Origin of the sequence: Enterobacter sp. BIDMC 27, assembly GCF_000534415.1 — a bacterium.
Lineage (GTDB): Bacteria > Pseudomonadota > Gammaproteobacteria > Enterobacterales > Enterobacteriaceae > Enterobacter > Enterobacter hormaechei_C.
Genome location: NZ_KI973178.1, coordinates 3,229,913 through 3,345,255, shown reverse-complemented (window position 1 = coordinate 3,345,255; position 115,343 = coordinate 3,229,913). Strand labels below are relative to the sequence as shown.

Here is a 115,343-nt window from a genome sequence, read left to right as displayed (position 1 = left end):
GCCGGTATTGCCGCCTTATGGTCCTCTGGAGAAAATATCAGGGAAACTGCAGTCTTTCCGTAGCGAATATTTTCGGGAGTATTTTGATGCAGTTGCCTACCGGACCAGCATGTTGCCGGAGATATCAGATGGCCAGCGCGGAGCTGCCGCCGCTGCAGCGATAGTTGCAGGGAGCCCGGGTGTCGGGGCTGTAATGATGGCTGAAAGCGAGTCATCGAATGATTCGGCGGAATATGTGCAGGGGATGATTAATGGCCAGCCGTTTCGCGGCTGGGTGGGTGTCACCCGACTTCAGACTGGCGATGATGTGGACATGATTGTTGAGTGGCAGCATGACCATTATGAGGTCTATGCCATTGCGTTACCGGAAGAGCGGATAGTGTCAGTATGTCCGAAATGTGATATGGGGCATATTGCGCATATGTTGTGGCGCATTAAAAATATGTTCATTCTAATCACCATATTGATGGTGGCTTTTGTTTCTGTATGTGTATTTATCTCTCTCTCAAAAGGAAATCCAAATGGTGTCTCTTTATTTGAGAGGTTTTATCTTTTCCTGGTAATGGCTTTTGTGGTGTCTTCTGTAATTTCGGGGTTGATTGCATTCTTTGCATATAAAGCCTGTGCGCCAACACGCTGCAAACTGGCGGAGGAGATATTTCAGTTGCTGGGGATGAGACGTGTTGCAACAATCAATCTCAATAAAATAACAAAAAAACATGAGCAGCAACTAAAAGATAATGGGAAGTGGTATGAGCCGGGTGATAAAAGCAAATCAGCCTGTCCCAGTGGGAAATTCATTTATTCAGATGAAGGCTGGTTTTACTACTAGACAGAAAAAACATTGTTATTTTGGTTGCCCCCGGCAGGAATCAAGGTAAACCAGCATGCCCAAGTTTGAAATTTACCTATTCAGGAGAAAATTGCTATCGCTACTGAGAGGGGGCGGCTCAATGTGAATAAGATAATGATATTTTATGAAAGTCATAAATATAAATTAATTGAAATGTGTTTCTGATATTATTCTGGTGGGGTTGATTATGGATGGTATATTTTTTAACGATATACATGAAGAAATTACCAATGCTGCTTTTGGGAAAAATGGGAAATGTTTTCTACTGATAGATGCATCTTTAGAACAGTATCATTCATCACTTTTTTTGCCCAGTATTCTTAGAGAATATAAATCTTACCCTGTTACATTCCGCCAGGATGAACTTCAGGGGGCTTTACCACTTTACCTTTTCCCTCTTAGTGCCTCCAGCGAGAGAGATGGCCAATTGTTTAAGAATAGTATTTACAATTCATTGAATGAGTTGAAAATAGAAAAACTTGAGTCCGGGGAAGGGCGCAGCGTCTGTGCGTGGATTTCGACGGATTTAACTGGGGAGCAGCTTGCTGAACAGGTCGCTTTGTCCGCCGTACAGTCGATTCAATCAGTTGGTAATATATTACTTCGCTATTACGACCCATCAGTATTTGGTTTGTTAATGTATACGCTGGATAAATGGCAAAAGCAACAGCTATTAAGCAATATTAATACATGGTCTTATATTGATGGAGGCGGAATAGCTCAGGTGGCGAATGGTGATGGTAAATGCAAAAAAAAATTAAACTACTCACTTGGATTAACAGAGCAAAATGCATTCGAAATGGGCCGGATTTCAGTTGTTAATAATATTTTGCGAGCATATCGGAAAATGAGAATGCCGCATAAATTTAGTGAGCGTGATGTGATGAAATTATTGAGTCCTGCGCTGGATTATTATTATTCAACTTTCTCTACATCCGCTAAGGATCTTATTGATTTTGGGCTTGACGTGTTGAGCGCGCAGCGACTATTTTATCAGGATGAGGTATTTAAGAAGATCATATTTAGTAATCGCAGTAAAGATCTTCAGTCATACTCAGATATTAAATCCATAATTGACAGTATGGCATGTTAAGAAGTTTTTTCTCTTAAAGAAAATGTGCTGTTAACAATGATGGAGAATGATATGAATTGGCCTGTACAAATAATCCCTCCAGTCGATAAGATTCCTGGAATTAAATGGAGTAAATGGTTTTTTTCTTTCATAAGTATTTTGTTGACTGTGGTGGTTAGTTGGGTTGGGGCTAAAATTATTTTGCCTGCTGAAGATAATGAGTTGTTAAAATTACTTACCCTGTTGGTTTTTTCGGTGCCCCTAGCTTTTTCTGTCATAATTCCCGTTAGAACCTATTACCATGGTTTGTGTTTGTCGGCATTCGAAGCAAGAGAGCGCGAAGCAGCATTGGTCAGGAAAGACTGGACTGAATGGGCAAGTCAAAAATTTTATGTTTCCGCTTATAAAGCGTTTCTCCCTTCTGTAATATCGCAAACCGATATGGCAATGTCTCATTCGGTTGAAATATATAATAACCAGCGATTGAAACTACGGGGCCATAACGATGATTTATATACTGAAGAACAACTGATTTACGAACTGTTGGCGTCTGTCAGAACAAGGCTGTTACGGTTGAGTGAATCATGTATATTTGATGTTATATTTACCTATGATAGTAATTATATTACTTTCTCAATATTTAAAGAGTGCTGGGCTGCGATCGGGTTTGATGAAAATTGCTTGCGTAATTATTACTGTTGGAGTAAAGCATTAGGGCAGGAATTTGATACATTATCCAACATCTCAAAAAATCGGGTGTCAATAATAATATCTGCAAACATTGAAAGTTTTGAAAAATACCCTCCTAACTCAACAGAGTTCGCTTCAATATTGCTGGTGACTCATCAAGAGCAACCACCTGAAAAAGCCAATAACGGTATAGCCTTGCGACCAATGGTATGCAACAAAAATCTCACCAAACAAGAGGTCATCCACATGATGACTTACCAGTCAGATGTCCTTAAAACGACAAGAGTACTTTTTAGCAATATGAGTGCAGAGGAAGCTTCAGAAGTTTCGGGGATATTAAGACTCTCATCTTTATCTATGAATGTTGAATGGGAGTGTGAGAGAATGTATTTAAATTTGATGCTGGGTAATTTAAATGAGCACCATTTTTGGTTGGTGTTTGCTCTGGCACTTTTCATATCAGAAAAAAACAATGAGCCGGTTTTAATGGTCACTGGCGTTGGTGATGAATACCTTTTAAATGTCATTAAGCCATTTGATAATAGCAAGGAGCATTAAATTGAACACCTCGGCAAAATGGAGAGTGATTGGCCTTGTATCCTGTCTCATTATTTTTGGTGTACTGACTTTTATAGGATGTTACTACTATGGGGATATCTTTGGATGGGTATCCTCAAAAGAAAAAGTGAGCCTTTGGTTCTTATGCATGTTTTTAATTTCTGTGTTCCTGATGTTGATGAACTTCGGTGTATGGTTCCATCAAAAAGAGTATCGCTTACAGCATATCGCGGGAGGGAAGTCCGTCACAGCTAATGTTCTTAATAACTATAAAAAGTCCAGTAAAAAGGATCCTGTAAAAGCTCATTTTTGCCGACGCTATAGCTTCTTCTGGCAAAACAAGATCCGCCTGCTGCTGATCACCGGCGATGAAGCCGCGATTGAGCAACTGCTACCCGGCCTGCAAAAGCAGCAGTGGCTTGAAGGCAACCGCACCGTGCTGATTTACGGCGGCAGCCTGGCATCGGAGCCTGACCGCGAAAAATACACAGCGCTGCGTAAACTACGCCGCGGGCGCCCGCTGGACGGGATTATCCGTTTACTGCCCGAGTCGCTTAAGCTGACCCCACATATCAGCGACAGCGATTTACGCGGCCTGGAAAAAATCAGCGAACTGCTGCGTTATTCCGCTCCGGTCTGGCTGTGGCAACTGTGCAGCAGTCACTGGTCGCAGAGTACGCGTCCTGAGCAGGCGGTAGGTGCAAGCTTTCCACCACGCGCAAAAGAAGACGATGTAATCCGCCAGCTGGAACTGATGCTGCCAGCCCTGCGGGCGCAGGGGATGAGTCAGGTCGCGGAAAACAGCAGCCACGACTTCCTGCTGCGCCTGAGCCAGCACCTGAACGACGGTGCTATTGCCCGCTGGGCTCAGCAGTTGCAGCCATGGCTCTTTGTTTCTCAGCAGCGCGTCCCGCTGCGTGGTCTGATGTTCAGCCTGTCGGAGAAGAAACCTGCCGGAATGTCAGCGGGAACAGCCGACGCTGAGAATTATGGATCACAGCGTCATGCCCTGACTCTGCCAGCAACCTGGCAGGGGATTGTCGACGACTGCACCCGCGTACATGGCCGTCGTGTCGGTATGCCGTGGGAACGGGCGATGGCCTGGACACTGATGGCCATCATCAGTGTCTGGGGGGGAGGGACGCTGCTGTCGTTTGCGGTCAACCGGTCACAAATAGTTTCTGTTGCACAGCAGGCTCATGCTCTGGTGGAGCACCCTTCTGTATCGGATTACCAGCTGACGGCCCTGCATGCTTTGCGTAATGATGCCGGTCGCCTGCTGCACCATATTCAGGACGGCGCGCCATGGTATCAGCGCTTTGGTCTGGACCATGATCAGCAGTTGCTTGACGCAATGCTGCCCTGGTACGGGGTGGCGAACAACCGTCTGATACGTGACCCGGCAAATGAAGCGCTTAAGCAGAAGCTCATTGCGCTGGTCAATTCGGCACCCAACAGCGACCAGCGGACACAGATGGCGAAACCGGGTTATGATCAGCTGAAAGCCTGGCTGATGATGTCCCGTCCGGATAAAGCTGATGGTGCATTCTACGCGCAAACCATGAAAACCGTGCAGCCGACGCGTTTAGGCATCTCAGCTGGCCTGTGGCAAAGCCTGTCACCGGATTTATGGGCTTTCTACATCACCGAACTGCCAGCGCAGCCACAGTGGAAAACCACACCGGATGCGCAACTGGCCAGCCAGAGCCGCCAGGTGCTGTTGCAGCAAATTGGACGGCGCAACGCGGAAAGTACGCTTTACGAGAACATGCTCAAATCCGTGCGTCGCAACTTCGCCGATGTGTCTCTGGAGGACATGACCGGCGGTACCGATGCCCGTCGCCTGTTTACCACCGATGAGGTGGTGCCGGGCATGTTCACCCGTCAGGCCTGGGAGGGTGGTATTCAGCAGGCCATTGAGAAAGCGGCAAACTCCCGCCGCGATGAAATTGACTGGGTGCTGAGCGACAGTCGGAAAGCCGTCTCCTCAGACCTGTCGCCGGAAGCACTGAAAGCACGTCTGACGGAACGCTACTTCACCGACTTTGCCGGTAGCTGGCTGAGCTTCCTCAACAGCCTGCAACTTAATCCGGCAAACAATATTGCAGACGTCACCGACCAGCTGACGCTGATGAGTGATGTTCGCCAGTCACCGCTGATTGCCCTGATGAACACCCTCGCCTGGCAGGGGCAGACCGGCCAGAAGAGTGAAGGCCTGTCGGACTCCATCATCAAATCGGCTAAAGACCTGGTAGGCGGGAAGGACAAACCGGTAATTGACCAGTCAGCCTCAGGCCCGCAGGGCCCACTGGATGAAACCTTTGGACCGTTGCTGGCACTTATGGGTAAAAACAAAGGCAGCAACGTTATGTCGGCTGACAACTCACTGAGCCTGCAAACGTATCTTACCCGTATCACCCGTGTGCGTCTGCGTCTGCAACAGGTCGCCAGCGCCTCTGACCCTCAGGAAATGATGCAGAGCCTGGCGCAGACCGTGTTCCAGGGTAAAAGTGTGGATCTGACCGACACCCAGCAGTACGGCAGCCTGATTGCTGCAAGCCTGGGCGAAGAGTGGAGTGGTTTTGGCAGCACCATGTTTGTGCAGCCACTGACCCAGGCCTGGGAAACTGTGCTTCAGCCATCGGCAGCGAGCCTGAATGACAAATGGAGTCGCTCCGTGGTGGCGAACTGGCATACGGCATTTGACGGACGTTTCCCATTCGCGATCAGCAAGAGTGATTCCTCTCTGCCAATGCTGGCTGAGTTTGTGCGTAAGGACAGCGGACGCATTGAGCGCTTCCTGACCGCGGAACTCGGCGGTGTGCTGCATAAGGAGGGCAGCCAGTGGGTGCCGGATAAGGTTAATAGCCAGGGGCTGAGCTTTAATCCAGCCTTCCTGCGGGCGATTAATCAGCTCAGCCAGCTATCGGATATCTTATTTACCGACGGCAGTCAGGGCATCAGTTTTGAGCTACAGGCGCGTCCGGTACCGCAGGTGGTAGAAACGCAACTGACTATTGATGGACAAAAGCTGCACTACTTCAACCAGATGGCAGACTGGCAGAGCTTCCGTTGGCCTGGTGACACCTACAAGCCCGGAACCATGCTGACATGGACCACCGTCAATGCGGGCGCACGTCTGTTTGGTGATTACAGCGGAACCTGGGGCTTTATTCGTTGGCTGGATGAAAGTAAGAGAGAGCAGCTAGACCGCAGTCAGTGGATGATGAGTTTTACCGCCCCGGATGGTCGGACCCTACAGTGGGTACTGCGTTCACAACTGGGCAGTGGGCCGCTGGCGTTACTGGCACTGCGGGGTTTTACGCTGCCAGATCAAATATTCAGCGTCGACAGCGCGGCTATGGCGCAGGCGCTGATGACCAACACAGAAAACAGTGACATGGACGGAGTCGAATAATGGACGCTTTGCTGAATCTGGTTGTTGCCTGCCAGGCGGATGAAACCTTGCTGCGACAGCAGGCGCAGTCACGTATGGAAAGCTGGCAGCGCTGGCTTACCCCTATCAGTGAGATCAATCCTACAGGAGAAGACCCGGGTTATGACGATGATTTCCAGCGTATCCGGGAGGAGGTCAATAAACTTTCCGGCATTGATACCGGGCTGATTTGCCAGCTGGCTGAAAAGGTGCTGACCACAGAGGCCAAAGATGTCCGGGTTGCTATTTACTATTGTTGGGCGCGCTTGCACCAGGACGGTGAAACCGGGTTTGCTGAAGGGCTTGAGTTACTGGCGGGATTACTAACCCAGTATGGAACACAGCTCCATCCACAGCGCGAGCGAAGCCGTAAACCGGCGCTGGAGTGGCTCGCAGGCTCTCGTCTACTTGACAGCCTGTTACTCTGGCCAGAAGTGGTACGCGACGATGCCCAGCGTACGACCGGTGCGTTGCTGCTCATCCGAGACAGTCTTGAAACTGAGCCTGAAGCGTCACGTCCAGATCTGAGTGCCCTGTACAGCGCGCTGGGAGCCCGCCTGATGAAAGCCGGTGGCGTGGATGCGGTAATACCCCAGAACGCCAGCAGTCAGACACGCCCGCAGTCGGCATCTCACACGGCAGAACAGGACGCGCCAGTGCTGAGCCGCATCACGTCCGGTCAGGATTTGCTGGCTCAGGCCCGAACCCTGACGGGATATTTGCGTGAGCAACCTGATGGCTGGCTTGCCGCACACCGGCTGATGAAAAGTCTGCGTCACGACACGCTGAGAGCAATCCCGGCACCGGATGCCGAAGGGAAAACGCGCATCGAACCGCCGCGGGCTGACCAGCGTGCAATGCTTAAACGGCTGTATTTGCAACAGAGCTGGCTGGAGATACTGGAACAAGCGGACAGCACTTTCTCGCGTGGCGCCAATCATCTCTGGCTGGATTTGCAGTGGTACATCCATCAGGCCCTGATTAAATCAGGCCAGGATGTGCTGGCCGATATCATTACCGCTGACCTGAAAGGGCTGCTGCGGCGCCTCCCTGGACTTGAAACGCTGGCCTTTAATGACGGCACACCCTTTGCTGATGAGGTCACGCTGAACTGGATAAACCAGAGCGTGCTCGACGAGATGTCCAACTGGCGGGATGAACCTGTCAATGCCGTGAGTGAAACTGGCAACGATATTCTGGCCCTTGAACCGGAAGCACTGGAGAAAGCTGACACGGATGGTCTGGATGCCACACTCCACTGGCTGCAAACGCGCCCGGGCACCGAAACCACCAAAGACAAATGGTTGGTGCGTCTGCTGATGGCACGTGTGGCTGAGCAGAAGGGTAAGAATGAACTGGCGCTGCATCTGCTGGGTGAACTTGACGGTGCAGCACAGGCCATCACCCTCACTCAGTGGACGCCAGCGCTGTTGTTTGAAGTGAAATCGCGCCGTCTCAGGCTGCTGCGCATGAAAGCCGCCCGCAGTGAAACCGACAAGTCACGGCTTCAGCCAGAGATGGACCAGCTTCTGGCGGGTCTGATTGCGCTTGACCCGGCAGGCAGTGCGGTGCTTTGCGGGTAAAGCGACTGACATACCTTTAAAACACACATATTCAGGTTCTTATGGACGACTTAACCCTGCGTTATTACGACGCTGAAATGCGCTACCTGCTGGAAGCCGGCGAAGAATTTGCCCGCGCTCACCCGGAGCAGGCAGCAATGCTCAATCTCGATAAAGCGGGCGCGCGCGACCCATACGTGGAGCGCCTGTTCGAGGGCTTTGCCTTCCTGATGGGCCGCCTGCGTGAGAAGCTTGATGACGACCTGCCTGAACTAACTGAAGGGCTGGTCAGTCTGCTGTGGCCGCATTACCTGCGCACTATTCCCTCGATGTCGGTGGTGGAGTTCACTCCTGTCTGGCGTGAGATGAAAGAACCGATGCGTATTGCCAGAGGTTTCGAGGTCAATTCGCGGCCGATCGGTGAAAAAGGCACGCGTTGTCGCTACACCACAACTAAAGAGATAACCCTTCAGCCACTGGCGTTGGAGCATGCCCGCCTGTCGACTGATCCTGACGGGCGCTCTGTCATCAGCCTGCGCTTCAGTTGTAGCCATCTTGCTGACTGGAGCCGTGTCGATCTCAGCCAGATCCCGTTCTATTTCAACGCTGACGCACCGCTGGCCTGCGCTATGCATGAAGCTTTTACCATGAATACTGTGCGTCTGTGGCTGCGCATGCCGGGCGACATGGACAGAAGGCCGATGGACGGGTATTTCACCGCACTGGGGTTTGGTGATGATGATAGGCTGTGGCCGAAGGGGGACAGCAGTTTCAGCGGTTACCAGTTGCTGCTGGAGTACTTCACCTTTCGCGAGAAATTCATGTTTACGGGGCTGCGCGGGCTGGAGAGCGTGGTCTTTCCGGCTGAGATCCCGTGGTTTGAAATCGACGTGGTGCTGGCGGAACGCTGGGAGCATGACTTCAGCTTTACCGAAAAGCACCTGCGCCTGAATTGCGTGCCGGTCATTAACCTGTTCCCGCTGGAATCCGATCCGCTGACGCTCAATTCTCTGCAAACCGAATACATGCTGCGCCCGATGCGCGTGCAGGATGGCCATACCGAGATATATACCGTGGATTCGGTGATGTCATCGAGCCAGCACACCTACGTGCCGTTTTCGAGCTTCCGTCATAAGGGAGGAATGATGCGTCATGAAGCATCGGAATATTACTACCACACCCGCGTGCGCCGCGGTCCGTCCGGCCTGCATAACACCTGGCTCATCCTTGGCGGCGAAGCATTTGATAATCATACCGTCCCGGAAGACGAAAGCCTGTCGCTGACGCTAACTGGCACCAATGGTCAACTTCCACGACGTGCGCTGCAAAGCACCGTGCTTGATACGGTGATGAAAACCACTTCGGTCAGCATTGCCGTGCGCAACCTGTGTGCGCCGACGCTGCCTTGTTACCCACCTGCGCAGGACCGTTTTCACTGGCGCGTACTGAGTCACCTTGGCAGCGGATTTCTGTCGATGATGGATAATGCCGACGTGCTGCGCGGTACCCTGGCGCTGTATGAATGGACCGACAGCGAGATGAACCGTCGCCGTCTGGAAGCCATCCTCGAGGTGAAGCACAGTGAAACGGAGCGCTTTGAACAGGGCTACCTGGTCCGTGGCGTGCAGATTGAAGTCACGCTGGACAGCAATGGCTTTGCCGGACGCGGCGACATCTGCTTATTTGGCGAGATGATGAGCCGATTCTTTGCGCTATACACTGACATCTACTTGTTTAACCGCCTGATTATCATTCTGCAACCGACCGGAGAACGCCTGGAATGGGAAGAGAAGCACAACCGCCGCATTCCCGGCTGAGCCCACGGCTGGAAGCCGACCTGCATCGTATTAACTTTTACCGTTTATGCCAGTTGCTGGAGAAGCGTAACCCGGGCAGGCCGCTGATGGGCTCGACCAGTCACCCGGGCGATGACCCGGTACGCTTTGCCCCGCATCCGGGCATGGGATTTCCGGCCAGTGAGCTGAAAGCCGTGGAGTATGATGAGGATGATGACAGCCGGCCACCACTTATCCGCACGACCTTTATGGGAATGTACGGTGTCGACTCACCCCTGCCGATGGCGTATCTCGATGACATCGCTCAGCGTCGGGAAGGGCATGACGCACTACAGGGTTTTCTGGATATTTTCAGCCATCGCATTCTGACGCAGTTTTACCGTATCTGGCGTAAATACTCTTATCCGGCCACCTTTGAACCCGGTGGTACGGACAGCATCTCGCAGTCACTGCTGGGCCTGGTGGGATTGGGTATTCCCGGCACAGCAGACCACATCGCCACACCGGTATCCCGTTTTCTGGCTCTGCTGGGTGTTCTACAGCAACCGGGCAAAACTCAGGAGGGAATGCAGGCGCTGGTGACGTTGCTGGCCCCGGATACCACCGTGAAGGTCAGTCCATACTGCCTGCGGCCGGTGGAAATGGGTCAGCCGCTGGGCTTTTACGGTGATGACGATTTTCTGCTGGACGGCAACACGCCACTGGGTGACGAAGCGATGGATGCGGGTAGCCAACTGCTGGTTGCGCTTACAACGGATAATGAACAGGAGGCACAGGGCTGGAAGCCGGACGGTCTGCTGTATCAGGACTTTCTGGTGATGCTTCGTGTCTGGCTCGGCTGGCGTTTTAAAGCAAAGATCACCCTGACCACACGGACCCGACTGCTGGCCGTTCCGCCGCTTGGCGAAGGCCCTTTCTGGCTCGGGATGAACGGCGTGCTGGGTGCTGATGAGGGGGAACTTAAAGACGATATCCCACCGACCTTTACGACGGAACTGGGCTATTACACTGGCCTGAAGCCGGCAATACCACAACAAGGAAACCGACGTGTTACGTACAAGTTTGATTAAATCCGCAGGCTGGTTGCCTGCACTGCTGGTGTTCAGCCTGACGGGGTGCGGGATGACGCAGGGTATCACCGATGGCACCAAATCGGCATTTAACGCCGTGTTCTACAAAAAAATTAAGATGCTGCACCTGGATTTCACGGCGCGTGAAGCGCTAAACACCGAATCCGGCGAAAGTAACTCACTCTCCGAGCCGGTGGTAGTTCGTGTCTATCAGCTGAAAGACCGTAAAATCTTCGATAAAACGGTTTACCAGCAACTACTGAACGATGGCGAAACTATTCTGAAAACCGACCTGATGGCGACCCGCGATGTGGTCGTAAAACCGGGCGGTGATACAAATCTTGATATGCCAATGGAAGAAGAAACGCAGTTTGTCGCGATAGTCGGCCTGTTTCGTCACCCGGACCTGGTAAACAATACCTGGAAGCAGGTTCTAAAACGTGAAGATCTCGATCCGGATAAGCCGCGCATTCTGGAGGCCGGGAATAACCACCTGACGTTACAGCCATTGAAGGATGACTGATGCCTAAGGGACATAATACGCCATCGCTGTATGAAATGCTGAGCGGCAATTTCTCAGGTGGCCTGAGCCTCAACCAGGTCAGCGAACAGAATCAGGTGATTTTATCAGTACTCGATAACATGCAGCGCATCCTCAACTGCCGCGCCGGTACGCTGGCTCACCTGCCGGACTACGGCCTGCCGGATATGACAAAAATCCTCCAGGGAATGCCCGGTACCGCCCATCAGCTGATTACCACACTGTCGGCCATATTGCTGAAATATGAGCCGCGCCTGAGCCGGATTAACGTGGTGATGCAGGAACAGATTCAGCCCGGTGAACTCCGCTACGCCATTGATGCGGAGCTGAAGGGGGTCGGGCTGGTGCGCTACGGCACGGAATTTATGCCCGAGGGCAGGGTATTAATCCGTCATCTGAAACAACAGCAATACCTCGATGCACGAGCCGCCATCTAGTTATTACTCAGGTTAAAACAGTTATGACAATAAATTCTGAACGCCAACTTAAAACCGGCGGGGATCCGCGCACACTTGCGGATTACGCTGCCTTGCGCGAAGAAATGAACAAGCTCACCCATCCGGCACGCCCGGATGTTAACTGGCAACACGCGGAAACGCTCTGTCTGTCACTGTTCGAGCATAACGGTGTGGAGCTACAAACGGCTGCCTGGTATACGCTCGCCCGCACGCATCTCGCCGGACTCTACGGCATGAATGAAGGGCTGGCGCTACTGGCTGCACTGGTCGTCCGTCAGTGGGGTAGCCTCTGGCCACAGCCTGTCCATGCGCGAGTTGAAATCCTCAGCGCACTGAGCAAACGCCTGCAACAGGTGGTGCGAACGCTGACGTTGACGTATGCCGATTTAGGACAACTTTATCAGGCTGAGGAGAATCTGAACGCGCTGAGTGACATGTTGCAGCGCCTCGAACTTAAGCATGCTGCTCAGCTTGATGCTCTGCGCACGATGATGCAGAACGCAGCAGTGCGTCTGGAAAACAGCGAAAATACGGGCGTAAGTCTGCCGGGTAACGCGGTAGGGGCCGCGGAACTCCACCTCACAGAACCGACAGAGCGTTGTAAATGGGTTTATGTGGTTCAGCCCGAGCCGTTGCCGAATAAAGAGCCTCCTGTACCCGCGAAGCAGTGGAAGCCATTTGCTGCGGGTATGTTGTTCATGCTGGTGGCAGCCAGCATTGTCGCAGTGGGATGGCAGACGATGCATGCGCCAGATTCAGTACAAACTCAGCTGGCCGCGTCCCTGACTCCTTTACCTGATGGACTCTCTACAGCACAGTTGCAGGCGCTGCAACAAACGTCACCGCCACCTGAACCGGGGATCAGCAAGACACAGCAGCTGTTAGCGCAGCTTTTACACCTGAAACCAGACTGGGCAGTAAGCTACGGCGACCGTCTGGTGCAGCAGGCGCTGACGCTGTGGCCTGAAGAGGCCAAACCCCTGGCGCAACAGTGGCACAAGCAGATTAGCGTTGCCGGACTTGCAGAGTCAGAGCTGAATGGCTGGCATCAGGGAATGACGCAGTTACAGCAGTTGACGAACAGGCTAAACGCGCTGGATGAACAGAAGGGGAAGTACATGACGGTCAGCGAACTGAAATCAGCCGTGTTTGCCATGTCGCAGTCCTTCAGCCATACCGTTCCGCTTGAGGAGCAGCTTCGTCTGCTTTCCATTTTACCTGCCGGGCAACCCGTGTCAGCAGCGCAGCTAAACCAGGCCGAACAGCATCTTCAGCAGTTGATTGCCAGCTATGCCTTGCTGAAGCACCAAAAAGAATAATGAGACTGGCGAAAAACACGGAGTTGACATGTCAGCAAGAGAGCGTTTTTTTAAGAAAGTGCAGCAGAGCATCGGGGACAAACCGATCTATGTTAATACGGCTGAGGCCGAAGTCAGGGCGTTTTGTGAGCGGATGGAGGATCTTGCGCAGCAAATCATTACATGGTTTGAAGGTTCTGGTATTGAAATATTTTTATCTAAAAAACATATCACCGATTTAAGTACGGTTGGCTACAGCCTCAGTAGCGGTATATGTCGTTATGCCATTACGACGATCATTTTGCAAAATGGGGATCGCAGCGTCACCATTATGCCAGAACAGGTGATCAGGGGGCCGGAGAAGGGGTGTGTGACGATGAGTATTAATGTCCCCGATAGTCTGTCGGGGGCGAGGATATTCCATTTAAGCATGGCGCCTGATACAGGCTGGTATATTCGTCGCGGGCATCAAAGTGCAAAAGAGAATATTCTCATGACTGAGGACTGTTTTTTCCAGGCTATCGACTGTCTGGCCTGAACGTAAGTCACCCTAACGGAAGGAGCGCGCATTAACGTAGTTAATATATATTAACTACGTTAACTTATTAAGCACCACTACACACCGGCGGCCTACAGTACCCCTCCTTAAATATATAATTAACATTTTTGAAGGGGTATCAGTAACCCAACGACAAGCCAGATATTTAGCGTAAAACATGCTTTTTATCCGCCTTAAGTAAAACTGCGCAAATCAAACTGCAAAACAACAAACCAGCGACGAACGTGAGGACAAATTCGTATGGCAATGCTATAACCCTTAATGCCAACCAAAATATAATGTCCCAGGAAAACGTATGCTAAGAAATATTAGTGTCAGAACGTTCATTGTCTATTTCCTTTTATGTGTATTTTTGGTAAGTGATGGAGTTATAGCGCTATTTTCACGAAATTCTTCGCTTTTTATTGCAGTCATAATTGTACAATTCATCGCCTTATTTTTACTCTGGGCGTACATGACCAAATATCTTGTGACGCCGATCAATACGGTGAAAAAAAGTATTGAAGAAGTGACGTCAGGCAAACTTGGCGTGTCGATACCTGAATTTGGCAACAATTGTGCGGGACGCCTGATCCCGGGGATTAATAGTCTCTCCAGCAACATTGCAACCCTGGTCCGTGAGATCCGCGCCTCCTCGCAAACCGCGATGACCCTGTCAGATCAACTCTCTTCACGCAGCGCGCAGCTTTCCGTCAAAACAGAACAGCAGTCAGCTTCGCTGGTGCAAACGGCAGCCAGCATGGAAGAGATGGCTGCAAGTACAAAAAATAATGCCGACAATACCCGTTTAGCCAGCGAGCAGGCGAATATCGCGACGTTACAGGCGCGTAAAGGCGGAGAATTAATGGGGCAGGTCGCGAACAATATGCAGTCGATTACCGACTGCGCCCAGCAAATGACAGAGATTATCTCGCTGATTGACGGTATCGCTTTTCAGACCAATATTCTGGCGCTTAACGCCGCCGTTGAAGCGGCAAGAGCGGGCGACCATGGTAAAGGGTTTTCTGTGGTCGCGGGTGAGGTGAGAAGCCTGGCGCATCGTAGCGCCGAAGCGGCAAAAAATATTAAGTCACTGATTGAAGTTACCAGCCATAACGTGACGCAGGGCGTTAACGTGGTCTCTGAAGCCGAAAAAAACATGCATGACATTGTTACCGGTTCGGGCAATGTGAGCAGACTGATGGATGAAATATCCGCCTCAACATCAGAACAGGAAAAAGGTATTTCACAAATTACGCAGGCATTGTCAGAGCTTGAACGCGTAACGCAGAGCAACGTGTCGATGGTTGAGGAACTCAATGGGTCGTCAGATGTGCTGCGCAATCAGGTGATTGAGCTCCAGACACGAACACGTAATTTCCGTCTGGAAAATGAGTTCCAGACTGATAATGCATTAAAAAGCCGCGAATGGGCGGTGAATTCCTGAACGTATTCAGGACGATGCCTCACATAATTATTGCTTAACCCTCGGCGAAAGCTAGACTGACACCGAAAGAGATAAAACGGTGGAGGCGCTGTGGAGAGCATTAAAGGGTCTGAGGTTAACGTACCTGACGCAGTTTTTGCATGGGTGTTTGATGGACAAGGCGGCGCAAGGCCGCTTGAAGATCAGGATCACATCGACAGCGAACATCCATGCTGGCTGCACCTCAACTACACGCACCCGGACAGCGCCGAGTGGCTCGCGTCCACGCCGCTATTGCCCAACAACGTTCGGGATGCGCTGGCGGGAGAAAGTCTCAGACCCCGCGTCAGCCGGATGGGTGAGGGGACGTTAATTACGCTGCGTTGTATAAACGGCAGTACGGATGAGCGTCCGGATCAGTTGGTGGCAATGCGTGTTTATATGGATGAACGGCTGATTGTTTCCACCCGCCAGAGAAAAGTGCTGGCGCTGGATGACGTCATTAACGATCTGAAAGAGGGCACGGGGCCTACGGATTGCGGCAGCTGGCTGGTGGATGTGTGTGATGCGCTGACCGATCATGCCAGCGAGTTTATAGAAGAACTTCACGATAAAATCATCGATCTGGAAGATAACCTGCTCGATCAGCAAATCCCCCCACGTGGTTTTCTGGCGCTGCTGCGTAAGCAGCTCATCGTGATGCGCCGCTATATGACCCCTCAGCGCGACGTTTATGCGCGGCTGGCCAGCGAACGCATGAGCTGGATGAACGACGATCAACGCCGCAGAATGCAGGATATCGCTGACCGGCTCGGACGTGGACTGGACGAGATTGACTCATGTATTGCCAGAACGGCAGTCATGGCGGATGAGATAGCCCAGGTAATGCAGGAGTCGTTAGCCAGGAGAACGTACACCATGTCGCTGATGGCGATGGTCTTTTTACCGAGTACCTTCCTGACGGGGTTGTTTGGCGTAAACCTCGGAGGGATCCCCGGCGGTGAATATCACTATGGCTTCACCACGTTTTGCGTCATGTTAGTGGTTTTGATTGGGGGTGTTGCATGGTGGTTGCATCGTAGTAAATGGCTGTAAATTTACGCTTTTCTGAGGCAGAGTCGGCTTCAAAACGACATTTTAATTGAGCGAAGTCAATAAACTCCGACCATGTTAGGTGCAATATTACTCCCGCAGGTGAATGCAACGTCAAGCGATGGGCGTTGCGCTCCATATTGTCTTACTTCCTTTTTTTGAATTACTGCATAGCACAATTGATTCGTACGACGCCGACTTCATAGTCGGCTTTTTTTTTGCCTCCTGTTTATCTGCGTCTACCCTTTAGGGGTCAGCACCCTAATCTGGAGGAAAAGATGAGTATGCTACTTGCCCTGCAACGCCTCAACACCTGGCAGTCCGATCCGGTGCCCACCGATCCGACGCCGATACCCGATCCTGTCCCACGTCCGCAGCCGATGCCGGATCCGCCGCCCGATGAAGAACCGATTAAATTGTCGCATCGTTAGCGCAGATCTGCGAGGATACGCGCCATCTGACTGCAATCATTACCACGAGAGTATATTGTGACCGCTTTTTCCACGCTGAACGTTCTGCCTGAAGCCCAACTGACTAACCTGAATGAGTTGGGCTATCTCACTATGACCCCTGTCCAGGCCGCCGCGTTGCCGGCTATCCTTGAAGGCCGTGACGTGCGCGTGCAGGCGAAAACCGGCAGTGGAAAAACGGCTGCATTTGGGCTAGGCCTGTTACAACACATTGATGCAACCCTGTTTCAGACCCAGTCCCTGATACTCTGCCCGACGCGCGAGCTGGCCGACCAGGTCGCGGGTGAGCTGCGTCGTCTGGCGCGTTTTTTGCCTAACACTAAAATTTTAACGATCTGCGGCGGGCAACCGTTCGGTGCGCAGCGCGATTCCCTTCAGCACGCGCCGCATATCATTGTGGCAACGCCGGGCCGTCTGCTCGATCACCTGCAAAAAGGCACCGTTTCACTCGATGCACTGCAAACGCTGGTGATGGATGAAGCTGACCGCATGCTGGATATGGGCTTCAGCGATGCGATTGACGAAGTGATCCGCTTTGCCCCAGCCACGCGTCAGACGCTGCTCTTTTCTGCCACCTGGCCAGAGGCGATTGCGGCAATCAGCGGGCGCGTGCAGAAGAACCCGCTGACCATTGAAATCGATACTGTCGATGCGTTACCGGCGATTGAGCAGCAGTTCTTCGAGACATCGCAGCAGGGCAAAATTCCACTGCTACAAAAATTGCTGAGCCAACACCAGCCAGCATCGTGCGTGGTGTTCTGTAATACCAAAAAAGATTGTCAGGCGGTGTGCGATGCTCTGAATGATGCCGGACAGAGCGCATTATCGCTGCATGGCGATCTGGAACAGCGCGATCGCGATCAGACGCTGGTGCGTTTCGCTAACGGCAGCGCTCGCGTGCTGGTTGCAACGGATGTGGCGGCCCGTGGCCTGGATATTAAATCGCTTGAGCTGGTGGTGAATTTCGAACTGGCATGGGATCCGGAAGTGCATGTCCACCGCATCGGGCGTACCGCGCGCGCAGGTAACAGTGGTCTCGCCATCAGCTTCTGCGCACCTGAAGAGGCGCAGCGCGCCAATATTCTTGCGGAAATGCTGCAACTAAAACTCAACTGGGTGAATGCCCCAGGTAATATCAGCATCGCTCCGCTGGCGGCGGAGATGGCCACCCTGTGCATCGACGGCGGTAAAAAGGCCAAAATGCGTCCCGGTGACGTTCTGGGGGCGTTAACTGGGGATATCGGTCTCGACGGGGCAGATATTGGCAAGATCACGGTCCATCCTGCGCATGTCTACGTAGCGGTTCGCCAGTCGGTTGCACATAAGGCCTGGAAACAGTTGCAGGGCGGGAAGATTAAAGGGAAGACCTGCCGCGTTCGACTGCTGAAATAAGCTTAAAACGCGTCTCAGAAATGATATCTGAGACGCTGCCAGGTTACTTGACTTCTACCACGTTCAGGCGCAGTTCATCGAATTGCGCATCCTCTTCCTCTGGCTGCCAGCCAGCAGGCTGCATCGGGATCTCTTCGCGGTCAAACGCCAGATCCCCGCCATTCACCACCTCTGAACCGTGGTTAATCCCTTTGAAATCGAACAGTTCAACGTCGGCGAGGTGCGAAGGCACCACGTTCTGCATGGCGCTGAACATGGTTTCGATGCGGCCCGGATAGCGTTTATCCCAGTCACGCAGCATGTCGCCAATGACCTGACGTTGCAGGTTCGGCTGTGAGCCGCACAGATTGCACGGAATGATAGGGAAGGCTTTGGCCTGGGAGAAACGCTCAATGTCTTTCTCGCGGCAGTAGGCGAGTGGGCGGATCACGATGTGTTTGCCGTCGTCGCTCATCAGCTTCGGTGGCATTCCCTTCATTTTGCCGCCATAGAACATATTCAGAAACAGCGTTTGCAGAATGTCGTCCCGGTGATGACCAAGCGCAATCTTGGTGGCGCCCAGTTCGGTTGCGGTGCGGTACAGAATGCCGCGACGCAAACGTGAGCAGAGCGAGCAGGTCGTTTTGCCCTCTGGGATCTTCTCTTTAACAATGCCGTAGGTATTCTCTTCTACGATTTTGTACTCAACGCCCAGGTTCTCAAGGTACTCCGGCAGGATATGCTCCGGGAAGCCCGGCTGTTTCTGATCGAGGTTAACCGCGACCAGGGAAAAGTTCACCGGTGCGCTTTGCTGTAGATTGCGCAGGATCTCCAGCATGGTGTAGCTGTCTTTACCGCCCGACAGGCAGACCATGATGCGATCGCCTTCTTCAATCATGTTGAAGTCTGCAATGGCTTCGCCCACGTTACGGCGCAGTCGCTTTTGCAGTTTATTCAGGTTGTACTGTTCTTTCTTGTTAATTTCTTGATTTTGTTGCATCTATTCGTTACTCAGATCTCAAATGGGGCACAGGGTGAGGAAAACGATTTCAAAGCGTCAGCTTCGTGTTCATCTCTTCTATCCATGTAGCATAGATTTCATACACCATCTGCGCATTTACGTGCCCCATCTGGTTAGCGATAAAAGACGGGTTTGCGGCTACCGGTAAAAACCAGCATGCGAAAGTGTGTCGTGTATGGTACGGATTGCAGCGCCGAATGCCAGCACGATTTACAAATGAGCTCCACAGGAGAAGTTTGGTTAAGACTGAAGGGTTGTCTACACTTACAGCTTACGCAGTAAAAACGGAGGTGAAAATGACTGACCGTCCCGTTAATGGTGACCATCCTGATTATAATCCCAGCCCGGATAACCCGGACAAGGATGGAAAAAAACCGAAAGATGATCCTGGCTCAGCGCCTGAATCAGGCGATAAAGATCCAGAGTAATGACCTGCCGCCTTTTCGAAGGCGGTTTTAACACCCATTCGGCCTCTCTATGCGCACCGCTATTCATGTTGTCCTCTTCAACGTTGTCTGATAACCGCTCAGAACCCCTACTGTTTTGCCTGGCGAACAGCTGAGATAAAGCACGGATCTCATTCCCGCGTACCAGCGCGTTTTACATTTCTCCTGCTACGCTTTTGAGGGGGACAAGGGAGCGCTTCTATGAAAAATAAAGACGAGCAGACAGGATTAGTTGGGCTGGCGATTGGTGCCGCCGTTATCGGGCTGGTTTCATCCCAGAAGATCATCAACCGTGAAAGTATTGTCGCTGAGCTGGTAAGGCTCGGCAGGCAGAAGGGGGATGGTGTCGAAGATGAGGTCTTTTTAAAAGCGGCTGAGTTAGTGAGAAAAGGAGTATAACGATGGCTGACATTCGTCATGCACAGTGTCATTGTGGGGCGGTGAAATTTACGGTTGAGCTGTCGGACGGCCTGAATACCGCTCGTCGATGTAGCTGCTCGTTTTGCAGGATGCGTGGGGCGGTCGTGGTTTCCGCACCTTTGACGGGCATTAAGGTGACGCAGGGCGCGGACACGCTCACAGAGTACCGTTTCAACACCGGCACGGCGCGCCATTTCTTCTGTTCGATTTGCGGTATTTACACGTTCCATCAACGACGTTCCAATCCCAATGAATATGGTGTGAATGTCGCCTGTCTGGAAAATGTCACGCCATTCGACTTCCTGGAAGTGGCGGTAATGGATGGAGTAAATCACCCTATGGATGGCGACAGCGGGGTAATTGGTTATCTCTCTTTTCGCAAAGAACAGGCGAAACAGCGATAAAAATTAGCCCGCAGATCGCTGCGGGCTAACGGGATTAGAACTGGTAAACCAGACCTAACGCTACAATGTCATCCGTACCGATGCCATTGTTTTTGTAGAACGAATCATCTTCATCCAGCAGGTTGATTTTATAATCAACATAGGTGGACATGTTTTTGTTGAAATAGTAGGTAGCACCGACGTCAGCGTATTTCACCAGATCTTTATCGTCCTGGCCATTGCCCAGGTCTTTACCTTTGGACTGTAAATAGGAAATAGCCGGACGCAGACCGAAATCGAACTGATATTGTGCGGTGACTTCGAAGTTCTGGGTTTTGTTTGCAATACCGCCGCCATCTTGGCTATCGGTTGAACCATAAGGGGTCATATTGCGGGTTTCGGAATACATTGCCGCCAGGTAAATATTGTTAGCGTCATATTTCAGGCCAGCAGTCCATGCATCCGCCTTATCGCCACCTGCATACTGAGATGCTGCGCCAGTGCCAGCACTAACCTGATCGTTGGTACGGTCAGATGACGTATATGCCGCGCCTGCGCTGAAGCCCATGCCAAAGTCATAGGTGGTGGAGATACCGAAGCCATCACCGTTTTGATTACGAATGTTGTTATCTGAACGGTTATTAGTGCCTTCCTGAGAGCAGCCATACTCGTCACAGTTGCTGCCTTCATTATTACCCTGATACTGCACCGCAAAGTTCAGACCCTGCACCAGACCAAAGAAGTCGTTGTTACGGTAGGTCGCCACGCCGTTTGCACGACCGGTCATAAAGTTATCGGCATAAGTATAAGAGTCGCCACCAAATTCTGGCAGCATATCGGTCCAGCCTTCAACGTCGTACAGGACGCCATAGTTACGGCCGTAATCGAAGGAGCCGTAATCGCCCACCTTCACACCCGCGAAGGCCAGACGCGTCCAGGACTGATTGTCAGAACCTTCGGTGTTGTTTGCCTGAATGTTGTATTCCCATTGTGCGAAGCCGGTCATCATGTCGTTGATTTGGGTTTCACCTTTGAAGCCCAGTCGCATATAGGTTTGATCGCCATCTTTAGACGCGTCGTCAGAGAAATAATGCAGACCATCTACTTTGCCATACAGATCCAGTTTATTGCCGTCTTTATTATAAATTTCAGCTGCGTGAGCGGCGCCAGCCATTAACAAAGCGGGGATCATCAGTGCCAGTACTTTTCTTTGCATTTTGATTATTCCTTTGCAGTTATTTTTTTATTACTTCGTGAACTTTCCGGGCTGGAAAGCTGTCCCATGCTAAATCACTCTGACGGCGGGTGAATAAAATATAATTGTTACGGGTTAAGTAAAATCTAAACTAAATGATGCGGTAGAAATAACGATTGATGCCATGAATGAATTATTATAATCAATACAAAATAAAAATTATTAATTACGTGGAAAACAAGGTAACCTTCACGCCGTTATATGCCTTTAAGATTTTTTCATCCATAATTCACGTGAATATTGTTCAGAACATTGAGGCAATTTTCACCGATCTTCTGGATTCGCCCGGTGCACGTGCATCGGGCTTTTTTTGGCAAAAAAATGCCCGGACAAGCCGGGCATAAAGTTATTCACTGGTCGATTTTTCGGCTTTCCCCGCCAGTTGCGCCAGGAAGTCATACCGCTTCTGTAGATCCGCTGCCGCATCCTTCCATAGCTGCTCTGCCACTTCTGGCTGTTGAGCGTTCAGCCTGCGGAAACGCTGCTCCTGAAGTAAGGTTTCGGCAAGGGCGTCTGACGGCGGACGCGAATCCAGCGCCAGCGGCAATTTCCCTTCATCGGCACGGCGCGGGTCGAAGCGGTACAGTGGCCAGAAGCCGGTTGCGGTGAGCTGACGCATCTGGTCGTGGCTGAGCGCCAGATCGTAGCCATGCTCCTCACACGGACTGTAGGCGATAATCAGCGACGGCCCTGGATACGCTTCCGCTTCCTGAATGGCTTTCACCGTCTGGTTGAGCTGCGCCCCCAGCGAAATCTGCGCGACGTAGACGTGTCCATACATCATCATGCTGACGCCCAAATCTTTACGCGCCTTGCGCTTGCCGTGCTCACCAAATTTCGTGACCGCCCCCAATGGCGTTGCTTTCGAGGCCTGTCCGCCGGTGTTGGAATAGCACTGAGTATCAAGCACCAGAATATTGACGTTTTCGGTCAGGCTCAGGACATGATCAAGACCGCCGAAACCAATATCGTAGGCCCACCCGTCGCCGCCGATCAGCCAGACAGATTTTTCAACCAGCGCGTCAGCATCAGTCAGGAATTGTTCAGCTCCTTCAACACCCTTAAGCGCGTTGCGCAGTTCAGCAACCTGCGCGCGACGAACGTCAGGTGTGGCCTCCGCATGCAGGGCATCATTCAGTTCTGCCGGGATCTTATCGGCAAACTGTGCGAGCAGACGCATTACGCGGGCGCGGTGCTGATCGACCGTCAGACGGAATCCCAGACCAAATTCTGCGTTGTCCTCGAAAAGCGAGTTTGCCCACGCCGGGCCGCGACCGTTCGCGTCGGTGGTGTATGGCGTGGACGGCAGGTTACCCCCGTAGATCGACGAGCAGCCCGTCGCGTTGGCAATCAGCATTCGGTCACCGTAAAGCTGAGTGAGCAGTTTGATATACGGTGTTTCGCCGCAGCCGGAGCACGCCCCGGAGTACTCGAAGAGCGGGGTGATGAGCTGCGAGGTACGAATGTCAATGCGTTCCAGCTTGTTGCGATCGATTTCGGGCAGGTCGAGGAAGAAATCATAATTCACTTTCTCTTCTTCAACATGTTCAAGACGCGACATCATATTGATGGCTTTGATTGACGGGTCCTGACGATCTTTCGCCGGGCACACCTCGACGCACAGGTTACAGCCGGTACAGTCTTCCGGCGCCACCTGTAGGACATATTTCTGACCACGCATATCGCGGGATTTTACATCCAGCGAGTGCAAACTTTCCGGCGCGCCATCTAACGCTTCTGGCGACACCACTTTGGCGCGAATGGCCGAGTGCGGGCAGGCCGCCACGCAGTGGTTGCACTGGGTGCACAGCTCTTCTTTCCAGATGGGAATCGCTTCGGCAATGTTGCGTTTTTCCCAGCGGGTCGTGCCCATCGGCCAGGTGCCGTCAGGCGGAAGCGCAGAGACGGGAAGGGTGTCGCCCAGTCCGGCAAGCATCGCCGCCGTGACGGTTTTGACGAAATCCGGGGCGGCGTCAGACACCACGGGCGGCCGGTTCGGACTGCTGGCATTGACCGGCTGCAACGGCACCGCGAACAGCGATTCGCGGGCCAGCGCCAGCGCCTGCCAGTTGCGCTCAACCAGCTCCTGACCTTTGCTGCTGTAGCTTTTGGCGATCGCCCCCTGGAGTTCCATCAGCGCGCTGTCGCCCGGCAGAATATTAGTCAGGTGGAAGAACGCCATCTGCATAACCGTATTGATACGCGCCGCCAGGCCGCATTCGCGGGCGATCTTCGCGGCGTTAATGACATACAGGCGCGCCTGTTTCTGGTTAAGCACTGCCTGGACTTCCTGGGGCAGGCGTGCCCAGACCTCGTCGGCGCTGTAAGGGGTGTTGATCAGGAAAATACCGCCGGGCTTCAGGCGCTCGGCCATCTGATATTTATCAATGAACTGGAGCTGGTGACAGCCAACAAAATCTGCCTGAGAAATCAGGTATGCCGAGCGGATCGGGTGTTCGCTGACGCGCAGGTGGGAAACGGTCAGTCCGCCCGCTTTTTTGGAGTCGTAGACGAAATATCCTTGCGCATACCACGGCGTAGAGTTGCCGATAATTTTGATGTTGTTCTTGGTCGCCGAGACGCTGCCGTCGCTACCCAGACCGTAGAACAGCGCTTCCAGTTTCGCATTCGAGGGCAGGGTGTTTTCCGGCAAGGGGAGAGAAAGGTTAGTCACGTCATCATAAATGCCGACCGTAAAGCGCGGCTTCGGTTTTGCCTCGCGGAGTTCAGCAAATACCGCCAGGACGCACTCCGGTCCGAACTCTTTGGAAGACAATCCATAACGCCCGCCAATGACGCGCGGCAGCGTTTCGCGCTCACCGCGGTTAAACGCCTCAGCCAGAGCGGTCATCACATCCAGATAAAGTGGCTCAGCCTGTGCGCCAGGCTCTTTGGTGCGGTCCAGTACCGCCACTGCACGCGCGCTGTCCGGCAGGGCTACGAGCAGGTGTTTCGCTGAGAAGGGACGGTAGAGGCGAACTTTGAGCACGCCAACTTTTTCACCACGCGTCAATAGCTCATCAACCACCTCTTCACAGGTGCCAATGGCGGAGCCCATCAGGACGATCACGCGCTCGGCCTGCGGATGACCGTAATATTCAAACGGCTTATATTCGCGGCCCGTCGCAGCGGCAAAATCGTCCATCGCCTGTTCAACGTGCTCATAGACCGCGTTGTACCACGGGTTTGTCGCCTCGCGGGACTGGAAATAGGTATCCGGGTTCGCAGAGGTACCCCGGATCACCGGATGTTCCGGATTGAGGGCGCGAGCGCGATGCGCATCGATGTCAGCCTGCGGCAGCAGATTAAGAATAGTGTCGTCCGGTAGCGGAACGATTTTATTGATCTCGTGGGACGTACGGAAACCATCGAAGAAATGAATGAATGGCACTCGGCTTTTCAGCGTGGCGATATGCGAAATCAGCGCGAAGTCCTGCGCTTCCTGCACGCTGCTGGCGCAGAGCATAGCGCAGCCGGTCTGACGCACGGCCATCACATCTGAGTGGTCGCCAAAAATAGAGAGAGCGTGAGTGGCTACGGTGCGTGCGGCAACGTGCAACACAAACGGCGTTAATTGCCCTGCCAGCTTGTAAAGCGTGGGGATCATCAACAGCAGCCCCTGAGACGACGTGAACGAGGTCGACAGGGCACCGGTCTGCAACGCACCATGCACGGTGGCAATGGCACCGGCTTCGGACTGCATCTCTACAACCCGCGGGACATCGCCCCAGACGTTTTTTATCCCATTACCAGCCCAGGCGTCAGCCTGTTCAGCCATCGTGGAGCTGGGAGTGATGGGGTAGATGGCGATCACTTCGCTGGTACGAAACGCAACAGACGCGACTGCACCATTGCCGTCAATAGTTTGCATAGGACAACACCCTTACATTGCGCAAAAAGAGGGGCCTGAAAAACGACGACAGACCCTGAATATTATCTGTGTATTTTAGCAAAGCTCAGGTTTTACGATTTTCGCTTTTGTGTCCTTGGTATGCGCTGTATCAATGACTCGATGGCTACTCGCGTTAAAAAATTGCGAGAAATTGTAACCAGGGCGCATAAATACGCACATCCGCTCTCGACGATGCGGCGCGTGATGCCTATTATGCATAGGTTTCGCGTTAATTATGGGGAGGAAGGTATGCGTTCAGCATTTTGGGTCGGATGTGCCGCGTTACTGTTGTCGGCATGCAGCAATGAACCTGTACAGCAGGCGACAGCGGCACACGTTACGCCGGGTATGCGAGCGGCGATGTCCAGTTCAGGTCAGGCCAACTGCGCAATGATCGGCGGTTCACTCTCCGTTGCCCGTCAGCTCGACGGCTCCGCCATCGGCATGTGCGCATTGCCAAATGGCAAACGCTGTAGTGAGCAGTCGCTTGCCGTAGGTTCGTGCGGAAGTTACTGAGTTATTCGACTCGCTTAAACATCAATGTTTTATTGGCTGTCGCCAGCGTTAACTGGTCTTCGGTCAGGTCTACCTGTGCGCCTGTGCGTAGCATATCGGCGATGGTCTGATCCAGTTCATTTAGCTGCGGCTCGGTGCAGAGTTTCCGCGTCATTGCCAGCGTTTTGACCGTCAACTCTCCTTCGGACAGTTTCCCCTGGCCGTTGAAGCCGTTGCACATTGTGCCGGAGACGACAATGTTGTTAATCAGGCTGATATTGGGTTGCGCACTGAAGCGAATTTCAGGCTGCGTTTTCCCGCCTTTAACCGCTTTGCCATCCACATTTTCCAGAACGAAACGATGATTCTCTAGCTGTTCGGTCTGAACGGAGGCTTTACCAGGATTAACGCATCCAGCCAGTGCGAGGCTGATTAAACTTACTGCCGCGAGCTTTTTCATTTTTTTTCTCAAACTATCAATACCGTAAATATTTTTTCAGTGTAACCATACCCTCCTGGGTGTTAATGGGGTTTATCTGAAAGTGCGGGAAGGGACCGGGCGGCGGCGCACCCGGTCAGTGAGTTAGTGCGATTTAAATCTGGCTGCGGTCATCAGCATTTTAAAGAGCATACTTACGCAGGCCAGCGCCAGAACGCTGCCGCCCCAGATGATGGCAAGCCACATCAAACGTTTCCATACAGGTTGTTGCATCAGTGATAACCCTCCCCATGCTGTACTTTTCCGCGAAAAACGTAATAACTCCAGAAGGTGTAGACCAGAATCACGGGAATGATCAACAGTGCACCCACTAACATAAAGCCCTGGCTTTGGGCTGGCGCAGCGGCCTGCCACAGGGTAATGTCCGGCGGGATAATATGCGGCCAGATGCTGATCCCAAGCCCGCTAAAGCCAAGAAAAACCAGCCCTAAAGTCATAATAAACGGCAGAGTATGGCTCGCAGGATCATTCAGGCAGCGCCACTGGCACAGACTCAGGATCGCAACCAGCGCAGGAACGGGCAGCAGATAAAACAGATTCGGCAGCGTAAACCAGCGCGCAGCAATAGCTGGTTGGGCGAGAGGGGTCCAGATACTGATTACTGCAATGAATACCAGAAGCAGGAGCAGAAGCACTTTCGATACCTGACGCATCCGCTGTTGCAGGGCATTTTCGCTTTTCATTACCAGCCACGTTGAACCTAGCAGCGCGTAAGCCACTACAAGACCCGCACCGCAGAAAAAATTGAACGCGGTAAACCAGTCAAACGGACCACCGCTGTAAGCGCGACCAGTGACGCTGAACCCATGGATGACCGCGCCGACGGTGATGCCCTGGCTAAAGGTCGCCACAATTGATCCACCAATAAAGGCCTTATCCCAGAACGGGCGGTGCGCCGGAGTGGCCTTGAAGCGAAATTCGAAGGCGACGCCACGAAATATAAGCCCGATCAGCATTATTGTCAGTGGAATGGTTAGCGCGTCGATGATAACCGCATAGGCGAGAGGAAAGGCGCCAAACAGGGCCGCACCGCCAAGCACCAGCCAGGTTTCGTTGCCATCCCAGACGGGAGCCACGCTATTGACCATCACGTCGCGGTCTTCCGCATTCGGCGTTGCCGGAAACAGGATGCCTATCCCCAAATCAAAACCGTCCATCACGATATACATCAACGTGGCGAAAACGATAATCACGAACCAGATAATGGAAAGATCGATACCCATTACGGTTACTCCTTAAATTCAGTGGTGACGGCAGAAAGCGGACGAGCAGGGCGGCCATCGGATTCAGTCGCGAAGGATTCATGGGGCTGCGGCCCTTTTTTAATCAGACGCACCATATAGCTGTAACCCACGCCGAATACCGCGGTATAAACCACGAAGAAGGCCAGCAAACTGACGCTCATGTGCAGATCGCCATGCGCGGAAACCGCATCCTTTGTACGCTGTAGACCATAGACGACCCAGGGCTGGCGGCCGACCTCCGTTGTTACCCATCCGGCGAGGATCGCGATCAGCCCGGACGGCCCCATCAGCAGGGCAAACCACAGGAAGGAACGTGAGGTATAAAGGCGCTGTTTATAACGCAGCCAGATTGCCGTCACGCCCAGGAGCAGCATCAACATTCCCAGGCCGGCCATGATGCGGAAAGACCAGAAGACAATGGTGGCGTTCGGGCGATCTTCTTTTGGGAACTCCTTCAATGCCGGAACCTGTTTATCGAGACTGTGGGTCAGGATCAGGCTGCCGAGAGCGGGAATTTCCAGGCCAAAACGGGTCCGTTCCTGCTCCATATCCGGCCAGCCAAATAGCAGCAGTGGGGTAGGCTCACCCGGCGGATTCTCCCAGTGGCCTTCTATGGCGGCTATTTTCGCTGGCTGGTGTTTTAAGGTGTTAAGTCCGTGCATATCCCCCACCAGCGCCTGGACTGGGGCCACGATCAACGTCATCCACAACGCCATGGAAAACATGGTGCGAATAGCGGGCGTATTGTTTCCGCGCAGCAAATGCCAGGCCGCGGAAGCACCGACAAACAGCGCGCTGCTGAGAAATGCCGCTATTGACATGTGCAGCAGGCGGTAAGGGAAGGAGGGGTTAAACACCACGGCAAACCAGTCCACCGGAACGACCTGACCGTTGATGATTTCATACCCTTGCGGTGTCTGCATCCAGCTGTTTGACGAGAGGATCCAGAACGTAGACATGAGGGTCCCCAGTGCGACCATGCAGGTCGAAAAGAAGTGCAGCCCCGGCCCGACCTTATTCCAGCCAAACAACATTACCCCGAGGAACCCCGCCTCAAGGAAGAACGCGGTAAGCACTTCATAGGTCAGCAGGGGGCCGGTAATACTGCCCGCGAACTGCGAAAACCCACTCCAGTTAGTGCCAAACTGATAAGCCATCACCAGGCCAGAGACCACGCCCATCCCAAAGTTGACGGCGAAGATCTTCGACCAGAAATGGTACAGCGAGCGCCAGACGGGATTTTTTGTTTTCAACCACAGCCCTTCCAGCACGGCGAGATAGCTCGCCAGGCCAATGGTTATCGCCGGAAAAATAATATGAAAGGATACGGTAAAGGCGAACTGTATTCGCGCAAGATGAAACGCATCTGGACCAAACATGCACTGCCTCAATGTTAAACGGTGTACTGTTATGATAGAGAGGCGGCAAGTGAGATATCAGAAGCAGAAATCGATAATTTATCTATAACAGTTGTGGGAAAAGGTGAACTTTATCTGGCTGATATAGGTAACAAGGAAGAATAAAAAATTTCTTTTTATGATTTTTACGCATTAAACAGCTTGCTTTGTCGCCAGCAACATGCGTTAATGGATTTCTGGTTTTGAATCCAAATAAATATCTGACGTAGTTTTATAAAGCAGTTCTCATCACGTTGTGCCTCTCCGCAGCCTCTCTTGGGTCTTTATCTACATTCCGATTAGTTTTGTATCGAACCATTTATTGCCTGATCGGCTCATGAGTAATTTACGTTTTTACGTTTACAGGAGAATCCTATGACTTCTTATATCCATTTCCGCTGCCCATGCTGTCATGGCTCGCAGTACCGCACCTCAGCTTTTGATGTGTCTGACAAAAATCCGTTCGGCGCGAAATGCATTTTCTGCAAATCGTCGATGATCACGCTCGACCACCTGGCCGCAGCGCGTTCTGCTCAGAATCACATTACAGAGTACCGCAAGTAATCTGCCGCGTTTCCTATAACAGTTAGCAAAATCTTCTCTTTTTCTCCTGCTGATATACACTGTCAGCAATAAGGAGAATCTGATGAAAAAATACCAGCGTCTGGCGCAACAAATTATCTCGCAGATTGAGCTTGGCGTATGGTTGCCGGGCGATAAGCTGCCTTCTCTGCGAGAGCAGGTGGCAAGCAGCGGCATGAGTTTTATGACCGTGGGCCACGCGTATCAGATGCTGGAAAGTCAGGGGCGCATTGTTGCCAGACCGCAGTCAGGCTATTACGTTGCCGCCCGCCCGATCACACACCAGCCTGCACCGCCCGCGCAGGTGATGCGCGATGAAGTGGTCGACATCAACACCTATATTTTCGACGTGCTACAGGCCAGCCGCGACCCCTCCGTTGTCCCTTTTGCCTCGGCGTTTCCCGATCCGCGCCTTTTCCCGCTTCAGCAACTCAACCGATCGCTGGCTAACGTCAGCAAAACGGCTACCGCCATGAGCGTGATCGAAAACCTGCCGCCGGGTAACGTCGACTTACGTCATGCCATTGCCCGTCGCTACGCTCAGCAGGGAATGAATATCTCCCCGGATGAAATTGTGATCACCGCGGGCGCGCTTGAGGCGCTTAACCTCAGTTTGCAGGCTGTGACTGAACCAGGGGACTGGGTTATCGTTGAAAACCCCTGTTTTTATGGCGCACTCCAGGCGCTTGAACGTCTGAAACTGAAAGCGCTGTCGGTTGCCACTGACGTGCGTGAGGGCATCGATCTCAGTGCCCTTGAGCAGGCGTTAAATGATTATCCGGTGAAAGCCTGCTGGCTGATGACCAACAGTCAGAACCCGCTCGGCTTCACGCTGAGTGCAGAGAAGAAAGCTCAGCTGGTGGCCTTACTCACCCGGCATAACGTCACGCTGATTGAAGACGATGTTTACAGCGAACTCTACTTTGGCCGCGAAAAGCCGCTTCCGGCAAAGGCCTGGGATAAGCAGGATATGACGTTGCACTGCTCCTCATTCTCCAAGTGTCTGGTGGCCGGTTTCCGTATTGGCTGGGTGGCGGCGGGAAAACATGCGCGCCGTATTCAGCAGTTGCAGCTGATGAGTACGTTGTCCACCAGCTCTCCCATGCAACTGGCGCTGGTGGATTACCTGGCGACCAAACGTTACGACGCCCACCTTCGTCGCCTGCGACGCACGCTTGCTGAACGCAAACAGCAGGCCTGGCAATCGCTTTTGCGTCATATGCCTGCTGGTGTCAAAATCCATCACAACGACAGCGGCTATTTTTTATGGCTGGAACTACCTGAACAGCTGGATGCGGGGCGGTTGAGTGAGAAGGCGTTAACCCATCAAATTAGCATTGCGCCCGGCAAGATGTTTTCCACCTCCAATATCTGGACACCGTTTTTCCGTTTCAATACCTCATGGGGCTGGGGCGAGCGGGAAGAGCAGGCGGTCATCCAGCTGGCGGGGTTAATCCGCGAAATGATGCTGCACCCAGTCACACCTTGATGAAAATTCCTGAAGCGACATAACGCGCAGTCTACCTTTAGTAAGGGAGCGCGGATTGGTAACGTGACGTTGTCACGTACCGACCCGCCAGAACGTGTGCTGACAGCGAAAACAATGTCGATTTCAACAGGACGATGCTATGCAAAATCAATTGCTGATTAATGGTGAACTGGTGACCGGCGAAGGTGAGAAGCAGGCGGTTTACAATCCTGCCACGGGTGAAGTGCTGCTGGAGATGGCTGAAGCGTCGGCAGCACAGGTGGACGCTGCCGTCCAGGCGGCCGATCGCGCATTCACAGAGTGGGGACAAACGACGCCGAAAACGCGCGCCGAATGTCTGTTGAAACTGGCTGATGTGATAGAAGCCAACGCTGACGCGTTCGCAAAACTGGAGTCCCTTAACTGCGGGAAACCGCTGCACTGTGTCCAGGGGGACGAGATCCCGGCCGTGGTCGATGTGTTTCGCTTCTTTGCCGGGGCCGCCCGCTGCCTGAACGGGCTGGCTGCCGGAGAATATCTTGAAGGACATACCTCGATGATCCGCCGCGACCCGGTTGGCGTTGTCGCCTCTATTGCCCCCTGGAACTATCCTCTGATGATGGCGGCGTGGAAGCTGGCGCCCGCGCTGGCGGCGGGAAACTGTGTCGTCATCAAGCCGTCTGAAATCACCCCGTTGACGGCGCTGAAGCTGGCGGAACTGGCGAAAGATATCTTCCCGCCAGGTGTGCTGAACGTGCTGTTTGGTCGCGGAAAAACCGTAGGAGATCCGCTGACCGGCCACGAAAAAGTCCGTATGGTTTCTCTCACCGGCTCTATTGCTACCGGAGAACATATTATCGGGCATACCGCATCTTCAGTTAAACGTACCCATATGGAATTGGGCGGAAAAGCCCCGGTCATTGTCTTTGACGATGCAGATTTGGATGCCGTGGTTGAAGGCGTGCGTACGTTTGGTTTCTACAATGCTGGTCAGGATTGTACCGCAGCCTGTCGTATCTATGCCCAGAAGGGGATTTACCCCGCGCTGGTCGAAAAGCTGGGCGCAGCCGTTGCCAGCCTGAAAATGGGCGCGCCGGACGATGCGTCAACCGAGCTGGGACCGCTCAGCTCCGCAGCGCATCTTTCCCGCGTTTGCGCTGCCGTGGACGAAGCCAAAACCCTTGGACATATCCGCGTCGTCACCGGTGGCAGTAAAAGTGAGGGGGCAGGATATTACTTCCAGCCAACGCTGCTGGCCGGGGCGAAGCAGGAAGATGCGATCGTCCAGCGAGAAGTGTTTGGCCCGGTGGTCAGTGTGACAGAATTTGAGGATGAAGCGCAGGTGCTGAACTGGGCTAACGATTCGCAATACGGCCTGGCCTCGTCCGTCTGGACAAAAGACGTCGGACGCGCCCATCGCCTCAGCGCACGGTTGCAGTATGGCTGCACCTGGGTCAATACCCATTTTATGCTGGTGAGCGAAATGCCGCACGGCGGGATGAAGTTATCCGGTTATGGCAAAGATATGTCGGTCTACGGACTTGAGGATTACACGGTAGTCCGGCATGTAATGATCAAACACTAAACCTTCATGCCCGGCGCAGTGCCGGGCGATTCAGCTTACCAGCCACAGACCTCGTGTTCATTTTCCGTATCGTAGGCGCGAACGGTGTTCACCAGATCCTTCACGACATCTGCCGCGACGTCCGGGATCAACAGCTCCATTGGCGCTTCTGTTTCATAATCCACCGACACGCCGTTGCTGTTGTTGGTGACGGTCACGGTATAGGTAGCCTTACCCATTATTTACTCCTTATGCGTGTTGACCACTTTACCGATGCCCGCACCGCTGAGCGTGACGGCAGGATCCGCGAAAAAGTCGATATTAAAATAGGTGTCGTCGGTCAGTAGCTCAATGCGGTGCCATTTTTGGGGTGGGGAGATGCCAAAAGAACCGGCCTCAATAACCACTTCCAGATCGGGTTCGGTGGCGTCGCCATCGGCAAAGCCAAAGTAACGCACCGCACCCTGCATGACGGACAACCGACCGTACACGCCGGCTTTGGTGTTGTGATGGGTAAAAAGCGCTTTTGGGGCGGTCTCTTTATTCCAGAACGGCGTCGAGCGGGTATGAACAAAGTTTTCAGGAATACGTAACATCATAGTTTCCTTCATGTTGGCGGGTGCTTAAAGGGATTTAAGCACCTCAGGTTCAACAAAGAATTCAATATTGAACAGGGTGTCGTCGGTCATCACCTCAATGTGGTGCCATCTCTCTGGCGGGAAAACGCCGAAACGACCCGCTTCAATGACGAGCTCGCTGTCAGGCTCAGGTGTGAATTCATCAGCATAGCCCAGATAACGCACTGCGCCACGCATCACCGACAGGCGAGGGTAAACGCCCGGACGCGTGCCCGTATCCAGGTGACGTTTAAAAATACCGGCGGGGGCCGTTTCTTTGTTCCAGAAAGGCGTGGAACGGGTGTGAATGCAACTCTGCGGAATGCGTAGCATGTTTCCTCCCTTAAAAGCCTGCTGTTATTAAACTGCTTTCTGCGGGGATGGATTTATCAAAAAGTGCATTTAATATGCACCTTATCAATAATAACCGTTTTGCTTTACCCGGCGTTGTTACACAAGATACTCAGTTGTTATTATCCTTAGTATTTAAGTGGTTATGATGTAACGAAAAAACTTGATTTGTGTCAACATATGACGCATATTGCGTGCGGTTATTTTTCGGCTCAGGTAAACAGAATGACGTTGTATCAAAAGATGTTGGTGTTCTACGCAATCATGGCCTCCATCTGCGCATTAATCACCTGGTTCCTTTCTAAAGATCGTAAACGTATTCGCCTGTTGAGCGCATTCCTGGTGGGTTCCACCTGGCCGATGAGCTTTCCTGTTGCCCTGTTGATCTCTCTTTTCTGAAGCACGCTTCCAGAATCGGCATCCAGACATAGCATTCCATACATTGAGGCTGTATAAATATACAGTCTGTCCTACATGGAGTGCTTATGAACAGTTTCTATTCGCAGCAAGCAGGCTGCACTGTGCGCTGGCAGGATCTTCCCGGTTTCGGTGACCCGGTTGTGTTTATTCACGGGTTGGGCTGTGCATCGTCGTATGAATATCCTCGTATTGTCTGTGATACCCGTTTCGGGGGGCGCAGAGCCATTCTGATCGATCTTCCCGGTAGCGGTTACAGTGACAAACCTGACAACTACCGTTATCGCACGAGCGAACAGGCGCTGGTGGTTGTTGAACTGTTAAACCATCTCGGCCTGGATAGTCTATGGCTCTATGGTCATAGCATGGGGGGGAGTATCGCGATCGAGACGGCAACGTTGTTAACGTCGCGCGTTAAGGGCCTGATAGTGTCTGAACCCAATTTTCATGCGGGTGGCGGGATGTTCAGCCGAGCAATTGCGGCCCAAACGGAACAACATTTTCTGGCTCAGGGCTATGATGACATGCTTCGGGCGGAAACGTCGCCGTGGGCTGGAAGCCTTCAAAGCAATGCTCCCTGGGCCGTCTGGCGCGGCGCAACAAGCCTGGTCGAGGGCGTTAAACCTGACTGGGAACACCTGTTCTTGTCATTGCGCTGCCCGGTAATGTTAGTTTTTGGTGAGCGATCCTTGCCTGATGACGACTTTAATCGCCTGCAACAAAACGGCGTTGCTGTAAAAATTATCCCTGATGCGGGCCATTCAATGTCCTGGGAAAACCCGTCAGCGTTGGCTCAGGCTTTATCTGGATTCATACACGGCTCATGAATGGGCAGCCCGCATTGCTGCGGGCTGCAATGATTAAGACAGCAAGGCAGACAAGGCTTTCCGCGCAGCAGGCTGAACGTCATACGGGCACTGATAATCCACGTTCTCAATCGCGCGGGTGTAGAGCGCAACCAGCCAGTCATAAACATAGGCTGTCGCCGCATGGACAGGCTGCTCGCCAAGTCGGGTAAGACGGGGTGAAGCGCTGCTCACAACTGGCGTCACAAAAATTGGCTGACCTTTGCGGATCCGGCTTGCAGGCCGTTCAGAAACGGGCGTCATTTCATAGCCAAGCCAGCTAATGAAATTGCCTGTCGCGGCATGCAGCTGCGCGGCACTGCTTTTATCTTTTTCTGCAATGCGTTGCAGTTGCAGCGGCAGATCCAGCCGGTAGCTGGTAACGATCAGCACATCCGCAATCTGCTGTAATACCTCTGCGTCCAGGCCCAGACGGGCAGCCGCCGCGTCGTTGCGACTCCACTGACGAAGATGGTTAACCCACACGTTATGGGCCAGCCGCGCCTTGTCTTTGGTCTGCAACGCGCCTGGATTTTCCTGCGTCTCTTCCGCAAACAGATCGATAACATCGTTAAACAGGCCGTTGACCTGTTCCTCACGAGGCTGGTGAACGGTCAGCAGCGTCTCAAACGCGTTTAACGGCGGCAGAAGTCCCTCAAGCAGTTCACCATGACGAGCGGCACTGCCTTGCAGCGTTCGGACCATTTTTTCGGCCATTGCCCGCCCTGCGCCAGGCTCCTGAGTGAGAGGCGCGACATATGGGCGAATCAGCGTCGACAGCGACTCTTGTAACAGCCTTTTCAGCGCGCGGAGACGCTTCTGGCGCTGTGCCGGCAGGGTAGCCTGCGACAGCCACTCAATCACCCGCTGCATGCTGTGGGTATCGAGCGCCTGGAGCGTGCCCCAGCGCAGACCCGGCTGGCCCAGCAATTGCTGCACCGCTTCGTCCAGATTCTGCTTTGTGGTAAACCGCGCATCATGAGGGGTAATGGCCCAGACCAGCCCCGGCAATGCGGATTCTTCAACCGGCTGCGTCTCTTTGACCCAGTTTTGCAGGAGCCTTGCCGTTTTCGCGGTCTGCTGGTGGTGCGCCGTTGCATTGCAGATAACCAGGACATCCGGCTGAATGTGCTGACGATAATGCTCCAGCAACCACAGGCATTTTGCCTGCATCATCAGCGGCGTGTTTTCCTCAGAAATGGCAGGGATATCAATGATGTCAACGTTATCCAGCACGCAGTTCTTAACGGGCAGCACCACTTCGCGGGTCAGAGATGCCAGTACATCGACGGGCAGGCTAATGGCGTTAAGCAGCTCGCCGTTTTTTACCGGATGAAGCAGTGTTTCCTGTGCTTCCGGCAGGGTAAACGCCCCGTGCGTAAGGAAGCCTTCGCAGGGCAGACCAAAGCTGTCCACCAGCAGACTCAACGGCGCCGCAAGCGCGCTGGCATGGCTGGTTTGATGCAGCACCTGGGCGAATTTAAGCCACTGCTGGGTTAACTCCTGCTGCTCACCCCACAGCAGAGACCAGACGCTGGCGCGGGTGCTGAGATCAAGTGACGGAACCAGCAGGGCAAACTGGTGCCACAGGGCATCATCAATATGCTGCTTAGCACCGGGTACTACGCTTTGCCAGAACCGGGCAATGGTCGCGACTTCCCGCGCCGTCATTCCCGGCACGCTCTGCGGTTGACGCAGCGCCCGCCACTTTTCAAGCCGGGTTTCAATCACCGATTTATCCACCGCGCGGATCTGCGGATCCAGCGTGGTGCGCGCGATAAACAGCTGCACCAGCTCGGCCTCCGTTACCAGGCGCAGGCGTAAGGGAAACGCGTCGTCTGCGACCTCGCGGGACGCTCTGCTGAAACGCACGGCCATGTTGGTCGGTGCATGCCCGGGGTTAATATGCGAGAAGTAATCAAACGTGCGTTGACCCGGCGTAACGTTCAGCCGTTCGTCCCCGCTGCCGCAAAGTGCAGCCAGCAGGTGCGCTTTCGCGGCCTGCGAGTGGCCATATAAGCCGATACTGCCCTGGCTGACAAGGGCGCGATCGAGCGCCTCTTCACGCGCGCTTACTGCGTTAAGGCGGGCAAGCAGGGCGTCGGCTTCGTTATCCAGCATCGGGGCGTGCTGTCGCGTCTCGTTGATCCACCCGATTAAGGCCTGAGTGGTGGCAGTCGTCGCAGTCATTTGAGGTATACGCTCCCGCTGTCGATCCAGTAGTGGCTGCCGCTGTGTCGGCGATCGGCCAGAGTATTCAGTTTAAAGGTCAGGGCATTCGGCGGCACTGGCGTGCCGTCCTGTAGCCAGGCATCACTCAGCTCGAAAGATTCCGGGCCTTCCTGCTTAGTGCCGCCACGCAGCTTCAGGCGCACGTTCAGTACGCCGTCGCCCGCAATGGCTTTCGCCAGCTCGGCTGAGTTGATGCTCAGGGTATAGAGCGGCGTCGCGGGCCAGCGGGCATTGGCCAACTGCCGGAAGCCGAGCGTAACGTTGCCGCGCAGCGGGAAGTGCAGACGGGCGTCCAGTTTCGCGCCGGGTTTATCGAGGTCGATATCGTGATACCAGACGTTCTCGTCCCGCAGGGTATTGATCGTGTTATCCAGCACGCCCAGATAGCGCACCGTAGAGTACGCGCCGATATCCGCTGCTTTAAAGTTAAAGCGCGGCAGACGAAGATCCAGCGCCAGGCTACAGAGCATCGCTCCCACCGCAGCGGTGGATTTCGGGTTGCCGATCCGTCCCTGCTGGCTGAACGGATACCATTCATGAACCTGGTATTTATCCAGCCAGACGATGCGGTTGACGGGCACCGGTTGCAGGTGGCGAATCAAGGCCTGAACGCCCGGCAGACAGCCCGGCCGTCCCGTGATCAGCAGGATATCGCAGCTGTAATGAGAGATCGCCTCACATACCGCATGAAGCGGGGCGGCAAGCGTGAACTGACCCGCCAGCATGGCGTCCCGCATCTCCCGGAAGCTGACGTGCAGCGGTACGCTGAACAGATCAAAGTGTTCTGAGCCGGCAGGCAACGCATGGTCGATCGCCTGCTGGAGATAATTCATCACGTTGCGCGTCGGTTTTTGCGCAAGCAGATCGCCAAAGGTGGCATGCAGCCCGGCCAGCGGATCGTCAACATCGCTCGATTCCCACGCCGCCAGGATCGCGTGACCGATCGGCATAAAGAGCTGAAGCGCCGTCTGCTGGCGCAGGACCGCCTGGGTATCGATCCGCCCGGAGTCACCGAACAGGGATGCCATCAGCTGGGAGGCATCGGCTATGCCGGATTTCTGAAGCTGGGTTTGCAGGGCGGGCAGAACGTAGCGCTGGATCACGTCCAGCAGCGTGTCGTCACCGGCTACCTTGAACCCTTCGCGGAACAGCAGCTGCGGGGTGATTTTGACGTTATTCCCGGAACCATCATCTAACTGATAGTGCGTGATGGCCATATCCGTCGTGCCGCCGCCGATATCAATCGAGGCCACGCGCAGCGCACGCCCCGGCTGGACGCCAGGCTCAGGCGCGCGATCCGGACGGGCGAGGGAGGCGAAAAAGGCCTCGGTCTGGCCACCAAAATGGGAAATGGCTTCGTTATACAGCCACACCAGCTGGCCGCAGCTGGCCTCGTCCCACTCCATCTGGATCTCAGGGACCGGCACCACGCTTTTTTCCTGCTGCTTGCGGCTGGCAAAATCTTCATCCTGCGGGTGCCAGCCCATCGCTTTCCAGACGATGGCGATGGCTTCGAACATGCGGCGACGGAAAATCTCGCGCTCCTGTTTCGGCATTGCCGACGGCAGGGTGAGGATCAGCGTCCGCAGCTGGCGGGGAGAGGCCGGGAAGCCGAGCCGCAGGCGGGTGGCCACGCTGTTAATCTGGCCAAGCGCCTGAGCCAGCAGCTCGCAGAGCATGTGCGTCATCAGGGTGCTGCGGCTGTACTGCGGAGAGAACACCGGCAGGCGCTCATCCTGCGGCAGCGTAAAGAGCGGTTCCCCGTCGTCGTTCATCAGGTTCATCAGCGGAAACGCGGTTGCCAGCGGTTCGCGCTGGGTTTTGCTATTCATCTGGCTAAAGCGCCAGTCCTGCACCACCGGCGTCTCGTCCCACAGATAGCGACGCGGGCTGGAGATGCCGCTGTTGCCTTCCGTGCCCAGACGCTGCATCGCCAGCTTACGCGCTTCATCACCCACGCGGACAATCGACGGCCAGACGAACGCATCCTCCCGGCCGCTTTCCACGGAGAAGTGCTGTTTGCCAAAACGCGCTTCAGAAAACTCAAGTCGGCTGGTAAACAGCGGCTCATTCAGGAACTGCGGCTCACTCAGAGATCGTACCTGAAGTTCAGCCGTCTGACGCAGGCCGTCGTTGGCATCACCATGATCTTCAATAATCACGCCGCAGGTATGGGTGTTGCCTACGTCAAGGATCAAATCGACAGGAATAGCAGGGGTGCTCAGGGTATGGGTGACAAACTTCACTTCCGGCACGGTGAGTTGTTCACCGAGCATGGAGAGCAGGTTGAGCCAGTGCGCCTGATATTCAAAGCTGCGCATGGCCTGATGCAGCTCGCGCTCGGAGCGTTTTTCAACCCCGTCGGCAAACTGCGTGAAGGCTTCGCGCAGCCAGCCGTCAATCCAGGTCTGGTCGAGGAAACTCTCAACCTCACTGTCGCGCCAGGCGAGCGCGAAACGCGTGCCGTTCAGGATATCGTTTTCAACCGGCGACAGGGCAGACGTCGCATGCTCTGCAATCTGGCTGTCGAGCGCGACGGTGACCCGGTGCGTATTGCCAGCTGCGTCGGGCGTGGAAAGCTTTCGTACCTGGACGCGCGCCCAGTTATCCGGGCCTTCAACAAACGTCCGCGGCGGGTTAAAGCGCAGGAAAGGGATCGGCAGCCAGACGCCGTCCAGCACGGTCAGGGAGTCATGCAGTGGAATGGTGCTTTCAGGCTTGACCACTTCCGGCTGCCCGCCATCGGTGGCAGGGAGCGTGTACCGGCCGTTAACCAGGTCAAAATCCAGACGCAGCAGCGGGCCATTTGCCGTTTTACGCACGAAACGCCCGTTGCTGGCGGTGTCCTGCGGAGTCAGGCCAAAATCGAGAAACTGCACGCCGCTGTTAGCAATCAGCGTCACGCTCTGTTTATAGTCGCAAAGATTAACCAGCATAGGATCAAACACCTGCTTTCTTGAACGTCAAAGGAACGACGGTGTTGGCATCGTAACGTGCGGTGCATTCCGCCACATCGCTGGCACCTGCCTTACAGGTCACTTCCGGCATCGGATAGCGTGAACCGTCGGTGCAACGCGCGTTTCCGCGCGTTTTGATCAACAGCTCGCCGTTGCTGTGTAATCCGGAAAAGACGTCTACCCGGCAGACAATGTTGTCGCCATGCACGACCCGGGCAAAACCTTTATTGTTCTGGATCTGGTAGCGCAGCGACGGCGGTTTGCCGGTGAGCGGATCCTGCACATCGAGAAACGCGCGCCAGGTGCCGTTCAGGAAGCGCGTTAACCCCGCTTTGACCTGGTTTGCCTCCATCACCATCGCATCTTTCGGTATCGCGGTAATGACCACCGGTTCGGCTGCCGGGGCAGGCGTTTTCACCTTCGGCTCTACCACTTCGGCCTGGTGCAGCGGGAGTTTCAGTTCAAGCGGCTCAACCGTCTTTATGGGGGCCGGAGCAATGGCGACGGGTACTGGCGCTGGTGTGGCAACAGGCGCTGCGATCGGGGCCTGTTCTGGCCAGAGCAGCGGGGTGGCGATGGCTGCAATAATGACGGCGGCAACCGGCAGCAACCACAGGGGGGAGCGACGTTTTTTCTGTATGGCCGCCGGTGCGGGCTCTGGCGGCGCGGCGTTCATGCGCACCGGCTCTGGCGTATACAGTTCATCGTCGGTGATACGGACTGTAGTCACAGGCGTGATAAGCGGCGCGTCGGCCTGCTCAAAGGTCACCACCGGGGCCGGTTCTGGCTCCGGTTCAGGTTCTGGCTCGTTAATCACCACTGGCTCAGGTTCAGGGACCAACGATTCGCGCAGGCAGTCCAGCACGTCGTCGCGCGCGTTTTCGTTAAGGTTGACGAAACCCCAGAAGCAGATCACCGGTTTGCCATCCACCAGGAAAACAAAGTTTTCACCGGGAAACTGAAAGGCTTTTGAGAGCAGAGAGCCAAACAGTTGCTGCGCCGTTTTCGGTGACTGAAGGCATTTTTTACTCAGCGACTCCACGCTGGTGAGCGTGTTTTCCAGATAGCGCAGGGCGCGATAACGATCATCTTCATCCGCCGCCTTCCAGCTGGAGACGGTTCCCTCAACCGGGGAGTACCAGTCAACGCGATCGCCGCCGTCGTTGACTTGGGGGATGGCCAGGCAATCAACGATAGCCTGTTGTTTGCGCAACCGAAGCGCTTCGCGGATTTGCAGCGCTGATTCAAAAACGGCCTGTCCGCCGCCGCCAACGGCCTGAAAATCATCCAGATTACCGCTGCGTAAAAGTGTTTTTGCCACGATTTGGTCCTGTAGACTTTTTCACGCCATTACTTTAGCGAATCAGGTAAGCAAGCAAACGGCTGAGGAGACGGCAAAAGGGACGATTTCTTGCGGCATTGATCGTGACGGTTGTGCTTGACGAATAATGGACCTTAAGGCAAATCGGTTTCTGCGGGCTGATGCTAAAACCAGCGAAATGTACGGCTTTAGAATAACCTGATAGTGATTCGTTATTTGTCAGGCCAAAACGTCTGTGCTGTTATTACTGTTCACTATAATAAAACCGAAAGGGTAATAACCATGTCTACAGGGAAAACTGTGCTCGCCCTCGCGCTGAGCGCGCTGCTACCGGCAAGCGCCGCATGGGCGGCAAACAAAGACACCATTATCTACTGCTCCGAGGCGTCGCCGGAGTCGTTTAACCCGCAGATCGCCAGCTCTGGGCCCTCATTTGTCGCCAGCTCGCAAACGCTGTATAACCGTCTGATTAACTTCGACCCGGTAAAAAACACGCCGGTGCCTTCTCTGGCCGAGTCGTGGACCATTTCGCCAGACGGCAAAACATACACGTTTACCCTGCGTAAAGGGGTAAAGTTCAACAGCAATAAATACTTCAAACCGACCCGTGATATTAACGCTGATGACGTTATTTTCTCCGTTATGCGTCAGAAAGACCCTAAGCATCCCTATCACAATGTTTCCCAGGGTAATTACGAATACTTTAATGACGTGGGCCTCGACAAGCTCATTCAGGATGTGAAAAAGATCGACGATTATCACGTTCAGTTCACGCTGAGTGAACCCAACGCGGCGTTCCTGGCCGACTGGGGAATGGACTTCGCCTCGATCCTCTCTGCCGAGTACGCGGACGCGATGCTGAAAAAGGGTACGCCTGAAAATGTGGATACCTGGCCAATCGGCACCGGCCCGTATGTGCTTCAGCAGTACAAGGTGGATTCGCTGATCCGCTACGTCGCCAATCCGAACTACTGGGAGGGAGAGGTGCCGACCAAACACCTGATCTTCTCCATCACGCCAAATGTTGAGACGCGTCTGGCTAAGCTGCAAACGAACGAGTGTCAGATCATTCCTGCGCCGTCGCCGGTGCAGTTTGAAGCGATCAAGAAAAACAAAGACCTGACCCTGCACTCGGTGGATGCGCTGAACGTGGGGTACCTAGCGTTCAACACGGAGAAAAAACCGTTTGATAACGTGCTGGTGCGCCAGGCTCTGAATTACGCAACGGACAAAAAGGCCATTGTTAACGCGGTCTTTATGGGGTCTGGTACGGTCGCTAAATCGCCGATCCCGCCGAACATGCTCGGCTTTAACAAAGACCTGAAGGATTACGGCTACGATCCGGAAAAAGCGAAAGCGCTGCTGAAGCAGGCGGGTCTGGATAAGGGCGCGGAAGTGACCCTCTGGTCCATGCCGGTTCAGCGTCCGTACAACCCGAACTCGCGACGCATTGCGGAGATGATCCAGGCTGACTGGGCGAAAGTGGGCGTGAAGGCGAAAATCGTCTCATACGAGTGGGGGGAATATCTCTCCGGCATGCGTAAAGGCGAGCATGATTCCGCGCTGTTCGGCTGGATGTCTGATAACGGCGATCCGGACAACTTCGCCGATGTGCTGCTGGGTTGTAACAGCATCAAAACCGGATCTAACGCCGCGCGCTGGTGTGATAAGGGGTATGATGAGCTGGTGCAAAAGGCCAAACTGACCAGCAACCCGGACGAACGTGCGAAGCTGTATGGCCAGGCACAGGAGATTTTCTACCAGCAGGCACCGTGGATTGCGTTAGCTAACGGCAAAACGTTCTACGCGACCCGCAGCAACGTGACCGGGTACAGCGTGAGTCTGATGGGCAGTGACTTCTCGAAAGCGAAGCTGAACTGATCGTATTCTTGCAGGGTGGCGGCTATGCCTTACCCGGCCTACAGTTACCACCCGTAGGCCCGGTAAGCGTAGCGCCACCGGGCACGTGAAAAGGAGTGACAATGTCACATTTAAACGATGTTATCGCCCGCGTCGATGCCGCCATCGAAGAGAGCATAATTACCCACATGAACGAACTGCTGATCGAATTAAGCGACGATGCAGAGCTCAGCCGTGAAGATCGCTATACCCAGCAGCAGCGCCTGCGTACCGCGATTGCGCATCATGGTAAGCAGCATAAAGAAGAGGCGGAGGCGCGCCATGCCCACCTCACGCAGGGTGGGACTATCCTGTAAGGGTTAAAACTGGCGCCGTGCCACCAGCCAGGCGCCGACCACCAGCATCGCTGCGCCGCAGACCGGGCCAACCAGCGCCCTCAGGGGGACACCGTTGCTCTTGAGGATGTCCATCACCAGGCCGCCAATCAGCTGGCTTGCTACCAGCACGGCAATGGTCGTTGCCGCGCCCACATTTTGATACCCGCTAATACTGGCAAAGACAAAAAATGACCCCAGCAGGCCGGGGATCAGCGTCCACCAGCGCACCGTCGACGCCAGTTCGCTAAACCCCGCCAGGCCATTTTTCACCAGCAAAATGCTGACAAACAGCACAATCCCCACCAGCGAGTTCAGCAGCATGGCGATAAGAATGGTGGAAGAGGATTGCGTAATGCGCACCATCAGGGTGTTTTGTACCACCAGCCCAATCCCGGCGGCCACCAGAAACGCTAACGTCAACGATTGATTCATGGCAGAGCATCCGGATCGCTGCGCTCATCGAGCTGGAGTTGCATAAAGGTTAAATCCAGCCAGCGACCGAATTTGGTTCCCACCTGCGGCATATTACCGGTGGTAACAAAGCCCAGGGTTTCGTGCAGATGAATCGACGCCTGGTTCTGCGCCTCGATACCGGCAACCATCACATGTTTACCAATCTGGCGGGCTTCCTTGATTAATTCCGTCATCAGCAGCCGACCGATGCCTTTGCCCTGATGATCGGGATGAACGTAAACCGAGTGCTCCACCGTATGGCGAAAACCGTCGAACGCTCGCCAGTCGCCAAATGAGGCGTATCCCGTCACAACACCTTCTTCTTCACTGACCAGCACCGGATAACCCAACAGCGTGCGCGCCTCAAACCATGCAATACGGTTATCGGTGTCGACAGTTGTATCGTTCCAGATGGCGGCGGTGTGCAGCACCGCATGGTTATAAATTTCACCGATAGCGGCACAATCTTCTTTGCAGGCATGACGAACGATCATGGTTAACCTCTGGCTGTGTTGTTTACTATAGTAGTACGATTCACTCACAATATTACACAGTTCTTGTGTTGCATCGCTACGACAAAATCCCTATTTTTTTGTCACCAAACTGCCCCGAAAAACCATCCGTACACTATAGTATGACGTCATGAACACAATGACAGACAATATGAATCAACGCATTAGCGCCCGCATACGCCTTGAACGCGAGTCGCGGGGCTGGTCATTAAGCGAACTGGCCGAACGGGCAGGTATTTCACGCGCCATGATCCATAAGATTGAACGGGGGGACAGTAGCCCAACGGCGACGCTGCTTGCCCGGTTATCCGGTGCCTTCGGTATTAGCATGTCTACGCTCATTGCGCGCGCGGAAATGCAGGAGGGCAAACTGTTACGTCTGGCGAACCAGCCCGTCTGGCGCGATCCGCAAACCCACTATTTACGTCGTCATGTGTCGCCGCGCAGCGATATGCCTATTGACCTCGTCCAGGTGGAACTGCCCGCGGGCAGCGATGTGCCGATGCCCGCCTCCTCTTATGCGCTGGCGCGACAGCTGATTTGGTTGCAGGCAGGTGAACTGGTCTTTCTGGAGGGGGACACCCGCCATGAAATGAAGGCCGGAGATTGTCTGGAACTCGGGCCGCCGAACGACTGCCGGTTTATTAACGAAACGGATGAGTCGTGCCTTTATCTGGTCGTGCGGCTTAATCAGTCCGGCTCATAATGCAAAGGCGATCCGCAGGATAACGTGCCAGACTTGAATGACATTTTCAGCTGTAAGGAGCGATGAATGAGTCAATCAACTACGCAAAACCGACGCTGGGTACTGGCTTCCCGTCCACACGGCGCACCGGTTGCCGAAAATTTCCGCCTGGAAGAGCAGCCGATCCCCACGCCCGCAGAGGGGCAGGTGTTATTACGCACCGTATGGCTCTCGCTTGATCCGTACATGCGGGGCCGTATGAGCGATGCCCCATCCTATTCACCTCCTGTCGAGATTGGCGCGGTGATGGTGGGCGGCACGGTAAGCCGCGTCGAGACCTCCCGCCATCCGGATTATAAAGAGGGTGAGTGGGTTCTGGGCTACAGCGGCTGGCAGGAGTATGAACTTTCCGACGGGAAAGGGCTGGTCAGGCTGGGCGAAAACCCGTCGCACCCTTCATGGGCACTCGGCGTGCTGGGAATGCCGGGCTTCACCGCGTATATGGGGCTGCTTGATATCGGCCAGCCTCAGGCGGGGGAAACGCTTGTCGTGGCGGCAGCCACGGGGCCGGTCGGCGCAACGGTGGGGCAGATCGGTAAAATCAAGGGGTGCCGGGTTATCGGCGTGGCCGGCGGGGAGGAGAAATGCCGCCATGCGGTCGACGTGCTCGGTTTCGACGCCTGTCTGGATCACCATGCGGATGATTTTTCCGAACAGCTGGCGAAAGCCTGCCCGCAGGGCATTGACGTGTATTATGAAAACGTCGGCGGTAAAGTCTTTGACGCCGTGCTGCCGCTCCTGAATACCTCCGCGCGCGTACCTGTTTGCGGACTGGTCAGCGGCTACAACGCGACCAACCTGCCGGATGGTCCGGATCGCTTGCCGCTGCTGATGGGGACCATCCTCAAAAAACGCATCCGCATGCAGGGCTTTATCATCGCTCAGGACTATGGTCATCGTATCGACGAGTTCCAGCAGGAAATGGGACGCTGGGTGAAGGAAGGCAAAATTCACTATCGCGAGCAGGTCACCGAAGGGCTGGACGCGGCGCCGGAGGCGCTGATTGGGCTGCTGGAAGGGAAAAACTTCGGCAAGGTCGTAATCCGCGTGGCGGCGGACTAAACAGAGCATCGGTTATGGCGGGCAAAGTCCGCCATAATTATTTGTGAAGATACGATATATTGTCTTTAATTAATCCATGAGCATTGCGCGCCATCGGCCCAGCTGAGCCAGAAGTGGTAAACGTAATATTAATTGAACAATTTTTATTTTAACGCGCGCCCTTCATACCAGGCATGACGATACAGGATATATCAAACCGGCGATGTTTTTTTAAACAGTCGCTGAAAATGGCATTTTGTTTTGGCTACGGGAATTAAACATGCTTGATTTGGAAAACCTGGAAAAAGCACAAAGAATCAGTCTGACGATGCAAGTTGAGAACAGTTTAAAGGGAGCGTTAATTACGGGCTCATTAAAACCTGGGGCTCGACTCATCACGAAAGAGATTGCGGATAAATTAGGCACCAGCATCACACCGGTGCGCGAAGCCCTGCTGCGCCTGGTGTCGGCAGGCGCATTACAGGCCACGCCTGCTCAGGCGTTTTTGGTGCCAGAGGTTACGCTGGAGCGTTATAACGAAATTAACGCCATTCGAAAACAGCTTGAGCCGATGGCCGTTGCGGCGGCGTGTCAGAATATGACCGAGACCAAACTGGATGCATTACGCGCGCTGTCAGATAACTTCAGCACCGCCATGCATCAGGGCGACGTGCAGAAGGCGATCCATGCCAACCGCGTGTTCCGGTTTACGCTTTATCAGTATGCCGAAATGCCGACCCTGAACTCGCTGATTGAGCAGCTCTGGGTACGGATTGGTCCGTGTATCAACTACCTGCACGAAGAGATGAAAGATATCCCTGCAACGACTTACCATTATGCCGATCTGCTTTCTGCGCTTGAGCAAAGGGACGTGACGGCCAGTCGGGAAGCGATCGACCGAGCCATTGATGAAGCTAATATCCTCCTGCAACGGCAATACTACAGTTAAGGATCGCACTGGCGCACTTATTTTTTTATTCGTTTTAAACTTCCCTGAGTATATTCCCGGCGCTTAAGGCTACCGGGAATGATGTTATTTTTTACCGGCAACGTGCGCTGCCGGAAAATGTTTTACTCAAAGCGATAAGAGACCGACAGGCCCACGCCATAGTTACGGCCAGGGGCGGGTTCGTAATAGCGATTGTAGCCAGCGTTAACAATCTCTGAACCGACGTACTCTTTATCAAACAGGTTATCGACGCGACCAAAGATGTCCATTCCCCATTTGCCGTAATTGAGTTTATACCCGGTATTCAGACCGACCACGGTATAAGAGGGCGCTTTGGCGGTATTGGTGTCGTTTGCCATCACGTCGCTCATGTAGCGGGCATCTGCCCCCGCGTACCAGCCTTCCTCAGGCTCCCAGCCAAACGACGCATACCCCATGTTACGGGCAATCCCCGGCATCCGGTTGCCGCTACAGTCTGCATTGCTACAGACGTTGGTACGGTAGGTCGCATCAAGATAGGTCCACGCCATTTTCAGCTTCCAGTTTTCGGCAAACTGCTGGTCGAGCGCAATTTCCACACCCTGACGGCGCGTTTTCCCCGCATTTTTGTAGGTAGTGCGACCATCTTTGTTTTCGTCCACCACGATCTCGTTGTCGGTATCCGTGCGGAACAGCGCCGCCGTCAGGATGCCATTGCCGATGCGGGTTTTGCTGCCAATCTCATAGGTGTTGTTGGTTGACGGTTGCAGATTAATATTGAGGCCGCCTTTGCCATCAGAACGGTAGGAGAGTTCGTTGATGGTCGGGGTCTCAAATCCCCGTCCCGCTGCGGCATACAGGTTCCAGGCGTCGGTCACGGCGTATTTCACCGCACCAGCCGGGAGCCATTTATGGTAGCTGGCGTCACCGCTGTCATCGCCGTTTTGCGGGGTAATGTAATGATCGTTGGAGTCAAACCAGACGGAGCTGTAACGCACGCCCGCCTCAACGGACAGCTTTTGCGTGAGCTGCCACTGAGTTTGCAGGTAGGGATCAAGGTTCCACATCAGGTTACGTTCGTCACGGCGTTTGTTACCCTTCACGCCAAAATCCGGCACGCCGTTGTTCATCACGAAGTTTTCATACCCGCGGCGATTTTCACTCATATTTTCGTAGTTAAGGCCGGTGGTAAACGTTACCGGCACCAGCAGCTCGCCGCGGTGGGTCCAGCGGGTATCAATACCCTGATAGTGGCGCTGCATATCAATTACGCCGCCCGAATGCGCAGGATTTTCAGTCTGCGTGGTATCCGGAATGGACTGGTACTGGGTCATTTCACGCTCACCGGCGTACATCATCACGCTGAGGTCGTCCTGTTCGCTCAGCTGGCGGTCGTAGCGGATCCCGGCCTGGGTCTGCTTAATGGTTTTACGCGTATTGTACTGATCGCCACGGGGTGACTGGCGCGGGTTGTTCTGCCACTCCTGATAACTCAGTCCGCCCGGATCGTTGGCTTTCATGTCCACGCTGTTAAAAATCAGCGTTAGCTTGCTGACATCATCAATGCGCACGCCCAGTTTCGCGTTGGCGAGGTTTTTCCGTGCGCCGCTGTGGTCACGATAGCCATGTGTGGTGAAACGGGTGGTGGATACCGCATAGTCCACATCCCCCGCCTGAGTCCCGTCGCCCACCGCACCGGTGGCCTTCATGCCGTAACGCCAGGTGCCGTAGCTGCCGTAATAGCTGCTGGCTTCAATTGTGGCTGGCTGTTGTCCGGTCTGGGTGTTGATGTTGATCACGCCGCCGGAGGCATTGCCGTACAGGGCAGAGAAGGGGCCGCGCAGCACGTCGACGCTCTCAATGCTGTTGAGGTCAATGTTTGACGTCTGCCCCTGGCCGTCGGGCATGGTTGCCGGAATGCCGTCCACGTACATGCGGATCCCGCGTACGCCGAAGGTCGAACGCGCGCCGAATCCGCGAACGGAAAGTTGCAGATCCTGAGCATAGTTCTGGCGGTTCTGGATTTGCAGGCCGGGTACGCTCCCAAGGGATTCAGAAAGGTTGATGCGCGGTGTGGCATGTCGCATATCCTCGCCGCTCACCACGCTGACTGCGGCCGGGGTGTCCAGTTCGGAGACGGTTTGCGGCGTGGCGCTGACGATCAGGGTCTGTTCATCCGCGGCCATCGCACTCAGCGGGCCAAAAATGACGGGAACGAAGAGCAGTGGTAGTGATGCCTTACGGGCAGTAATAATTTTCATGGAGTAAACCGGTTAAGAAAAATTCGAACCAAATCAACTGGAACCTGTGTATATATGTTAAATCCTTTGTAAATGTTATGAAAACTATAACCGCACATTTCGTGAATGTAAGGTTTTGAAGGAAAGAAATACTCCACATTCAACTCATTAATGATTACTATTCTCATTAAAATAACGGCAAAGCGATGACTTTGCCCACCGGAAGTGATGTCAGCGGTAAATCTCCTCATTTAAAAAGGAATTGTTATGTCTTTACGTCATCTGTGCTCGCCGCGCCTGCGTGGGTCTCTGCTGTTGGGCTCTTTACTGTTTGCCGGTACGTTCCAGGTTCATGCCGCTGAAGAGATGCTGCGCAAAGCGGTCGGCAAGGGCGCGTATGAAATGGCCGTCAGCCAGCAGGAAAACGCGCTGTGGGTTGCGACGTCACAAAGCCGCAAAACCGATAAGGGCGGCGTGGTCTATCGTCTGGATCCGGTCACGCTGGAAGTGACGCAGGCGATTCATAACGATCTCAAGCCGTTTGGCGCCACGATCGATAACGCCACCCAGACGCTGTGGTTCGGTAACACCGTCAACAGCGCCGTGACGGCGATTGACGCCAAAACGAGCGAGGTGAAAGGGCGCCTGGTGCTGGACGATCGCAAGCGTAGCGACACGGTGAAGCCGCTTCAGCCGCGCCAGCTGGTGGCCGATGACACGACCAATACGGTGTACATTACCGGTATCGGCAAGGAGAGCGTGATCTGGGTTGTTGATGGCGCAACGCTGAAGCTGAAGGACACCATCACCAACACCGGCACGTTCAGCACCGGTCTGGCCCTGGATGCGAAGGCAAAACGCCTGTATACCACCAATGCGGACGGCGAGCTGGTGACCATTGATACGGCAACCAACAAAATCCTCAGTCGTAAAAAAGTGCAGGATGACGGAAAAGAGCACTTCTACCTGAACCTGAGCCTGGACACTGCCGGCCAGCGTGCGTTTGTGACGGATTCAAAACAGCCAGAAGTGCTGGTGGTGAATCTGAAAGATGGCAGCGTGATGCAGAAAATCGCCGCGCCAGCATCGCTGGCCGTACTGTTTAACCCGGCGCGTAACGAAGCCTATGTGACGCACCGCGAGGCGGGCAAGGTGAGCGTGATTGACGCCAAAACCTACAAAGTGACCAGGACCTACGATACCCCGGTTTACCCGAACAGCCTGGCGCTGTCTGCGGACGGTAAAACGCTGTACGTAACGGTGAAACAGAAATCAACCCGTCAGCAGGAAGCGACCCAGCCTGACGATGTGATTCGTATCGCGCTGTGATGGTGGAATTGCCCGGTGGCGCTGCGCTTACCGGGCCTACAAAACCATGAGATGTAGGCCGGGTAAGGCGAAGCCGCCACCCGGCTTTTTTATTAACGCGAGGTTTCTTCTACCAGCGGTGCGTCGTGCTTTTCATCGTCGTGATGAAGCGGCGCGGTGCTGTGGATCTCGTGAACGCGCTTACGCACGCCGAACCAGCCAGCAATCAGCAGAACCGCCAGCAGTGGGATCGTCGCGATGGTGTAAGTACCGTTCGGGTAGTCAAACGCCATCAGTACCAGCACGCTGAACAGGAACAGCAGGGTGAGCCAGGAGGTCACCGGTGCGCCCGGCATCTTGAAGCACACATCAGCCGCTTTGCCTTCTTTGATCGCTTTGCGCAGACGCATCTGGCAGACCACAATAAAGGCCCAGGAGGCGATAATCCCCAGTGCAGCCACGTTCAGAACGATCTCAAATACGCGGGACGGCACCAGATAGTTCAGGAACACGCCAAAGACGTAAACCACCAGCGTGGCCAGAATCCCCGCATAAGGAACCTGCTGCCTGCTCATCTTCGACATAAACTTCGGCGCAGAGCCTCCCATCGACATGGAGCGCAGGATACGGCCCGTCGAATAGAGCCCGGAGTTCAGGCTGGAGAGCGCGGCGGTCAGTACCACGATGTTCATGATGCTGCCCACGTACGGCACGCCCAGCTTAGAGAAGAAGGTCACAAACGGGCTTTGCCCCGCCTGGTATGCATTCCACGGCAGCAGCAGCACCAGCAGCACCACGGAACCCACATAGAACAGACCGATACGCCAGATCACGCTGTTGATGGCTTTTGGCACCATCGTCTGCGGATCTTTACATTCGCCTGCCGCCGTACCGACCAGTTCGATGGAGGCAAAGGCGAACACCACCCCCTGCACCAGAACCAGCGCTGGCAGCAGGCCGTGCGGGAAGAAACCACCGTTATCGGTAATCAGGTGGAAGCCGGTTGCGTTACCGTCCAGTGGTTTACCGGTACCGAGGAATACGGTTCCGACCACCAGGAAGATCACAATGGCCAGCACCTTCACCAGTGCGAACCAGAACTCCATCTCGGCGAACCATTTCACGCCGATCATGTTCATGGTCCCGACAATTGCCAGCGCCCCAAGGGCGAACACCCACTGCGGCACATCGCCAAACGCGCCCCAGTAGTGCATGTACAGCGCAACGGCGGTGATATCGACGATACCGGTCATCGCCCAGTTAACGAAGTACATCCAGCCCGCGACATACGCGGCTTTTTCACCAAGAAACTCGCGGGCGTAAGAGACAAAGCTGCCGCTGGAAGGGCGGTGGAGTACCAGTTCGCCGAGGGCGCGAAGGATGAAGAAAGAGAAGATCCCGCACATCAGATAGACCAGGGCGAGAGCGGGGCCAGCCATTTGCAGACGTGAGCCTGCACCTAAAAACAGACCTGTACCGATAGCGCCGCCGATGGCGATCATCTGCACCTGACGGTTGCCCATCGCCTTGTGATAGCCCTCTTCATGAGAGTTCAACCAGCGACGTTTCGCAGCATGATGATCGGCTGCGCTTTTATTGCTTGTTTTCATTGAGTTACCTGTTTGCCTGTCTGAACCATTAACGTGATAGTCCTGCCTGGCAGATGCCGAAACAAACGATTGCTTCTGCGCAGACACATGCCGCCTTTCCAGTCATTCTGTGTATGGATAAGGCAAAACATGGCGAGGCATCCTACCCGCAATTGTTAAGCGACGCAAAATATAACCGTGTCGAAAGTGATGCTCGTCGAAGGAAATCGTGTGGTCAGAGCAGACGGCGATCACAACGCGCTGAATCGTGACGTTTTTTTAGGCAAAAAGGTCTGCGAATGCTGATTTAATCATCAGGTTTACTTAATAGTTACTTATAGGTAGAGCTTATGAATGCCGCAGGGCTGCAATAAGTAATGCAAACGCGGTAGTGTGCTGGCGGCGGCTCGGATAGTACAGATGGTATCCCGTAAAAGCCGGGCACCAGTCTTCAAGCACACGCACTAACCGGCTCTCAGCAAGGGCGTCCTGAACCGCATCTTCCGGGACGTACGCCAGCCCCAGACCGTTTTCGGCGGCATCGATGCGTTGCGGCAGGCTGTTGAGGATCAGCTGGCCGTCAACCCGCACGCGCAGCTCACGTCCGTCCCGTTCAAATTCCCAGGCATATAATCCGCCGCGTGTGGGCAGGCGCATATTAATGCAGCGGTGCTGATCAAGCTGCTCCGGCGTTTCCGGTACGCCGAAACGTTGCAAATACTCTGCCGACCCGACGACCGCCATGCGCATGTCCGGCGCAATACGAACGGCAATCATATCTTTCGCCACCTGCTCACCCAGACGCACCCCCGCGTCAAAGCGGCCATCGACAATATCAGTCAGCCCATTGTCCACCGTGACTTCAACGTTGATATCAGGATACTGCGCCATAAAGGGTTTAAGCACAGGCCACAGCACCGCAGACATGGCGTGCTCCCCGGCGGTAAGGCGAATATTCCCGGCAGGTCTGTCGCGGGTATCACGCAGCGCGGTGAGTTCCTGCTCGATCTCCAGCAGATGGGGGCTTAAGCGCATGAAGAGTTGCTCGCCGGCCTCGGTAGGGGCCACGCTACGGGTGGTGCGGGTTAACAGACGGACTTCCAGCCTCGTTTCCAGATTGCGCATTGCGTGGCTGAGCGCCGACTGAGATACCCCAAGCTGCGCCGCGGCGCGGGTAAAGCTGCGCTCCCGGGCGACGACCATAAAGGAAAGCAGATCGTTGAAGTTGTCTTTTAACATGGTGGTTTACTCGATTTATGAAATGAATTCATGGTTCCTTTCTGATTATGCACTCTAATGCTCCCCATGGCTTTACGCTACTGTTAACGCAACAGCAAACGAGGAGTTAATCATGAAAATTATCCGTAGCGGTTCGTTACCTTCCGTTCAGGGGCCAGAGGCCTGGTTTACCGGCTGCGTGCGCATTGACGCGCCTTTCCAGGCGACTGAACCGGCAAAAGTCGGCGGCGCGACCGTCACCTTTGAACCCGGCGCACGTACCGCCTGGCATACGCATCCTCTTGGACAAACGCTGATCGTGACGCAGGGGCGCGGCTGGTTACAGGAGTGGGGGAAAGAGGCGGAACCGCTGAATCAGGGTGATATCGCCTGGATCCCACCCGGCGTGAAGCACTGGCACGGCGCAAGCGCGCAGACGGCCATGACCCATATCGCCATCGCAGAAGCTGTCGACGGGAGCCCGGTGGCATGGCTGGAGAAGGTCACCGACGAGCAGTATCCGAACGAGTAGTCTGGCGTTTCGTAAACAAATTATTAACGTTATGATTCGATCCGTTTTCTTCAGCATGTGCAGGCGGAACGGTGAAAATCAATATCATAGGCACCAGCGGAAGTGGGAAAAGCACGTTTGGCAGGCGAATCGCGGAGGCGCTGGCTATCCCTTACATTGAGATGGACAGGCTTTACTGGCGAGCGAACTGGCAGGGAACACCGGATGATGAGTTTCTTGCAACCCTGGAAAAAGCGCTCGCCGCCTCGCCTGACTGGGTCCTGGACGGGAATTACAACCGCACACGCGACGTTAAGTGGCGCGACGTCGATCTGGTGGTGTGGATAGATCGTGGGTTTATCCGCACGCTCTGGCAGGCGGTGACGCGGGCCTCCAGACGCGCCTGGCACAAACAGGAGCTCTGGCCCGGCACGGGGAACCGCGAAAGCTTTCGTCGGTCGTTCCTTAGCAAGGACTCTATTATCATCTGGACGATCAAAACCTGGCGCAGCAACCGCAAACGATATGAGGCGGATATACAAAACCCGCAGTACGCACACATTCGCTTTCTCCGCATTACCCGACGGCAGGATGCGGAAAGACTCATTACATCGCTCAAATCACGCCGATGACAGACTCTCTATTGCCGTTTTCCGGCAATCCAAATGTAAATTAATTGTTTCTCAGAGGTGAAATCCACCTTTAATAATGACGACATGTTAAGTCAAACGAGAACGCAACATGTCATGGCGAATCAGCATTCTGGATAAAAGCCCCGTCGCAGAACACGAAACAGCCGCCGATGCGCTGGCGCGAACCTTAGCACTGGCGCAACAGGCAGAAACGCTGGGTTATCACCGCTTCTGGATTGCCGAACACCACAATACCCCGCAGCTTGCCAGCCCCTCGCCGGAGCTGCTGATTGCCTGGATCCTCGGGCAAACAAAACGTATTCGCGTGGGCTCAGGCGGCGTCATGCTGCAACATTACAGCCCCTATAAAGTCGCCGAAAATTTTAACGTACTGGCCGCCATTGCGCCGGGCCGGGTTGATCTGGGCGTTGGCAAAGCGCCCGGCGGTCTGCCGCTCTCTACCCGCGCCTTGCAGCACGGCCTTAATCCGCAGGAAAAAGGCAGCTTTGCTGAACAACTGACGCAGCTCGATCGCTGGATCCGCCCTGAAAATCAGTCAGCGGAGGAGGACGTTCGCGCCACGCCGCTGCCGCCGGTGCCTGCCCGGGGGTTTCTGCTGGGCGCCAGCACAGAAAGCGCGCTGCTGGCGGCCTCCCTCGACTGGCATTTTGTCTTTGCCGCCCATCTGAACGGTGATCCTGAGCTGCTGCGCGAGGTCGTCACAGCCTGGCGTCAACACAGCGTCCGGGAGGTGATTGTGGCCGTGCAGGCCATTGTTGCCCCAACCCAGGCTGAGGCCGATGCGCTGGCGCAGAAGGTTGAAGTGTGGGGCGTGGAGCTGGCAAACGGACAGCGCGTCACCGTCGCCAGCGAAGAACAGGCCTACGCCTTTGCGCGGCAGGCGGGGAGTGAACCGGTGCGCATCGCGCGTCGGGCGCAGTCTCTGCTGGCCGGAACGGCGGCGTCGGTGCTTGAACAGCTCAACGCGTTGCATCAGCAGTGGGGGATTGACGAATTTATCATCGACACGCCGGTCGCTGATGGCGCAACGCGCGTACAGTCCCTGCGACTGCTGGCCGAGGCGCGTCCTGACAGGGAGGTTACCGTATGAGCTTTAGCGAACAACTGATTGCCTGGCGCCGTGAGCTGCACCAGAACCCTGAACTCTCTGGTCAGGAGGTCGAAACAACGGCGCGCCTGCGCGAGTGGCTGACGGCAGCCGGGATTGCCCCGCTGCCTTACGATCTCCAGACCGGGTTGGTTGCGGAGATCGGCACGGGCAACGCACTGGTTGCGCTGCGCGCCGATATCGACGCGTTACCCATCGACGAGCGCAGCGGGGTGCCGTTTAGCTCCCGGCGCGCCGGGGTGATGCATGCCTGCGGACACGACATTCACACCAGCGTGATCCTCGGCGCCGCGCTAAAGCTGAAAGAGCGGGAAGCCTCGCTCAACGGTCGCGTGCGGATCCTGTTCCAGCCAGCGGAAGAGAATTTCGGCGGAGCGAAAAGCATGGTGCGGGCCGGGGCGTTACGCGACGTACGCGCGATTTTCGGGATGCATAACGAGCCGTCACTGCCGGTCGGCGAGTTTGCCACGCGCGGCGGCCCGTTCTATGCCAACGTTGATCGCTTCGTTATTCACGTGACCGGCAAAGGCGCGCATGCCGCACGTCCCCATGAAGGCAACGACGCCATCGTGCTGGCAAGCCAGCTGGTAACCGCGCTGCAAAGCGTAGCCAGCCGTAACGTCAACACGCTGGATTCGGTTGTTCTGAGCGTGACGCGCATCGCCGGGGGGAATACCTGGAACGTGCTGCCGGAAAGCGTTGAGCTGGAGGGCACGCTGCGCACGCACCGCACGGAAGTGCAGCAGAACGTGAAAGCGCGCGTCGGTGAAATCGCCGCCGGATTTGCCAGCGCCTTTAGCGCGCAAATCAACATCACCTGGTACGCCGGGCCCACCGCGCTGGTGAACGATGAGCACTGGGCCGGGTTTGCCACCTCGGTCGCGCGCGAAGCGGGATATGAAACCCGGCATGCGGAACTGCACATGGGCGGGGAGGATTTCGCGGTCTATCTGCAAAACATACCCGGCGCGTTTGTCAGCATTGGCAGCAACAGTCCGTTTGGGTTACATCACCCGGCATTTAACCCGGACGAAGCATTAATCGAACCCGCTGCCCGCTATTTTGCTCAGCTCGCGGAAAAAGCCCTGCAACACGTTTAATTAATTTGAGGTGAATATGTCTGCACATCGTCAATTGCGGCTGGGGACCATTTTGCATGGTGCATCCGGAAATATGTCTGCCTGGCGCCATCCGGCGGCGGTCGCGGATGCCAGCATTAATTTTGATTTCGTTAAAGTAACGGCTTTAAAAGCAGAAGAGGGCAAGCTCGACTTTATATTTGTGGCCGACGGTCTTTATATTAACGAGAAATCCATTCCGCATTTTTTAAACCGCTTTGAGCCGCTGACGGTGTTGTCCGCGCTGGCGAGTATCACCTCGCGCCTGGGGCTGGTCGGCACGTTATCCACCTCCTACAGCGAGCCTTTCACCGTTGCACGCCAGTTCGCCAGCCTCGATCACCTGAGCAACGGACGCGCGGGCTGGAACGTGGTGACGTCACCGCTGGAAGGGTCAGCCAGGAACTTCTCCCGCGAAAAACACCCGGAGCATGCGCTGCGCTACCGCATTGCCGATGAGTATCTCGACGTGGTGAAGGGGCTGTGGGATTCCTGGGAAGGGGATGCCTTTATCCGCAATAAAGAGAGCGGACAGTTCTTTGATGCGTCGAAACTGCATACTCTTGATCACCACGGTGATTTCTTCCAGGTTTCCGGCCCGCTGAATATTGGCCGCACGCCGCAGGGACGTCCGATTGTCTTTCAGGCTGGCGCGTCCGACGACGGTAAAAAGCTGGCGGCAAAACACGCTGACGCCATCTTTACCCACCATGACACGCGGGAAGAAGCCCAGGCTTTTTACCGCGATGTTAAACAGCAGCTGGAAAGTCACGGCCGCCGCGCAGAGGATTTACATATATTCCAGGGCGTCAGCGTGATTGTTGGAAACGACGCCGATGACGTAGAAAACCAGTATCAAACTATGGCGGCACTGGTCTCCATTAATGATGCGCTGAATTACCTCGGACGTTATTTCGAGCATCACAACTTCAGCCAGTATCCCCTCGACGCGCCGTTCCCGGATATTGGCGATTTGGGCAAAAACAGCTTCCGCAGCACCACCGATGAAATCAAGCGTAACGCCCGTGAGCGCAACTTAACTCTGCGTCAGGTCGCGCTGGAAGCCGCATCGCCGCGCCCGCGTTTTTCCGGCACACCGGAGCAGGTGGCCGATGGTTTACAGGCCTGGTTCGAAGAGAAGGCGGCGGATGGCTTCATCATTCAGGGCGGCACGCCGGACACCTTCCCGCGCTTTGTCGACCAGGTGGTGCCCGTTTTACAGGCGCGCGGCCTGTTCCGCACCGACTATCCCGGCACCACGCTGCGCGAAAGTCTGGGCTTAGACGAGCCCAAAAATCAGTTCACACAACAATAAAAGAGAAAAACGCTATGCAGAAATCATCGCTTATTCTGGCGCTTGCGCTGGCCTTTACCCCTGCCGTCTGGGCAGAGAACGTCAATATTAACGGCACCGGCGTGAGCATTGAGGCCTATAAAACGCCGATCAATACCGCCAAAAACAGCGATGCGATCGCGCAACTGCCGAAAGACTATCGTTTTGCCGTGCCGGGGAAATTTACCGTGGCGGTGGCGGGACTGAATCAACCGCCACTGACGGTCTTTTCCGACGACAACAAAACTCTGCTGGGAAGTGAGGTCGACATCGCGCGTCTGGTAGCGGACAGCCTCGGACTGGAGCTGAACGTGGTGCCCACCTCCTGGGAGGATTGGCCGCTGGGGGTTGCCTCCGGGAAATACGACGCGGCTATCAGCAACATCACCGTCACTAAAGCGCGCAAAGAGAAGTTCGACTTCGCCACCTACCGCAAGGATTCACTTGGCTTCTACGTGAAATCCACCAGTCCGATCAACTCGCTTGTGAAGGCAGAGGATATCGCCGGGCTGCGCATCATCGTGGGTTCCGGCACCAACCAGGAGGCCATCCTTCTGGCATGGAACGAAGAGAACCTCAAAAAAGGGCTTAAACCCTTTACGCCGATCTACACCAAAGACGACGCGGCCCAAACGCTGGCGCTTCAGTCCGGACGCGCGGACGCCTACTTTGGCCCGAACGTGATCGGTGCCTGGAAAGCGGCGCTTAACGGTAAAACCAAACTGGTCGGCAGCGTCGACGGCGGCTGGCCGAAGGCGGCGCATATCGCGGTGACGCTGAAAAAAGGCAGCGGCCTGGTCGAGCCGGTTCAAACCGCGCTGAACGGCGCGATCAAGAACGGAGATTACGACAAAGTGCTGAACCGCTGGGGGGAAGGCGTGGAGCGTATCCCCAGTTCCGAAGTTAACCCGGCGGGTCTGGGCGATTAAGGAGGCGCTATGCGCGAACAATTTCGTGACGTTTCGCCGGAAGATGCCGATCTTCAGCCCATTATCGAGGGGCTTTTCGGTGAGTACGCCGCTCGTTACGGCGACTACTTTTCAAAGGATGCGGAAGTCGAGCTGACAGAGTGGTACCTGGCGCCGCAGGGGCTGTTTATCGTCCTGGAGCGCGATGGCGAGATCATCGCCACCGGTGCGTACAAGCCCTTCGACGAACATACCGCAGAGATCAAACGCATCTGGACGAATAAAACGCTGCGCCAGCAGGGGCTGGCCGCGCGCGTGGTACAGGAGCTGGAGCGCCGGGCGGTGCTGGCGGGCTACAGCCGCATCTACCTGACCACGGGGTTTCGCCAGCCGGAGGCGGTGCGGCTCTATCTCAGTCAGGGGTATCAGCCGCAGTTCGATCTTAACCGCGATCCGGAAGAGTATAGCCAGCCGCCGTTCGACGGTCGGCTGCGTTTCACCAAGACGCTGATCCGCGAAGCGCTCAGCAAAACCGCATAAGGAGCGACGATGAGCAACGTTGAAACCATAAAAGTGGTCCCGGCACGTTATCCGCTGCGCGCTGCTGGCGCCGTGGTGGCGCTGTTTGTACTGGCGGTCGTGATCCAGTCCGTGGCCTTTAATCCGCGCTGGGAATGGGCGGTATTTGCCCGCTGGTTCTTCGACCCGGTGATCCTCGAAGGCGTCGGCCAGACGCTGCTGCTGACGTTAATAAGCACCGTACTGAGCGTGGTTATTGGCGGCATGCTGGCGCTGGCGCGGCTCTCGTCATCATGGCTGTTGAGCAGCCTGGCGTGGGGTTACATCTGGCTGTTCCGTTCCCTGCCGCTGATCGTGGTGCTGATTATCCTCTATAACTTCTCCTATCTCTACGACACGCTCTCTCTCGGCGTGCCTTTTACCGGCATTACCTGGGGCAGCTTTGAAACCATCAACGTTCTCGGGCAATTTTCTACCGCCATCGTGGGGCTGACGCTGGTGCAGAGCGCCTATACTGCGGAGATCATTCGCGGGGGCTTCCTTGGGGTCGACCACGGTCAGTATGAGGCGGCCGCTGCGCTGGGTCTGCCGGCGTGGCGTCGCACGGTGCGCATAATTCTCCCGCAGGCGCTGCGCACCATCCTGCCGTCCGGGTTTAACGAAATCATCAGTCTCGCCAAAGGGACGGCGATGGTTTACGTGCTGGCGATGCCGGAACTGTTCTACACGATCCAGATGATCTACAACCGCACCCAGGAGGTGATCCCGCTGTTGATGGTGGGGGCCGTCTGGTATCTAGTGATCACCACCGTACTGTCTGCCATCCAGCATGTTATTGAGCGTGGACTCGCCCGCAGCGAGCGCCGCTCCGCCGTAAACCAGAACCGGGCGACCAGTCGCGCGCGTTCCGTCACCACTTCGCCAGCACAGGAGCCTGTTCATGCAAGCCTCTCCTGAAGGACACATTTCCATTACCGGCGTCAGTAAGTTTTTTGGCCGACATAAAGCGCTCGATAACGTCACGCTTGAGATCCCGCCGGGCTCCGTGACGGTGATCCTTGGCCCCTCTGGATCGGGAAAATCGACGCTGCTGCGCACCATTAACCATCTGGAGCGCGTAGACGAAGGCTTTATTCAGATTGACGGGGATTACATCGGCTATCGCCGTCAGGGTGACAAACTCTACGAGCTAAAAGAGAAAGAGATCCTCAAACAGCGCGTCAACGTTGGGTACGTGTTTCAGAACTTCAATCTTTTTCCGCATCTCACGGTGCTGGAAAACCTGATTGAAGCACCCATCGCGCATAAAAAGTTCAGTAAAAAAGAGGCTGTTGAAAACGCCTACAGCCTTCTGGATGTGGTAGGTCTGCGCGATAAAGCCGATGCCTGGTCGCGTCACCTCTCCGGCGGCCAACAGCAGCGTATCGCCATTGCCCGCGCGCTGGCGCTGCGCCCGCGCGTGATGCTGTTTGATGAACCCACCTCGGCGCTGGATCCGGAACTGGTTGGCGAAGTGCTGGACGTGATTAAAAAGCTCGCCCGTTCCGGCACTACGCTGGTGGTGGTCACCCATGAGATCGGCTTTGCCCGGGAAGTGGCGGACCAGGTGGTATTTATGGTCGACGGTAAAATTGTGGAGCAGGGCAGCAGCGACGACGTGTTAAACCGACCGTCGCATCCGCGAACGCGCCAGTTCCTCTCAAAAGTGCTGTAAGGAGCGCAGATGAAATATGGACTCCTGGCGGGGCTGGTCTTCACGACGGCGAGCTACGCCAGCATTGATTTAAAGGCCAACGAACAGCCGCTGCCGGTGACGGTTGATCAACAGGCAGTGGCGAAAATCCCGGCGAACTATAAATTTGTTGAGCCGGGTACCCTCACGGTGGCGATTTCAGCCCTGAATTCTCCGCCGCTGGCGCTGCTGGCCAGTGATAACCGCACCCGTATTGGCAGCGACCCGGATATCGCCCGGTTGCTGGCGGGCAGTCTGGGGCTGAAGCTGAAGCTGGTGCCAACGGCGTGGGAAGACTGGCCGCTGGGGATCACTTCCGGGCGTTATGACGTGGCGTTGGTGAATATCGCCGTCACCGAGCAACGTAAGGCGAAGTTCGATTTTGCGACCTATCGCGTCGATTCCCTCGCCTTCTCGGTGAAATCCACCAGCAACGTACAGTCGATCACCCGTGCGAAAGATCTGGCCGGTAAAAAGGTGATTGTCGGGTCAGGCACCAATCAGGAACGTATTCTGCTGGGCTGGAACGAAGAGAATAAAAAGGCCGGGCGCGAGCCTGCGTTGCCGGTTTATCTGACCGACGACGCCTCAGGCAATCTTTATATTCAGTCCGGCAGGGCGGATGTCTTCTTTGGACCGCAGTCCGTTTCTGCCTATAAAGCCGCGTTAACCGGCAAAACCCGCGTCGTGGGATTAGGACCGAAGAAAGCCTATGTCGCCACCACAACCAAAAAAGGCAATGGGCTGGTGTATGCGTTGCAGGCTGCGCTGGACGGTGCGATTAAGCGCGGGGAGTATCAAAAGGTGCTGGCGCGCTGGGGGGAGGCGGGCGAAGCGGTGACGTCTTCAGATGTTAATCCGCCCGGGATAACCTACTAATGGTGCTCTACACTTAGGGTTTTCATCCCTGAGGGGGCAACATGATCAAACTCTATGGCGTACCCGGCTGGGGATCGGCAATCAGTGAAGTGATGCTGACTCTGGCAGACATCCCGTATCAGTTCGTCAACGTGGACGGGTTTGACCAGCCCGGCCCGCAACGCGAATTGCTGTTAAAACTGAACCCGCTGTGCCAGGTGCCGACGCTGGAACTGGAAAACGGGGCGATCGTGACGGAAACCGCGGCGATCGCCCTGATGGTGCTCGACAGACGTCCCGACCTCGCGCCGCCCGTAGGGCAGGCCGAGCGCCAGCAGTTTCAGCGCCTGCTCATCTGGTTTGTGGCGAACGTCTATCCCACCTTTACGTATGCAGATTACCCGGAACGCTGGGTTCCTGATGCCCCGGAACAGCTGAAGAAAAATTGCATTGAGTACCGAAAATCGCTCTATCTGTGGTTCGACAGCCAGCTCAGCGCCTCGCCGTTTGCGTTTGGCAAACAGCTGACGCTGCTTGACGTCTATATTGCCGTTGCGCGTACCTGGGGGCCACGTCATGAGTGGTTTGCCACTAACACGCCTAATATTAGCGCCGTCGCGGATGCCGTCTGCGCGCTGCCGGAACTGCACAAGGTGCTAAAAGCTAACGATATAATCTGATAACGTGGAACGCTCACCTATAAAAGGAGCCCTGCCCATGCCACACGTTGATATCAAATGTTTTTCACGCGATCTGACTGACGAACAAAAAACGGCCCTGGCGGCGGATATCGCCGAAGCGATCGCCCGTCATCTGAACAGCAAAGATCGCTCAATCTCCGTGGCGCTTCAGGAGGTTCAGGAAGCTGACTGGAAGGCGCAGGTCTGGGATACCGAGATCGGCCCGAAACTGGATGAACTGATTAAGAAGCCCGGTTATTCGATGTAACTTGCCTGCCGGGTGGTGCAATATCACCCGGCGCTCCTCGCTTTTATTCCCTTTCGCAAAAATCGATAATAAAAACCATAACGATTCCGCTACAATTCATCCTTCCGAACAATATTCGTTGAATCAGCAGGTAAGCAATGCAACTGCACCAGATTAAGTACAAATTAGTAAAAGGATAATTTTTCCATGACAAAATTACCTCAGTTTTCACTCGCCTTTATTCATCCTCGTTACTGGCTCAGCTGGGCAGGCATTGCCGCGCTCTGGTGCACGGTTCAGCTTCCGTACCCGCTGCTGTTGAAAACAGGTCACGGGCTTGGGCGTCTGGCTATGCGCCTGCTTCCACGCCGCGTGGAGATCGCCAGACGAAATCTTGAGCTTTGCTTTCCTGATATGAAAGAGGACGAGTGCGAGCGTTTACTTGAGCGTAATTTTGAATCGGTTGGAATGGGCGTCATCGAAACGGGGATAGCGTGGTTCTGGCCAGACTGGCGCGTACGGAAACACTTCAGCGTAACCGGCTACGAACATATGGAACAGGCGCGGGCGCAAGGAAGGGGCGTGGTGCTCATTGGCATGCATTTTCTCACGCTGGAATTAGGCGCACGCATCTTTGGCATGCTCAACGCGGGTATTGGTGTGTATCGTCCCAACAATAATGCGTTGCTCGACTGGCTGCAAACGCGCGGTCGTCTGCGTTCCAATAAAACCATGCTTGACCGCTATGACCTGAAGGGCATGATCCGCGCGCTGAAGCAAAACGAGATCCTGTGGTATGCCCCGGACCACGACTATGGCAAAACGAATAGCGTGTTTGTGCCGTTTTTTGCCGTCCCGGACGCCGCGACAACTGCCGGGAGCTACATGCTGGTGAAAAGTGCCAGACCGGCCGTGATCCCGTTTGTACCGCGCCGAAAAGCAGACGGCACAGGGTATGAGCTGATTATTCTGGAGGATATCAGCGATACCTTGCAGGGAGGCGACAAAGCGTCGGTGGCCACGCAAATGAACAGAGCGATTGAGCGCGCCGTGATGATGGCGCCTGAGCAATATATGTGGCTGCATCGCCGGTTCAAAACCCGCCCTGAAGGCCAGCCGGACCGGTATAAACGCAAAAAACAGATCCCATCTTCTGCAAGAACCTTATCTGCCAGCGATATTTCGGACCGGTCGAGTATCCAGCAGTAGCCCGGCAGGGCGGATGCCGGTGCGCTCCGCCCTTTATAAATCCTGCCGCGCTGGATAGAATTACCGCATCCACATTGACGGGATGCCCAACATGACCGGAAGAGTCGATTATCATCTGGAAAAATACCTCCTCACCGAAGCCGGTGAGCCGGAACGTCTGACGCGCCAGTGGGCGGAGGTGATGCGCGAGTGTCATGACCAGAAATCCGGGGCAGAAGAGCGGCTGCGTCTTGCGCTGCTGAATGTGGATTACGTGACCAGCTTTGAGCTTCCCTTCCGGTTACTTCTTACCCGCGCACCGCAGCTGATTGATGGCATCAGAAATGAGTTTCAGCTCAGTCAAAAAAATGTCCTGTTCAACGGCAAGCGGTTTGGCTGCGTCTACAGCCTTAAACAGGATTTGAACGGCATTCCCGATGAATTTACCTACCACCTGAAGACCCGTATTCAGCGAATCGATGCGTCCGGCGGTTCGGAAGTGCCTTACCGGCAAATCGCTCAGCAGGTGAAAGCCCCCCGCGAGCGCCTCCAGCTGGCGCTGGAACAGGGGCTTGCGGTCACCGCGCTTGACGGGCTTTTCTGGTTTGGCCTCCAGCGCATAGCCGCCGACGTGCAGCGGTTAAGGAAGACCGGGATGAGAATAGTGACGTCCGATACGGAGGTGTTCGACACCCTTACCGGAACAACACGGCGGATTCCGGTTTATCGTCTTGAGGACGCTGCCGCTACTTAGCCTGGAGCAGGATCGCCAGCAGCCCAGGAAAACGGGCGTCCAGATCTTCTCTTCTCAGTGAGATCATATTCTCGCGCCCCTGCGGGCGCTGCCAGATCACACCGCTGTCGCGCAGCACGCGCCAGTGGTGAGTCATAGTGGATTTCACCACCTCTTCCGGGCGCAGTGCGTTACAGCTCAGTTCGCTGCCGTCGGCCAGCCTGCGGATAATCGCTAATCGCAGCGGATTGCCGAGGGCGAACAGCACATTTTCCAACACTATTTGTTCAGGTTCCGGGTGGTTTGGGATCATCGTTTTCCTGCGTCTCGCGTGAGATTGAGCTATATCAACAATAGGTCAACCGTTAAAAAATAGTTCGATAATACTCGTACAATGGGACTATTATAACAAACGAACGAACACGCGACCATCCCGGTCGTCACAAACCAGTCATGAAGACTTAAGGAAATAACATGCCCCGACCCATTCCACTCGAACGTTATCGCAACATCGGTATCTCCGCGCATATCGATGCGGGCAAAACAACCACCACTGAGCGCATCCTGTTTTACACCGGGATGAGCCACAAGCTGGGTGAAGTACACGATGGCGCGGCAACCACCGACTGGATGGCGCAGGAGCAGGAGCGCGGGATCACCATTACGTCGGCGGCGGTGAGCTGTTTCTGGCCCGGTATGGACAGAGGCTTTGAACCGCACCGCATCAATATTATCGACACCCCCGGGCACGTGGATTTCACCATTGAGGTGGAACGTTCCATGCGTGTGCTCGACGGCGCGGTAATGGTCTATGACTCCGTCGGTGGTGTGCAGCCGCAGTCGGAGACCGTCTGGCGTCAGGCGAATAAATATCATGTTCCGCGTCTGGCGTTCGTCAATAAAATGGACCGCCCGGGCGCAGATTTCTTCCGCGTGGTGCGGATGATGCAGGAGCGGCTGAAAGCCAATCCGGTCCCGATTGTGATCCCCGTGGGGGCAGAAGAACACTTCACCGGCGTGGTGGATCTCATCAAGATGCGCACCATTCTGTGGGACGATGCGACGCAGGGCATGGCGTTCAGCTATGCGCCAGTCCCTGACGATCTGCTGAGTACCGCCCAAGCGTGGCGAGAAAAAATGGTTTCGGCTGCGGCAGAAGCCAGCGATGAGCTTATGGATAAGTACCTTGAGACGGGCGAACTGGATGAAGCAGAAATCATCCAGGGGCTGCGCGTCCGGACCATCTCCGGTGAAATACAGCCCATGCTGTGCGGCAGCGCTTTCAAGAACAAGGGTGTGCAGCGCATGCTCGACGCGGTGATTGAATTGATGCCGTCTCCACTGGACGTGCCCGCTATTGATGGGGTAGACGAAGACGGACAGCACGCCGAGCGCCACCCAAGCGATGATGAACCGTTCTCGGCGCTGGCCTTCAAGCTGATGAGCGATCCGTACGTCGGCCAGCTGACCTTTATCCGCGTCTATTCTGGCATACTGCGCAAAGGCGACGCGGTGTACAACCCGGTGAAGGGCAAGAAAGAGCGTATCGGGCGCATCGTGCTGATGCATGCCAACGATCGCCATGAGGTGGACGAGCTGCGTGCAGGGGATATCGCAGCCTGTGTCGGGCTGAAAGACGTTACCACCGGTGACACGCTGACCGACCCGAATGCGGTGATCACCCTTGAACGGATGGAGTTCCCGGACCCGGTTATTTCGCTGGCGATTGAGCCGAAAACCAAGGCCGATCAGGAGAAAATGGGGATTGCCCTACAGCGCCTGGCTGCGGAAGATCCGTCGTTCCGCCTGCACACGGACGAAGAGTCCGGACAGACCATTATCTCCGGGATGGGCGAGTTGCATCTGGAGATCATCGTCGACCGCATGAAGCGCGAGTTTGGCGTTGAGGCGAACATTGGTCGTCCGCAGGTCACCTACCGTGAAACCCTGCGTAAAGCGGTGAAGGATATTGAAGGGAAATTTGTCCGACAGTCCGGCGGGAAAGGGCAGTACGGTCATGTGGTCCTGAGCCTTGAGCCGTTAGCCGCCGGGAGTGGTTTTGTGTTTGAAGATGCCACCAAAGGCGGGGTGGTGCCGCGGGAGTACATCCCGTCGGTGGAAAAAGGCTTGCGAGAAGCCATGAATACGGGAGTGCTGGCGGGCTATCCGGTGGTGGATGTGAAAGCGACCCTGACGTTTGGTTCCTACCATGACGTTGACTCCTCGGAGATGGCCTTCCGCATGGCGGCGATCCTCGGCTTCAAAGAGGGCGCTAGGCGGGCGGATCCGGTTATTCTTGAGCCGGTGATGCACGTTGAGGTGGAAACGCCGGAAGAGTACGCCGGGAACATTATGGGCGATCTCTCCTCCCGTCGCGGCCTGGTGCAGGGAATGGCAGAACAGTACGGCAGCCAGATTATTCGCGCTGACGTCCCGCTGGCTGAGATGTTTGGCTACGCCACCACGCTGCGCTCGATGTCCCAGGGGCGCGCGACGTATACGATGGAATTCCATCATTTTGCGGAAGCTCCGCGAAATGTGGCGGATGAGATTATTGCGAAGCGTGTGAAGTAATAAAAAGCCCTCTTCCTCAGGAAGAGGGCTTTTCTTTTTTGAGGTGCGTTAATCCAGCGCCTTCACCATTTTCCCGCTCGCGACAAACGTGCCCGCTCCCAGATGATGCAGCGTATTCAGTTTATCCCCGTCAAACTGCCAGCGTCCGGCGACAAATGCGCGTTCATCCGCCGCGGCGGAAACCACTTCGCCAAACAGAGTGTCATATTTCTCTGCCGCAGAGGTTACAGGTAATAACCGGCACTCCATCCACGCCAGACATTTCTCTTCTATAACCGGCAGGCCAAGCTCAGGGCCATAAATAACCGGGATCCCGTAGCAGTTAAATTTATCCTCGTCGCGCCCGCTGACGCTGCCGACCGCCCAGGTCCAGTTGGCTGCCGCCACGCCGGGGATCACAATGCCGAATTTCCCGCTGCGTTCGATCAACTCCCGTGACCACGCGCTTTTGTCTACCACAATCGCGATACGCGGGGGTTCAAATTCCACCGGCATAGACCACGCGGCGGCCATGACGTTGCGACGATCGATGGTCTCATCCCGGCTGGTGATGAGCACGGTTGGACCGTGATTCAGAAGGCGGCTGGCGTGACGTAATTCAACAGGGCGAAAGTGGCTCATAGGATCTCCTCATGTACACGACGAGTATGACGAAAAAGCACTTTTACGCATATGCATAAGGGAAAATAGTTTATAAACAGGGGATATCACATCCTGGAGCAAATCATGTCCCCATTTCTGAGCGCTTATTTTGCCCGCACGGGCTGGCAGCAGCCCGTACAGGTTAATATCGATACCCTGCGGGGGCTGCATTTACACCATAACTGCGCCATCCCTTTCGAAAATATCGATGTCGTTTTGCCGCGTGAAATCCATCTGGATGACGGGTGTCTGGTGGATAAACTGGTCACCGCGCGTCGGGGGGGATATTGCTTCGAGCAAAACGGCCTGTTTGAGCGGGTGTTGCGCGAAGTCGGTTTTACGGTGCGCAGCGTGCTGGGGCGGGTTGTGCTGGCTAATCCGTCGCAGATGCCGCCGCGTACGCACCGGTTGCTGCTGGTTGAGCTGAACGGCGAGCGCTGGATCGCCGATGTGGGATTTGGCGGACAAACGCTGACGGCGCCGATTCGTTTGATCGCCAACGAGGAACAGGAAACCCCACACGGGCGTTATCGTTTGCTGAGCGAGGGTAACGACTGGGTACTGCAATTCCGCCATCACGAGCACTGGCAGTCGATGTACCATTTTGACCTGGCGACCCAGTACTTCAACGATTACGTGATGGGAAACTTCTGGTCGGCGCACTGGCCGCAGTCCCATTTCCGTCATCACCTGCTGATGTGTCGCCACCTGCCGGACGGGGGCAAGCTGACGCTGACCAACTTTAATTTTACCCACTGGCAGAACGGTCATGTGGAGGAGCAGATCCATTTGCCGGATGCGGAGGCGCTGTATAAGCTGATGCAGGCGCGGTTTGGCCTGGGCGTTGATGACCCGAAGCACGGCTTTACCCTGGCCGAGCTGACGGCCGTGATGGCGGGGTTTGATACGCATCCACAGGCAGGTAAATAGCCCGGTGGCGGCTACGCCTTACCGGGCCTACAGCGGCTTGAAACGTAGGTCGGGTAAGGCGAAGCCGCCACCCGACAAAATCAACGGCGCGATCTCACTACCTGATAGCGACGGGTGAAGTACTCAAACGGCGCGCTCCACACGTGCACCAGACGGGTGAACGGGAAGATAAGGAAGATCGTCATCCCCAGCACCAGATGCACGCGGAAGATCGGTGCGACGCCGCTCAGCATTTCTGACGAGCCTCCCTTAAACGTCACGATCCCCTGCGCCCAGCCGACCAGCTTCATCATCTCGCTTCCGTCAGGATACTGGGCGGAGAAAGGAATGGTCGACAGCCCAAGGATGCACTGAAGCAGCAGGATACTCATGATGATAATATCCGGCGTGGTGGACGTGGCACGCACCCGCTGGTTGAACAGGCGGCGGATCAGCAGCATCGACCCGCCAATCAGCGTCAGCACCCCGCAAATCCCCCCCGCAATCATGGCTAACTGCTGTTTAACCGCGACGGGTAAAAACCAGGCGTACATCCAGTGCGGGGTTAACATGCCGAACAAATGCCCGAAGAAGATCCCCAGAATGCCAATATGAAACAGGTTAGAGCCCCAGTTCATCCCGCGCTTGCTGAGCATCTGGCTCGACGAGGCGCGCCAGGTGTACTGCCCGTAGTCGTAGCGCAACCAGCTGCCAAGGAAAAACACGGTGGCGCAGATGTACGGATAAATGTCATAGAAAAACACGTTCAGGTAATGTGTCATTTTGGGCCTCCGGCGCTGACGTCCACGTACTGCGGCGCGACGTCCTGGCTAAAGCGTCGTTGATATTGCTGCATCGGCGAGCTGTCGCACGATGTGGCGTTGTCTTCGATAAACTTCACCTGTTCCTCTTCCCACACGGCGTCCAGCGCCTGACGGGTATCATCCCGTTTTTCACCAGACACCTGCTTCGCCACGCTGTCGCTGGAAAGCCGTGTACCGGCCATCGTCAGCAGGGCGTCAAACAGCTGGTAATGTGCCACCTCGCGCTGTTTCAGCCGGCCGCCAATCAGCGCCAGGATCGGCGCGACGTTTTGCAGCCCTTCACGCGCCTCGTCATCGCTGACGATACTGAGATATTCCAGATAGAGCGGCAGATAGTCCGGCAGCTCGCGGCAGTCAAGCTGAAGGCCGGCTTTCTCATACTGGCTCATCAGGTCGACCATCGCCTGACCGCGATCGCGGGACTCGGCGTGAACGTGTTCGAACAGCAGTAGCGAGGTTGCGCGCCCGCGTTCAAACACTTCGCACCATTCGGCCTGCTTATCCAGCAGCGGGGCGCTCAGGTGCTGCTGCGCAAACGGCAGCAGCATGGGCGCGTCCTGTTCCACCAGGGAAAGCGCTTCGTCACGGTTTTCCCACAGCAACTCATCGGGATACTCAATGAGCAGCGCGATGATTTTGAGGATCTGCATTATTCTCCCTCCCCGTGTTCGCGCACTTCGGTGATGTTGATCGCGTCGATGCGGCTGCTGTTGAAGAGGTTGAATTTGGTGTCGGAGCCGTGGCAGCCGTCGCCGAAGGTGAAGCCGCAGCCGTTTTTCTCCGGGAAGGCGTCGCGCGCCATTTCGCGGTGGCTGGTCGGGATCACGAAGCGGTCTTCGTAGTTGGCGATAGCCAGATAGCGGTACATCTCCTCAACCTGCGCTTCGGTCAGGCCCACTTCTTCAATGGCGCGGGTGTCGGTCACGCCTTCCACGGTCTGGGAGCGTTTGTAGTGGCGCATCGCCATCATGCGCTTCAGGGCGCGCAGCACCGGACCGGTATCGCCCGCGCTGAGCATGTTTGCCAGGTACTGGACCGGGATGCGCAGGCTTTCGACCGCAGGCAGCACGCCGTCGCTCTGCGGCAAACCACCCGCGTCGGCGTAGGACTGAATCGGTGACAGCGGCGGCACATACCAGACCATCGGCAGGGTGCGGTATTCCGGATGCAGCGGCAGGGCAAGCTTCCAGTCCATCGCCATTTTGTAAACCGGGGAACGCTGTGCCGCGTCGATGACGTTCTGCGGAATACCCTGTTTCAGCGCTTCCTCAATCACCGCCGGATCGTTCGGGTTAAGGAACACGTCGCACTGGCGCTCGTACAGATCGGTTTCATGCTCGGTGCTGGCCGCCTCTTCAATGCGGTCCGCGTCATACAGCAGCACGCCGAGATAGCGGATGCGCCCAACGCAGGTTTCCGAGCAGACGGTCGGCTGGCCGGACTCAATGCGCGGGTAGCAGAAGATGCATTTCTCTGACTTGCCGCTCTTCCAGTTGAAGTAGATTTTCTTGTACGGGCAGCCGCTGATGCACAGACGCCAGCCGCGGCATTTGTCCTGGTCAATCAGCACAATGCCGTCCTCTTCGCGCTTGTAAATCGCACCGCTCGGGCAGGTGGCAACGCAACTGGGGTTCAGACAGTGCTCGCACAGGCGCGGCAGGTACATCATGAAGGTGTTTTCAAACTGGCCGTACATCTCCTTCTGGATCTTCTGGAAATTGCGGTCGCGGGCGCGTTTTTCGAACTCGCCGCCCAGCAGCTCTTCCCAGTTGGGCCCCCATTCGATTTTATCCATTCGCTTGCCGTCAATCAGCGAGCGCGGGCGGGCGGTAGGGAGGTGATCGCTCTCTGGCGCGCGGTGCAGATCCTGGTAATCGAAGGTGAAGGGTTCATAGTAATCGTCAATCTGCGGCAGGACGGGGTTAGCGAAAATCTTCGACAGCACGCCCATTTTGCCGCCGAGGCGCGGGGTCAGCTTGCCGTGAATACCGCGGATCCAGCCGCCTTGCCACTCATCCTGATCTTCCCAGTTTTTCGGATAGCCGATACCCGGTTTGGTTTCGACGTTATTAAACCACGCGTACTCCATCCCTTCGCGCCCGGTCCAGACGTTCTTACAGGTGACCGAGCAGGTGTGGCAGCCAATGCATTTATCGAGATTCAGAACCATGCCAACCTGTGAGCGTATTTTCATTTTTTCGCCTCCTGTACCTGATCCCGACCTTCGCCGTCCAGCCAGTTAATGTTTTTCATTTTACGGATCATGATGAACTCGTCGCGGTTCGAGCCGACGGTGCCGTAATAGTTGAAGCTGTACGCCAGCTGCGCGTAGCCGCCGATCATGTGGGTCGGTTTCGGGCAGACGCGGGTGACCGAGTTGTGGATCCCGCCGCGCCGTCCGGTTACTTCTGACCCCGGAATGTTCAGGATGCGCTCCTGAGCGTGGTACATCATGGTCATGCCCGGCGGCACGCGCTGGCTGACCACCGCGCGGGCGGTGAGGGCGCCGTTTGCGTTAAAAGCTTCGATCCAGTCGTTGTCCTCTATGCCCAGCTCGCGCGCGTCGGTTTCGCTGATCCAGACGATTGGCCCTCCGCGCGACAGGGTCTGCATCAGCAGGTTTTCGCTGTAGGTGGAGTGAATGCCCCATTTCTGGTGCGGCGTCAGGAAGTTAAGCGCTTTTTCCGGGAATCCGTTCGGCGGGATTTCGCGCATATGGGTAACGCTGCGGGTGTCAATCGGTGGACGATAGGCCACCAGACTCTCCCCGAAGGCGCGCATCCAGGCATGATCCTGATACAGCTGCTGGCGGCCCGAAATCGTGCGCCACGGGATCAGCTCGTGAACGTTGGTATAGCCTGCGTTATAGGAGACGTGCTCGCTCTCAAGGCCGGACCACGTCGGGCTGGAGATGATTTTGCGCGGCTGCGCCTGAATATCGCGGAAGCGGATTTTCTCATCTTCTTTGTTCAGCGCCAGATGAGTGTGATCGCGTCCGGTCAGTTCGCCGAGGGCTTCCCAGGCTTTGACCGCGACCTGACCGTTAGTTTCCGGCGCAAGGGCGAGGATCACCTCTGAAGCGTCAATGGCGGTCTCGATGCGCGGACGACCTTTCGCCGGGCCGTCGAGCTTGACGTAGTTGAGCTTGCCGAGGAAATCGACCTCGTTCTGGGTGTTCCACGATATGCCTTTTCCGCCGTTACCGAGCTTGTCCAGCAGCGGCCCAAGGGCCGTAAAGCGCTCGTAGGTTTCCGGGTAGTTACGCTCGACCACGGCGATGTTCGGTGCCGTTTTGCCGGGGATCAGATCGCACTCGCCTTTGCGCCAGTCCAGAATATCAAAAGGCTGCGACAGCTCCCCCGGGGAGTCATGCTGAAGCGGCTGTAGCACCACGTCAGTTTCGGTGCCGAGATGTCCGACGCACACCTCAGAGAAGACTTTGGCGATGCCCTTGTAAATCTCCCAGTCGCTGCGGGACTCCCACGCCGGGTCAACGGCTGCGGAAAGCGGGTGAATAAACGGATGCATGTCCGAGGTATTCATATCGTCTTTTTCATACCAGGTGGCGGTGGGCAGGACGATATCCGAGAACAGGCAGGTGCTGGACATACGGAAATCGAGCGTCACCAGCAGATCCAGCTTGCCCTCAATGGCGGCGGTTTGCCATTCCACCTCTTCAGGTTTCACGTCGTCCGTTGAGCCTAAATCCTCACCCTGAATACCGCTCTCGGTGCCAAGCAGGTATTTCAGCATGTATTCATGGCCTTTCCCGGACGAGCCAAGCAGGTTAGAACGCCAGACAAACAGGTTGCGCGGGTGGTTCTTACCGTTATCCGGCTGTTCGCAGGCGAAGCGGATATCGCCCGATTTTAACGCCTGCACGGTGTAGTCCTGCGGCGACATCCCGGCGGCGTCCGCCCGGGCCTTAACGTGCAGCGGGTTGAGGTTGAGCTGCGGCGCGGAAGGGAGCCAGCCCATGCGCTCGGCGCGGACGTTGAAATCAATCAGGTGACCGGTAAACTTCGATGCGTCTGCAAGGGGAGAAAGCAGTTCCTGTGCGGTGAGCTTCTCATAGCGCCACTGGCTGGCGTGGTTGTAGAAGTACGATGTGCTGTTCATCTGGCGCGGCGGACGGTTCCAGTCCAGCGCGAAGGCCAGCGGCAGCCAGCCGGTTTGCGGGCGCAGCTTTTCCTGGCCGACATAGTGCGACCAGCCGCCGCCGCTCTGCCCGACGCAGCCGCAGAAGACCAGCATGTTGATCATCCCGCGGTAGTTCATGTCCATGTGGTACCAGTGGTTCACACCGGCCCCGAGGATGATCATCGAACGACCATGAGTTTTGTGCGCCGTGTCGGCAAATTCACGGGCGATTTTTTCTATCAGATAAGCGGGGACGCCGGTAATTTGTTCGCCCCAGGCCGGGGTATAGGCTTTTATCTCGGCGTAGTTTGTCGCCGCGTTACTGTCTTCCAGACCGCGATCGAGGCCGTAGTTTGCCAGCACCAGATCGTACACGCTAACCACGCGTCTCTGGCTGCCGTCGGCCAGCGTCAGGGTTTTACTCGGTACGCGGCGCGTCAGCACCGGCTCCTGCTTCACGCTGCGGAAATGCGGATTCTCGTTGCCCCCGAAGTAAGGGAAGGCCACGTCTGCCACGCTGTCGTGGGTGATGAGCAGGGAAAGCGTCAGCTCGGTTTCCTGTCCCGCAGCCAGCGACTCCAGGTTCCATTTGCCTTTTTCACCCCAGCGGAAGCCGATGGAACCATTCGGCGCCACCAGATTTCCGGCCACGTCAAAGGCGATGGTTTTCCACTCCGGATTATTGGTTTCACCCAGCCCGTCGGCCAGATCCGACGCGCGCAGCATGCGGCCCGGCACCACGCGACCGTCAGCCTGTTCATCCAGCAGGACCAGCATCGGCATGTCGGTGTAGCGGCGGCAATAGTTGAGGAAGTACTCGCTCGGGTTATCGAGGTGGAACTCTTTAAGGATCACATGGCCCATCGCCATGGCAAGGGCGCTGTCGGTACCCTGTTTGGGGGCCAGCCACTGGTCGCTGAGCTTCGCCACCTCCGAGAAGTCCGGCGTAATGGCGACGGTCTTGGTGCCCTTGTAACGCACTTCGGTAAAGAAGTGGGCGTCCGGGGTGCGCGTCTGCGGCACGTTCGACCCCCAGGCAATGATATAGCTGGAGTTGTACCAGTCCGCGGATTCCGGCACGTCGGTCTGTTCGCCCCAGGTCATCGGCGACGCCGGTGGCAGATCGCAGTACCAGTCATAGAAGCTCAGGCAGGTGCCGCCGAGCAGGGAGAGATAGCGCGTACCGGCGGCATAAGAGACCATCGACATGGCCGGGATGGGGGAAAAACCGGCTACCCGATCCGGGCCGTAGTTTTTGATGGTCCAGACGTTGGCGGCAGCAATCAGCTGGTTAAGCTCTTTCCAGTTTGAGCGGATAAAACCGCCTTTTCCGCGCGCTTTCCTGTAGCTCTGCGCTTTCTGCGGATCGTTCTGGATGGCATCCCAGGCCAGCACCGGATCGGTATGCTGCGCCAGCGCCTCGCGCCAGAGTTCGATCAGCCTGCGGCGTACCAGCGGGTACTTGAGACGGTTGGCGCTGTAGAGATACCAGGAGTAGCTTGCGCCACGCGGGCAGCCGCGAGGTTCGTGGTTAGGCAGGTCAGGGCGGGTGCGCGGGTAGTCGGTCTGCTGGGTTTCCCAGGTCACCAGGCCATTTTTGACATAAATCTTCCAGCTACAGGAGCCGGTGCAGTTAACGCCGTGGGTGGATCGCACAATCTTGTCGAACTGCCAGCGCTGACGGTAGCTGTCCTCCCAGTCGCGGTTGGTGTGGTACACCTGCCCGTGCCCATCGGCGAAACTGTCGCCTTTTGTTTTGAAGTAACGGAAGCGGTCCAAGAGTTTGCTCATGACATTTCTCCTGCTTCGATAGCATGGCCGGAGGGTGAGACATCACGCTCCGGCGAAGAGGTAGTTATTATTTTTGTGAGGATTTGCGGCCGTACACCAGCCAGGTGACGAGCACGCAGACGATGTAAAACACGAGGAAGACTTTCATGGCGCCCACCGGGGAACCAGTCATCGCCAGGGATGTGCCAAAGGCTTTGGGAATAAAGAACCCGCCTACCGCACCGATGGCAGAGATAAAGCCCAGCGCGGCAGCCGTTTCGGTCACCGCTTCATGCTGTGCCTGTTCGTCGCTCCCGCCCTGTTTTTTCACGCGGTCGAGGGTGATTTGGCGAAAGATAATCGCGATCATCTGGAAGGTCGAGCCGCTGCCCAGGCCTGCGGTGAGGAACAGGCCCATAAAGACCAGATAGAAGGCCATAAAACTGCCTGAACCAGACCCGGGGAGCGTCAGGAAAATCAGGGCGCTAAAGATGGCCATAAAAACGAAGTTGATCAGCGTCACCCGTACGCCGCCCAGCCTGTCTGAAATCATTCCGCCAGCCGAACGCGCCAGAGCGCCGATCAGCGGGCCAAAGAAGGCGAGGTGGAGGATATTTACGTCCGGAAACTGGGTTTTCGACAGCATAGCAAAGCCTGCCGAGAAACCGATAAACGAGCCGAAGGTTGCCAGATAAAGCAGGCTCAGCAGCCAGAGGTGAAAGCGCTTCAGCACCGGAAGCTGGCTGGCAATGGACGCTTTCGAGCTGGCGATGTCGTTCATGCCAAAAAACGCCGCAAGGGTAGCAAGAATCAGCAGCGGGGCCCAGATCCACGCCGCGTTCGCCAGCCACATCGTCGAGCCATCCTCCTGGGGGACGCCGTGAACGCCGAGGAAGGTAAACATCGGCAGAAAAATCACCAGCGGCGCAACCAGCTGCATCACGCTCACGCCCAGGTTACCCAGCCCGCCGTTAATGCCCAGCGCGCTGCCCTGTCTGGCTTTCGGGAAGAAGAAGCTGATGTTTCCCATGCTGGAAGCGAAGTTGGCGCCGGCAAAACCGCACAGCAGTGCGATGATGATAAAGACCCAGTAAGGCGTGGCGGTATTCTGGATGGCGATCCCAAGCCAGACACAGGGTACGACCAGGATAACGGTACTTAACACGGTCCAGTAACGTCCGCCAAATATCGGCACCATAAAAGAGTAGGGGACACGCAATATCGCGCCGGAAAGAGAAGGTAATGCCGTTAGCATAAAAAGCTGATCGGTGCTGAAATTAAATCCGACCTTATTAAGATTTACCGCAATAGCGCTAAACAACATCCATACACAAAACGCGAGAAGCAAACACGCCACGGAAATCCACAGGTTTCTACGTGCGATATGTTTCCCTTTATTCTCCCAAAATTGCGCGTTTTCCGGTTTCCAGTTACTCAACAGATGCTGATTACTCTTCTCGCTTTGATGTGACATATCACCCTCTTGCTTACCCAAATGGAGAGAAAAAAGAAGTGAAAACAGAAAGATACCTTTCGGCAGTTTGTAGAAATTTTTGGATGTTATGGGATACATCTGAAAGGATAGATAAAAAAGCGAATCCCTGAGTTTGGAATGGGAATCAGGGTTCGCTTTATGTGTTACTAATTGTAACTGTTTGCGGAAATTAATACCCCGATGGGAGTATTAAAACAATTCGAGGGAAATAAGCTTATCCAGATGCTTATTAAATGCCGCGTCGTCCATTTCAGGCATATTTAATACGTATATGCCATCCAGGCCACATACCAGACCAATTAAACGCCAGGCGATATTTTCCGGCTGGTCAGCAAGCGTAAAGGCGTTGGCCTCCGCCCCGGCGCGGATAATCGCGACCGTTTCCTGGTGCCACATCTCCATGGTCAAAACGTAGGCGCCTTTGATATCGCTATCCCGGCTGGCAAGAATTTGCGCCTCCCGCCACAGTCGAATATAAGGCTCAAACCCGCCGTCATCGCTGCCGAGCATGGCATGCAGGCGCTCGCGCCAGCCGGCGTTTTCGCCAACGATTTCAGCATCCAGCAAATCGCGGATTAGCCGGACAAACGCCAGCGACTTAAGCTCGCCCGCCGACGCAAAGTGGTGATGCACCTGCCCGGTGGCGACGCCCGCTTCGGTGGCGATGCGGCGCACGGTCATCGCAGCGAATCCTTCGGTCAGCGCCACGCGCATCGCGGCCTGGAGGATCTCTTCCCGCCGCTCGTCCTTGCTCAGATAACGCATAATTTCTCACTCTCAATGGCAACGAAACGAGTGTAACAAAGAGCTGGACAAGTGTTCAACTTTACGTAGGATCGCATTCTGGACATGTGTCCAGTTTTTAACTGAAAAGGAAATTTATGTTTCGTCAGTGGTTAGCGTTAGTGATTATCGTGCTGGTGTATATCCCGGTGGCGATTGACGCGACGGTGCTGCACGTGGCGGCGCCAACATTGAGCATGACGCTGGGTGCCAGCGGCAACGAATTGCTGTGGATTATTGATATTTACTCGCTGGTGATGGCGGGGATGGTGCTGCCTATGGGCGCGCTGGGGGATCGCATTGGCTTCAAGCGCCTGCTGATGATCGGCAGCGTGCTGTTTGGCCTGTCTTCGTTAGCGGCGGCTTTTGCGCCTTCCGCGGGCTGGCTGATTGCCGCCCGCGCGTCGCTGGCGATAGGGGCGGCGATGATCATCCCGGCAACGCTTGCAGGGATCCGCACCCTGTTTACTGACGCGCGGCACCGTAATATTGCCCTCGGCGTCTGGGCGGCCGTTGGGTCGGGCGGCGCGGCGTTTGGCCCGCTGATTGGCGGCATGTTGCTGGAGCACTTTTACTGGGGGTCGGTGTTCCTGATTAACGTGCCGATCGTGCTGATCGTGGTTTCGCTTGCTGCGCGCTTTGTGCCTGCTCAGCAGGGGCGTCCCGAACAGCCGCTCAATATCAGCCATGCCATTATGCTGATTGTCGCCATTTTACTGCTGGTCTATAGCGCCAAAACCGCCCTGAAAGGGGTGCTGTCGCCGTGGATGGTGGCCTGTACGCTGCTTACCGGAGCGGTAATGCTGTTTATCTTCGTCCGTATCCAGCTACGCGCGCGCGTGCCGATGATCGACATGCGCCTGTTTTGCCATCGCATTATTTTAAGCGGCGTGGTCATGGCGATGACCGCCATGATTGCGCTGGTGGGCTTTGAACTGCTGATGGCGCAGGAGTTGCAGTTCGTGCATGGTTTTACGCCGTTTGAAGCAGGGATATTTATGCTGCCGGTGATGGTGGCGAGCGGATTTAGCGGGCCGATCGCGGGTGTGCTGGTCGGGCGTCTGGGGCTGCGCATTGTCGCGGCCGGAGGCATGGGGCTTAGCGCGGTCAGTTTTATCGGCCTGTCGACGCTCGATTTCAGCACCCAACAGTGGCAGGCGTGGAGCCTGATGGTGCTGCTGGGCTTCAGTGCCGCCAGCGCACTGCTGGCATCGACGTCAGCGATCATGGCTGCCGCGCCGAAAGAGAAAGCGGCCGCCGCAGGCGCGATCGAAACCATGTCCTACGAGCTGGGTGCTGGTCTGGGGATCGCCATTTTCGGTCTGCTGTTAACCCGCAGCTTTTCGGCGTCTATTGTACTGCCGCAGGGGCTGAGCGCGTCGCTGACCGATAAAGCCTCGTCGTCCATCGGTGAAGCGATGAAGGTGGCGCAGGAGCTGACGCCGTCGCTGGCCGAGCCGGTGATGACGGCGGCGAAAACCGCGTTCATCACCTCGCACAGCGTGGCCCTGGGCAGTGCGGGAGGCATGCTGCTGATTCTGGCGGTCGGGATCTGGTTTAGTCTGGCGAAGGTCGGAGGGCAGCAGTAATAAAAAAGGCCAGCCGCGAGGGCTGGCCTTTTGAACTAACAGATCTTAGAACTGGTAGGTCAGACCTACAGCTACGATGTTGTCGGTAGCCACTTTGGCATCTTTGGTGAACTGGCTGTCATCCACGAGGTTGATTTTGTAATCAACATAGGTGGACATGTTTTTGTTGAAGTAGTAGCTCGCGCCAACGTCAACGTATTCAACCAGGTCCTGGTCGCCATAAGAACCGATGTCTTTACCTTTGGATTTCAGGTAAGCGATGGACGGACGCAGACCGAAGTCGAACTGGTACTGAGCCACAACTTCGAAGTTCTGCGCTTTGTTGGCAACGTGACCGTTACCGAACGCCGTCATGTTGCGGGTTTCAGAGTAGGTGGTTGCCAGGTAGATGTTGTTCGCATCGTACTTCAGGCCAGCAGCCCAGACTTCTGCGTTTTCGCCACCGGCGTTCAGGTTGCTTGCAGCACGAACCTGACGGTCGGTACGGTCAGATTTCGCGTAGGTCGCACCCACACCGAAGCCGTCGAATTCATAGGTAGAAGACAGACCCCAGCCGTCACCGTTGGATTCGGTGATATCGTCACGGTCGTTTTTACCCTGGTACTGAGCAGCCACGTTCAGGCCGTCAACCAGACCAAAGAAGTCGGTGTTACGGTAGGTTGCAACGCCAGTGGTACGGCCGGTCATGAAGCCGTCAGTCTGCGTCCAGGTATCGCCACCGAACTCTGGCAGAACGTCAGTCCACGCGCCGATGTCATAAGCCACACCGTAGTTACGACCGTAGTCGAAGGAACCGAATTCATCGAATTTCAGACCAGCGTACGCCAGACGGGTTTTGTTGCCGTCGGAACCTTGAGCTTCAGAGCGATTGCCCTTGAACTCATATTCCCACTGACCGTATCCGGTCAGCTGATCGTTGATCTGAGTTTCACCTTTGAAGCCCAGACGAACATACGTTTTGTCGCCGTCGCTACCAGCATCATCAGAAAAATAGTGCAGACCAGTAACTTTGCCGTACAGATCCAGTTTGTTACCGTCTTTATTAAAAACTTCAGCCGCGTTAACAACGCCAGCTGCCAACATGGAAGTCACTGCCACTGCAACTAATTTAAGTTTCATCTTAAATAATCCTTATAATTTTATTTAGGTATTTCCTAAGCCACCTGAGCGATTTTTAAACGAGGCTTATCGTCAATGGCAGACTATTTTTAAAATTCCGTAGACTGCTTTCAATAATAAGTTTCAAAATATTAAAGATAATTTCAATTAGTGTGATCCTGATCGGATAAATTGCCCTTAAATCGGCCAGTCAGGTTAATATATAGACATAAAGTGATTATTAACTAATCAATATAATATGGCTGTGAATAGTTGTCGGACGTTTTAGTTTTTTGGTGGGATTAAAAGGGTTTGGCAGGGAATGTCAAAACATGTGGCAGGATAACCTTTTTTAAAACAGTTGATTATAAATTTCTCGGGAAACCAGAACCTGTTTTTTAAGAGAAATATTCAGAAATAAACTATTGCACTTTGTGCTATATAGCGCGGGAATATTGGCGCTGAATTAATTACCTGCGTTGTCAGTTTATGTCAATTTCCACAACAACTCTGGCTTTCTGACAGCACTCTATACAGAAATTTAATTACTCTCTAATGTTACGAATTATATTCGAGGGTGTGATCACATATTAAAATATTGTTAATATTTTGCCGGGCATATTCGGTACCCGGCAAAAATAAAAATGCTATTTGCGGGTGGCATACCAGCACAGTAACGATCCGGCGCACACCATCAATGCCCCTTGCCAGAATGAGAGTGAAAGCGGAGAACTCAGCAGAATAGCCGCCAGTGCGGCGGAAAGAACTGGCGTGAAATAAGAGACAGCCGCAAGCACCGTGACGTTACCGTGAAGAATACCGATATTCCAGGCGGCGTAGCCAAAGCCAAGCGCAACCCCACACATCAATAGCTTTACCACAACCGGGACGCTGAACACCATTTCGGGCTGATCGCTGACGGCATATTTGACCCACAGGCTCAGGGCGGTCAGCAGGACGAAAAGGGTAATGCCATTTTGCCCTTTGGCATACTTGCTGGTGACGGTGCAGTAGGCGGCCCAGATAAAAGCGCCAGCAAACGCCAGCCCATAACTTAGCGGACTGGAAACGACGTTCTGCATGATGTCATTCAGTTGCAGACCGTTTTCGCCACCTAAAACCCAGCACACACCCAACAGCGAGATGAGAAGCCCAGGGATCACCCACAGGGTGGTTTTTTGCCCGTTGAACAAAATCGCGAACGCAATCGTCAGGCTTGGCCACAGATAATTGACCATACCGACTTCAATCGCCTGTGAGCGCGTCGCGGCATACCCCAGCGACAGGGCCAGGCACATCTCATAGCTGACAAACAGGATGCTGCCCGCAATGAGATAGCGCGTGGAAAAACGCCGAAGATCGGGAAAACCCACCGTCACCAGACACAACAGCCCGCTGACGGTGTAAATCATCGCCGCGCCGCCCACCGGGCCCAGTCCTTCACTGACGCTGCGGATGAGACCCACCATGGTGCTCCACAACAATATGGCCGCCAGGCCTGTCAGCGTTGCTCTTTTTCTGTCCATTACCCTGCCAGTCGTCTAAAAATCAAAGGGAAAACTTATAGCATCTATTTGCTACACCTGGCGAATTTTCAAAGAGCCTGTTAACCCGAAAGGATTAGCAAATCGTACCGGCAGTGACTATTAAGGGGGCGAAGTCTGACGACCTTGATTTGACGCAAAAAAAACAGGGGCTTTGCTGTTAGTTTGCGGCGCGAAGTCTTATCAGATAACGAGGACAGCAATGGACGTCAGCCGCAGACATTTTTTTAAAATCTGCGCGGGCGGTATGGCCGGAACAACAGCCGCAATGCTGGGATTCGCTCCCAAAATGGCGCTGGCTCAGGCACGCAACTATAAACTGCTGCGCGCGAAAGAGATCCGTAACACCTGCACATACTGCTCCGTGGGTTGTGGGCTATTAATGTATAGCCTGGGTGATGGCGCAAAGAACGCCAAAGAAGCGATTTATCATATTGAAGGGGACCCGGACCATCCGGTGAGCCGCGGGGCGCTTTGCCCGAAAGGGGCGGGGCTGCTGGACTACGTCCACAGTGAAAACCGTCTGCGCTACCCGGAATATCGTGCGCCGGGCTCTGACAATTGGCAGCGTATCTCCTGGGACGAAGCCTTCTCCCGAATTGCAAAACTGATGAAAGCGGATCGCGACGCCAACTTTATTGAGAAGAACGAGCAGGGCATCACGGTAAACCGCTGGACCTCCACCGGGATGCTGTGTGCCTCTGCGGCAAGTAATGAGACCGGCATGCTGACGCAAAAATTTGTGCGCTCCCTCGGCATGCTGGCGGTTGATAACCAGGCGCGCGTCTGACACGGACCAACGGTAGCAAGTCTTGCTCCAACATTTGGTCGCGGTGCGATGACCAACCACTGGGTTGATATCAAAAACGCTAACGTCGTGGTGGTAATGGGCGGTAACGCCGCTGAAGCCCATCCGGTGGGATTCCGCTGGGCGATGGAAGCGAAAAACAACAACGATGCGACGCTGATTGTCGTCGATCCACGCTTTACGCGTACGGCATCGGTGGCTGATATCTATGCGCCGATCCGCTCCGGTACGGACATCACGTTCCTGTCCGGCGTGCTGTTGTACCTGATCGAAAATAACAAAATTAACGTGGAATACGTTAAGCATTACACCAATGCCGGCCTGCTGGTACGGGAAGATTTCGCCTTCGAAGATGGCCTCTTCAGCGGCTATGACGCCGGGAAACGTCAGTACGATAAATCGTCCTGGAACTATCAGTTCGACGAAAACGGCTACGCGAAACGCGATGAGACCCTGAGCGATCCGCGCTGCGTGTGGAACTTGCTGAAACAGCACGTTTCCCGCTATACGCCGGACGTGGTGGAAAACATCTGCGGTACGCCGAAAGCGGACTTCCTGAAAGTATGTGAAGTGCTGGCTTCCACCAGTGCCGCCGACAGAACCACTACATTCCTGTACGCGCTGGGCTGGACGCAGCATACCGTGGGCGCGCAGAACATCCGTACCATGGCGATGATCCAGCTGCTGCTCGGCAACATGGGGATGGCCGGTGGCGGCGTGAACGCCCTGCGCGGGCACTCTAACATTCAGGGCTTAACCGACCTAGGCCTGCTGTCGACCAGCCTGCCGGGTTACCTGACCCTGCCGTCCGAGAAGCAGACCGACTGGCAAAGCTGGCTTGACGCCAACACGCCAAAAGCGACGCGTCCGGACCAGGTGAACTACTGGAGTAACTATCCGAAGTTTGCCGTCAGTCTGATGAAATCGTTCTATGGCGACGCGGCGCAGAAAGAGAATGACTGGGGCTTTGAGTGGTTGCCGAAATGGGACCAGGCTTACGATGTCATCAAGTATTTCAACATGATGGATAAGGGCGACGTCACGGGGTATATCTGCCAGGGCTTTAACCCGGTAGCGTCATTCCCGGATAAAAACAAAGTCGTTCGCAGCCTGAGCAAGCTGAAGTACATGGTGGTTATCGATCCGCTGGTCACCGAAACGTCTACGTTCTGGCAGAACCACGGTGAATCAAACGATGTCGATCCGGCAGCGATTCAGACCGAGGTGTTCCGCCTGCCGTCGACCTGCTTTGCGGAAGAGGACGGTTCAATTGCCAACTCTGGCCGCTGGCTACAGTGGCACTGGAAAGGTCAGGATGCGCCGGGCGAAGCGCGTAATGACGGCGAAATTCTGGCCGGGATTTACCATCGTCTGCGCGAGATGTACCGCGCAGAAGGCGGCAAAGGCGCTGAGCCGCTGCTGAAGATGAGCTGGAACTACAAGCAGCCGGATCATCCTGAGTCCGAAGAGGTGGCAAAAGAGAACAACGGCGTGGCGCTGGCCGACCTGTACGATGCCAACGGCAATCTGGTGGCGAAGAAAGGACAGCTGCTCGATAGCTTCGCACTGTTGCGTGACGACGGTACCACGGCCTCTTCCTGCTGGATCTACACCGGCAGCTGGACGGAGCAGGGTAACCAGATGGCCAATCGCGATAACGCCGATCCGTCAGGCCTGGGCAATACCCTGGGCTGGGCATGGGCGTGGCCGTTAAACCGCCGCGTACTGTACAACCGTGCCTCCGCAGACGTGAACGGTAAGCCGTGGGATCCGAAACGCATGCTGATCGAGTGGAACGGCACGAAGTGGACGGGGAACGATATCCCGGACTTCAACACCGCCGCGCCGGGCAGCAACACCGGGCCGTTTATCATGCAGCCGGAAGGGCTGGGACGTCTGTTTGCTATCGACAAACTGGCGGAAGGGCCGTTCCCGGAACACTACGAGCCGATGGAAACGCCGCTCGGCACTAACCCGCTGCACCCGAATGTGGTCTCCAGTCCGGTGGTACGCATCTATGAAGACGACGTGCTGCGTTTAGGTAAAAAGGACAAGTTCCCGTATGTCGGCACCACCTACCGCCTGACCGAGCATTTCCATACCTGGACCAAGCACGCGCGGCTTAACGCCATCGCGCAGCCGGAACAGTTTGTGGAGATAAGCGAAACCCTGGCGAAGGCGAAAGGCATTGCCAACGGCGATCGCGTGAAGGTCAGCAGCAAGCGCGGCTTTATTCGCGCGGTGGCGGTGGTCACCCGTCGTCTGCAAACGCTGAACGTGCATGGCCAGCAGGTGGAAACCGTCGGTATACCGCTGCACTGGGGCTTTGAAGGGGTAGCGCAGAAAGGCTACATCGCCAATACCCTGACGCCAAACGTCGGCGATTCCAACTCGCAAACGCCGGAGTATAAAACGTTTCTGGTCAACATCGAGAAAGCGTAAGGAGCGATTAAATGGCGATGGAAACACAAGACATTATTAAACGCTCCGCGACCAACCCGATAACGCCCGCGCCTCGTGCGCGGGATTACAAGGCAGAAGTCGCCAAGCTGATCGATGTCTCCTCCTGCGTGGGCTGTAAGGCCTGCCAGGTGGCCTGCTCGGAGTGGAACGATATTCGCGACGAGGTGGGGCACTGCGTTGGTGTCTATGACAATCCTGCTGATCTGAGCGCCAAGTCCTGGACGGTGATGCGCTTTAGCGAAACCGACCAGAATGGCAAGCTGGAGTGGCTGATCCGTAAAGACGGCTGTATGCACTGTGAAGATCCGGGCTGCCTGAAGGCATGCCCGTCTGCCGGGGCAATCATTCAGTACGCCAACGGGATCGTCGACTTCCAGCAGGATAACTGCATCGGCTGCGGTTACTGTATTGCAGGTTGTCCGTTTAATATCCCGCGCCTCAATAAAGAGGATAACCGGGTCTATAAATGCACGCTGTGCGTCGATCGCGTCAGCGTCGGCCAGGAGCCTGCCTGCGTGAAGACCTGTCCTACCGGGGCGATCCACTTCGGCACCAAAAAAGAGATGCTGGAAGTGGCGCAGCAGCGGGTGGATAAGCTCAAAGCGCGCGGCTATGACAAGGCCGGGATTTATAACCCGCAGGGCGTGGGCGGTACGCACGTCATGTATGTTCTGCACCACAATGACCAGCCGGAGCTGTATCACAATCTGCCGAAAGATCCGGCGATCGATACCTCAATCAACCTGTGGAAAGGGGCGCTTAAGCCGCTCTCAGCGGCGGGCTTTATCGCCACCTTTGCCGGGCTGATTTATCACTACATCGGTATCGGGCCTAATAAAGAGGTGGATGACGACGAGGAGGAGCATCATGAATAAGTCGAAAATGATAGTGCGCACAAAATTTGTCGATCGCGCCTGTCACTGGACGGTGGTCATCTGCTTCTTCCTGGTGGCAGTATCCGGCATTTCGTTCTTCTTCCCGACGCTACAGTGGCTCACGGAAACCTTCGGGACACCGCAGATGGGACGCATTCTGCATCCGTTCTTCGGCGTGCTGATTTTCGTGGTGCTGATGTTTATGTTCGTGCGTTTCGTTCATCACAACATCCCTGACAAGCAGGATATTCCCTGGATTAAAGGGATTGTTGAGGTTCTGAAAGGCAACGAGCATAAAGTCGCGAAGGTGGGCAAATACAACGCCGGGCAGAAGATGATGTTCTGGACCATCATGAGCATGATTTTCGTGCTGCTGGTAACCGGAGTGATTATCTGGCGTCCGTATTTTGCCCAATATTTTCCGATCCAGGTGGTGCGCTACGCACTGCTGATCCACGCGACCTCGGCCATTATTCTGATCCACGCCATCCTGATCCATATGTATATGGCCTTCTGGGTGAAAGGATCGATTAAAGGCATGATTGAAGGGAAGGTGAGCCGCCGCTGGGCGCAAAAACACCATCCGCGCTGGTATCGGGACGTTGAGCGTCTTGAAGCGCAAAAAGAGAGTTCGGAAGGGTTGAAGTAAACCTCGCGCCGTCGGCATTGTCCGGCGGCGCTGCACTTGCGCGGCTCTGAGCTACGTATTGGTAATTAACGCATCAATTCCTGCAAGAACACTACTTCTTGCACTGCGCAGATTACATACATAATTCTTATTATTAAGTTTCTTTGTCTCCACGTGTGTGATGTTGGCTGTATTAAGAAAATATGTCTGGAATTCAATGTTCACCAGTGGCGTTGCAGCGTTTGAATGTCCTCTTAAATGATTATGATAGCTTAACGGTACAATAAGTCTCGTTGATAAGTCGTCATAAAAATCGTGCTGAATAATCATAAAATAGGGCTGATATTCACGCGTTCTGTCTGATGGGTTGCGATAAACGTCAAACTGAAAACACATCAAAGCCCTCCAAAATAAGGGTCATCCGATAATAGCCCTGCTTTGGCCGTTAATTCATTCATCGCTTTAATAAATCCCTGATCCTGTTGATGCTGTCGCTTGTGCTCTGCTGTTGTAGAGAGTGGGCGAGGCTTTTTCCCCGTAAAAGGCTTTGTTGTAACACATCTTTCTGTGCGGTTCGGTTTCATGTTTTCTCCTTTGTTGGTGCGGTCATTATCAACCGCAGCCAACAAAAAACAATACTGTTTCCCCTGGTAATCTACATTATGCGAGCCGTCTTCCAGTAATATCAAAATCGCTCTGCAATATAGCGGAAGGGATATTTTGTAGGCTTCACTTTGCCGATCTTGCGTTTCGGTAAATCCACCTTGTCTACGTGAATTTCTTTATAGGGGATCTGGGAAAGCAGATGCGAAATAATATTCAGCCGCACCCGTTCTTTATCTTCTGAGCGCGCCACAAACCACGGCGCCCAGGCGGTGTCGGTCGCTTTAAACATCGCGTCGCGGGCGAGGGTATACTCATCCCACAGATTGAAAGATTTAATATCCATTGGAGACAGCTTCCAGATCTTGCGACCATCATTAATGCGATCGCGCAGGCGTCGCTCCTGCTCTTTTGGCGTTACTTCAAGCCAGTATTTCAACAAAATGATCCCGGCATCGACCATCGCTTTTTCCATTACCGGCGTTCCATCAAGAAATTTTTCGGCCTGCTCTTCGGTACAGAAACCCATGACTCTTTCCACGCCCGCGCGGTTGTACCAGCTGCGGTCAAAAATGACGATTTCACCGGCAGAGGGTAGATGGGGAACGTAACGCTGAAAATAGAGCTGACTTTTCTCTTTATCGGTGGGGGCCGGTAACGCAACAACGCGAAACACCCGGGGACTGACGCGTTCGGTGATGGCTTTGATGACGCCGCCTTTACCGGCGCCGTCTCGTCCTTCAAAAACAATACAGACCTTTAACCCTTTGGCGACCACCCATTGCTGGAGCTTAACCAGTTCAACATGGAGGCGGCGAAGCTCTTGCTCGTACGCTTTGGTTTTGAGCGGCGCGTTTTTAACGACATCATCAACAACACGGGTTTTCTTCTTACTGACCATGGTGGGTCTCCCTTTGTATCCGGTCGCGGGATCGAGGCCGTACTAAGAGTGTAATCGGCCTGAATGAATGGATTAATGTGTCAGAAATCTGATTTGAACTGGTTCACCATACAAGTTTAATCAATAATGCACGCTGCATATTTTTTAACAGTGGTCGCGGTATGAAAAAGACAATTTTTTCGTTAGCACTGGGTACCTTTGGCCTGGGGATGGCTGAGTTTGGCATTATGGGCGTGCTGACCGAGCTGGCTCATGATACGGGCATTTCGATTCCCTCCGCCGGAAATATGATTTCGTTTTACGCTTTTGGCGTGGTGATCGGCGCGCCGATTGTGGCGCTGTTCTCCAGCAAATTTTCGCTGAAAACAACGCTGCTGTTTCTGGTGGCGATGTGCGTCGTCGGTAACGCGCTCTTTACCTTCTCTGACTCCTACGTGGGGCTGGCGGCGGGGCGCTTAATCTCTGGTTTCCCGCATGGCGCGATTTTCGGAGTGGGGGCGATAATCCTGTCAAAAATCGCGCCGCCGGGTAAAGTGACGGTCGCTGTGGCCGGGATGATTGCCGGGATGACCGTTGCCAACCTGCTTGGCGTGCCGCTCGGGACGTGGCTGGGACATGAATTTAACTGGCGTTACACCTTCTTTTTGATTGCGGTCTTTGACGCGCTGGTGATCCTGTCTGTTCTGCTGTGGGTGCCTGACATTCACGACACGACAACCACCCGGCTGGCAGAACAATTCCACTTCCTGAAGAAACCGGAACCGTGGCTGATTTTTGCCGCTACGATGTTTGGCAATGCCGGGGTGTTTGCCTGGTTTAGCTTCGTGAAGCCGTTTATGGTCAACGTGTCAGGCTTTTCTGAGGGCGTCATGACCGCGATCATGATGCTGATGGGGCTGGGCATGGTGCTGGGAAATGTCTTCAGCGGCAAGCTGTCGTCACGCTTTAGCCCGCTGCGCATTGCTGCCACCACCGACCTGGTGATTGTGGCTTCGCTGCTGGCGTTGTTTGCCTTTGGCGAGCTTAAAACAGCTTCACTGGTAATGGGATTTGTCTGCTGCGCCGGGCTGTTTGCGCTCTCTGCGCCGCTGCAAATTCTGCTGCTGCAAAATGCGAAAGGCGGCGAGATGCTGGGGGCCGCAGGCGGGCAAATGGCGTTTAACCTCGGCAGCGCAATTGGCGCCTATTTCGGTGGATTAATGATTACGCTCGGCTTTAGCTGGAGCTATGTCACGCTGCCGGCCGCGATTTTATCCTTCTCTGCGATGACCTCTCTGCTGATGTATGGTTATTTATGTGCCAAAAAGCGTCAGGCCAACGCAGGTGCGCTGGCCTGATTGCACACTTTGCCCGCTGGTCGCGGGCGCAGAAGGGGACTAAACGAATTTCGCCAGCGGGTCAGCGGCGGCAAAAGCGACCGCTTTGTCTGCTGCTGGTGGGTAAATCAGTTCGTTGGTGATGGCGACTTTGATCTTTTTGCCTTCCTCGCGCACGGATTTAACGCGCTGTTCCCAGCCCTCGGTGTATACCGCGCCCCAGCCACCTAAATCCAGACAGGTGACGTAGTTCACCTGACGGTAAGGGTACGGCTCCAGATTTAACAGGCTGGCCGCCGCGTTGTGTCCGGCGAATTTCCCAAGCTGGATCGCGTGCTGGCAGGTCATCAGCGCCGTGTTGCCCGCATCGTCCGTTTTGGCGTGCGCCATATCACCCGTCGCGTAAACCTCAGGATGCGCAGGAACCTGCAACGTGTCGGTGACGATCAGCCGTCCCTGAGTATCGCGTTCCCCGTCAATTTGCAGGCTGAGGAGGTTAGCTTCTACCCCTGCCGTCCACACTACAGTGGCGCTGGCAATGCGCTCTCCGTTTTTCAGCGTTACGCCGCTGGCATCGATGGCTTCAATTTCACTGTTTAAACGCCATTCAACGCCGAGCACGTTGCTTGCTTCTTCAATTGTGTTACGCAGCGCCTCGCTATAACGCCCGCCGATGGTCGCACCTCTTTCAACTACGATTACTTTAGTCTTTGTATCAGCGCCGAAGCGAGTACGGAGTCGGGCAGGGAGTTCCGTTGCCAGTTCGATGCCGGTAAAGCCGCCGCCACACACGACCACGGTATTACGCTCCGGGGTGGAGGGGCGCGAAACCAGCGAATCAAGATGCTGCTCGAATAATCTGGCGGAGTCGAGTTGGTCGATATCAAAGGCGTATTCAGCCAGACCGGCAACAGGAGGACGTTTAGTCTGGCTACCGGTTGCGAGGATCAGACGTTCCCAGGCGACGTCAGCAATCGCGCCGTTTGAATCGCGATACAAAACGGTTTTAGACGAGGTATCAATACGTTGTGCTTCGCCCGCAATAAAGGCGATACCCAGCTCAGCAAACAGTTCGGTCAGCGGCGCGACCATCGTCGACACGTTCTCTTCATAAAAGCGTGGGCGAACGCGTAGCTCCGCAACAGGGGCCAGCACGGCAATGCTGAGGCTATTGTTACCCGCCAGAGCAGAAAGGCGCGCGGCGCTGACCGCAGCCCACATACCGGAAAACCCACTACCCACAATTAAAATCTGCTTTTTCATACTCGATCCTTTAGTGCGTCAGGCTGTATGTCTGACATAACTGCCACTATACTTGTCGGAGTTAACTGCGACAACTTCTTTCTGAGTTAAAAATCGTTATAATGCAGCGAACAATGACCCGGAGTGAGCCATGGCGTTTTACAGTTCTGGTGTGGAATATGGCATTCATAGCCTGATGTGTATGGTGGATGCAAAAGGCAATGAACGTGAGATGAGCGTCCGGGAGATGGCGGCCTTGCAGGGCGTGCCGTACGACTATCTTGGAAAAATCTTCACCCGTTTATCACGCGCGGGGCTGGTCATCAGCACCGAAGGCAAAGGGGGAGGCTTCCGGCTGGCGCGTCCGGCGGAGCTGATCAGCGTGCTGGACGTGGCGCACGCCATCGACGGCGAGAAGAATATGTTTGAGTGTCGGGAAGTGCGTCAGCGCCTGGCGGTGTTTGATGAAACGCCACCTGCCTGGGTCTGTGACGGCCCGTGTGGGGTGCGCTCGGTCATGGACAGCGCGCAGCAGCGGATGGAAGAGGAGTTAGGGCGCCATACCATCCTGGATCTGGCGCGGAAGATGTATCGAAAAGCGCCGGACACGTTCCAGATCGAGGTTCAGGAATGGATTTCCGATCGCCGTTCGTCCACGTGAAAAGCCGGGCAGGGCAGAGCCGCTACCCGGCCACCGCGGTTAAGAACGTAAATCAATCACCATACGGCCACGGATCTGGCCCTGTTCCATTTCTTTGAAGATGGCGTTGATATCTTCCAGTGGGCGCATTGTAACTTTCGGTTTCACCTTACCTTCAGCCGCAAACTGGAAGGCTTCGAGCAGATCCTGACGGGTACCCACCAGGGAACCCACTACCTGAATCCCATCGAGGACCAGACGTGGAATATCCAGGCTCATCGCTTCCGGCGGCAGGCCAACAGCCACCACGCGGCCACCGGCGCGAACTGCGTCAACGGCAGAGTTGAAGGCCGCTTTCGCTACCGCCGTCACCACCGCCGCATGCGCACCGCCGGTTTTCTCCTGAATCACTTTTGCCGCATCTTCACTGCGGGAGTTCACGGTTAAGTCTGCGCCCATGCTGGCAGCGAGCTTCAGCTGCTCGTCATTCACGTCAATGGCGATAACCTTCGCATTGAAGACATTTTTGGCGTATTGCAGCGCGAGGTTGCCCAGACCGCCCAGGCCGTAGATCGCAATCCACTGGCCGGGTTTGATGTCAGAGACTTTTACCGCTTTGTAGGTGGTGACCCCGGCGCAGGTGATGCTGCTGGCCGCCGCAGAGTCCAGCCCGTCCGGGACTTTAACCGCGTAATCCGCGGTTACGATGCACTCTTCCGCCATGCCGCCGTCAACGGAGTAACCCGCGTTTTTCACGTCACGGCACAACGTTTCGTTGCCGGTATTACAATATTCACAGTGGCCACAGCCTTCGAAGAACCACGCCACGCTTGCACGATCGCCTACTTTTAGCGACGTGACGCCCGGACCAATCTCTTTGACGATACCAATCCCTTCGTGGCCGAGGATCACCCCGGTTTTGTCGCCAAAATCGCCATTCTTAACATGGAGATCGGTATGGCAAACGCCACAGCACTCCATCTTCAGCAGCGCTTCACCATGTTTGAGCGCGCGTAAGGTTTTTTCTGTGACATTAACCTGATGATCCTGAGTGACAACAGCAGCCTTCATGTGTTTCTCCTTTCATGATGAGTATCTGCATAGCAGGTCTGATTACCCATTAAGGATTAATACTTTGGCGCTGTAATGCAAGGCAACCGCAACATAATGTCATTATTTGATGCATTTTCGGATTAAGAAAAGGCTGTACCCCTCATAAATTGGGGTGAAAAACACTGGCCCGGCGACGCCACCGCCGGGCTCAGATTTACAGTTGCGCTTCTATCACCTTAATCTCTTTTCGCCATTGCGCCTGTAATTGCGGTTTTTGGTGTTTTGGCTTACGCGCCAAATCCTCTTCCAGCAGCGTTTCCAGGGCAACCAGGCGTTCGAGCAGATCGTCAGACGCTGAAGAGGGTGCCTTCAATGCGTTATTCGATGCCTCAGGTACAACCGGAGCGGTGTCCTCACGCAGACGCTCAAACACAGCCTCCGCATCGTGCCATTCGCTCAGCCTGCCGTCCTCAATCAGCCAGAAGCGGTTACAGCTCTGGCTAATTAACTGACGATCGTGGCTCACCAGCAGCACTCCGCCTTCAAACTGTTGCAGCGTTTCCGCCAGCGCCTCTTTGCCTTCCATGTCCAGGTGGTTGGTCGGTTCATCCAGCATCAGCAGGCTATAACGGGCAAGCGTCAGGCCGACGAACAGCAGGCGCGAACGTTCCCCGCCGCTCAGCGTACTGACTTTTTGCCCGTGACGCGCCCACGGGAACCCGGCACTGATGAGCGCCATTTTACGGGTCTGCGGATCTGGCGCGAAAGGCTCCAGCGCATCAAGCAGCGCCGCATCATCTGGCAACTGGTGCAGCGTCTGGTCGTAGTAGCCGGGTGAGACGCGCGGATGACGCTTAAGCCGCTCGTCCGCGATCTCGTCGCGAAAATGTCGCCAGATAAGCTTCAGCAGCGACGATTTTCCGCAGCCGTTACGACCCACAATCGCCACGCGATCGCCGCTCTTCAGCCGCGCGCTGTCGAGAGTAAACAGGTCTGGCAGACCCGGCGCCGGGGGGACGCCGAGGTGAGTCATTTCCAGCAGGCGGTCGGCGCGAAGCGCGTCCCCGCGCAGGGTTAAGGTCCACGGGCTTCCCGCCGTCAGTTCCGTCTGGGTCTCTTTCAGGCGTTCGACCTGTTTTTCCATCTGCTTAGCCTTACGGGAGAGATCTTCGTTGTCATAGACCTTGCCCCAGGTCGCGAGACGCCGTGCGCTGGCCGTGACGCGGTCGATCTCTTTTTGCTCTGCCTTATGGCGCAACGCATCGCTTTCGTCTTTTGCATCGAGCGCCAGACGGGCGGCAGTGCAGGGAAGGGCAAAGGCGTGCAGCGTTTTATCGCGCAGGATCCAGCTGCCGTTGGTTACCGCGTCCAGCAGTTGCCTGTCGTGTGAGACCAGCACAAAGCTGCCGGACCAGTTTTGTAGAAACTGCTCCAGCCACAGCAGGGTCGGCAGGTCAAGGTGGTTGCTCGGTTCGTCCAGAAGCAGCAGATCCGGATCGCTTATCAACGCTCGTGCCAGCAGCAACCGCGTATGCTGGCCGCCGCTCAGCGTGGCGGAGGTTAACGCCGTTTCCTGCGTCGTGAAGCCCATTCCGGCCAGCAGCGACTCGGCTTTCCAGCGCAAACTGTCGCGCTCACCGATCGACAGCTGCGCCAGCACCGCATCCAGCATGGTCAGGGGATCAAGGGTCTCCGGCAGATGTTGTTCCACGCGCGCCAGCAGGCAATGCCCCGCCAGTGAAACGGTTCCGGCAGCAGGGGACTGCGTCCCGTCGAGGATTTTCAGCAGCGTACTTTTTCCGCAGCCGTTATCACCCAGCAGGCCGATGCGATCGCCTTTTTTCAATGTAAAGGAGAGAGAGTCGAAGAGCGTGCCGAACGCTGTATCAACGCGTAAAGAATGTGCAGTGAGTAAAGTGCTCATTGTTGCTTACCCAGGAGTTACAGGCATGTTTATGCCTCGTCAAACATCGCTGACGATAACTCAGTAAGCCCGAGAGAAGGGATTTCAGGGGTTGGTGTCTTCGCTCAAGCGGAAGTTATCGCAGCACGATACCGATAACGCTTGAGCTGGTGCGATCACCAAATGTATGTGAAACATTGAAAATTTCACAGTACAGCATAATTGGCCTCCTTATATATTCAGTAGGTTAATGGATGAAGGGAGTGTAGCGGGGGAAAATGGGTTTGGCTAGTGGGAGGTGCCGTATATTCCCCTCACCCTAACCCTCCTCCCCTTTGGGGAGAGGGCTGGGTGAGGGGCAATGCTTAAATAGAAGTACGACGATAGCTACGGTATTCCGGCATCCAGAAGTTATCGTCAATCGCTTGCTGCAACGCATCGGCAGAGGTTTTCACCGCGACGCCTTGCTGCTGCGCCATTTTGCCTACCGCGAAGGCAATTGCGCGGGACACTTTATGAATGTCTTTCAGCTCCGGCAGTACCAGGCCTTCACCGTTATTCACCAGCGGTGAGTGACCTGCCAGCGTTTCGCTCGCGGACATCAGCATTTCGTCGGTGATGCGTGACGCGCCGGAGGCGATAACCCCCAGACCAATACCCGGGAAGATATAGGAGTTATTGCACTGTGCGATGGGATAGAGTTTGTCCTTCCACAGCACCGGATCAAACGGGCTGCCGGTCGCGACCAGTGCCTTACCTTCTGTCCAGGCGATGATATCCTGCGGCGTTGCCTCCACGCGTGAAGTCGGGTTAGACAGCGGCATCACGATAGGGCGTTCGCAGTGCTTGTGCATCTCGCGAATAATCTCTTCCGTGAAGAGGCCGGTCTGCCCGGATACGCCGATCAGAATGTCCGGCTTCACGTTGCGCACCACGTCAAGAAGCGAGAGCACTTCGTTATCCGTATCCCAGTTTTTCAGGTTTTCACGCTTCTGCACCAGTTTGGTCTGGAACGGGAGCAGGTTTGGCATACCGTCGGTCAGCAGGCCAAAACGGTCCACCATAAAGACGCGGGAGCGAGCCAGCTCTTCGCTTAAGCCTTCGCGCTGGGTCTGGGCAATAATTTGCTCGGCGATGCCGCAGCCCGCGGAGCCTGCACCCAGGAAGACAATTTTCTGATAGCTGAGCTGGCTGCCTGCCGCACGGCTCGCGGCAATCAGCGTCCCCACGGTCACTGCCGCAGTGCCCTGAATGTCATCGTTGAACGAGCAGATCTCATCGCGGTAGCGGTTCAGCAGCGGCATGGCGTTTTTCTGTGCGAAGTCTTCGAACTGCAACAGCACGTCCGGCCAGCGGTGCTTCACGGCCTGGATGAAATCATCAACAAACTGATAGTACTCGTCGTCGGTAATGCGCGGGTGACGCCAGCCCATGTACAGCGGATCGTTCAGCAGTTGCTGGTTGTTGGTCCCCACGTCCAGCACAACCGGCAGCGTGTAGGCCGGGCTGATCCCGCCGCAGGCGGTATACAGCGAGAGCTTACCGATGGGGATCCCCATCCCACCAATGCCCTGGTCGCCAAGGCCCAGAATACGTTCGCCATCGGTTACCACGATCACCTTGATGTTGTGATTAGGCACGTTTTGCAGAATGTCGTCCATGTTGTGACGGTTCTGATAGGAGATGAACACGCCGCGGGAACGTCGGTAGATCTCTGAGAAGCGTTCACACGCCGCGCCGACGGTTGGGGTGTAAATGACGGGCATCATCTCTTCGAGATGGTTCTGCACCAGGCGGTAGAAGAGGGTTTCGTTCGTGTCCTGGATATTACGCAGGTAGATGTGCTTATCGATTTCGGTTTTAAAGCCCTGATACTGGATCCAGGCGCGTTCCGCCTGTTCTTCAATGGTTTCAACCACTTCAGGCAGCAGACCCAGCAGGTTAAAGCTGCTGCGCTCTTCCATGCTAAAGGCGCTGCCTTTGTTCAGAAGGGGAAACTCCAGTAAAACCGGACCGGCGTAAGGAATATAAAGGGAACGATGTTTTTTCAGTTTGTTGTCCATGTCACTCACTCTTTTTAAGAAGATCCGTCCCTGACACTGCTGTTTGTCATCTTTCTGGCCTGTGCTACGGGGTGCGGTCGGGCGGTATTATAAAGGAGCTAAATATTAATTACCGCAACACATAAACAAAAACACCACCGGGGTAACCGATGGTGTTGTGGATTTCGTACTGGAACTTACTTGCCTGCCTGACGTTTCCTGCCGGTGGCGTGGGTCACTTGCGTTTCGCTCCCCTCTTCAATAACCACTTTGCGCTGGTTAGAGAGCTTGTAGTTCAGTCCCAGAATGTGGCGTGCCTGACGGTTCGATTTCATATTAACTCCTCAATCCCGTTGATAGTTTTAAGGACAAGTTTGCTCACGCAAACGAAATGTAACCCCTTAGGTTGCAGATCCAGCTTAGCAGGTTTTTACAAAGGTGCATTTTGCCCGCTGACCACATAGTTGATGGTTTGCTGGTAGATGTCACTGAGGATGTCATTGTCTGTGGCTTCCACCCACCTGGTCAGTTCCATCAAAATGTCATCTTCGGTAACAACACCGTGCTCCGCCTGAAGACCCTGCGCAATCGCGTTAACGAGTTCGGGTTGTGCTGCTGTGGTATGTGCCGGGTAATAAGTAAACATGCTGCCTCCGTGTCGTTGTCTGTTTAATGTTACGGCGTGCAAAATCGTAATTCGCATTCAGATTGGCAAATATTTTTGCCGTTGTGGTTCAGATTCGTCCTGGAAATAAAAATATCATCTCCCGTAGCACAGAAATAAAATTTAGGGTTTCCAGCGGCGTAAATTTGTCGTTTTTTCATAAGGCATGGGCGTCGGCCAGCAGATCAATTCCACAATGCTGCCCCAGGGTGTTTGCCCATAGCAGAAAGCATTCCCTTCACCTTTTTCATCCGGAAATGTAAGCGGCTTTGGCGCGGTAAACATCTCCCCGCCAGCAGCGGTGAAAGCGGCTATCGCCTTATCAAAATCATCAACATAGACAGCAAAATGCTGGAGGCCAAAGTCGCTGGCGCGGGCGGGCATTCCCTGTTCAGGACCATGCATTTCGAAAAGTTCTATGCCGGGTCCATGGGGCATAACAAGCATGCGGATGGCGTGAATTTTTGTGCCGGGAAATAATTTTAAGGTGTGCTGCTGGGCGGGCTGATCAATATTATCGGTTTGCGCATCGACAGAATGATATAAAACCTGGGCGTCGAAAGCGCGTTCAAAAAATAGGGTGGCTTTTTCAATGTCGGGCACCGTAATACCGATATGGTCGATGCCCCTTACTGAAGATGGCATAGTTAACTCCTGCTATAAAAAATTTAAATATAGCAGGAGATAATCAGGCTATTACCACTTCATTTCGCCGGTATTCACTTTGGCACTCAGTTCCAGCGAACTGGCTTCCGCCAGATTCGGCCACTGTTTTTTCATTGTGTTGATGACGCCGGTTGACGCTTTATCTGCCGTGAGGGCCTGTTCAAACTGCTGTAGATAGCGACGGGTAAAGTCGATAGCGCCGGTACCTGCTGGCGGTGTCCCCAGGTAGTGGCCCGGAATAACGTGTTCGGGCTTAAGGGCTGCCATGCTATCCAGCGTCTGCTGCCACTGTTTGCGGCTTTCCGGCGTTTGGGTATCTGCCGTCCAGACGTGAATGCCCCATGAGACGCCCGTGCCGCCGAGGATGGTTTTTGCGGATGGGATCCAGACATACGCCGCATAGCTCTCAGGCTCTTCAATATTCACTCTCTCACCGTCAATCATAAAGGTGGTTGAGGCAAGCACTTGCGGCACGTAGAGCTGCGTCGGCGCGCCGTCTTTCATCTGTGGCCCCCAGAAGGCGAGCTTCGCGTCTTTTGTGGCCTTGATATGGTCCACCACCTGTTGCGTGGCGACAACTTTGGCATTAGGGAAGGCTTTCACCAGCGGTTGCAGGCCGAAATAGAAATCCGGATCGCCGGAAGTGATCACGATTTTGTTCAGCGTTTTACCGCTGTGGCGAATTTTTTCTACCAGCGCTTCGCCATCTTTCACGCTGAACTGGGCGTCAAACAGTACCGCCTCTTTCGGGCCAGACACCAGGGTGGAAGAAACGGCAAAAATGCCTTTTTCCTGCGGGTTGTACGTATCAACGGTCAACGGCGCGGCAAAGACGGCCGGAGTGAAAAGGGTTGTCAGCAAAGCAAGGCGGGCGATGGTCATGGTCATCTCTCTGTTCTTCAGGAAAGTCTCTATTGTACGGATCTCTTCATTTGCCAGAATTCCTGAAACAGGAGATGCTTAGTTTCATAAATCGAGCAAATGGAGGTCAAAATGGATCGCGTTATTGCCGCCCAGGTGTACAACCGCATCTGTGAGCTGGGGAGTTTAAGCGCGGCGGCGCGGGCGCTGGGGATCTCCCGTCCGATGGTGAGCCGTTATCTGGAGCAGATGGAGAAGTGGGCCGGGGCGCGGCTGGTGAACCGCTCCACCCGCAAGCTGACGCTGACGGCGGCGGGAGAGAAGGTCCTGCAAAAGACGCGTACGCTCTCGCAAATTTCTCAGGAAATTGAAGATCAGTCAGTGAAGGATTTACCCTCAGGTACGCTTCGCGTCGCCTGCGCGCATTTCACCGCGATGCAGATTATCGCTCCGGTGCTGCCCGATCTGTTGCAGCGTTACCCTCAGCTGCGCATTGAGCTGGATGTTAATAACCATCCGGTAAGCCTGGTGGGCGAGCGAATTGACGTGGCGATCCGCATCACCGATAACCCCGAACCGGGCATGATCGCCCGCCGACTGGGAGAGTGTCGGTCCGTACTTTGCGCTTCGCCGCACTACCTTGCCAGCCGGGGCGTTCCAGAGCAGCTGGAGGACTTAGCACGGCACAACTGCCTGCATTACAGCTTTTTTGCCGGTCAGTCGTGGCGTTTTTTGACGCCCGAAGGGGAGCCGATCACGACGGCGGTCAGCGGCAATCTCAGCGCCAGCATCTCGTCACTGCTGATGGAGGCTGCGATAAACCACTGTGGTATTGCCATGCTGCCCGAGCGCGAGGCCGACGCGGCGCTAAGGCAGGGCAGCCTGGTGCCGGTGCTCAGCGCCTTTACGCCAAAACCAATCGGTATTTTTGGTATTTATCAGTCGCGAGACTATCAGCCTGCGGCGCAGCGTGTGTTCCTCGACGCGCTGGCAAACCACCTTGCCACGCGCTCGGACTAATCTGTCTTCCCTGCAAAATGGATTATGCGTCCTATACTTATCCCTTTGTAAGCCAAAAGGAGAGCAAGAATGACGATTCATAAGCACGGTTCAGCACACTGGTCTGGCGACATCAAACGCGGCAAAGGGACGGTCTCAACAGAAAGTGGCGTCCTTAACCAGCAACCTTACGGCTTTAACACCCGCTTCGAGGGCGAAAAAGGGACCAACCCGGAAGAGCTGATTGGCGCAGCGCACGCGGCCTGTTTCTCTATGGCCCTGTCGCTAATGTTGGGCGAAGCGGGTTATACCGCCGATTCCATCGATACCACGGCGGATGTCTCGCTGGATAAAACCGACAGTGGTTTTGCCATCAGCAAAGTGGCGCTGCAAAGCAAGGTGACGGTCCCGGGTATCGATCCGCAGCAGTTTGACGGCATTATTCAGAAAGCGAAGGCGGGTTGTCCGGTGTCGCAGCTGTTGAAAGCCGAAATCACGCTGGATTACAAACTGAACTGATATCTGGCCGGGCAAATGCCCGGCTAACCTTTCACCGCCGCAGGGAAGACCTCGGCAAGCCACGCAATAAACACTCTCAGGCGATGTGTTAAATGCCGACTCTGTGGATAGACTACGTGAAAAGGATACGCCTTAGGACGCCAGTCGCTCAGGACCTCTACCAGCGCGCCCGTTTCCAGATGCGTTCTCGCAGCATAGCCAAACGTCTGAATAATCCCTAAACCCGCCAGCGCCGCGGCCAGGTGTGCGTTGCTTTCATTGACTCCAAGATGGTGCGGAACGCTGATCTCCAGCGGTTCACCCCGATCGAGGAACCGAAACGGGAATGCGCGTCCGGTAACGGGGGAAAGGTAGCTAATCAGCTTATGGCCGTTGCGCAGCTCCTGCGGATAGGCAGGGATGCCGTGAGTCTTAAGATAGCCCGGCGTCGCGCAGGCTATCATCCGGGCGTCACCGATATGCCGGGCGATAAGCGAAGAGTCATCCAGCGGGCCGCCGCGGATCACGCAGTCTACGTTTCCACTGATTAAGTCTACCGGACGGTCGGCTACCCCCAGGTTGATGCGCAGGTCCGGGTAGCGCTGAAAAAAATCCGGCAGCAGGGGGATCAACACGTCCCGGGCGGTTGACCCCCCCACGTCGATACGCAAATGGCCTTTAGGCGTGCAGCACGATGCGCGAAAGGCGGTATCAATGTCCTCTATATCAATTAATACCCGCAGCGCTTTCTCGTAGTATTCCATGCCTTCTGCCGTCGTGACCACCCGGCGCGTAGTACGATGCAGCAGCCGTGTTTCCAGGTGCGCTTCAAGTGATTTTACCAGCTTACTCAGCGTAGCTATCGGCATGTTCAGGGAGTCTGCCGCTCGGGTAAAGCTTCCGGATTCAACCACCCGCGTAAAGGCGCGCATTGCCATTAGCTGATCCACACAGATCTCCTCTGATTATTTCCTGCTGTGAAAATTCATTTTCATTTTTGCCCGTTTATCACGAATCCCGCAAGATCTAAAGTCTGCCTGACGCGGGCAAACGCTCCTCTTTTACATCACAACAGAAGGTTATGAGTATGAATACAACGCTTGCAGGAAAAATCGCTCTGGTGACCGGCGGCAGCACCGGTATTGGTCTCGCAACGGCACAGGAGCTGGCGGCGCAGGGAGCGAAGGTCTATATCACCGGACGTCGTCAGGCCGAACTGGATGCTGCGCGGGCAGACATTGGCGCCGCGGCGGTAGCTATCCGCGCGGACGTCTCCAGAATGGCCGATCTGGATGCGGTTTACGCGCAGATTGCTAAAGAAGAGGGACAACTCGATATTCTGTTCGCCAACGCCGGGGGCGGCGACATGCTGCCGCTGGGCGCCATCACCGAGGAGCAGTTTGACCGGATTTTTGCCACCAACGTGCGCGGCGTGCTGTTTACCGTCCAGAAAGCGCTGCCGCTGCTCTCCTCTGGTTCATCCATTATCCTCACCGGATCGACGGTTTCAATTAAGGGGACGGCGAATTTTAGCGTCTACAGCGCCAGTAAAGCCGCCGTGCGTAACTTTGCCCGCTCCTGGGCGCTGGACTTACAGGGCCGCGGGATACGCGTCAACGTCGTCAGCCCTGGCCCCGTGAAAACGCCCGGTCTTGGCGATCTGGTTCCCGAAGAACAGCGTCAGGGATTATACGATGCGCTGGCGGCCCAGGTGCCGCTGGGTCGCCTGGGCGCGCCGGGCGAAGTCGGAAAAGCCGTGGCGTTTCTGGCGTCCGATGCCGCCAGCTTTATAAACGCCACGGAGCTGTTTGTCGATGGCGGGATGGCGCAAATCTAGCGGTTACGCCAGCAGCGTACGCTTCGGTCTCCGGCTGCGGGCTGAAGCGGCTGCGGCCGTTCGCATCCTTCAGCTGCCAGCGGGCAGCGGTCGCGGAAGTAGCAGCCATCGGGCAGGCGGCGATTACCGGGGAGATCGGTTTTGCGTAATGCCAGATCTTCGTCCAGCGGTTCTCCGGTACGGGGAACGGAGTCAAGCAGCAGCTGCGTATACGGATGCCGTGGCTTGCCCAGCACCTGGTCCGCCGGACCCAGCTCCACGATCTGCCCCAGATACATTACCGCCACCCGGTCGCTCATGTGCCGGACCACCGAGACGTTGTGCGAGATCAGCACGTAGGTCAGATTTCGCTGCTGTTGCAGGGCAACCAGCAAATTGAGGATCTGCGCCTGGACGGAAATATCCAGCGCGCTGGTGGGTTCATCCAGCACGATGATGTCCGGATCCGAAGAGAGCGCCCGGGCAATAGCGATGCGCTGGCGCTGTCCACCCGAAAACGCATGCGGCAGGCGGTCAAGATATTCCGCCCGAATGCCCACCTGCTGCGCCAGCGTCTCAGCCAGCTGACGACGCTCCCGTTCGCTGCGGCGTTGCTGTATCCACACCGGCTCGGTGATGATGCGCCAGACGGGTAAACGCGGATCGAGGGACGAGAGTGGGTCCTGAAATACCATCTGCATACCACCTGCCGCATTCGCGCGCTGACAGGCACCGGTACTCGGTTTGAGCATGCCCATCAGCAGCTGCGCCAGCGTGCTCTTTCCGCAACCAGATTCCCCCACAACGCCCAGCGTTTCGCCGCGATGGATCCGGAGATCCATGCCGTTGAGGGCGTGTACCTGCTCCGTCACACGCCCCAGCCAGTTTTTGCGCGCAGGAAAATTCACATGCACGCTATCCAGTTCCAGCAGTACCTCAGACATGGCGTGTCTCCTGTTGTGGGTACCAGCAGGCAGCCTGCTGGCCTTCTGCGCCCGTGGAAATTAAGCGCGGCGTTTCGCTGCATTTCGCTCCGGCAGCAAAACAGCGCTCGCGAAAAGCACATCCGCGCGGGAGGTGGCTGAGGTTAGGCACCGTGCCGGGAATGGCCGGAAGGATCTCGCGCGGTTCACCATTTTCCGGGGCACACCGCAGCAGGCCAATCGAATAGGGGTGTACAGGATGGTGGATCAAAGTCTGCGTGATGCCGCTTTCGATCACGCTGCCCGCGTACATAACGTACATCCGGTCACAAAGCTGCGATACCACCGCCATATCGTGACTGATAAACAGCACCGACGTCCCGCTGGCGCGCGCTTTGTGTTTCAGCAGACGCAGCACCTGACGCTGAACGGTCACGTCCAGCGCGGTGGTCGGCTCATCGGCAATGATCAGCTCCGGCTCGCAGGAGAAGGCAAGGGCGATCATCACCCGCTGGCGCATGCCGCCAGAAAGCTCAAACGGATAGCGATCCATCACCTGCGCCGCATCCGGGATTTGCATCTCGCCCAGCAGGGCGATCGCCTTCTGCTGCGTGTCGCGACGGGAAAGCGACTGATGCTGGCGGATCACCTCCACCATCTGCCTGCCAATCCGGCGCGTGGGGTTGAGCGCCGTCATCGGTTCCTGAAAAATCATCGCCACCCTGGCGCCGCGCCACTGACGAAGCTGTTTTTCCGACGCATTCAGGACATCTTCCCCGAGCAGCGTGACCCGGCCATGGTGAACATGGTAACTGCCTTCCGGCAGCAGGCGCATCGCCAGCATTGCAGTGACCGATTTTCCCGAGCCAGACTCGCCCACCACGCCGACAATTTCACCCCGGCCAATCTCCAGCGAAACGTGATTGAGCGCGTGGACGTCACCGCGAAAAATGGGGAAGCTCAGGTGCAAATCTTCAATTGATAATACGGAATCACTCATGACTGCTTCCCTCCTGATTTGGGATCCAGCAGGTCGCGAAGACCATCGCCAAACAGATTAAACCCAACTGCCGTGATCAGAATTGCCGCCCCCGGAAACGCGCAGTACCACCACTGGTCAAGCACGTAGTTACGCCCCACGGCCACCATCGCGCCCCATTCGGCGGTGGGTTGCTGCGCGCCTAATCCAATAAAGCCCAGCGTGGCGGCCATCAGAATGGCGCTGCCGATATCCAGCGATGCTTGAACGATCAGCGGCGGCAGGGCGTTACGCAGGATATGCCAGCTGATCAGGTGCCAGCGCGATGCGCCAAAGGTGCGGGCGGCCTGTACGTAGGTGAACTGGCGCACCACCAGCGTTTGCCCGCGTGCCAGCCGCACGTAAAACGGAATGCGTACAATCGCAATCGCCAGCATTGCGTTAAACAGGCTTGGGCCGAGCGCGGCGGCCAGCGCCATCGTCAGCACCAGCGAGGGGATGGAGAGCATAATGTCCATGATACGCATAATGATGGCGTCGCCGCGCCCGCCGAGTACGCCGGACAAACAGCCGAGCAGAGAACCGATGCCGCCCGCAATCACCACCACCGCCAGCCCCGCCGTGATGGACTGCTGGCTGCCCACCAGCACGCGACTGAACAGATCCCGGCCTACCTCATCGGTGCCAAACCAGTGCTGGGCTGAAGGCGCCTGCAATCGCGCGGTCAGATCCAGCGCGTTCGGATCGTGCGGGACTATCCACGGCGAGACCACCATCATCAGCAGCATCACGATCATAATCACCCCGCCGATCAGCGTGAGCGGGCTTTTGCGTAACATCCAGAACAGCTTTGCCCAGTTGATGCGCTGTTTGGCGGTGCTGACGGGGACGGGCGTTTCCTGAGTTAACATCATTCGGCACCTCCGCGCCCGATTCGCGGGTCGATCCACAGATACAGCAGATCCACCACCAGATTGACGAAGACATAGGCCAGCGATACCACGACCGCGAAGCCCATGACGGCAGGGAAGTCCAGCGCCTGAATGGAGGTCACCACCCAGGCTCCCATTCCCGGCCAGGCAAACACGGTTTCGGTAAGGACTGCCCCATACAGCAGATCGCCCAGCGCCAGCCCGAGCACGGTAATGGAGGGGATCATGGCGTTGGGTAAGGCGTAGCGCAGCACGATGTACCAGCCCGGCAACCCGCTCGCGCGGGCGGTACGAATATAATCCTCGCTCAGTTGCTCCAGCATCGCGGAACGCACCTGACGCGCCACAATACCCAGATGCACAAAGGCCAGGGTCAGGGAGGGTAGAATCAGGTGCTGTAGGGCGTTGAAAAACACCTCGCCGTTGCCTTCCAGCAGGGCGTCCAGCAGATAAAAGCCGGTAACGTGGGCAGGCGGATCGAGCCAGTCGTCCAGCCTGCCGCCGCCGGGCAGAATTTGCAGTTGCCCGTAGAACAGAACGATTACCCCCAGTCCCAGCCAGAAGGCAGGCGTCGAGATGCCCGTCATCGCCATCAGTCGCACCAGGTGATCCAGCCAGCGGTTACGGTACACCGCCGATAAAATGCCCAGCGGTACGCCAATCACCAGCGCCAGCAGCAAAGAGCAGAAGGCCAGCTCCAGCGTGGCGGGGAAAAAGGCTTTCAAATCTTCCGCAACGGGGCGACCGGTACGAATGGAGGTGCCCAGATCGCCGTGCGCCAGCGCCTCTACATAGCGGCCAAACTGAATATAGAGCGGTTGATCCAGCCCCAGCTGCTGGCGGATGCCCTGCACGATTTCATCGCTGGCGCGGTCACCGGCCAGCAGGCGGGCCGGATCGCCGGGGATCAGGTGTGAAATAATAAAAGTAATAATACAGACACCGGCCACCACCAGGATTAACCCCCAGCAGCGCTGGCGCACGATGCTCCAGAACGTCATACACTTCCCCCCGGCGTGGGCCGTTACTTACTCATGGTGGCGATGTTAAAGACCTGCTCAAGCATCGGATTAAAGGTGAAGCCTTTGACCTCTTTGTTCATCGCCAGCTGGTAGTTCTTCTGGAACAGATAAACGTAAGCCGCCTCGTCAATCACCACTTTCTGCGCCTGCTGGTAATCTTTGGTGCGTTCCGCCTGATCGGTGGTTTTCAGTGCCGCCTGCAACAATGCATCGACCTCTTTGTTCTCATAGAATGAGCGGTTACCCGGCAGCCCTTTTTTGTCCGATTCGAACCAGTAGTTCATGAACATGTACGGGTCAGCGAAGTCCGGGCTCCAGTTACCAATCGCAATGTCATAATCACCTTTGCCGACGCGGTCGCGCATGGTGGCGTTCGCCAGTTTCTCGAGCTTGACGTTAATCCCCAGCTTGCCCAGGCTCGCCTGCGTGGAGAGGGCGATAGGCTCCCAGTTCGGGTCGTTATCGGAGTAGAGGAACGTCAGGCTGGCCGGTTTATCGTTGACTTTCTCCAGCGCCGCTTTGGCCTTAGCCTCGTCAAAGCTGTACTGCATGGCGTTCGTATCGAAGCCCCACATGCCCTCCGGGATCGGGCCGCGCATCTGCTTGCCGTTCCCGCTGAGAATGCCTTTCACCATCCCCTGATAATCGGTGGCCCAGGAGACCGCGCGGCGCAAATCCACCTGATTCATCGGAGGCTTACTGTTGTTCAGATAGAGGTAGGTCACCCGCAGGGACGGGTATTCCGCCACGGCCACTTTGCCTTCCTGCTTCAGAGCGGCAAGCTGATCCACCGGCAGGGCGTCGGCGATATCCAGATCGCCACGGGAAAGTTGCAGGCGACGCGAGGCGCTTTCACCGATAATCTTCACCGAGACGCGCTTGAAGTGCGGCTTTTCACCCGGCCAGTGTGGGTTGGGCACCATCACCAGCTGCTGACCTTTCCGCCAGCTTTTCAGCATAAACGGTCCGGAACCCGCGGTGTTTTGCGCCAGGAAACCGCGCGCGTCGTCGGCGGCATTGGCTTTCAGGACCGCCGGGTTGACGATCGACGCGCCGTCATTGGCCAGCGTGTAGAGGAACGGGGCGAACGGCTGGCTGAGTGTGAATTTCACCGTATGCTCATCCACCGCGTCCACTTTCAAATCTTTCGGGAACGCTTCGGAAGGTCCCTGATTAATTTTCAGCAGACGTTCAAACGACAGCTTGACCGCTTCGGCGGTCACCGGCGTGCCGTCCGAAAATTTTGCATTATCTGCCAGGGTGAACGTCCACTCTTTCTGGTCGTCAGACGCCTTCCAGCCCGTCGACAGATCGCCTTCCACCTCCGTGGTGCCAGGCTTGTATTTCACCAGACGCTGGTACGAGGGGTAGGTCACCGTCCAGTCGTTGTTATCGATAGTGACCGCCGGATCCAGCGTTTGCGGATCGGCAGCTTTCCCAATCACCAGCATATCTTTTGGCACCGCCGCCAGCGCGAGAGGGGCGCTCAGGGCGAGCGTAGCGGCAATCAGGGTTGTAAGCAGCGTAGTTTTCATGGCCGGGCTCCAGAATTAGAGTGAGTATGTGGTCGGATAACAGGCGAACTGGTCATCTAACAGCGGGTAGCTGGCGGCGTTCGGCAGTTCGAAATGCCACCACTCGCTGCTGATGCCCACAAAACCGCCGCCGTACATCACGGCGTTCAGGAGCAGACGATTTCGCTGCGCCTCGGGCGGAACGGAAGGGTGCCAGGCATGAGAACGGTCGTGCATTTCGTCAAACCCGGCGCCCATATCCAGCACGTTGTCGTGTTCATCCATCAGCGTGACGTCAATGGCGGTGCCCCGGCTGTGGTTAGAGCCAATTGCGACATCCACCACGTATTCCGGATTGGGGCAGGCATCCCAGAGTTGCGACTGCGCCTGCTGGGGGCGGTAGGCGTCGTAAACCACCAGCTTCAGACCGGCCAGCGCGGCGATGCTGATCGCTTTCGCCAGCGCGGTGGCGGCATCCGTATGCAACAGGCACGCGGCGTGCTGGTAGATCGGGCGGCCAGTGATGTTATCGGCGGTCGCGTATTTCAGATCGATATGCAGCGTGGGAAAGGTTTTCGCCACATCAATCAGTTGACTCTCTTCAGGCATAGCTCCGCTCCTTTAGCGTTCAAATTGACCAAACTCTTGCTGTAGTTGTCGGTTGATTGCCAGACGTTCCGGCAGCGCATCGCCCAGCGCCTCCACAACGCCCGACAGCAGCAGGTTGAAGAGACAGCTCACCGGTGCCAGCGAATCCCAGAAATGGCCGGTATCGGTCTTCACCTGGAGTAAATCAATCGGATAATCCCGCGCCCACGGGCACCAGATATCGGTGATCAGCGCCATCGCCAGGCCTTTTTCGCTCGCCACGCGGCAGTACTGGCGGGCAATGGCGGAGTAGGCGCGGGTATCCGTCAGCACGATATACGGGTTCGCAAAGCCGGAGTTAAGCGACTCCACCCAGCTACCGGAGAGCCCTTCGGAATAGCTCACCCGCGGGCGCAGGTACTCCAGATGGCTGAAGAACGCATTGGCGATCCCGCGCGTGGACTGGATCCCCAGCACGAAGACGGCGTCGGCATGGGTAAGTTGCTGGACCACCTGCCTGAACGTTTCGCTTTGCGCCAGCTGATAAACATGGGCAATGGCGTCCACCTCCAGCGACAGGGAGTGCTGTAGGCGATCCGACAGCGGCTGTTGCTGCTTCCAGGAGTCGAGACGCTCGTTAATGCCCCAGGGCTGGTGGGGATCGCGCAGGCTTTTTTTGGCGTCGTCCAGGTTGCGATAGCCCAGCTTGCGCAGAAAGCGTCCGACGGTGATCCCGCTGGTGGCCGTGGCCAGCGCCACGCTCTCTGCCGTTTCAAAGGGGATCTGCCCGACGTGCGCCAGCATCCAGCTTGCCACCCGCTTTTCGCTCGGGGTGAGCTGGCTAAAGGTCGCTTCGATACGGCTCAACACCTCAGGTTTGGTCGTCATACCGCCTCGCTGTTAACTGGCTGTCAAAGGCCGGGTTTCTGTTACCAGATTAACAATGCAGGACGCGTGCCATGTTCACATTGCGGCGAAAACGCGCTGTGCAGCAAAGTTAATGCAATATTTGTTTAACAGATGCTCAACATTTGTGCAGCGTAGTTCACTTTTGGTGCAGTGTCCGGCCTGAGCGGTATCTATTTGGTGAATACGTCAGCCTCTTCACATTTTTTGGTAAGATGAACGCTCTGTGGATAAGGGAGGGAGCCTAACATGGCGAATTTGCCCTGGCGGGTCAGCGTGCGCCTGATGGCTCTCGCAAAAAAAATAGCGATGGTCATCGGGATCATTGTGCTCGTGCTGCTGGCGGTGCGGGTTTATCTTTCGCAGCAGGGGCCGGCCCTGCATCACTGGCACACCTGGCGGGCTGACGAAATGTCCGTGCAGGAGATGGATAACGCGACCTTCGCAGCGTATGTCGCGCGGGAAAACGTCATCTTCACCGCTCTCGACGCTGAGGTGACGGCGAATGTCACACCCGCAGAGCGCACGCCGCTGAACCGTTATTACCGCCAGAGCCTGGTGTGGCCAGGACACTTTTCCCCGGATGCAAATCGGTCGTTCGTGCTGATGCCCGCCGGAAAGCCGCGCGGGTCGGTGGTATTGCTGCACGGTCTGACGGACTCGCCCTACAGCGTCAGGCATCTGGCAGAGAATTATCAACAGCACGGCTTTGTGGCCGTAGTGCCTCGTTTGCCCGGACACGGCACGGCGCCGGGCGCGCTGACAGACGTTGACTGGGAGGCTTGGCTGGCCGCATCACGCCTTGCGGTTCGTGAAGCGACACGCCTGACGGGGAACGATCTTCCCCTGCATCTGGTGGGCTATTCCAACGGCGGGGCGCTGGCGATGAAATACGCCCTCGACGCTCTTGATGCGCCTGAACTGCGTAAACCTCAGCAGATCGTTTTGCTCTCACCGATGATTGGCGTCACGGCGTTTGCGCGCTTTGCCGGATTCGCCGGGCTACCGGCCATGTTACCGGCGTTTGCCAAAGCCGCGTGGCTCAACATTTCGCCGGAATATAATCCTTATAAATACAATTCGTTCCCGGTGAATGCAGCACGTCAGTCCTGGCTGCTTACCCAGGCGCTGCATGAGCAGATAAACCGCGATGTTCATGATCACAAACTGGCGCAGCTTCCGCCGGTGCTGGCGTTTCAGTCGGTCATGGATTCAACGGTCAGTACCCGCGCCGTGGTCAGCGGGCTGTTTGACCAGCTTCCGGCAAACGGCAGCGAACTGGTAGTTTTTGATATCAACCAGGCCGGGAGTTTCCGTCCACTGTTCAGGCCATCATCCTGGACGGCGGTGGCTGACCTGCTGCCCGAGGCAAAAAGGCGTTACAGTGTCACAATTGTGACCAATGCCAGCCCCGACAGGTTTGATATGGTGGCAAAGACGACGCCAGCGGGTAGCACCCGGGAAACGGTGATGCCGCTGTCTGTCGCGTATCCGCAGGAGGTTTATTCCCTGTCGCATGTTGCTATTCCGTTCCCGCCTGATGACGATCTGTATGGCCGCCATCCTGAGGTGAAAAACCACTACGGTATCAGCCTGGGGACGATAGCCCTGTGGGGAGAAACATCGGTTCTGAGCGTTGGCAAAGATGCGCTGATGCGCGTGACGTCGAATCCGTTCTACGATTATATGCAGACGCGGATCGACAGCCGTATCGGGGAGAATTAAGCCCAACGTGGAATAGATTAGGTCACACCGGGGAACTGTGTTAAACAGTACCGTTCAGGCGTATACCCCATACCGGACCCCGTTTCTGTGCTGACAACTCTTATTTATCGAAGCCAGCTGAGCTTAACCTGCACCTCCGCAGCGTTAAGCGCGCTGGTTGAACAGGCCAGGATCCGTAACACGGAGCAGGGCATCTCAGGCATTCTTCTCTCCCGTGGACGTGACGTTCTGCAAATTCTCGAAGGCACGGAACAGCGCGTCGTCGCGCTTTTTAACACCATCCGTGCGGATGACCGGCATACCGGCGTGGTGGAGCTGATGCGCGATTACGGCCCGCGCAGATGTTTCGAAGACGTGGGAATGCTGCTGTTTGACCTGGATGTTCAGACCCCGAAAGCGGTTCTGGCGTCGGTTCTGCATTACAGCAAGCTGGAAAGCTATCTGACTTCTGAGGATCGGGTCTTCAAATTTATTCAGACCTTTATCACCGGCAAAACCGCTATCCCACCCGCTTCGGACTATGAGCCTGATAAATGGACGCTTTCGCGAGAGCGCGCGCCGTTTGGTAAAGGGTTAGGTCTGCTGGCGGGACAGCCCTGCCAGTTTGCGCTGCAACCCATTGTCGAGCCGTCCGAAGGCAAAATCAGTTCTCTCGAAGCGCTTATACGCGGAAACGACGGCGGCAGCCCGGAGCATTTCTTCCGTAGTCTCGATCGTGAACAGATTTACGAAGTCGACCTGCAAACCAAAGCCTGGACCTTTGCGCTGGCGCAAAAGCTCGGCATCGGCAGCCACAAACTGGCGGTGAACCTGCTGCCAATGTCGCTGGTTAACGTGCCGGGCGCGGTAGAGTTCCTGGTAACGCAGATCAAAAAGCACAATCTACAGCCAGAGCAGGTGATCATTGAAGTCACTGAGAACGAGATGATCTCTGGCTTCAACCAGTTTAACAGCGCCATTAAACAGCTGCGCGCGGAAGGGGTTGGGCTGGCGATAGATGATTTTGGTTCCGGCTATGCTGGTCTTTCACTGCTCACCCGGTTTCAGCCGGATAAGCTCAAAATCGACAGAGAGATCGTCAGCGATATCCACCTGAGCGGGCCCAAGCAGGCGATTGTGAAGTCGATAATCAGCTGCTGCACCGATCTGGAGATTACGCTGGTCGCAGAAGGCATTGAGAAGATAGAAGAGTGGTGCTGGCTTGAATCCGCCGGTATTCGCCGCTTCCAGGGCTTTTTGTTCGCCCGCCCGCAGCTCAATGGCGTGGGTGATATTCACTGGCCCCATCGGGTGGGTTAAGCAAATTTTCCCTCGCCATATTTCCCCGACACCCTGCCTGTGCTTAAATAGCTAAACCGGTTTAACATGATTTAGCTAAGAAGGTGATATGGAGACGATCTGGGTACTTGGCGATGCAGTGGTGGATCTGTTGCCCGACGGAGAGGGCAAACTGCTGCAATGTCCTGGCGGCGCACCGGCCAACGTTGCGGTAGGGGTAGCGCGTCTGGGCGGCAGAAGCGCCTTTATAGGCCGGGTGGGCGACGACCCCTTCGGGCGTTTTATGCAAAAAACGCTTGCGGATGAGCAGGTTAATACAGAATGGCTGCGCCTGGACCCGCAGCATCGCACCTCCACGGTGGTGGTGGATCTCGATAACGACGGTGAACGTTCCTTTACCTTTATGGTTCGCCCGAGCGCTGATTTATTCCTCGACTCTGCCGATCTCCCGCCATTCCGCGCCGGGGAGTGGCTGCACGTCTGCTCTATCGCGCTCAGCGCCGAACCCAGCCGTTCCGCGACGTTTCAGGCGATGGCCGCGATCAAACAGGCGAGGGGATTCGTCAGCTTTGACCCCAATATCCGCGCCGATCTCTGGCACGATGAAGTCGAGCTGCGTCAGTGTCTTGAGCGGGCATTAGCCTGTGCAGATGTGGTGAAAATCTCGGTGGAAGAACTGGCGTTCTTAACCGGAAATGCGCAGGTCCATGAGGGGCTGGCGGCGCTGATGCGCACCTGTCCGGCCAGGCTGGTGCTGGTGACGCAGGGAAAAGAGGGCGTCACCGCCTGGCAGAAAGGTGCGTTGACGCACTATCCTGCATCACCCGTGGAATGCATTGATACCACCGGCGCGGGGGATGCTTTCGTCGCCGGACTGCTGTTCGGTCTGGCTCGTGATGGCCAGGCCCGTCTCTCAGAGGTCATCACGCTGGCGCAGCGCTGTGGGGCGCTGGCGACAACCGCAAAAGGGGCAATGACCGCGCTGCCTTATCATCACGAACTGTAATTCACCTCTCCAGGCCTCCGGTCGGCGGCCTGAATTGTCGCCTCGATCACACTTACTAAAACGGTTTAGCAAAAAACGTTGCCGATTCAAAATTCAACGGTTTAGTATCATCAGCCTAAACCGGTTTAGCAATTTAGCACTTTCACCGATAGTTATTAGGGATGCGACAAAATGTATAAAAAACGCAGACTTGCCGTGATGATAGGCATGCTGGCCGGGAGTACCTCTGTTTTTGCCCAGACGGATATGACACGTATCGAAGCGCGCCTGGCAGCGCTGGAGCAGCGTTTGCAGGAGGCGGAAACCCGCGCGCAGGTTGCTGAAAAGCGCGCAACGGCAGCGGAACAGAAAACACAGCAGCTGGTGGCTGCGCAGCAGGAAGCGCAGACCTCCACACAGGCGGTGGCGCAACGTACTACGGTGCTGGAAGAAAAAGCCGACCGGACAGGCGGTTTTGAATTTCACGGTTACGCCCGTTCCGGCCTGCTGATGAACGACGCGGCCTCCAGCAGCAAAAGCGGCCCTTATCTTACGCCCGCCGGGGAAACCGGCGGGGCCATCGGGCGTCTGGGGAACGAAGCGGATACCTACGTTGAGCTGAATGTTGAGCACAAACAGACGCTGGAGAACGGTGCGACGACGCGCTTTAAGGCGATGCTGGCCGACGGTCAGAAAACCTATAACGACTGGTCGGCAGACAGCAGCGACCTGAACATTCGTCAGGCCTTTGCCGAGCTGGGCAATTTGCCGGACTTTACCGGTGCGCTGAAGGGCAGTACCTTCTGGGCGGGTAAGCGTTTTGACCGCGACAACTTCGACATTCACTGGCTGGATTCCGACGTGGTGTTTCTCGCCGGGACCGGCGGCGGCGTCTACGACGTGAAGTGGAACGATACGCTGCGCAGTAACTTCTCCCTTTATGGCCGTAACTTCGGCAGCGAAGAGGAGATCGACAACAACGTTCAGAACTACATCCTCAGCATGAATCACTTCGCCGGGCCGGTGCAGATGATGGTCAGCGGCTTACGGGCAAAAGATAATGACGACCGTAAGGACAGCAACGGCGATCCGATTAAAACCGACGCGGCCAATAACGGGGTACATGCGCTGGTTGGTCTGCATAACGAGAGCTTCTACGGCCTGCGGGAAGGTTCCGCCAAAACGGCGCTGCTTTACGGCCACGGTCTGGGCGCCGAGGTGAAAAGCATTGGTTCAGACGGCGCGCTGCTGTCAGAAGCCGATACCTGGCGTTTTGCAAGTTACGGTGTCACGCCGCTGGGCGGTGGCTGGCACATTGCGCCCGCCGTGCTGGCGCAAAGCAGTAAGGACCGCTACGTGAAGGGCGACAGCTATGAGTGGGTCACGCTCAATACGCGTCTGATCAAAGAGGTGACCCAGAATTTCGCCCTCGCGTTCGAAGGCAGCTATCAGTACATGGATTTAAGCCCGGAAGGCTACAAGGATCGCAATGCGGTTAACGGTAGCTTCTACAAGCTGACCTTCGCCCCGACGTTAAAGGCGGGCAAAATTGGCGATTTCTTCAGCCGTCCGGAGCTGCGCCTGTTCGCCACCTGGATGGACTGGAGCAGCAAGCTGGATAACTACGCCAGCGATGACGCCTTTGGCAG

Annotated in this window: 104 protein-coding genes and 2 pseudogenes (2 of these 106 running past the window's edge); 58 read left to right on the top strand and 48 right to left on the bottom strand. The window is 55.5% G+C overall.

Going from position 1 to position 115,343, the window contains the following annotated elements; all coding sequences use genetic code 11:
• The 15 genes from L463_RS06955 to dbpA all read left to right on the top strand — a co-directional run.
• On the top strand, positions 1-832 hold the 3' portion of the coding sequence (locus L463_RS06955; protein ID WP_032103621.1) for a putative type VI secretion system effector. Its footprint begins 128 nt before the window's first position; 832 of the gene's 960 nt are visible here — the last part of the coding sequence; the start codon falls outside the window, past its left edge; its stop codon occupies positions 830-832.
• Positions 833-1,040: 208 nt separating this feature from the next.
• Complete coding sequence (locus L463_RS06960) at positions 1,041-1,946, top strand: DUF4123 domain-containing protein (RefSeq protein WP_017382246.1); 906 nt, start codon at positions 1,041-1,043, stop codon at positions 1,944-1,946.
• Between the two features lie 51 nt (positions 1,947-1,997).
• Positions 1,998-3,173, top strand: a complete 1,176-nt coding sequence (locus tag L463_RS06965) for a hypothetical protein (RefSeq protein ID WP_017382247.1) — start codon at positions 1,998-2,000, stop codon at positions 3,171-3,173.
• Positions 3,136-6,591 carry an ImcF-related family protein gene (locus tag L463_RS06970; RefSeq protein ID WP_313933613.1) on the top strand — a complete coding sequence of 1,152 codons (3,456 nt, stop codon included), beginning with the start codon at positions 3,136-3,138 and terminating at the stop codon, positions 6,589-6,591. Before L463_RS06965 ends, L463_RS06970 begins: the two co-directional genes overlap by 38 nt.
• Positions 6,591-8,192, top strand: a complete 1,602-nt coding sequence (gene tssA / locus L463_RS06975) for a type VI secretion system protein TssA (RefSeq protein WP_032673230.1) — start codon at positions 6,591-6,593, stop codon at positions 8,190-8,192. The genes L463_RS06970 and tssA overlap by 1 nt, the downstream gene beginning before the upstream one ends.
• A 41-nt stretch (positions 8,193-8,233) precedes the next feature.
• Positions 8,234-9,988, top strand: coding sequence for a type VI secretion system baseplate subunit TssF (gene tssF, locus L463_RS06980; RefSeq protein ID WP_032103617.1), 1,755 nt, complete (start codon positions 8,234-8,236; stop codon positions 9,986-9,988).
• A complete protein-coding gene (tssG, locus tag L463_RS06985; protein WP_023324760.1) occupies positions 9,952-11,037 on the top strand; it encodes a type VI secretion system baseplate subunit TssG in 1,086 nt (361 codons plus the stop codon). The genes tssF and tssG overlap by 37 nt, the downstream gene beginning before the upstream one ends.
• A complete protein-coding gene (tssJ, locus tag L463_RS06990; RefSeq protein WP_032673229.1) occupies positions 11,015-11,560 on the top strand; it encodes a type VI secretion system lipoprotein TssJ in 546 nt (181 codons plus the stop codon). The genes tssG and tssJ overlap by 23 nt, the downstream gene beginning before the upstream one ends.
• The gene (gene tssE / locus L463_RS06995) at positions 11,560-12,015 is read left to right on the top strand and encodes a type VI secretion system baseplate subunit TssE (RefSeq protein WP_015570427.1); all 456 of its coding nucleotides are present in this window, start codon (positions 11,560-11,562) and stop codon (positions 12,013-12,015) included. The genes tssJ and tssE overlap by 1 nt, the downstream gene beginning before the upstream one ends.
• Before the next feature lie 23 nt (positions 12,016-12,038).
• On the top strand, positions 12,039-13,355 hold the full coding sequence (locus tag L463_RS07000; protein ID WP_032103615.1) for a VasL domain-containing protein: 1,317 nt from the start codon (positions 12,039-12,041) through the stop codon (positions 13,353-13,355).
• A 28-nt stretch (positions 13,356-13,383) separates the two neighbouring features.
• Entirely contained in the window at positions 13,384-13,872 is a 489-nt protein-coding gene (locus tag L463_RS07005; protein WP_032103614.1) for a hypothetical protein, read from the top strand.
• A 316-nt stretch (positions 13,873-14,188) separates the two neighbouring features.
• Positions 14,189-15,319 (top strand): methyl-accepting chemotaxis protein, encoded by a 1,131-nt coding sequence (locus L463_RS07010; protein WP_023303809.1) that lies wholly within the window; start codon positions 14,189-14,191, stop codon positions 15,317-15,319.
• A gap of 90 nt (positions 15,320-15,409) precedes the next feature.
• Positions 15,410-16,393 carry a zinc transporter ZntB gene (gene zntB, locus L463_RS07015; RefSeq protein WP_017382256.1) on the top strand — a complete coding sequence of 328 codons (984 nt, stop codon included), beginning with the start codon at positions 15,410-15,412 and terminating at the stop codon, positions 16,391-16,393.
• Between the two features lie 281 nt (positions 16,394-16,674).
• Positions 16,675-16,821: a proline-rich small protein YnaL gene (locus L463_RS24325; protein ID WP_275427718.1), complete on the top strand. Its 147-nt coding sequence runs from the start codon at positions 16,675-16,677 to the stop codon at positions 16,819-16,821.
• A gap of 57 nt (positions 16,822-16,878) precedes the next feature.
• A complete protein-coding gene (gene dbpA / locus L463_RS07020; RefSeq protein ID WP_032103611.1) occupies positions 16,879-18,252 on the top strand; it encodes an ATP-dependent RNA helicase DbpA in 1,374 nt (457 codons plus the stop codon).
• A gap of 43 nt (positions 18,253-18,295) precedes the next feature.
• Here dbpA and ttcA read toward each other — a convergent pair whose 3' ends face one another.
• Positions 18,296-19,231 carry a tRNA 2-thiocytidine(32) synthetase TtcA gene (ttcA, locus tag L463_RS07025; RefSeq protein WP_001186974.1) on the bottom strand — a complete coding sequence of 312 codons (936 nt, stop codon included), beginning with the start codon at positions 19,229-19,231 and terminating at the stop codon, positions 18,296-18,298.
• A gap of 49 nt (positions 19,232-19,280) precedes the next feature.
• Positions 19,281-19,478, bottom strand: a pseudogene (locus tag L463_RS23680) (tyrosine-type recombinase/integrase); the annotation flags it as partial.
• Between the two features lie 70 nt (positions 19,479-19,548).
• Here L463_RS23680 and L463_RS24605 point away from each other — a divergent pair.
• The 3 genes from L463_RS24605 to L463_RS07035 all read left to right on the top strand — a co-directional run bounded on the left by L463_RS24605 (position 19,549) and on the right by L463_RS07035 (position 20,522).
• Positions 19,549-19,680 carry a hypothetical protein gene (locus L463_RS24605; protein WP_017693355.1) on the top strand — a complete coding sequence of 44 codons (132 nt, stop codon included), beginning with the start codon at positions 19,549-19,551 and terminating at the stop codon, positions 19,678-19,680.
• A 219-nt stretch (positions 19,681-19,899) separates the two neighbouring features.
• Positions 19,900-20,097 carry a hypothetical protein gene (locus L463_RS07030; protein WP_000790642.1) on the top strand — a complete coding sequence of 66 codons (198 nt, stop codon included), beginning with the start codon at positions 19,900-19,902 and terminating at the stop codon, positions 20,095-20,097.
• 2 nt (positions 20,098-20,099) lie between these two features.
• Positions 20,100-20,522 carry a GFA family protein gene (locus L463_RS07035; protein ID WP_032103609.1) on the top strand — a complete coding sequence of 141 codons (423 nt, stop codon included), beginning with the start codon at positions 20,100-20,102 and terminating at the stop codon, positions 20,520-20,522.
• A 34-nt stretch (positions 20,523-20,556) separates the two neighbouring features.
• Here the strand turns inward: L463_RS07035 and ompC (L463_RS07040) are convergent, their stop codons facing one another.
• Positions 20,557-21,717 carry a porin OmpC gene (gene ompC / locus L463_RS07040; RefSeq protein WP_032103608.1) on the bottom strand — a complete coding sequence of 387 codons (1,161 nt, stop codon included), beginning with the start codon at positions 21,715-21,717 and terminating at the stop codon, positions 20,557-20,559.
• A 385-nt stretch (positions 21,718-22,102) separates the two neighbouring features.
• Entirely contained in the window at positions 22,103-25,627 is a 3,525-nt protein-coding gene (nifJ, locus tag L463_RS07045) for a pyruvate:ferredoxin (flavodoxin) oxidoreductase (protein ID WP_032103605.1), read from the bottom strand.
• Between the two features lie 270 nt (positions 25,628-25,897).
• On the opposite strand from nifJ, the gene L463_RS07050 reads away from it, so the two are divergent.
• The gene (locus L463_RS07050) at positions 25,898-26,164 is read left to right on the top strand and encodes a putative hemolysin (RefSeq protein WP_003856935.1); all 267 of its coding nucleotides are present in this window, start codon (positions 25,898-25,900) and stop codon (positions 26,162-26,164) included.
• A 1-nt stretch (position 26,165) separates the two neighbouring features.
• Here L463_RS07050 and hslJ read toward each other — a convergent pair whose 3' ends face one another.
• The 4 genes from hslJ to L463_RS07070 all read right to left on the bottom strand — a co-directional run bounded on the left by hslJ (position 26,166) and on the right by L463_RS07070 (position 29,265).
• Entirely contained in the window at positions 26,166-26,603 is a 438-nt protein-coding gene (hslJ, locus tag L463_RS07055) for a heat shock protein HslJ (RefSeq protein ID WP_015570436.1), read from the bottom strand.
• A gap of 123 nt (positions 26,604-26,726) precedes the next feature.
• A complete protein-coding gene (locus L463_RS07060; RefSeq protein ID WP_032673227.1) occupies positions 26,727-26,855 on the bottom strand; it encodes a DUF2474 domain-containing protein in 129 nt (42 codons plus the stop codon).
• The gene (gene cydB / locus L463_RS07065) at positions 26,855-27,865 is read right to left on the bottom strand and encodes a cytochrome d ubiquinol oxidase subunit II (RefSeq protein WP_032103604.1); all 1,011 of its coding nucleotides are present in this window, start codon (positions 27,863-27,865) and stop codon (positions 26,855-26,857) included. The genes L463_RS07060 and cydB overlap by 1 nt, the downstream gene beginning before the upstream one ends.
• 5 nt (positions 27,866-27,870) lie before the next feature.
• Positions 27,871-29,265 (bottom strand): cytochrome ubiquinol oxidase subunit I, encoded by a 1,395-nt coding sequence (locus L463_RS07070; protein WP_032103603.1) that lies wholly within the window; start codon positions 29,263-29,265, stop codon positions 27,871-27,873.
• A gap of 393 nt (positions 29,266-29,658) precedes the next feature.
• Here L463_RS07070 and L463_RS07075 point away from each other — a divergent pair, with 393 nt between their 5' ends.
• From L463_RS07075 to patD, 3 genes are all read left to right on the top strand, one after another.
• Positions 29,659-29,847, top strand: coding sequence for a cold shock small protein YmcF (locus L463_RS07075; RefSeq protein ID WP_017693360.1), 189 nt, complete (start codon positions 29,659-29,661; stop codon positions 29,845-29,847).
• A gap of 82 nt (positions 29,848-29,929) precedes the next feature.
• Positions 29,930-31,354: an aminotransferase-like domain-containing protein gene (locus L463_RS07080; RefSeq protein ID WP_032103602.1), complete on the top strand. Its 1,425-nt coding sequence runs from the start codon at positions 29,930-29,932 to the stop codon at positions 31,352-31,354.
• 139 nt (positions 31,355-31,493) lie between these two features.
• Positions 31,494-32,918: an aminobutyraldehyde dehydrogenase gene (patD, locus tag L463_RS07085; protein ID WP_017382269.1), complete on the top strand. Its 1,425-nt coding sequence runs from the start codon at positions 31,494-31,496 to the stop codon at positions 32,916-32,918.
• Between the two features lie 35 nt (positions 32,919-32,953).
• On the opposite strand, the gene L463_RS07090 is transcribed toward patD, so the two are convergent.
• From L463_RS07090 to L463_RS07100, 3 genes are read right to left on the bottom strand one after another with little or no spacing between them, the layout of a single operon-like run.
• Positions 32,954-33,136 carry a DUF1869 domain-containing protein gene (locus L463_RS07090; RefSeq protein WP_003856955.1) on the bottom strand — a complete coding sequence of 61 codons (183 nt, stop codon included), beginning with the start codon at positions 33,134-33,136 and terminating at the stop codon, positions 32,954-32,956.
• A gap of 3 nt (positions 33,137-33,139) precedes the next feature.
• Entirely contained in the window at positions 33,140-33,493 is a 354-nt protein-coding gene (locus tag L463_RS07095; protein ID WP_003856958.1) for a TehB family protein, read from the bottom strand.
• A gap of 27 nt (positions 33,494-33,520) precedes the next feature.
• Positions 33,521-33,847 carry a TehB family protein gene (locus L463_RS07100; protein ID WP_015570441.1) on the bottom strand — a complete coding sequence of 109 codons (327 nt, stop codon included), beginning with the start codon at positions 33,845-33,847 and terminating at the stop codon, positions 33,521-33,523.
• A gap of 243 nt (positions 33,848-34,090) precedes the next feature.
• Between L463_RS07100 and L463_RS07105 the strand changes: the two genes are divergently transcribed.
• Together L463_RS07105 and L463_RS07110 are read left to right on the top strand one after the other, a co-directional pair.
• Positions 34,091-34,264, top strand: a complete 174-nt coding sequence (locus tag L463_RS07105) for a GhoT/OrtT family toxin (protein WP_003856960.1) — start codon at positions 34,091-34,093, stop codon at positions 34,262-34,264.
• An 86-nt stretch (positions 34,265-34,350) separates the two neighbouring features.
• Positions 34,351-35,109: an alpha/beta fold hydrolase gene (locus tag L463_RS07110; protein ID WP_032103598.1), complete on the top strand. Its 759-nt coding sequence runs from the start codon at positions 34,351-34,353 to the stop codon at positions 35,107-35,109.
• 33 nt (positions 35,110-35,142) lie between these two features.
• Here L463_RS07110 and L463_RS07115 read toward each other — a convergent pair whose 3' ends face one another.
• From L463_RS07115 to L463_RS07125, 3 genes are read right to left on the bottom strand one after another with little or no spacing between them, the layout of a single operon-like run.
• On the bottom strand, positions 35,143-37,317 hold the full coding sequence (locus tag L463_RS07115) for a virulence factor SrfC family protein (protein ID WP_032103625.1): 2,175 nt from the start codon (positions 37,315-37,317) through the stop codon (positions 35,143-35,145).
• Positions 37,314-40,295, bottom strand: coding sequence for a virulence factor SrfB (locus L463_RS07120; RefSeq protein WP_032103597.1), 2,982 nt, complete (start codon positions 40,293-40,295; stop codon positions 37,314-37,316). Before L463_RS07120 ends, L463_RS07115 begins: the two co-directional genes overlap by 4 nt.
• A 4-nt stretch (positions 40,296-40,299) precedes the next feature.
• The gene (locus L463_RS07125) at positions 40,300-41,637 is read right to left on the bottom strand and encodes an SrfA family protein (protein ID WP_032103595.1); all 1,338 of its coding nucleotides are present in this window, start codon (positions 41,635-41,637) and stop codon (positions 40,300-40,302) included.
• Between the two features lie 282 nt (positions 41,638-41,919).
• Between L463_RS07125 and L463_RS07130 the strand changes: the two genes are divergently transcribed.
• Positions 41,920-43,518: an ABC transporter substrate-binding protein gene (locus L463_RS07130; RefSeq protein ID WP_032673226.1), complete on the top strand. Its 1,599-nt coding sequence runs from the start codon at positions 41,920-41,922 to the stop codon at positions 43,516-43,518.
• A gap of 101 nt (positions 43,519-43,619) precedes the next feature.
• The gene (locus L463_RS07135) at positions 43,620-43,853 is read left to right on the top strand and encodes a YdcY family protein (RefSeq protein WP_017382275.1); all 234 of its coding nucleotides are present in this window, start codon (positions 43,620-43,622) and stop codon (positions 43,851-43,853) included.
• Between the two features lie 3 nt (positions 43,854-43,856).
• Here L463_RS07135 and L463_RS07140 read toward each other — a convergent pair whose 3' ends face one another.
• Complete coding sequence (locus L463_RS07140) at positions 43,857-44,306, bottom strand: DMT family transporter (RefSeq protein ID WP_032103594.1); 450 nt, start codon at positions 44,304-44,306, stop codon at positions 43,857-43,859.
• Positions 44,303-44,821 (bottom strand): GNAT family N-acetyltransferase, encoded by a 519-nt coding sequence (locus tag L463_RS07145; RefSeq protein ID WP_015570449.1) that lies wholly within the window; start codon positions 44,819-44,821, stop codon positions 44,303-44,305. The genes L463_RS07140 and L463_RS07145 overlap by 4 nt, the downstream gene beginning before the upstream one ends.
• 148 nt (positions 44,822-44,969) lie before the next feature.
• On the opposite strand from L463_RS07145, the gene L463_RS07150 reads away from it, so the two are divergent.
• From L463_RS07150 to L463_RS07160, 3 genes are all read left to right on the top strand, one after another.
• Positions 44,970-45,545 carry a helix-turn-helix domain-containing protein gene (locus L463_RS07150; RefSeq protein WP_017382277.1) on the top strand — a complete coding sequence of 192 codons (576 nt, stop codon included), beginning with the start codon at positions 44,970-44,972 and terminating at the stop codon, positions 45,543-45,545.
• Between the two features lie 66 nt (positions 45,546-45,611).
• Positions 45,612-46,646: an NADP-dependent oxidoreductase gene (locus L463_RS07155; RefSeq protein WP_032103593.1), complete on the top strand. Its 1,035-nt coding sequence runs from the start codon at positions 45,612-45,614 to the stop codon at positions 46,644-46,646.
• 259 nt (positions 46,647-46,905) lie between these two features.
• Complete coding sequence (locus L463_RS07160) at positions 46,906-47,574, top strand: GntR family transcriptional regulator (protein WP_003856981.1); 669 nt, start codon at positions 46,906-46,908, stop codon at positions 47,572-47,574.
• 122 nt (positions 47,575-47,696) lie between these two features.
• Here the strand turns inward: L463_RS07160 and pqqU are convergent, their stop codons facing one another.
• Positions 47,697-49,814: a TonB-dependent receptor PqqU gene (gene pqqU, locus L463_RS07165; protein ID WP_017382279.1), complete on the bottom strand. Its 2,118-nt coding sequence runs from the start codon at positions 49,812-49,814 to the stop codon at positions 47,697-47,699.
• 246 nt (positions 49,815-50,060) lie between these two features.
• Here pqqU and L463_RS07170 point away from each other — a divergent pair, with 246 nt between their 5' ends.
• A complete protein-coding gene (locus L463_RS07170; RefSeq protein ID WP_017382280.1) occupies positions 50,061-51,122 on the top strand; it encodes a 7-bladed beta-propeller protein YncE in 1,062 nt (353 codons plus the stop codon).
• Between the two features lie 92 nt (positions 51,123-51,214).
• On the opposite strand, the gene ansP is transcribed toward L463_RS07170, so the two are convergent.
• Positions 51,215-52,711: an L-asparagine permease gene (gene ansP / locus L463_RS07175; RefSeq protein WP_032103591.1), complete on the bottom strand. Its 1,497-nt coding sequence runs from the start codon at positions 52,709-52,711 to the stop codon at positions 51,215-51,217.
• Between the two features lie 327 nt (positions 52,712-53,038).
• Positions 53,039-53,929 carry a LysR family transcriptional regulator gene (locus tag L463_RS07180; protein ID WP_032103590.1) on the bottom strand — a complete coding sequence of 297 codons (891 nt, stop codon included), beginning with the start codon at positions 53,927-53,929 and terminating at the stop codon, positions 53,039-53,041.
• A gap of 112 nt (positions 53,930-54,041) precedes the next feature.
• Between L463_RS07180 and L463_RS07185 the strand changes: the two genes are divergently transcribed.
• The 13 genes and pseudogenes from L463_RS07185 to L463_RS07250 all read left to right on the top strand — a co-directional run bounded on the left by L463_RS07185 (position 54,042) and on the right by L463_RS07250 (position 65,517).
• Positions 54,042-54,440 carry a (R)-mandelonitrile lyase gene (locus tag L463_RS07185; RefSeq protein WP_015570456.1) on the top strand — a complete coding sequence of 133 codons (399 nt, stop codon included), beginning with the start codon at positions 54,042-54,044 and terminating at the stop codon, positions 54,438-54,440.
• 71 nt (positions 54,441-54,511) lie between these two features.
• Positions 54,512-55,051 carry a shikimate kinase gene (locus L463_RS07190; RefSeq protein WP_023303788.1) on the top strand — a complete coding sequence of 180 codons (540 nt, stop codon included), beginning with the start codon at positions 54,512-54,514 and terminating at the stop codon, positions 55,049-55,051.
• A gap of 109 nt (positions 55,052-55,160) precedes the next feature.
• Entirely contained in the window at positions 55,161-56,162 is a 1,002-nt protein-coding gene (locus tag L463_RS07195; protein WP_023303787.1) for an LLM class flavin-dependent oxidoreductase, read from the top strand.
• Complete coding sequence (locus L463_RS07200; RefSeq protein WP_017382285.1) at positions 56,159-57,280, top strand: amidohydrolase; 1,122 nt, start codon at positions 56,159-56,161, stop codon at positions 57,278-57,280. The genes L463_RS07195 and L463_RS07200 overlap by 4 nt, the downstream gene beginning before the upstream one ends.
• A gap of 16 nt (positions 57,281-57,296) precedes the next feature.
• Positions 57,297-59,560: pseudogene (locus tag L463_RS24600) on the top strand (NtaA/DmoA family FMN-dependent monooxygenase).
• A 9-nt stretch (positions 59,561-59,569) separates the two neighbouring features.
• Positions 59,570-60,079: a GNAT family N-acetyltransferase gene (locus L463_RS07215; RefSeq protein WP_015570459.1), complete on the top strand. Its 510-nt coding sequence runs from the start codon at positions 59,570-59,572 to the stop codon at positions 60,077-60,079.
• Between the two features lie 9 nt (positions 60,080-60,088).
• Positions 60,089-61,015: an amino acid ABC transporter permease gene (locus tag L463_RS07220; RefSeq protein WP_032648401.1), complete on the top strand. Its 927-nt coding sequence runs from the start codon at positions 60,089-60,091 to the stop codon at positions 61,013-61,015.
• Complete coding sequence (locus tag L463_RS07225; protein WP_017693375.1) at positions 60,999-61,772, top strand: amino acid ABC transporter ATP-binding protein; 774 nt, start codon at positions 60,999-61,001, stop codon at positions 61,770-61,772. Before L463_RS07220 ends, L463_RS07225 begins: the two co-directional genes overlap by 17 nt.
• Positions 61,773-61,781: 9 nt before the next feature.
• Positions 61,782-62,669 (top strand): transporter substrate-binding domain-containing protein, encoded by an 888-nt coding sequence (locus L463_RS07230; RefSeq protein ID WP_017382289.1) that lies wholly within the window; start codon positions 61,782-61,784, stop codon positions 62,667-62,669.
• 41 nt (positions 62,670-62,710) lie between these two features.
• Entirely contained in the window at positions 62,711-63,328 is a 618-nt protein-coding gene (locus tag L463_RS07235; protein WP_032673224.1) for a glutathione S-transferase family protein, read from the top strand.
• Positions 63,329-63,365: 37 nt separating this feature from the next.
• Positions 63,366-63,596: a tautomerase PptA gene (gene pptA, locus L463_RS07240; RefSeq protein WP_032102970.1), complete on the top strand. Its 231-nt coding sequence runs from the start codon at positions 63,366-63,368 to the stop codon at positions 63,594-63,596.
• A 186-nt stretch (positions 63,597-63,782) separates the two neighbouring features.
• On the top strand, positions 63,783-64,784 hold the full coding sequence (locus tag L463_RS07245; RefSeq protein ID WP_017693378.1) for a Kdo(2)-lipid IV(A) acyltransferase: 1,002 nt from the start codon (positions 63,783-63,785) through the stop codon (positions 64,782-64,784).
• 91 nt (positions 64,785-64,875) lie between these two features.
• Entirely contained in the window at positions 64,876-65,517 is a 642-nt protein-coding gene (locus L463_RS07250) for an ECs1377 family protein (RefSeq protein WP_023296669.1), read from the top strand.
• Here the strand turns inward: L463_RS07250 and L463_RS07255 are convergent.
• A complete protein-coding gene (locus L463_RS07255; RefSeq protein ID WP_000612740.1) occupies positions 65,510-65,809 on the bottom strand; it encodes an ArsR/SmtB family transcription factor in 300 nt (99 codons plus the stop codon). The genes L463_RS07250 and L463_RS07255 overlap by 8 nt on opposite strands.
• Positions 65,810-65,970: 161 nt before the next feature.
• Here L463_RS07255 and fusA point away from each other — a divergent pair, with 161 nt between their 5' ends.
• Positions 65,971-68,070: an elongation factor G gene (gene fusA / locus L463_RS07260; RefSeq protein ID WP_023296668.1), complete on the top strand. Its 2,100-nt coding sequence runs from the start codon at positions 65,971-65,973 to the stop codon at positions 68,068-68,070.
• Positions 68,071-68,118: 48 nt separating this feature from the next.
• On the opposite strand, the gene L463_RS07265 is transcribed toward fusA, so the two are convergent.
• Complete coding sequence (locus L463_RS07265; RefSeq protein WP_015570464.1) at positions 68,119-68,691, bottom strand: flavin reductase family protein; 573 nt, start codon at positions 68,689-68,691, stop codon at positions 68,119-68,121.
• 105 nt (positions 68,692-68,796) lie between these two features.
• Here L463_RS07265 and nhoA point away from each other — a divergent pair, with 105 nt between their 5' ends.
• Positions 68,797-69,642 (top strand): N-hydroxyarylamine O-acetyltransferase, encoded by an 846-nt coding sequence (nhoA, locus tag L463_RS07270; RefSeq protein ID WP_017693381.1) that lies wholly within the window; start codon positions 68,797-68,799, stop codon positions 69,640-69,642.
• A gap of 80 nt (positions 69,643-69,722) precedes the next feature.
• Here the strand turns inward: nhoA and narI are convergent, their stop codons facing one another.
• From narI to L463_RS07300, 6 genes are all read right to left on the bottom strand, one after another.
• Positions 69,723-70,403, bottom strand: coding sequence for a respiratory nitrate reductase subunit gamma (gene narI, locus L463_RS07275; protein WP_015570467.1), 681 nt, complete (start codon positions 70,401-70,403; stop codon positions 69,723-69,725).
• On the bottom strand, positions 70,400-71,095 hold the full coding sequence (gene narW, locus L463_RS07280; protein ID WP_032102973.1) for a nitrate reductase molybdenum cofactor assembly chaperone: 696 nt from the start codon (positions 71,093-71,095) through the stop codon (positions 70,400-70,402). The genes narI and narW overlap by 4 nt, the downstream gene beginning before the upstream one ends.
• Positions 71,095-72,639: a nitrate reductase subunit beta gene (gene narH / locus L463_RS07285; protein ID WP_032102974.1), complete on the bottom strand. Its 1,545-nt coding sequence runs from the start codon at positions 72,637-72,639 to the stop codon at positions 71,095-71,097. Before narH ends, narW begins: the two co-directional genes overlap by 1 nt.
• Positions 72,636-76,376 carry a nitrate reductase subunit alpha gene (locus L463_RS07290; RefSeq protein WP_032102976.1) on the bottom strand — a complete coding sequence of 1,247 codons (3,741 nt, stop codon included), beginning with the start codon at positions 76,374-76,376 and terminating at the stop codon, positions 72,636-72,638. Before L463_RS07290 ends, narH begins: the two co-directional genes overlap by 4 nt.
• Positions 76,377-76,443: 67 nt before the next feature.
• Entirely contained in the window at positions 76,444-77,829 is a 1,386-nt protein-coding gene (locus L463_RS07295) for a NarK family nitrate/nitrite MFS transporter (RefSeq protein ID WP_026094300.1), read from the bottom strand.
• A 210-nt stretch (positions 77,830-78,039) separates the two neighbouring features.
• Complete coding sequence (locus tag L463_RS07300) at positions 78,040-78,615, bottom strand: TetR family transcriptional regulator (protein WP_015570471.1); 576 nt, start codon at positions 78,613-78,615, stop codon at positions 78,040-78,042.
• A gap of 116 nt (positions 78,616-78,731) precedes the next feature.
• Between L463_RS07300 and L463_RS07305 the strand changes: the two genes are divergently transcribed.
• Positions 78,732-80,222 carry an MFS transporter gene (locus L463_RS07305; protein WP_032102978.1) on the top strand — a complete coding sequence of 497 codons (1,491 nt, stop codon included), beginning with the start codon at positions 78,732-78,734 and terminating at the stop codon, positions 80,220-80,222.
• 45 nt (positions 80,223-80,267) lie between these two features.
• Here L463_RS07305 and ompC (L463_RS07310) read toward each other — a convergent pair whose 3' ends face one another.
• Positions 80,268-81,341, bottom strand: a complete 1,074-nt coding sequence (gene ompC, locus L463_RS07310; protein ID WP_017382300.1) for a porin OmpC — start codon at positions 81,339-81,341, stop codon at positions 80,268-80,270.
• 626 nt (positions 81,342-81,967) lie between these two features.
• Positions 81,968-82,846 carry an aromatic amino acid DMT transporter YddG gene (yddG, locus tag L463_RS07315; protein ID WP_032102980.1) on the bottom strand — a complete coding sequence of 293 codons (879 nt, stop codon included), beginning with the start codon at positions 82,844-82,846 and terminating at the stop codon, positions 81,968-81,970.
• A 220-nt stretch (positions 82,847-83,066) separates the two neighbouring features.
• On the opposite strand from yddG, the gene fdnG reads away from it, so the two are divergent.
• The 3 genes from fdnG to fdnI are packed head-to-tail and all read left to right on the top strand — an operon-like array spanning position 83,067 to position 87,659.
• Positions 83,067-86,114 (top strand): formate dehydrogenase-N subunit alpha, encoded by a 3,048-nt coding sequence (gene fdnG, locus L463_RS07325; RefSeq protein WP_108454244.1) that lies wholly within the window; start codon positions 83,067-83,069, stop codon positions 86,112-86,114.
• Between the two features lie 11 nt (positions 86,115-86,125).
• A complete protein-coding gene (gene fdxH, locus L463_RS07330; protein WP_003857048.1) occupies positions 86,126-87,010 on the top strand; it encodes a formate dehydrogenase subunit beta in 885 nt (294 codons plus the stop codon).
• Positions 87,003-87,659 (top strand): formate dehydrogenase-N subunit gamma, encoded by a 657-nt coding sequence (gene fdnI / locus L463_RS07335; RefSeq protein ID WP_032102982.1) that lies wholly within the window; start codon positions 87,003-87,005, stop codon positions 87,657-87,659. The genes fdxH and fdnI overlap by 8 nt, the downstream gene beginning before the upstream one ends.
• A 51-nt stretch (positions 87,660-87,710) precedes the next feature.
• On the opposite strand, the gene L463_RS23675 is transcribed toward fdnI, so the two are convergent.
• From L463_RS23675 to ppk2, 3 genes are all read right to left on the bottom strand, one after another.
• Positions 87,711-88,034 (bottom strand): CcdB family protein, encoded by a 324-nt coding sequence (locus L463_RS23675; RefSeq protein ID WP_017382305.1) that lies wholly within the window; start codon positions 88,032-88,034, stop codon positions 87,711-87,713.
• Positions 88,034-88,222, bottom strand: coding sequence for a hypothetical protein (locus tag L463_RS23670; protein ID WP_017382306.1), 189 nt, complete (start codon positions 88,220-88,222; stop codon positions 88,034-88,036). The genes L463_RS23675 and L463_RS23670 overlap by 1 nt, the downstream gene beginning before the upstream one ends.
• Positions 88,223-88,323: 101 nt before the next feature.
• On the bottom strand, positions 88,324-89,142 hold the full coding sequence (gene ppk2, locus L463_RS07340) for a polyphosphate kinase 2 (protein WP_032102983.1): 819 nt from the start codon (positions 89,140-89,142) through the stop codon (positions 88,324-88,326).
• 161 nt (positions 89,143-89,303) lie between these two features.
• Here ppk2 and araJ point away from each other — a divergent pair, with 161 nt between their 5' ends.
• Positions 89,304-90,479: an MFS transporter AraJ gene (gene araJ / locus L463_RS07345; protein WP_017693387.1), complete on the top strand. Its 1,176-nt coding sequence runs from the start codon at positions 89,304-89,306 to the stop codon at positions 90,477-90,479.
• Positions 90,480-90,518: 39 nt separating this feature from the next.
• Here the strand turns inward: araJ and L463_RS07350 are convergent, their stop codons facing one another.
• On the bottom strand, positions 90,519-91,721 hold the full coding sequence (locus L463_RS07350) for an NAD(P)/FAD-dependent oxidoreductase (protein WP_032102985.1): 1,203 nt from the start codon (positions 91,719-91,721) through the stop codon (positions 90,519-90,521).
• A gap of 130 nt (positions 91,722-91,851) precedes the next feature.
• Between L463_RS07350 and L463_RS07355 the strand changes: the two genes are divergently transcribed.
• The gene (locus tag L463_RS07355; RefSeq protein WP_015570482.1) at positions 91,852-92,361 is read left to right on the top strand and encodes an RrF2 family transcriptional regulator; all 510 of its coding nucleotides are present in this window, start codon (positions 91,852-91,854) and stop codon (positions 92,359-92,361) included.
• Positions 92,362-92,400: 39 nt separating this feature from the next.
• Here the strand turns inward: L463_RS07355 and adhP are convergent, their stop codons facing one another.
• The 7 genes from adhP to L463_RS07390 form a co-directional block, all read right to left on the bottom strand.
• Positions 92,401-93,411: an alcohol dehydrogenase AdhP gene (adhP, locus tag L463_RS07360; protein ID WP_006810706.1), complete on the bottom strand. Its 1,011-nt coding sequence runs from the start codon at positions 93,409-93,411 to the stop codon at positions 92,401-92,403.
• 196 nt (positions 93,412-93,607) lie between these two features.
• Positions 93,608-95,317 (bottom strand): ABC-F family ATP-binding cassette domain-containing protein, encoded by a 1,710-nt coding sequence (locus L463_RS07365; protein ID WP_032102986.1) that lies wholly within the window; start codon positions 95,315-95,317, stop codon positions 93,608-93,610.
• A 344-nt stretch (positions 95,318-95,661) separates the two neighbouring features.
• Positions 95,662-97,359, bottom strand: coding sequence for an NAD-dependent malic enzyme (locus L463_RS07370; protein WP_006810704.1), 1,698 nt, complete (start codon positions 97,357-97,359; stop codon positions 95,662-95,664).
• Positions 97,360-97,535: 176 nt separating this feature from the next.
• On the bottom strand, positions 97,536-97,673 hold the full coding sequence (gene sra / locus L463_RS07375; RefSeq protein WP_000841561.1) for a stationary-phase-induced ribosome-associated protein: 138 nt from the start codon (positions 97,671-97,673) through the stop codon (positions 97,536-97,538).
• A 95-nt stretch (positions 97,674-97,768) separates the two neighbouring features.
• On the bottom strand, positions 97,769-97,984 hold the full coding sequence (bdm, locus tag L463_RS07380; RefSeq protein ID WP_015570485.1) for a biofilm-dependent modulation protein: 216 nt from the start codon (positions 97,982-97,984) through the stop codon (positions 97,769-97,771).
• Between the two features lie 141 nt (positions 97,985-98,125).
• On the bottom strand, positions 98,126-98,647 hold the full coding sequence (locus L463_RS07385) for a VOC family protein (RefSeq protein WP_023296661.1): 522 nt from the start codon (positions 98,645-98,647) through the stop codon (positions 98,126-98,128).
• A 51-nt stretch (positions 98,648-98,698) separates the two neighbouring features.
• Positions 98,699-99,550 carry a Vmh family MBL fold metallo-hydrolase gene (locus L463_RS07390; RefSeq protein ID WP_023296660.1) on the bottom strand — a complete coding sequence of 284 codons (852 nt, stop codon included), beginning with the start codon at positions 99,548-99,550 and terminating at the stop codon, positions 98,699-98,701.
• 111 nt (positions 99,551-99,661) lie between these two features.
• On the opposite strand from L463_RS07390, the gene L463_RS07395 reads away from it, so the two are divergent.
• On the top strand, positions 99,662-100,549 hold the full coding sequence (locus L463_RS07395) for a LysR family transcriptional regulator (protein WP_023303768.1): 888 nt from the start codon (positions 99,662-99,664) through the stop codon (positions 100,547-100,549).
• Positions 100,550-100,618: 69 nt separating this feature from the next.
• Positions 100,619-101,047: an OsmC family protein gene (locus L463_RS07400; protein ID WP_003857069.1), complete on the top strand. Its 429-nt coding sequence runs from the start codon at positions 100,619-100,621 to the stop codon at positions 101,045-101,047.
• 23 nt (positions 101,048-101,070) lie between these two features.
• Here L463_RS07400 and L463_RS07405 read toward each other — a convergent pair whose 3' ends face one another.
• Positions 101,071-101,976, bottom strand: coding sequence for a LysR family transcriptional regulator (locus L463_RS07405; protein WP_023296658.1), 906 nt, complete (start codon positions 101,974-101,976; stop codon positions 101,071-101,073).
• A gap of 137 nt (positions 101,977-102,113) precedes the next feature.
• Between L463_RS07405 and L463_RS07410 the strand changes: the two genes are divergently transcribed.
• Positions 102,114-102,863, top strand: coding sequence for an SDR family oxidoreductase (locus tag L463_RS07410; RefSeq protein ID WP_032102988.1), 750 nt, complete (start codon positions 102,114-102,116; stop codon positions 102,861-102,863).
• Here L463_RS07410 and L463_RS07415 read toward each other — a convergent pair.
• Genes L463_RS07415 through L463_RS07445 form a run of 7 tightly spaced genes read right to left on the bottom strand, consistent with a single transcriptional unit; the run spans position 102,860 to position 109,688 of the window.
• On the bottom strand, positions 102,860-103,786 hold the full coding sequence (locus tag L463_RS07415) for an oligopeptide/dipeptide ABC transporter ATP-binding protein (protein ID WP_015570491.1): 927 nt from the start codon (positions 103,784-103,786) through the stop codon (positions 102,860-102,862). The genes L463_RS07410 and L463_RS07415 overlap by 4 nt on opposite strands.
• Positions 103,779-104,765 (bottom strand): ABC transporter ATP-binding protein, encoded by a 987-nt coding sequence (locus tag L463_RS07420; RefSeq protein ID WP_032673221.1) that lies wholly within the window; start codon positions 104,763-104,765, stop codon positions 103,779-103,781. Before L463_RS07420 ends, L463_RS07415 begins: the two co-directional genes overlap by 8 nt.
• The gene (gene ddpC / locus L463_RS07425) at positions 104,762-105,658 is read right to left on the bottom strand and encodes a D,D-dipeptide ABC transporter permease (protein WP_006810694.1); all 897 of its coding nucleotides are present in this window, start codon (positions 105,656-105,658) and stop codon (positions 104,762-104,764) included. The genes L463_RS07420 and ddpC overlap by 4 nt, the downstream gene beginning before the upstream one ends.
• Complete coding sequence (locus L463_RS07430; RefSeq protein ID WP_003857077.1) at positions 105,655-106,677, bottom strand: ABC transporter permease; 1,023 nt, start codon at positions 106,675-106,677, stop codon at positions 105,655-105,657. Before L463_RS07430 ends, ddpC begins: the two co-directional genes overlap by 4 nt.
• Positions 106,678-106,700: 23 nt before the next feature.
• A complete protein-coding gene (locus L463_RS07435; RefSeq protein ID WP_015570494.1) occupies positions 106,701-108,233 on the bottom strand; it encodes an ABC transporter substrate-binding protein in 1,533 nt (510 codons plus the stop codon).
• 15 nt (positions 108,234-108,248) lie between these two features.
• The gene (ddpX, locus tag L463_RS07440; RefSeq protein ID WP_015570495.1) at positions 108,249-108,821 is read right to left on the bottom strand and encodes a D-alanyl-D-alanine dipeptidase; all 573 of its coding nucleotides are present in this window, start codon (positions 108,819-108,821) and stop codon (positions 108,249-108,251) included.
• 12 nt (positions 108,822-108,833) lie between these two features.
• Positions 108,834-109,688: a MurR/RpiR family transcriptional regulator gene (locus L463_RS07445; protein ID WP_003857080.1), complete on the bottom strand. Its 855-nt coding sequence runs from the start codon at positions 109,686-109,688 to the stop codon at positions 108,834-108,836.
• A gap of 267 nt (positions 109,689-109,955) precedes the next feature.
• Here L463_RS07445 and L463_RS07450 point away from each other — a divergent pair, with 267 nt between their 5' ends.
• The 4 genes from L463_RS07450 to L463_RS07465 form a co-directional block, all read left to right on the top strand.
• The gene (locus L463_RS07450; RefSeq protein ID WP_032102990.1) at positions 109,956-111,431 is read left to right on the top strand and encodes an alpha/beta hydrolase; all 1,476 of its coding nucleotides are present in this window, start codon (positions 109,956-109,958) and stop codon (positions 111,429-111,431) included.
• 87 nt (positions 111,432-111,518) lie between these two features.
• Positions 111,519-112,730, top strand: coding sequence for a diguanylate phosphodiesterase (locus L463_RS07455; protein ID WP_032673220.1), 1,212 nt, complete (start codon positions 111,519-111,521; stop codon positions 112,728-112,730).
• Positions 112,731-112,818: 88 nt separating this feature from the next.
• On the top strand, positions 112,819-113,715 hold the full coding sequence (locus L463_RS07460) for an aminoimidazole riboside kinase (protein ID WP_032102994.1): 897 nt from the start codon (positions 112,819-112,821) through the stop codon (positions 113,713-113,715).
• Positions 113,716-113,886: 171 nt separating this feature from the next.
• Positions 113,887-115,343: the 5' portion of a carbohydrate porin gene (locus L463_RS07465; protein ID WP_023303760.1), read on the top strand. 61 nt of this gene lie beyond the right edge of the window; 1,457 of the gene's 1,518 nt are visible here — the first part of the coding sequence; its start codon is at positions 113,887-113,889; its stop codon lies beyond the right edge, outside the window.

Excerpts from the sequence above, each read along its gene's own strand:
- L463_RS06960 (WP_017382246.1), top strand. The coding sequence starts at position 1,041 with ATGGATGGTATATTTTTTAACGATATACATGAAGAAATTACCAATGCT.
- L463_RS06965 (WP_017382247.1), top strand. The coding sequence starts at position 1,998 with ATGAATTGGCCTGTACAAATAATCCCTCCAGTCGATAAGATTCCTGGA.
- L463_RS06970 (WP_313933613.1), top strand. The coding sequence starts at position 3,136 with ATGTCATTAAGCCATTTGATAATAGCAAGGAGCATTAAATTGAACACC.
- tssA (WP_032673230.1), top strand. The coding sequence starts at position 6,591 with ATGGACGCTTTGCTGAATCTGGTTGTTGCCTGCCAGGCGGATGAAACC.
- tssF (WP_032103617.1), top strand. The coding sequence starts at position 8,234 with ATGGACGACTTAACCCTGCGTTATTACGACGCTGAAATGCGCTACCTG.
- tssG (WP_023324760.1), top strand. The coding sequence starts at position 9,952 with ATGGGAAGAGAAGCACAACCGCCGCATTCCCGGCTGAGCCCACGGCTG.
- tssE (WP_015570427.1), top strand. The coding sequence starts at position 11,560 with ATGCCTAAGGGACATAATACGCCATCGCTGTATGAAATGCTGAGCGGC.
- L463_RS07000 (WP_032103615.1), top strand. The coding sequence starts at position 12,039 with ATGACAATAAATTCTGAACGCCAACTTAAAACCGGCGGGGATCCGCGC.
- L463_RS07005 (WP_032103614.1), top strand. The coding sequence starts at position 13,384 with ATGTCAGCAAGAGAGCGTTTTTTTAAGAAAGTGCAGCAGAGCATCGGG.
- L463_RS07010 (WP_023303809.1), top strand. The coding sequence starts at position 14,189 with ATGCTAAGAAATATTAGTGTCAGAACGTTCATTGTCTATTTCCTTTTA.
- L463_RS24325 (WP_275427718.1), top strand. The coding sequence starts at position 16,675 with ATGCTACTTGCCCTGCAACGCCTCAACACCTGGCAGTCCGATCCGGTG.
- ttcA (WP_001186974.1), bottom strand. The coding sequence starts at position 19,231 with ATGCAACAAAATCAAGAAATTAACAAGAAAGAACAGTACAACCTGAAT.
- L463_RS24605 (WP_017693355.1), top strand. The coding sequence starts at position 19,549 with ATGACTGACCGTCCCGTTAATGGTGACCATCCTGATTATAATCCCAGC.
- L463_RS07030 (WP_000790642.1), top strand. The coding sequence starts at position 19,900 with ATGAAAAATAAAGACGAGCAGACAGGATTAGTTGGGCTGGCGATTGGT.
- L463_RS07035 (WP_032103609.1), top strand. The coding sequence starts at position 20,100 with ATGGCTGACATTCGTCATGCACAGTGTCATTGTGGGGCGGTGAAATTT.
- ompC (WP_032103608.1), bottom strand. The coding sequence starts at position 21,717 with ATGCAAAGAAAAGTACTGGCACTGATGATCCCCGCTTTGTTAATGGCT.
- nifJ (WP_032103605.1), bottom strand. The coding sequence starts at position 25,627 with ATGCAAACTATTGACGGCAATGGTGCAGTCGCGTCTGTTGCGTTTCGT.
- L463_RS07050 (WP_003856935.1), top strand. The coding sequence starts at position 25,898 with ATGCGTTCAGCATTTTGGGTCGGATGTGCCGCGTTACTGTTGTCGGCA.
- hslJ (WP_015570436.1), bottom strand. The coding sequence starts at position 26,603 with ATGAAAAAGCTCGCGGCAGTAAGTTTAATCAGCCTCGCACTGGCTGGA.
- L463_RS07060 (WP_032673227.1), bottom strand. The coding sequence starts at position 26,855 with ATGCAACAACCTGTATGGAAACGTTTGATGTGGCTTGCCATCATCTGG.
- cydB (WP_032103604.1), bottom strand. The coding sequence starts at position 27,865 with ATGGGTATCGATCTTTCCATTATCTGGTTCGTGATTATCGTTTTCGCC.
- L463_RS07070 (WP_032103603.1), bottom strand. The coding sequence starts at position 29,265 with ATGTTTGGTCCAGATGCGTTTCATCTTGCGCGAATACAGTTCGCCTTT.
- L463_RS07075 (WP_017693360.1), top strand. The coding sequence starts at position 29,659 with ATGACTTCTTATATCCATTTCCGCTGCCCATGCTGTCATGGCTCGCAG.
- L463_RS07080 (WP_032103602.1), top strand. The coding sequence starts at position 29,930 with ATGAAAAAATACCAGCGTCTGGCGCAACAAATTATCTCGCAGATTGAG.
- patD (WP_017382269.1), top strand. The coding sequence starts at position 31,494 with ATGCAAAATCAATTGCTGATTAATGGTGAACTGGTGACCGGCGAAGGT.
- L463_RS07090 (WP_003856955.1), bottom strand. The coding sequence starts at position 33,136 with ATGGGTAAGGCTACCTATACCGTGACCGTCACCAACAACAGCAACGGC.
- L463_RS07095 (WP_003856958.1), bottom strand. The coding sequence starts at position 33,493 with ATGTTACGTATTCCTGAAAACTTTGTTCATACCCGCTCGACGCCGTTC.
- L463_RS07100 (WP_015570441.1), bottom strand. The coding sequence starts at position 33,847 with ATGCTACGCATTCCGCAGAGTTGCATTCACACCCGTTCCACGCCTTTC.
- L463_RS07105 (WP_003856960.1), top strand. The coding sequence starts at position 34,091 with ATGACGTTGTATCAAAAGATGTTGGTGTTCTACGCAATCATGGCCTCC.
- L463_RS07110 (WP_032103598.1), top strand. The coding sequence starts at position 34,351 with ATGAACAGTTTCTATTCGCAGCAAGCAGGCTGCACTGTGCGCTGGCAG.
- L463_RS07115 (WP_032103625.1), bottom strand. The coding sequence starts at position 37,317 with ATGACTGCGACGACTGCCACCACTCAGGCCTTAATCGGGTGGATCAAC.
- L463_RS07120 (WP_032103597.1), bottom strand. The coding sequence starts at position 40,295 with ATGCTGGTTAATCTTTGCGACTATAAACAGAGCGTGACGCTGATTGCT.
- L463_RS07130 (WP_032673226.1), top strand. The coding sequence starts at position 41,920 with ATGTCTACAGGGAAAACTGTGCTCGCCCTCGCGCTGAGCGCGCTGCTA.
- L463_RS07135 (WP_017382275.1), top strand. The coding sequence starts at position 43,620 with ATGTCACATTTAAACGATGTTATCGCCCGCGTCGATGCCGCCATCGAA.
- L463_RS07140 (WP_032103594.1), bottom strand. The coding sequence starts at position 44,306 with ATGAATCAATCGTTGACGTTAGCGTTTCTGGTGGCCGCCGGGATTGGG.
- L463_RS07145 (WP_015570449.1), bottom strand. The coding sequence starts at position 44,821 with ATGATCGTTCGTCATGCCTGCAAAGAAGATTGTGCCGCTATCGGTGAA.
- L463_RS07150 (WP_017382277.1), top strand. The coding sequence starts at position 44,970 with ATGAACACAATGACAGACAATATGAATCAACGCATTAGCGCCCGCATA.
- L463_RS07155 (WP_032103593.1), top strand. The coding sequence starts at position 45,612 with ATGAGTCAATCAACTACGCAAAACCGACGCTGGGTACTGGCTTCCCGT.
- L463_RS07160 (WP_003856981.1), top strand. The coding sequence starts at position 46,906 with ATGCTTGATTTGGAAAACCTGGAAAAAGCACAAAGAATCAGTCTGACG.
- pqqU (WP_017382279.1), bottom strand. The coding sequence starts at position 49,814 with ATGAAAATTATTACTGCCCGTAAGGCATCACTACCACTGCTCTTCGTT.
- L463_RS07170 (WP_017382280.1), top strand. The coding sequence starts at position 50,061 with ATGTCTTTACGTCATCTGTGCTCGCCGCGCCTGCGTGGGTCTCTGCTG.
- ansP (WP_032103591.1), bottom strand. The coding sequence starts at position 52,711 with ATGAAAACAAGCAATAAAAGCGCAGCCGATCATCATGCTGCGAAACGT.
- L463_RS07180 (WP_032103590.1), bottom strand. The coding sequence starts at position 53,929 with ATGTTAAAAGACAACTTCAACGATCTGCTTTCCTTTATGGTCGTCGCC.
- L463_RS07185 (WP_015570456.1), top strand. The coding sequence starts at position 54,042 with ATGAAAATTATCCGTAGCGGTTCGTTACCTTCCGTTCAGGGGCCAGAG.
- L463_RS07195 (WP_023303787.1), top strand. The coding sequence starts at position 55,161 with ATGTCATGGCGAATCAGCATTCTGGATAAAAGCCCCGTCGCAGAACAC.
- L463_RS07200 (WP_017382285.1), top strand. The coding sequence starts at position 56,159 with ATGAGCTTTAGCGAACAACTGATTGCCTGGCGCCGTGAGCTGCACCAG.
- L463_RS07215 (WP_015570459.1), top strand. The coding sequence starts at position 59,570 with ATGCGCGAACAATTTCGTGACGTTTCGCCGGAAGATGCCGATCTTCAG.
- L463_RS07220 (WP_032648401.1), top strand. The coding sequence starts at position 60,089 with ATGAGCAACGTTGAAACCATAAAAGTGGTCCCGGCACGTTATCCGCTG.
- L463_RS07225 (WP_017693375.1), top strand. The coding sequence starts at position 60,999 with ATGCAAGCCTCTCCTGAAGGACACATTTCCATTACCGGCGTCAGTAAG.
- L463_RS07230 (WP_017382289.1), top strand. The coding sequence starts at position 61,782 with ATGAAATATGGACTCCTGGCGGGGCTGGTCTTCACGACGGCGAGCTAC.
- L463_RS07235 (WP_032673224.1), top strand. The coding sequence starts at position 62,711 with ATGATCAAACTCTATGGCGTACCCGGCTGGGGATCGGCAATCAGTGAA.
- pptA (WP_032102970.1), top strand. The coding sequence starts at position 63,366 with ATGCCACACGTTGATATCAAATGTTTTTCACGCGATCTGACTGACGAA.
- L463_RS07245 (WP_017693378.1), top strand. The coding sequence starts at position 63,783 with ATGACAAAATTACCTCAGTTTTCACTCGCCTTTATTCATCCTCGTTAC.
- L463_RS07250 (WP_023296669.1), top strand. The coding sequence starts at position 64,876 with ATGACCGGAAGAGTCGATTATCATCTGGAAAAATACCTCCTCACCGAA.
- L463_RS07255 (WP_000612740.1), bottom strand. The coding sequence starts at position 65,809 with ATGATCCCAAACCACCCGGAACCTGAACAAATAGTGTTGGAAAATGTG.
- fusA (WP_023296668.1), top strand. The coding sequence starts at position 65,971 with ATGCCCCGACCCATTCCACTCGAACGTTATCGCAACATCGGTATCTCC.
- L463_RS07265 (WP_015570464.1), bottom strand. The coding sequence starts at position 68,691 with ATGAGCCACTTTCGCCCTGTTGAATTACGTCACGCCAGCCGCCTTCTG.
- nhoA (WP_017693381.1), top strand. The coding sequence starts at position 68,797 with ATGTCCCCATTTCTGAGCGCTTATTTTGCCCGCACGGGCTGGCAGCAG.
- narI (WP_015570467.1), bottom strand. The coding sequence starts at position 70,403 with ATGACACATTACCTGAACGTGTTTTTCTATGACATTTATCCGTACATC.
- narW (WP_032102973.1), bottom strand. The coding sequence starts at position 71,095 with ATGCAGATCCTCAAAATCATCGCGCTGCTCATTGAGTATCCCGATGAG.
- narH (WP_032102974.1), bottom strand. The coding sequence starts at position 72,639 with ATGAAAATACGCTCACAGGTTGGCATGGTTCTGAATCTCGATAAATGC.
- L463_RS07290 (WP_032102976.1), bottom strand. The coding sequence starts at position 76,376 with ATGAGCAAACTCTTGGACCGCTTCCGTTACTTCAAAACAAAAGGCGAC.
- L463_RS07295 (WP_026094300.1), bottom strand. The coding sequence starts at position 77,829 with ATGTCACATCAAAGCGAGAAGAGTAATCAGCATCTGTTGAGTAACTGG.
- L463_RS07300 (WP_015570471.1), bottom strand. The coding sequence starts at position 78,615 with ATGCGTTATCTGAGCAAGGACGAGCGGCGGGAAGAGATCCTCCAGGCC.
- L463_RS07305 (WP_032102978.1), top strand. The coding sequence starts at position 78,732 with ATGTTTCGTCAGTGGTTAGCGTTAGTGATTATCGTGCTGGTGTATATC.
- ompC (WP_017382300.1), bottom strand. The coding sequence starts at position 81,341 with ATGAAACTTAAATTAGTTGCAGTGGCAGTGACTTCCATGTTGGCAGCT.
- yddG (WP_032102980.1), bottom strand. The coding sequence starts at position 82,846 with ATGGACAGAAAAAGAGCAACGCTGACAGGCCTGGCGGCCATATTGTTG.
- fdxH (WP_003857048.1), top strand. The coding sequence starts at position 86,126 with ATGGCGATGGAAACACAAGACATTATTAAACGCTCCGCGACCAACCCG.
- fdnI (WP_032102982.1), top strand. The coding sequence starts at position 87,003 with ATGAATAAGTCGAAAATGATAGTGCGCACAAAATTTGTCGATCGCGCC.
- L463_RS23675 (WP_017382305.1), bottom strand. The coding sequence starts at position 88,034 with ATGTGTTTTCAGTTTGACGTTTATCGCAACCCATCAGACAGAACGCGT.
- L463_RS23670 (WP_017382306.1), bottom strand. The coding sequence starts at position 88,222 with ATGAAACCGAACCGCACAGAAAGATGTGTTACAACAAAGCCTTTTACG.
- ppk2 (WP_032102983.1), bottom strand. The coding sequence starts at position 89,142 with ATGGTCAGTAAGAAGAAAACCCGTGTTGTTGATGATGTCGTTAAAAAC.
- araJ (WP_017693387.1), top strand. The coding sequence starts at position 89,304 with ATGAAAAAGACAATTTTTTCGTTAGCACTGGGTACCTTTGGCCTGGGG.
- L463_RS07350 (WP_032102985.1), bottom strand. The coding sequence starts at position 91,721 with ATGAAAAAGCAGATTTTAATTGTGGGTAGTGGGTTTTCCGGTATGTGG.
- L463_RS07355 (WP_015570482.1), top strand. The coding sequence starts at position 91,852 with ATGGCGTTTTACAGTTCTGGTGTGGAATATGGCATTCATAGCCTGATG.
- adhP (WP_006810706.1), bottom strand. The coding sequence starts at position 93,411 with ATGAAGGCTGCTGTTGTCACTCAGGATCATCAGGTTAATGTCACAGAA.
- L463_RS07365 (WP_032102986.1), bottom strand. The coding sequence starts at position 95,317 with ATGAGCACTTTACTCACTGCACATTCTTTACGCGTTGATACAGCGTTC.
- L463_RS07370 (WP_006810704.1), bottom strand. The coding sequence starts at position 97,359 with ATGGACAACAAACTGAAAAAACATCGTTCCCTTTATATTCCTTACGCC.
- sra (WP_000841561.1), bottom strand. The coding sequence starts at position 97,673 with ATGAAATCGAACCGTCAGGCACGCCACATTCTGGGACTGAACTACAAG.
- bdm (WP_015570485.1), bottom strand. The coding sequence starts at position 97,984 with ATGTTTACTTATTACCCGGCACATACCACAGCAGCACAACCCGAACTC.
- L463_RS07385 (WP_023296661.1), bottom strand. The coding sequence starts at position 98,647 with ATGCCATCTTCAGTAAGGGGCATCGACCATATCGGTATTACGGTGCCC.
- L463_RS07390 (WP_023296660.1), bottom strand. The coding sequence starts at position 99,550 with ATGACCATCGCCCGCCTTGCTTTGCTGACAACCCTTTTCACTCCGGCC.
- L463_RS07395 (WP_023303768.1), top strand. The coding sequence starts at position 99,662 with ATGGATCGCGTTATTGCCGCCCAGGTGTACAACCGCATCTGTGAGCTG.
- L463_RS07400 (WP_003857069.1), top strand. The coding sequence starts at position 100,619 with ATGACGATTCATAAGCACGGTTCAGCACACTGGTCTGGCGACATCAAA.
- L463_RS07410 (WP_032102988.1), top strand. The coding sequence starts at position 102,114 with ATGAATACAACGCTTGCAGGAAAAATCGCTCTGGTGACCGGCGGCAGC.
- L463_RS07415 (WP_015570491.1), bottom strand. The coding sequence starts at position 103,786 with ATGTCTGAGGTACTGCTGGAACTGGATAGCGTGCATGTGAATTTTCCT.
- L463_RS07420 (WP_032673221.1), bottom strand. The coding sequence starts at position 104,765 with ATGAGTGATTCCGTATTATCAATTGAAGATTTGCACCTGAGCTTCCCC.
- ddpC (WP_006810694.1), bottom strand. The coding sequence starts at position 105,658 with ATGATGTTAACTCAGGAAACGCCCGTCCCCGTCAGCACCGCCAAACAG.
- L463_RS07430 (WP_003857077.1), bottom strand. The coding sequence starts at position 106,677 with ATGACGTTCTGGAGCATCGTGCGCCAGCGCTGCTGGGGGTTAATCCTG.
- L463_RS07435 (WP_015570494.1), bottom strand. The coding sequence starts at position 108,233 with ATGAAAACTACGCTGCTTACAACCCTGATTGCCGCTACGCTCGCCCTG.
- ddpX (WP_015570495.1), bottom strand. The coding sequence starts at position 108,821 with ATGCCTGAAGAGAGTCAACTGATTGATGTGGCGAAAACCTTTCCCACG.
- L463_RS07445 (WP_003857080.1), bottom strand. The coding sequence starts at position 109,688 with ATGACGACCAAACCTGAGGTGTTGAGCCGTATCGAAGCGACCTTTAGC.
- L463_RS07450 (WP_032102990.1), top strand. The coding sequence starts at position 109,956 with ATGGCGAATTTGCCCTGGCGGGTCAGCGTGCGCCTGATGGCTCTCGCA.
- L463_RS07460 (WP_032102994.1), top strand. The coding sequence starts at position 112,819 with ATGGAGACGATCTGGGTACTTGGCGATGCAGTGGTGGATCTGTTGCCC.